General features: G+C 52.5%; 90 protein-coding genes (2 of these 90 running past the window's edge). 30 read left to right on the plus strand and 60 right to left on the minus strand.

The genetic code is table 11. The features are described 5' to 3' along the window. Window positions 1-202: the 5' portion of a SirB2 family protein gene (locus AC1RVX_RS01745; protein WP_493214846.1), read on the minus strand. The gene continues 188 nt to the left of window position 1, outside the view; only the first 202 of its 390 coding nucleotides appear in the window; it begins with the start codon at window positions 200-202; its stop codon lies off the left edge, out of view. A 130-nt stretch (window positions 203-332) separates the two neighbouring features. On the opposite strand from AC1RVX_RS01745, the gene AC1RVX_RS01750 reads away from it, so the two are divergent. The 3 genes from AC1RVX_RS01750 to AC1RVX_RS01760 all read left to right on the plus strand — a co-directional run bounded on the left by AC1RVX_RS01750 (window position 333) and on the right by AC1RVX_RS01760 (window position 6,932). Further along, window positions 333-1,148, plus strand: coding sequence for a D-hexose-6-phosphate mutarotase (locus AC1RVX_RS01750; RefSeq protein WP_493214847.1), 816 nt, complete (start codon window positions 333-335; stop codon window positions 1,146-1,148). 242 nt (window positions 1,149-1,390) lie between these two features. After that, window positions 1,391-4,150, plus strand: coding sequence for a M16 family metallopeptidase (locus AC1RVX_RS01755; RefSeq protein ID WP_493214848.1), 2,760 nt, complete (start codon window positions 1,391-1,393; stop codon window positions 4,148-4,150). 28 nt (window positions 4,151-4,178) lie between these two features. After that, a complete protein-coding gene (locus AC1RVX_RS01760) occupies window positions 4,179-6,932 on the plus strand; it encodes a M16 family metallopeptidase (RefSeq protein ID WP_493214849.1) in 2,754 nt (917 codons plus the stop codon). A 27-nt stretch (window positions 6,933-6,959) separates the two neighbouring features. Here AC1RVX_RS01760 and AC1RVX_RS01765 read toward each other — a convergent pair whose 3' ends face one another. Continuing rightward, window positions 6,960-7,598, minus strand: a complete 639-nt coding sequence (locus AC1RVX_RS01765; protein ID WP_493215150.1) for a YcbK family protein — start codon at window positions 7,596-7,598, stop codon at window positions 6,960-6,962. 200 nt (window positions 7,599-7,798) lie between these two features. Between AC1RVX_RS01765 and AC1RVX_RS01770 the strand changes: the two genes are divergently transcribed. Both AC1RVX_RS01770 and AC1RVX_RS01775 read left to right on the plus strand, forming a co-directional pair. Continuing rightward, window positions 7,799-9,001 carry a GIN domain-containing protein gene (locus AC1RVX_RS01770; protein ID WP_493214850.1) on the plus strand — a complete coding sequence of 401 codons (1,203 nt, stop codon included), beginning with the start codon at window positions 7,799-7,801 and terminating at the stop codon, window positions 8,999-9,001. Window positions 9,002-9,299: 298 nt separating this feature from the next. Then, window positions 9,300-10,019, plus strand: coding sequence for a substrate-binding periplasmic protein (locus tag AC1RVX_RS01775; RefSeq protein WP_493214851.1), 720 nt, complete (start codon window positions 9,300-9,302; stop codon window positions 10,017-10,019). Window positions 10,020-10,046: 27 nt separating this feature from the next. Here the strand turns inward: AC1RVX_RS01775 and AC1RVX_RS01780 are convergent, their stop codons facing one another. Next, the gene (locus AC1RVX_RS01780; protein ID WP_493214852.1) at window positions 10,047-10,514 is read right to left on the minus strand and encodes a hypothetical protein; all 468 of its coding nucleotides are present in this window, start codon (window positions 10,512-10,514) and stop codon (window positions 10,047-10,049) included. Between the two features lie 221 nt (window positions 10,515-10,735). Between AC1RVX_RS01780 and AC1RVX_RS01785 the strand changes: the two genes are divergently transcribed. Beyond that, the gene (locus AC1RVX_RS01785; RefSeq protein ID WP_493214853.1) at window positions 10,736-11,635 is read left to right on the plus strand and encodes a DUF4214 domain-containing protein; all 900 of its coding nucleotides are present in this window, start codon (window positions 10,736-10,738) and stop codon (window positions 11,633-11,635) included. Between the two features lie 103 nt (window positions 11,636-11,738). On the opposite strand, the gene AC1RVX_RS01790 is transcribed toward AC1RVX_RS01785, so the two are convergent. Then, window positions 11,739-12,338, minus strand: coding sequence for an SgcJ/EcaC family oxidoreductase (locus tag AC1RVX_RS01790; RefSeq protein WP_493214854.1), 600 nt, complete (start codon window positions 12,336-12,338; stop codon window positions 11,739-11,741). A gap of 31 nt (window positions 12,339-12,369) precedes the next feature. Here AC1RVX_RS01790 and AC1RVX_RS01795 point away from each other — a divergent pair, with 31 nt between their 5' ends. The 3 genes from AC1RVX_RS01795 to AC1RVX_RS01805 are packed head-to-tail and all read left to right on the plus strand — an operon-like array spanning window position 12,370 to window position 15,547. Next, a complete protein-coding gene (locus AC1RVX_RS01795) occupies window positions 12,370-13,152 on the plus strand; it encodes a helix-turn-helix transcriptional regulator (RefSeq protein WP_493214855.1) in 783 nt (260 codons plus the stop codon). Then, complete coding sequence (locus AC1RVX_RS01800) at window positions 13,149-15,083, plus strand: ATP-binding protein (protein ID WP_493214856.1); 1,935 nt, start codon at window positions 13,149-13,151, stop codon at window positions 15,081-15,083. Before AC1RVX_RS01795 ends, AC1RVX_RS01800 begins: the two co-directional genes overlap by 4 nt. Next, complete coding sequence (locus tag AC1RVX_RS01805) at window positions 15,080-15,547, plus strand: response regulator (protein WP_493214857.1); 468 nt, start codon at window positions 15,080-15,082, stop codon at window positions 15,545-15,547. Before AC1RVX_RS01800 ends, AC1RVX_RS01805 begins: the two co-directional genes overlap by 4 nt. Here the strand turns inward: AC1RVX_RS01805 and AC1RVX_RS01810 are convergent. From AC1RVX_RS01810 to AC1RVX_RS01910, 21 genes are all read right to left on the minus strand, one after another. Beyond that, entirely contained in the window at window positions 15,544-15,756 is a 213-nt protein-coding gene (locus AC1RVX_RS01810; protein ID WP_493214858.1) for a hypothetical protein, read from the minus strand. The two genes, AC1RVX_RS01805 and AC1RVX_RS01810, sit on opposite strands and share 4 nt — an antisense overlap. A gap of 170 nt (window positions 15,757-15,926) precedes the next feature. Next, entirely contained in the window at window positions 15,927-17,621 is a 1,695-nt protein-coding gene (locus AC1RVX_RS01815) for a methyl-accepting chemotaxis protein (protein ID WP_493214859.1), read from the minus strand. Window positions 17,622-17,726: 105 nt separating this feature from the next. Further along, the gene (locus tag AC1RVX_RS01820; RefSeq protein ID WP_493214860.1) at window positions 17,727-19,442 is read right to left on the minus strand and encodes a putative bifunctional diguanylate cyclase/phosphodiesterase; all 1,716 of its coding nucleotides are present in this window, start codon (window positions 19,440-19,442) and stop codon (window positions 17,727-17,729) included. Next, the gene (locus tag AC1RVX_RS01825; RefSeq protein ID WP_493214861.1) at window positions 19,442-20,518 is read right to left on the minus strand and encodes a protein-glutamate methylesterase/protein-glutamine glutaminase; all 1,077 of its coding nucleotides are present in this window, start codon (window positions 20,516-20,518) and stop codon (window positions 19,442-19,444) included. The genes AC1RVX_RS01820 and AC1RVX_RS01825 overlap by 1 nt, the downstream gene beginning before the upstream one ends. After that, window positions 20,506-21,027: a chemotaxis protein CheD gene (locus AC1RVX_RS01830; protein ID WP_493214862.1), complete on the minus strand. Its 522-nt coding sequence runs from the start codon at window positions 21,025-21,027 to the stop codon at window positions 20,506-20,508. Before AC1RVX_RS01830 ends, AC1RVX_RS01825 begins: the two co-directional genes overlap by 13 nt. Continuing rightward, complete coding sequence (locus AC1RVX_RS01835; RefSeq protein ID WP_493214863.1) at window positions 21,027-21,887, minus strand: CheR family methyltransferase; 861 nt, start codon at window positions 21,885-21,887, stop codon at window positions 21,027-21,029. Before AC1RVX_RS01835 ends, AC1RVX_RS01830 begins: the two co-directional genes overlap by 1 nt. A gap of 263 nt (window positions 21,888-22,150) precedes the next feature. Beyond that, complete coding sequence (locus AC1RVX_RS01840; RefSeq protein WP_493215151.1) at window positions 22,151-24,967, minus strand: methyl-accepting chemotaxis protein; 2,817 nt, start codon at window positions 24,965-24,967, stop codon at window positions 22,151-22,153. 59 nt (window positions 24,968-25,026) lie between these two features. Continuing rightward, window positions 25,027-26,940, minus strand: a complete 1,914-nt coding sequence (locus AC1RVX_RS01845) for a sensor domain-containing diguanylate cyclase (RefSeq protein ID WP_493214864.1) — start codon at window positions 26,938-26,940, stop codon at window positions 25,027-25,029. A gap of 95 nt (window positions 26,941-27,035) precedes the next feature. Next, window positions 27,036-27,170, minus strand: coding sequence for a hypothetical protein (locus tag AC1RVX_RS01850; protein WP_493214865.1), 135 nt, complete (start codon window positions 27,168-27,170; stop codon window positions 27,036-27,038). A gap of 41 nt (window positions 27,171-27,211) precedes the next feature. Continuing rightward, window positions 27,212-27,778 carry a chemotaxis protein CheW gene (locus AC1RVX_RS01855; protein WP_493214866.1) on the minus strand — a complete coding sequence of 189 codons (567 nt, stop codon included), beginning with the start codon at window positions 27,776-27,778 and terminating at the stop codon, window positions 27,212-27,214. 11 nt (window positions 27,779-27,789) lie between these two features. Beyond that, window positions 27,790-30,534 (minus strand): methyl-accepting chemotaxis protein, encoded by a 2,745-nt coding sequence (locus AC1RVX_RS01860; protein ID WP_493214867.1) that lies wholly within the window; start codon window positions 30,532-30,534, stop codon window positions 27,790-27,792. An 84-nt stretch (window positions 30,535-30,618) separates the two neighbouring features. After that, complete coding sequence (locus AC1RVX_RS01865; protein ID WP_493214868.1) at window positions 30,619-32,844, minus strand: chemotaxis protein CheA; 2,226 nt, start codon at window positions 32,842-32,844, stop codon at window positions 30,619-30,621. Between the two features lie 4 nt (window positions 32,845-32,848). After that, complete coding sequence (locus AC1RVX_RS01870; protein ID WP_493214869.1) at window positions 32,849-33,172, minus strand: STAS domain-containing protein; 324 nt, start codon at window positions 33,170-33,172, stop codon at window positions 32,849-32,851. Between the two features lie 34 nt (window positions 33,173-33,206). Next, a complete protein-coding gene (locus tag AC1RVX_RS01875; protein ID WP_493214870.1) occupies window positions 33,207-33,575 on the minus strand; it encodes a response regulator in 369 nt (122 codons plus the stop codon). A gap of 9 nt (window positions 33,576-33,584) precedes the next feature. After that, window positions 33,585-34,682 carry a methyl-accepting chemotaxis protein gene (locus AC1RVX_RS01880; RefSeq protein ID WP_493214871.1) on the minus strand — a complete coding sequence of 366 codons (1,098 nt, stop codon included), beginning with the start codon at window positions 34,680-34,682 and terminating at the stop codon, window positions 33,585-33,587. Window positions 34,683-34,993: 311 nt separating this feature from the next. Then, window positions 34,994-37,885 (minus strand): ligand-binding sensor domain-containing diguanylate cyclase, encoded by a 2,892-nt coding sequence (locus AC1RVX_RS01885; RefSeq protein ID WP_493214872.1) that lies wholly within the window; start codon window positions 37,883-37,885, stop codon window positions 34,994-34,996. 167 nt (window positions 37,886-38,052) lie between these two features. Continuing rightward, entirely contained in the window at window positions 38,053-41,130 is a 3,078-nt protein-coding gene (locus AC1RVX_RS01890; RefSeq protein ID WP_493214873.1) for a sensor histidine kinase, read from the minus strand. A 169-nt stretch (window positions 41,131-41,299) separates the two neighbouring features. Then, window positions 41,300-45,358: a PAS domain-containing protein gene (locus tag AC1RVX_RS01895; protein WP_493214874.1), complete on the minus strand. Its 4,059-nt coding sequence runs from the start codon at window positions 45,356-45,358 to the stop codon at window positions 41,300-41,302. Further along, window positions 45,345-47,504, minus strand: a complete 2,160-nt coding sequence (locus AC1RVX_RS01900) for a putative bifunctional diguanylate cyclase/phosphodiesterase (protein WP_493214875.1) — start codon at window positions 47,502-47,504, stop codon at window positions 45,345-45,347. The genes AC1RVX_RS01895 and AC1RVX_RS01900 overlap by 14 nt, the downstream gene beginning before the upstream one ends. 58 nt (window positions 47,505-47,562) lie before the next feature. Continuing rightward, a complete protein-coding gene (locus AC1RVX_RS01905) occupies window positions 47,563-47,745 on the minus strand; it encodes a hypothetical protein (RefSeq protein ID WP_493214876.1) in 183 nt (60 codons plus the stop codon). 160 nt (window positions 47,746-47,905) lie between these two features. Continuing rightward, entirely contained in the window at window positions 47,906-48,538 is a 633-nt protein-coding gene (locus AC1RVX_RS01910; RefSeq protein WP_493214877.1) for a response regulator, read from the minus strand. Window positions 48,539-49,125: 587 nt separating this feature from the next. Here AC1RVX_RS01910 and AC1RVX_RS01915 point away from each other — a divergent pair. Further along, the gene (locus tag AC1RVX_RS01915; RefSeq protein ID WP_493214878.1) at window positions 49,126-50,676 is read left to right on the plus strand and encodes a DUF4214 domain-containing protein; all 1,551 of its coding nucleotides are present in this window, start codon (window positions 49,126-49,128) and stop codon (window positions 50,674-50,676) included. 75 nt (window positions 50,677-50,751) lie between these two features. Here AC1RVX_RS01915 and AC1RVX_RS01920 read toward each other — a convergent pair whose 3' ends face one another. From AC1RVX_RS01920 to AC1RVX_RS01935, 4 genes are all read right to left on the minus strand, one after another. Continuing rightward, window positions 50,752-51,663, minus strand: a complete 912-nt coding sequence (locus AC1RVX_RS01920; RefSeq protein WP_493214879.1) for a TraB/GumN family protein — start codon at window positions 51,661-51,663, stop codon at window positions 50,752-50,754. Window positions 51,664-51,834: 171 nt separating this feature from the next. Continuing rightward, window positions 51,835-52,455: a pyridoxamine 5'-phosphate oxidase family protein gene (locus AC1RVX_RS01925; RefSeq protein WP_493214880.1), complete on the minus strand. Its 621-nt coding sequence runs from the start codon at window positions 52,453-52,455 to the stop codon at window positions 51,835-51,837. A gap of 48 nt (window positions 52,456-52,503) precedes the next feature. Further along, window positions 52,504-53,283, minus strand: a complete 780-nt coding sequence (locus AC1RVX_RS01930) for a substrate-binding periplasmic protein (RefSeq protein ID WP_493214881.1) — start codon at window positions 53,281-53,283, stop codon at window positions 52,504-52,506. 125 nt (window positions 53,284-53,408) lie between these two features. After that, window positions 53,409-55,439, minus strand: coding sequence for a UvrD-helicase domain-containing protein (locus AC1RVX_RS01935; protein ID WP_493214882.1), 2,031 nt, complete (start codon window positions 55,437-55,439; stop codon window positions 53,409-53,411). A 221-nt stretch (window positions 55,440-55,660) separates the two neighbouring features. On the opposite strand from AC1RVX_RS01935, the gene AC1RVX_RS01940 reads away from it, so the two are divergent. The 6 genes from AC1RVX_RS01940 (at window position 55,661) to AC1RVX_RS01965 (ending at window position 62,935) form a co-directional block, all read left to right on the plus strand. Continuing rightward, the gene (locus AC1RVX_RS01940) at window positions 55,661-56,722 is read left to right on the plus strand and encodes a response regulator (RefSeq protein ID WP_493214883.1); all 1,062 of its coding nucleotides are present in this window, start codon (window positions 55,661-55,663) and stop codon (window positions 56,720-56,722) included. Then, window positions 56,715-57,509, plus strand: coding sequence for a response regulator (locus tag AC1RVX_RS01945; RefSeq protein WP_493214884.1), 795 nt, complete (start codon window positions 56,715-56,717; stop codon window positions 57,507-57,509). The genes AC1RVX_RS01940 and AC1RVX_RS01945 overlap by 8 nt, the downstream gene beginning before the upstream one ends. Before the next feature lie 72 nt (window positions 57,510-57,581). Then, window positions 57,582-60,752, plus strand: a complete 3,171-nt coding sequence (locus tag AC1RVX_RS01950) for a response regulator (RefSeq protein ID WP_493214885.1) — start codon at window positions 57,582-57,584, stop codon at window positions 60,750-60,752. Window position 60,753: 1 nt separating this feature from the next. Then, window positions 60,754-61,119: a response regulator gene (locus AC1RVX_RS01955; protein ID WP_493214886.1), complete on the plus strand. Its 366-nt coding sequence runs from the start codon at window positions 60,754-60,756 to the stop codon at window positions 61,117-61,119. 102 nt (window positions 61,120-61,221) lie between these two features. Further along, window positions 61,222-61,704, plus strand: a complete 483-nt coding sequence (locus tag AC1RVX_RS01960; RefSeq protein WP_422973828.1) for an SRPBCC family protein — start codon at window positions 61,222-61,224, stop codon at window positions 61,702-61,704. Window positions 61,705-61,837: 133 nt separating this feature from the next. Then, a complete protein-coding gene (locus AC1RVX_RS01965; protein WP_493214887.1) occupies window positions 61,838-62,935 on the plus strand; it encodes a polymer-forming cytoskeletal protein in 1,098 nt (365 codons plus the stop codon). 49 nt (window positions 62,936-62,984) lie between these two features. On the opposite strand, the gene AC1RVX_RS01970 is transcribed toward AC1RVX_RS01965, so the two are convergent. From AC1RVX_RS01970 to AC1RVX_RS01980, 3 genes are all read right to left on the minus strand, one after another. Then, window positions 62,985-63,794 (minus strand): CPBP family intramembrane glutamic endopeptidase, encoded by an 810-nt coding sequence (locus tag AC1RVX_RS01970; protein WP_493214888.1) that lies wholly within the window; start codon window positions 63,792-63,794, stop codon window positions 62,985-62,987. 73 nt (window positions 63,795-63,867) lie between these two features. Then, entirely contained in the window at window positions 63,868-64,065 is a 198-nt protein-coding gene (locus tag AC1RVX_RS01975) for a DUF1737 domain-containing protein (RefSeq protein WP_493214889.1), read from the minus strand. An 11-nt stretch (window positions 64,066-64,076) separates the two neighbouring features. Continuing rightward, window positions 64,077-64,703, minus strand: a complete 627-nt coding sequence (locus AC1RVX_RS01980; protein ID WP_493214890.1) for a pyridoxamine 5'-phosphate oxidase family protein — start codon at window positions 64,701-64,703, stop codon at window positions 64,077-64,079. A 389-nt stretch (window positions 64,704-65,092) separates the two neighbouring features. On the opposite strand from AC1RVX_RS01980, the gene AC1RVX_RS01985 reads away from it, so the two are divergent. Beyond that, window positions 65,093-67,228: a S46 family peptidase gene (locus AC1RVX_RS01985; RefSeq protein WP_493214891.1), complete on the plus strand. Its 2,136-nt coding sequence runs from the start codon at window positions 65,093-65,095 to the stop codon at window positions 67,226-67,228. A 99-nt stretch (window positions 67,229-67,327) separates the two neighbouring features. Here AC1RVX_RS01985 and AC1RVX_RS01990 read toward each other — a convergent pair whose 3' ends face one another. Further along, window positions 67,328-70,165, minus strand: coding sequence for an EAL domain-containing protein (locus tag AC1RVX_RS01990; RefSeq protein WP_493214892.1), 2,838 nt, complete (start codon window positions 70,163-70,165; stop codon window positions 67,328-67,330). 680 nt (window positions 70,166-70,845) lie between these two features. Between AC1RVX_RS01990 and AC1RVX_RS01995 the strand changes: the two genes are divergently transcribed. Then, window positions 70,846-71,184: an energy transducer TonB gene (locus AC1RVX_RS01995; protein WP_493214893.1), complete on the plus strand. Its 339-nt coding sequence runs from the start codon at window positions 70,846-70,848 to the stop codon at window positions 71,182-71,184. Window positions 71,185-71,249: 65 nt separating this feature from the next. On the opposite strand, the gene AC1RVX_RS02000 is transcribed toward AC1RVX_RS01995, so the two are convergent. The 3 genes from AC1RVX_RS02000 to AC1RVX_RS02010 all read right to left on the minus strand — a co-directional run bounded on the left by AC1RVX_RS02000 (window position 71,250) and on the right by AC1RVX_RS02010 (window position 73,024). After that, window positions 71,250-72,098, minus strand: a complete 849-nt coding sequence (locus AC1RVX_RS02000; protein WP_493214894.1) for an AraC family transcriptional regulator — start codon at window positions 72,096-72,098, stop codon at window positions 71,250-71,252. A gap of 87 nt (window positions 72,099-72,185) precedes the next feature. Next, on the minus strand, window positions 72,186-72,485 hold the full coding sequence (locus AC1RVX_RS02005; protein WP_493214895.1) for a hypothetical protein: 300 nt from the start codon (window positions 72,483-72,485) through the stop codon (window positions 72,186-72,188). Between the two features lie 2 nt (window positions 72,486-72,487). Continuing rightward, on the minus strand, window positions 72,488-73,024 hold the full coding sequence (locus AC1RVX_RS02010; protein WP_493214896.1) for an SRPBCC family protein: 537 nt from the start codon (window positions 73,022-73,024) through the stop codon (window positions 72,488-72,490). Window positions 73,025-73,229: 205 nt separating this feature from the next. On the opposite strand from AC1RVX_RS02010, the gene AC1RVX_RS02015 reads away from it, so the two are divergent. Both AC1RVX_RS02015 and dbpA read left to right on the plus strand, forming a co-directional pair. Next, on the plus strand, window positions 73,230-74,888 hold the full coding sequence (locus tag AC1RVX_RS02015) for a DUF4214 domain-containing protein (RefSeq protein ID WP_493214897.1): 1,659 nt from the start codon (window positions 73,230-73,232) through the stop codon (window positions 74,886-74,888). A gap of 206 nt (window positions 74,889-75,094) precedes the next feature. After that, complete coding sequence (dbpA, locus tag AC1RVX_RS02020; RefSeq protein ID WP_493214898.1) at window positions 75,095-76,480, plus strand: ATP-dependent RNA helicase DbpA; 1,386 nt, start codon at window positions 75,095-75,097, stop codon at window positions 76,478-76,480. A gap of 17 nt (window positions 76,481-76,497) precedes the next feature. Here the strand turns inward: dbpA and AC1RVX_RS02025 are convergent, their stop codons facing one another. From AC1RVX_RS02025 to AC1RVX_RS02035, 3 genes are all read right to left on the minus strand, one after another. Continuing rightward, a complete protein-coding gene (locus tag AC1RVX_RS02025; protein ID WP_493214899.1) occupies window positions 76,498-77,307 on the minus strand; it encodes an arylamine N-acetyltransferase family protein in 810 nt (269 codons plus the stop codon). Continuing rightward, a complete protein-coding gene (locus AC1RVX_RS02030) occupies window positions 77,297-77,812 on the minus strand; it encodes a flavodoxin family protein (RefSeq protein WP_493214900.1) in 516 nt (171 codons plus the stop codon). The genes AC1RVX_RS02025 and AC1RVX_RS02030 overlap by 11 nt, the downstream gene beginning before the upstream one ends. A 93-nt stretch (window positions 77,813-77,905) precedes the next feature. After that, the gene (locus AC1RVX_RS02035) at window positions 77,906-78,850 is read right to left on the minus strand and encodes an NAD-dependent epimerase/dehydratase family protein (protein WP_493214901.1); all 945 of its coding nucleotides are present in this window, start codon (window positions 78,848-78,850) and stop codon (window positions 77,906-77,908) included. Between the two features lie 141 nt (window positions 78,851-78,991). Here AC1RVX_RS02035 and AC1RVX_RS02040 point away from each other — a divergent pair, with 141 nt between their 5' ends. Then, window positions 78,992-79,915, plus strand: a complete 924-nt coding sequence (locus AC1RVX_RS02040; protein WP_493214902.1) for a LysR family transcriptional regulator — start codon at window positions 78,992-78,994, stop codon at window positions 79,913-79,915. Here AC1RVX_RS02040 and AC1RVX_RS02045 read toward each other — a convergent pair whose 3' ends face one another. Together AC1RVX_RS02045 and AC1RVX_RS02050 are read right to left on the minus strand one after the other, a co-directional pair. After that, window positions 79,916-80,389, minus strand: coding sequence for a GNAT family N-acetyltransferase (locus tag AC1RVX_RS02045; protein WP_493214903.1), 474 nt, complete (start codon window positions 80,387-80,389; stop codon window positions 79,916-79,918). Continuing rightward, the gene (locus AC1RVX_RS02050) at window positions 80,382-80,984 is read right to left on the minus strand and encodes an SIS domain-containing protein (RefSeq protein WP_493214904.1); all 603 of its coding nucleotides are present in this window, start codon (window positions 80,982-80,984) and stop codon (window positions 80,382-80,384) included. The genes AC1RVX_RS02045 and AC1RVX_RS02050 overlap by 8 nt, the downstream gene beginning before the upstream one ends. A gap of 257 nt (window positions 80,985-81,241) precedes the next feature. Here AC1RVX_RS02050 and AC1RVX_RS02055 point away from each other — a divergent pair, with 257 nt between their 5' ends. Continuing rightward, window positions 81,242-82,510: a glycerate kinase type-2 family protein gene (locus AC1RVX_RS02055; RefSeq protein ID WP_493214905.1), complete on the plus strand. Its 1,269-nt coding sequence runs from the start codon at window positions 81,242-81,244 to the stop codon at window positions 82,508-82,510. Window positions 82,511-82,551: 41 nt separating this feature from the next. Here AC1RVX_RS02055 and AC1RVX_RS02060 read toward each other — a convergent pair whose 3' ends face one another. Beyond that, window positions 82,552-83,505 (minus strand): MrcB family domain-containing protein, encoded by a 954-nt coding sequence (locus tag AC1RVX_RS02060; RefSeq protein ID WP_493214906.1) that lies wholly within the window; start codon window positions 83,503-83,505, stop codon window positions 82,552-82,554. A gap of 351 nt (window positions 83,506-83,856) precedes the next feature. Then, window positions 83,857-86,100 (minus strand): M9 family metallopeptidase, encoded by a 2,244-nt coding sequence (locus AC1RVX_RS02065; RefSeq protein ID WP_493214907.1) that lies wholly within the window; start codon window positions 86,098-86,100, stop codon window positions 83,857-83,859. 665 nt (window positions 86,101-86,765) lie between these two features. On the opposite strand from AC1RVX_RS02065, the gene AC1RVX_RS02070 reads away from it, so the two are divergent. Further along, window positions 86,766-88,772: a hypothetical protein gene (locus AC1RVX_RS02070; protein WP_493214908.1), complete on the plus strand. Its 2,007-nt coding sequence runs from the start codon at window positions 86,766-86,768 to the stop codon at window positions 88,770-88,772. Between the two features lie 9 nt (window positions 88,773-88,781). Here AC1RVX_RS02070 and AC1RVX_RS02075 read toward each other — a convergent pair whose 3' ends face one another. Further along, window positions 88,782-89,168: a VOC family protein gene (locus tag AC1RVX_RS02075; RefSeq protein ID WP_493214909.1), complete on the minus strand. Its 387-nt coding sequence runs from the start codon at window positions 89,166-89,168 to the stop codon at window positions 88,782-88,784. Between the two features lie 79 nt (window positions 89,169-89,247). Then, window positions 89,248-89,619: a GtrA family protein gene (locus AC1RVX_RS02080; protein ID WP_493214910.1), complete on the minus strand. Its 372-nt coding sequence runs from the start codon at window positions 89,617-89,619 to the stop codon at window positions 89,248-89,250. A gap of 266 nt (window positions 89,620-89,885) precedes the next feature. Between AC1RVX_RS02080 and AC1RVX_RS02085 the strand changes: the two genes are divergently transcribed. The 3 genes from AC1RVX_RS02085 to AC1RVX_RS02095 are packed head-to-tail and all read left to right on the plus strand — an operon-like array spanning window position 89,886 to window position 91,911. Beyond that, a complete protein-coding gene (locus tag AC1RVX_RS02085) occupies window positions 89,886-90,137 on the plus strand; it encodes a hypothetical protein (RefSeq protein WP_493214911.1) in 252 nt (83 codons plus the stop codon). A 51-nt stretch (window positions 90,138-90,188) separates the two neighbouring features. Then, window positions 90,189-91,076 (plus strand): sensor histidine kinase, encoded by an 888-nt coding sequence (locus tag AC1RVX_RS02090; protein WP_493214912.1) that lies wholly within the window; start codon window positions 90,189-90,191, stop codon window positions 91,074-91,076. Window positions 91,077-91,104: 28 nt separating this feature from the next. Continuing rightward, the gene (locus tag AC1RVX_RS02095) at window positions 91,105-91,911 is read left to right on the plus strand and encodes a LytR/AlgR family response regulator transcription factor (protein WP_493214913.1); all 807 of its coding nucleotides are present in this window, start codon (window positions 91,105-91,107) and stop codon (window positions 91,909-91,911) included. A 28-nt stretch (window positions 91,912-91,939) separates the two neighbouring features. Here the strand turns inward: AC1RVX_RS02095 and AC1RVX_RS02100 are convergent, their stop codons facing one another. From AC1RVX_RS02100 to AC1RVX_RS02115, 4 genes are all read right to left on the minus strand, one after another. Next, complete coding sequence (locus tag AC1RVX_RS02100) at window positions 91,940-92,749, minus strand: basic secretory protein-like protein (protein ID WP_493214914.1); 810 nt, start codon at window positions 92,747-92,749, stop codon at window positions 91,940-91,942. 226 nt (window positions 92,750-92,975) lie between these two features. Beyond that, window positions 92,976-93,740: a LytR/AlgR family response regulator transcription factor gene (locus AC1RVX_RS02105; RefSeq protein WP_493214915.1), complete on the minus strand. Its 765-nt coding sequence runs from the start codon at window positions 93,738-93,740 to the stop codon at window positions 92,976-92,978. Continuing rightward, window positions 93,737-94,828, minus strand: coding sequence for a sensor histidine kinase (locus AC1RVX_RS02110; RefSeq protein ID WP_493214916.1), 1,092 nt, complete (start codon window positions 94,826-94,828; stop codon window positions 93,737-93,739). Before AC1RVX_RS02110 ends, AC1RVX_RS02105 begins: the two co-directional genes overlap by 4 nt. 41 nt (window positions 94,829-94,869) lie before the next feature. Beyond that, window positions 94,870-95,442, minus strand: a complete 573-nt coding sequence (locus tag AC1RVX_RS02115; RefSeq protein ID WP_493214917.1) for a transcriptional regulator — start codon at window positions 95,440-95,442, stop codon at window positions 94,870-94,872. Window positions 95,443-95,752: 310 nt separating this feature from the next. Here AC1RVX_RS02115 and AC1RVX_RS02120 point away from each other — a divergent pair, with 310 nt between their 5' ends. Then, on the plus strand, window positions 95,753-96,562 hold the full coding sequence (locus tag AC1RVX_RS02120) for a hypothetical protein (protein ID WP_493214918.1): 810 nt from the start codon (window positions 95,753-95,755) through the stop codon (window positions 96,560-96,562). 7 nt (window positions 96,563-96,569) lie between these two features. Here AC1RVX_RS02120 and AC1RVX_RS02125 read toward each other — a convergent pair whose 3' ends face one another. Beyond that, window positions 96,570-98,330 (minus strand): allantoate amidohydrolase, encoded by a 1,761-nt coding sequence (locus AC1RVX_RS02125; protein ID WP_493214919.1) that lies wholly within the window; start codon window positions 98,328-98,330, stop codon window positions 96,570-96,572. Between the two features lie 240 nt (window positions 98,331-98,570). Here AC1RVX_RS02125 and uraH point away from each other — a divergent pair, with 240 nt between their 5' ends. From uraH to AC1RVX_RS02140, 3 genes are all read left to right on the plus strand, one after another. Continuing rightward, the gene (gene uraH / locus AC1RVX_RS02130) at window positions 98,571-98,924 is read left to right on the plus strand and encodes a hydroxyisourate hydrolase (RefSeq protein ID WP_493214920.1); all 354 of its coding nucleotides are present in this window, start codon (window positions 98,571-98,573) and stop codon (window positions 98,922-98,924) included. Window positions 98,925-99,414: 490 nt separating this feature from the next. Then, the gene (locus AC1RVX_RS02135) at window positions 99,415-100,635 is read left to right on the plus strand and encodes a urate hydroxylase PuuD (RefSeq protein ID WP_493214921.1); all 1,221 of its coding nucleotides are present in this window, start codon (window positions 99,415-99,417) and stop codon (window positions 100,633-100,635) included. Between the two features lie 36 nt (window positions 100,636-100,671). Next, entirely contained in the window at window positions 100,672-101,895 is a 1,224-nt protein-coding gene (locus AC1RVX_RS02140) for a M20 family metallopeptidase (RefSeq protein ID WP_493214922.1), read from the plus strand. Between the two features lie 671 nt (window positions 101,896-102,566). Here AC1RVX_RS02140 and AC1RVX_RS02145 read toward each other — a convergent pair. From AC1RVX_RS02145 to AC1RVX_RS02190, 10 genes are all read right to left on the minus strand, one after another. Then, a complete protein-coding gene (locus AC1RVX_RS02145) occupies window positions 102,567-102,755 on the minus strand; it encodes a 4-oxalocrotonate tautomerase (protein WP_493214923.1) in 189 nt (62 codons plus the stop codon). A gap of 75 nt (window positions 102,756-102,830) precedes the next feature. Then, the gene (gene guaD, locus AC1RVX_RS02150; protein WP_493214924.1) at window positions 102,831-104,162 is read right to left on the minus strand and encodes a guanine deaminase; all 1,332 of its coding nucleotides are present in this window, start codon (window positions 104,160-104,162) and stop codon (window positions 102,831-102,833) included. A gap of 125 nt (window positions 104,163-104,287) precedes the next feature. Then, window positions 104,288-105,412 (minus strand): xanthine dehydrogenase accessory protein XdhC, encoded by a 1,125-nt coding sequence (gene xdhC / locus AC1RVX_RS02155; RefSeq protein ID WP_493214925.1) that lies wholly within the window; start codon window positions 105,410-105,412, stop codon window positions 104,288-104,290. Between the two features lie 19 nt (window positions 105,413-105,431). Then, window positions 105,432-107,816: a xanthine dehydrogenase molybdopterin binding subunit gene (xdhB, locus tag AC1RVX_RS02160; RefSeq protein ID WP_493214926.1), complete on the minus strand. Its 2,385-nt coding sequence runs from the start codon at window positions 107,814-107,816 to the stop codon at window positions 105,432-105,434. 21 nt (window positions 107,817-107,837) lie between these two features. After that, window positions 107,838-109,313, minus strand: a complete 1,476-nt coding sequence (xdhA, locus tag AC1RVX_RS02165; protein WP_493214927.1) for a xanthine dehydrogenase small subunit — start codon at window positions 109,311-109,313, stop codon at window positions 107,838-107,840. Window positions 109,314-109,624: 311 nt separating this feature from the next. Further along, window positions 109,625-110,023, minus strand: coding sequence for a hypothetical protein (locus AC1RVX_RS02170; protein WP_493214928.1), 399 nt, complete (start codon window positions 110,021-110,023; stop codon window positions 109,625-109,627). Window positions 110,024-110,039: 16 nt separating this feature from the next. Next, the gene (locus tag AC1RVX_RS02175; RefSeq protein ID WP_493214929.1) at window positions 110,040-112,454 is read right to left on the minus strand and encodes a protein kinase domain-containing protein; all 2,415 of its coding nucleotides are present in this window, start codon (window positions 112,452-112,454) and stop codon (window positions 110,040-110,042) included. Then, window positions 112,455-113,111 carry a 4Fe-4S single cluster domain-containing protein gene (locus tag AC1RVX_RS02180; RefSeq protein WP_493214930.1) on the minus strand — a complete coding sequence of 219 codons (657 nt, stop codon included), beginning with the start codon at window positions 113,109-113,111 and terminating at the stop codon, window positions 112,455-112,457. Continuing rightward, window positions 113,108-115,018, minus strand: coding sequence for an AAA family ATPase (locus AC1RVX_RS02185; RefSeq protein ID WP_493214931.1), 1,911 nt, complete (start codon window positions 115,016-115,018; stop codon window positions 113,108-113,110). The genes AC1RVX_RS02180 and AC1RVX_RS02185 overlap by 4 nt, the downstream gene beginning before the upstream one ends. Further along, window positions 115,015-115,343, minus strand: the end of a protein-coding gene (locus AC1RVX_RS02190; protein WP_493214932.1) for a hypothetical protein. The gene runs 742 nt beyond the window's last position; only the last 329 of its 1,071 coding nucleotides appear in the window; the start codon falls outside the window, past its right edge; its stop codon occupies window positions 115,015-115,017. The genes AC1RVX_RS02185 and AC1RVX_RS02190 overlap by 4 nt, the downstream gene beginning before the upstream one ends.

The following is a 115,343-nucleotide window of genomic DNA, read 5'->3' on the forward strand; positions in this document are numbered from 1 at the left end:
GCCCACTCCACATCGCCAAGGTCAATGCGCTTGCCAGCAAGGCGGTATCAATCACATGCGGCAATATCCTGACCCAGCGTCGTGTCAGCATGGCTGAAGAACGCAGCATCCAGATACCGCGCAACAAAAACAAACTGCCACTCAGGGCGGCACAAGTCATGTGTAAATGTTTGATGGCAAGATAGCTGGGCTGCATATCCATAGATAAACCTCATTGGCGTTTTTTGTGCCTGCAATACTACCCGAAAGCAGGCAAAGGCGGATGCTGACAAGCACGCGGCAAAATCCATTAAACTTCAGGCTATCACTGATCAACCAGAAAGCCTCACTTGATGAATTTCCTCGACCTGCAGTCAAAAGATGGTGCCAAAGCAAGAATTGCCAGCCAGGGCGCCCATTTGTGTTCATGGATACCTGCGGGCGGCTCCGAACAATTATTCATGAGCAGCCGTTCAGAATTCAAGGAAGGTATTGCCATACGCGGCGGTGTGCCTGTAGTGTTTCCCCAGTTTTCCAATCTGGGTACCTTGCCCAAGCACGGGTTTGCCCGCACGTCTGAATGGCGTTTGCTGGAATCCGGCGTACTCGACAACGGTGCCGCCCAGGCCGTGTATGAACTCAAGGAAAATATTGCCCGCCTGACGATATGGCCGCATGTATTCCGTGCGGTGCTACGTTTTACCCTGCAAGGCAATGCCCTGCAAATGACACTGGAAGTACAGAATACCGGCGACACCCATTTCAGCTTTTGCAGCGCCTTGCACACCTATCTGACCGTCAGGGATATCAGCCAGGCCAGTCTGCACGGCTTGCAAGGTCTGCATTACCGCGATACTGTCACTGGTAAAGACCATTGCCTCGATAGTGATGCTGCACTGCAAGTACAGGCAGAAACCGACCGTATCTATGGCGGTGCACCGGCCCGTCTGGAATTGCGCCAGCCGCATCAAACCACGGTCATCAGCAGTGCAGGCTTTGCCGATGCAGTGGTATGGAACCCGGGTGCTAGTGCGGCCAACATCAGCGATATGGACGCTGGTGGCGAAAAACGCATGTTGTGCGTAGAAGCAGCGACCATATTGCGCCCCGTCAACCTGGCCCCCGGTGGGAGCTGGAGCGGAAGCCAGACTCTGGAAATCCTTGTATAAGCCCCCCATAGCCCCCATATTGCCTGCATGAACCAATTGACAATGCGTTTTATTTAACACATAGTCACAATCGCCGGTTTTGCGGGGTATTTACCCATGTATTGGCCCATGGCAAGCCGTATTTGACAGTATAGAATTGACCACTTGTACAAAATCGTCACCAATCCAGGAATGATCCCGTCAATGTAAAAGCACTGGCCGGATCATTTATTTTTTGCTCTTATTTTCGACTGAAGGATTTTATGCACTCAGCACGCTCCGGTATCCAGCTTTCACTCAAACCTGTGTTGCGCGCACTGGTTTTGGGTGGCGTCTTCCTGTTCACTGCGCCGCTGGCGCTGGCGGACAGCTTGCCCGCAGGTGTCAGCCAGGTGAGCAGTGTCGAAGGCATTACCGAATATCGCTTGCCAAATGGCTTGCGGGTATTGCTGATGCCGGATGCAACAAAACCCACAGTCACTGTCAATATCACTTACCTGGTCGGTTCACGCCATGAAAATTACGGTGAAACCGGGATGGCGCATTTGCTTGAACACATGCTGTTCAAAGGTACACCCAACAACCCGAAGATCACGGAAGAGTTCAACAAGCGCGGCATGCGCATGAACGGCACCACCTCGCTTGACCGTACCAATTACTATGAACTGTTCCAGTCCAGTGATGACAACCTGAAATGGGCACTGGAACTGGAAGCGGACCGCATGGTGAATTCTTTCATCGCCAAAAAAGACCTGGATACCGAAATGTCGGTCGTGCGCAATGAATATGAGCGAGGTGAAAACTCACCTGGTGCCGTGTTGATGAAACGCCTGCAAAGTGTGGCCTATGACTGGCACAACTATGGCAATGCTACCATCGGCAATCGCAGTGATATCGAAAACGTCAAAATTGAAAATTTGCAGGCGTTTTATCACAACTACTACCAGCCCGACAATGCAGTGTTGATGGTGGCAGGCAAGTTCGAGCAGGAAAAAGTGCTGCAATGGATTAGCGCTTCTTTCGGCAAGATCGCCAAGCCAACACGCAGCCTGCCGCAATTCTGGACCGTGGAGCCGACACAGGATGGTGAACGCAGCGTGATCGTGCGTCGCAAGGGTGACGTACAACTGGTGATGATCGCCTATAAAGTACCAGCAGGCTTGCACCACGACCGCGACGCCCTGGGTTTTGCCAGCAGCATCCTGACCGCGGCACCCCATGGTCGCTTGCACAAACAACTGGTGGAGACTGGCAAGGTGGTCCAGGTCTTTTCCAGCAGTGTCGGTCATGTGGAACCTGGCATCAGCATGATTGGTGCGGTAGTAAAAAAAGGGGAATCGGTTGACGCAGCCAGGGATGCACTGCTGGCTGGCATAGAAGATTTTAAAAATAACCCGCCGACCAAGGAAGAAATGGATCGCCTGAGGCGAGATACGGCCAATTTTTACGAAAAACTGTTGAATAACCACGAATCAATCGGCATCAGCATGTCTGAATATATCGCCATGGGTGACTGGCGCTATCTGTTCAAGGACAGGGATGATGTTGACAATGTCAGTGCCGAACAGGTAACAGCCGCCGCCAAGCGCTATCTGGTGCGCGATAACCGCACGGTAGGCATGTTTATTCCGGAAGATAATCCGCAACGTGCAGAAGTACCAGCAGCACCCAGCATGGCTGAAGTCATGAAAGACTTCAAGCCCAAGGCAGCCACCTTGACGGGGGAAGCGTTTGACCCAGCCCCGGCAAATATTGATAAACGTACGCAATTGAGTACCATGGGCAATCTGCAACTGGCGCTGTTGCCCAAGAAAACCCGTGGCGAAACCGTCAACGTGTCGCTGTCTCTGCACTGGGGCGATGAACAGAGTCTGTTCAAGAAAGGCACCATCGCCGGTTTTGCCGGATCCTTGCTGACTACCGGCACCAGCAAATATTCACGCGCCCAGCTATCGGATGAAATGTCCAAGCTGAAAATGAGTGGTGGCCTGTATTCCTTCCAGACCACCAGGGCAAATTTACCTGCCGCCCTGGAACTGGTGGCCCATGTCTTGAAAGAAGCCAATTACCCGGACAATGAATTCAAACAGATACAGGAAAGGTCCCTGGTCGGCCTGGAAGCTTCACGCAATGAACCAGGTTCCGTTGTCAGCCGCGCTATGGCTCTGCATTTCAACAGCTACCCAAAAGGTGATATGCGTGCTGCCGTGACGCTGGATGAGGCACTGGCAGAATTGCGTGCAGTCAAGCTGGAAGACATCAAGGCTTTCCATCAAGATTTTTATGGCGTCTCCAAAGGTGAATTGAGTATCGTCGGTGATTTTGATGTGGACGCGACCAAACAGGTGATCAACAAGGCATTTGATGGCTGGACCAGCAAAGCCCCGTACACTCGCATGGTCAGCAAAAGCACCGATGTCGAAGTGGTGCGCAAAACCTTCAACACGCCGGATAAGGAAAGTGCTGTCTATCTGAGCCGCATGAATCTCAGCATGAAGGAGGACGATGCCGACTTCCCTGCACTGCGTGTTGCCAATTATATTTTTGGTGGTGGTGCGGGTATGAATTCCCGTCTGTTGGAACGCATACGTCAAAAAGACGGGCTGTCTTATGGCGGCGGGTCCAGCCTGAATGTCGGTGAAATTGATCGCGTCGGCAGCTTTGGCATCAGCGCCACGGCAGCGCCACAAAATCTGGCCAAGCTGGAAATCGCCATCAAGGAAGAATTGAACCGTGCCCTGAAGGAAGGCTTTACCGCTGAAGAACTGTCCAAAGCCAAATCCGGCTTGCTGCAACAACGACTGCAAGCGCGTACCAGTGACGGCAATCTTGCTGGCGGCTGGAACAGCAACCTGTATCTGAACCGCAACTGGGGCTGGTCGCAAGCCATGGATGACAAGATACAGGCATTGACTGTGGAGCAGATCAACGAGGCATTCCGTCGCTATATTGATCCAGCGAAGATGAGTATTTTCATCGCTGGTGATGAAGCCAAAGCGAAAGCGGTAGCAGCAGCCAAATAAGTCTGGCTGGTGATGAAACCGGAGATCAATGATTTCCGGTTTTTTTATTTTATTTATACTCAATATATCCGTCTTGAACACCTCACTCAAATCCCTTGTCCTGGCAATTGCCCTGCTGGTATCACATGCCCAAACGAATGCTGCCGTTGCCATGCCTGCGGATGTCACGCGCACCAGCAGTGTAGAAGGCATAACTGAATACCGTTTGCCAAATGGTTTCAAAGTCTTGCTGATGCCTGACAATTCGCAGGCAACCATTACGGTCAATATGACTTATATGGTGGGTTCCAGGCACGAAAACGTTGGGCAGACCGGGTATGCACATCTGCTTGAACATATGCTGTGCAGGGGTAGCAAAAATTATCCGCAGATTGCCAGTCAACTCAGCAGTCGCGGGGTGCGCTGGAACGCTTTTACCCATCTCGACTACACCAATTACATAGGATCATTTGATGCCAATCAGGCTGATCTGGACTGGTTATTGGGGATGGAGGCAGACCGCATGCAAAATGCGCAGGTCTTGCAAACTGAGCTGGATACGGAAATGACGGTGGTGCGCAATGAACTGGAATTGCGCGAGGTCAGTCCGACCGAAATCCTCAGCAAACGTGTATTGGCGGTTGCCTTTGACTGGCATGGTTATGGGCATAGTACTGGCGGGGAAAAAAGCGATATAGAAAAGGTCAACATCGAGCAATTGCGTCAGCTGTATCACAATTACTATCGCCCCGACAACGCCGTACTGGTAGTGGCAGGAAAGTTTGATGCAGCCCATGTGCTGGAGGTCATCGCACGCAAGTTCAGCCGTCTGGTGACACCCAAAACTGCACTGCCAGTCATACCCACCATAGAACCGGCACAACAGGGTGAACGTCAGGTCGTCATCAGAAGAAAAGCCAATTACAACGTTACCATGCTGGCCTATCACAAACCCTCTGCCCTGCATCCGGATTATGCTGCCCTGAAAGTGGCCGGGGCCATGTTGTCGTCCGGGCGCGAGCAACGCAATCAAGGCAATGACATTGTCCTGACCAATTTCTCGCCTGCTTTTTCCATGCAAGGCAATGCAGAAGCTGGCCTGGCCGTGTTTACCACTGACAGTTATGCCGGTACACCTTCTGATGAAAATGCCAAGGGCCTGATCAAAATCATAGAAGGTTTTGGCCAGCATGCCATGAGTCAGGATGAGCTCGACTTTGTCAAAAGCCAGTATGTGAATAATTTTTCCAGGCTCATGAATGATGCGGAAAAATTGGCGACCACACTACCGGAATACATAACGCTGGGTGACTGGCGTCTGCTATTTGTGGAAAAAGACCGTATCGCCAAACTGACGACAGCACAGGTTCAAAATGCGGCAAAGCGTTATTTTGTGCGCGACAACCGTACAGTTGCTGTCTTGCTGTCAGAAGAAAAAAGCCTGGATAGCAGTATCCCGCCGGCACCGCCTTTAAGCGAGGTCATGAAGAATTTTTCGCATGTCGATGAGTATGCGCTGGCCAGTGATTTCAATGCCAGTGTCGCCAATATCCAGAAGCAAACCCGGCGTCTGAAAATCGGTAACCTGGATGTGGCCCTGCTCTCCAAACCCAGCCGGGGCCAGGCTGTCAGCGTTGATCTGGCGCTGCACTGGGGGGATGAGCAATCCCTGTTCGCCAAGCGCTGGCTGGAACGCATGACCGAACAAAATATGCTCAACGGCAGCAACCAGTTTGGCAAGGAAGCATTGGAAGCAGAAAGAGAAAAATCACATATCCGTGGTGGCCTGACCCAGTTCACCACTGACAGGGCGCACCTGAAACAAGCTTTGCAATTGATGGTCATGAACTTGAAGGAACCCAGCTTCGCCCAGGCGCAAACGACCATCGATAAGGAAAAAAGGAAATGGCACGCAGAACGGGGTAACCCGGTGCAAATGGGCATGGATGAAATGGCCAGGCATTTCAATGTCTATCCCGACGGCGATATAAGGGCGCAAGAAACCGCCCAGCAAATCATTTCAGACCTGAATGCCATCAAACCTACCGACTTGTTTGATTTTCATAAACAGTTCTATGGTGCCTCCAACGGCCACCTGGCTATTGTCGGTGATTTTGACGCGGATGAAGCCATAGCCATCCTGCAGCAGCAATTAGCCGGCTGGGAAAGCAAGGCTCCTTATAAGCCCGCCCATACCAGTATCATGGAACGCCTGCCACTCGATACCTTCATCCCTACCCCAGGTAAAGACAATGGCTATTTCATGGGGCGTCTGGATTTGCCCATCAGCCAGAATGACCCCGACTATGTGGCCCTGGAAGTCGCTAATTACCTGATAGGCGGTTCAACGGCAGAATCACGACTGGGCTTGCGGGTACGCCAGAAAGAAGGCTGGAGCTATCATGTTCGCTCGCATCTCGACGCGCAGGCAAGTGACCCGTCTGCCAGTTGGCAAATTATCGCCACCGCCGCATCGGCCAACGTGGACAAGCTGAAAGTTGCGATCATTGAAGAACTACGCGCAGTCGAAAGTGGTGGATTCAGACAAGAGGAGCTGGCAAAAGCCAAACAGGCATTGGGCCGTCTGATCCAGCAACAACGCGCCGACGATACCCGGCTGGCAGGTTTATGGAATACCGCTTTGCATCAGGGCAAGGACTTTTCCCTGTATGCACAAAGAGAATCCGCCATCCAAAACCTGACGCTGGAACAATTGAACCAGGCCAGCCGGAAATATCTGCAACCCGGCTTGTGGAGCATAGTGACTACGGGGGATACTAAAAAGATGAATCAAAAACAGTAAATTTTCAGACTTTGCTGGAAAGGCTAATCAACCCTTCCAGCTTCTTTGCAAGCCGGTGTCGGTATGTATCCAGCCGCCTTGCGCCGTCTGGCGGTAATAAAAACCGACACCGCCCTGACGGAAGCTCTGTATCAATTCCCCCAGTATTTCTTCATGCAACTGTGGTATGCGGATATCTGCGGCCTTGCCTTCCATATGCAGGGATTTGCGGGCAGCCGGCACACCTTCTTCGATCAGGCGCTGGTTCGATGCCAGGGTGCGGTAACCGGATAAAATCTCCAGTGGGCGGCTGACACCAAAGCGTGCCACATACGCCTGGGTAGCCCATAGGGTTTCCAGCAGTTTGGGGTCGATGGGGGCAGTCTGCTTGCCATTCACATCACGCAGCAAATGGCAGAGTTGCTGATACGCAGATTCCAGCACGTCACCGTCTTTCCAGTACAGGATCTTGCTGCGTTCACCGGTCGCCGGTCGTATCAGGTCCAGGGTTCTGGGCTTGACCCAAAATTCGATATCCAGCGCCTGGGAATCAAACAAATCCGGCGGCGGCGCAGGTTGAGCAGATTTTTCTCCCGCAGGAGACGCCTGCGATAGCACCGGCTGACCGAGCAAGCCGGTAGCACTGAGCAATAAACCCTGTTTTAAAAGCTGGCGTCGGGTTGGCATCATTATGTCGTCATGGTTGCACTTGAAGAAACTGCTGCCAAGTGTACATCTGAATCGGGATTTTGGCTGATGTGACAACGCTTCATCGGGCAAATTTGCGTTTGATGACACTGAATTTGCAGTCTGTCTCTATGGGCAGTGAAAAAACATATAAATCCTACTACACTTGGATACTGTTAACTCTTTCATCACGTCAAATCATGATCAAATCACTTGGATGCCTCACGTTGCTGGCCCTCATGCTGGGTGGCTGCGAAATCAGTGTCGACGGCGATACCATCAAGGGTAGCGGTAAAATCGCTACCGAACAGCGCAGTGTGACTGAATTCAATGCCATAGAAAACTCCAGTTTCTTTGACGTCGTGGTCACCAACGGACCGCAAGCCAGCGTGGTCATCAGTGGCGACGACAATCTGGTACCGGAAATTGAAACCGTGGTGGAAAACAAGGTATTGATCATACGCAGCAAGCGCAAATCCTACAGCTTTACCTGGAGCAACCAACCCGGTACGATCAGGGTGACCACCACGAACGGGCTAAGCAAAGTCACCAATTCCGGTAGCGGTGACCTGGATGTGCACGACTTGCAGGCAGAAAAGCTGGCACTCTACATGCATGGCTCTGGCGATGTCAGGATTACTGGCAAGGTGGGTGCATTGAAATTCCTGTCCACCGGCAGCGGCGATCTTGACATGCAACAATTGCAAGTCGCACAGGCCGAACTGGAAATGCGCGGGTCCGGTGAAGCCCGTTTTGATACCGTCAGTCAATCTTTGGATGTCACCGCTAGCGGTAGCGGTGACCTGCGTGTTGATAACCTTCAAACAGCCAGCGTCAAATTGACAAAACATGGGTCTGGCGATGTCCGTTTGATGGGCAGCATTAAAGCCTTACAGCTGGAAACGGTAGGTTCTGGGGACACTGATATCCAGGGTATCAAGGCGGAACAGGTGAACGTACGTTCCAACGGTTCAGGCGATGTAAAACTGGCGGGCGAAGTCGGCCAGTTAACGGTCACGACCAGTGGCTCTGGTGATCTGGATGCGAATAATCTCCAGATCAAGGACTTGCAAATTGCAAACAGCGGCCCATCCAACCAGACCTTTCACCACATTCAAGGAAATTTGAAGGCAGACATGTCAGGATCTGGAGATCTGGATGCTGAACTGCAATCGGATGCATCACTGGAACTCACCATGCAAGGCCCAGGCCAGGCAAACCTGAAAGGCAAGGCCAAAAGCCTGACTGCCAAAGTCAGTGGCAGCGGCGACCTGCGTGCCAGCGAATTGTTGCTCGACAGCGCCAGTATCAAGGTCACTGGCCCTGGCGAAGCAGAAGTCAATGTCAAGAAAGCTGGCGGTTCACGCATAGTCAAAATAGATCGTAATGGCGTGGCGAGCTAAAAATCTCTCGTCCATCTGAGCTGTGCATCAACAGTCAGGTCGCCAGCCAGAAAAGTCCAACCTCAAAAGTCCAGCCTGCAGCAGCGGCTGGGCTTTTTTATTGTGCAGAACTTAGTTTCAAGACTTCCCAACGCGTATCAAGTCCAATCAGCGAAACGACCAATTCTGTCAAAGTAGAACAAAGGAGATAAATTGCGCTAAGATAAACCACGCTTCGTCCGCAACCGGAATCGCCATGCCCAGGTTCTTGCGCTTATTTGCCTGCCTCTTGACAACATACCTTTGCCTGACGGCTCAGGTGCACGCCAGAACTGGCCAGCATCCGGTATTGTTGATGAGTGAAGAATTGAATGACAAAGGCAAGCTTGTTCCGATATCTGCAGCAGTCACGGCCTTGTTGCACTACCTGGAACAGCATTCCGGACTTACATTCGACATACGGCGCTATCCCTGGAAACGTGCGCTGGAAAACGCGGAAAAAGGAGAGGGTCTGATCTTTGGCATATCAAAAACGCAGGAAAGATTAGGCAGTTTCAAGTTTTCCCAGCCGATTTTTACCGATCAGTCCTTGCTCGTCACCCTTTGTGATAACAAATTTATATTTCGGTCGCTGGACGACCTGAAAGGCAAAACAATAGGTATCGTTCGTGGTACCAGCAATGGGGACAAGTTTGACCAGCTCAGCAATGTGCTGTTCAAGGTGGAAGACGATACCAGCAATAATTTGATGCGTCTGAAGAAACTGTACCTGGGTCGCATGGATGCGTTTTTGTTATATAGCTCGACAAACAACATCAGCCAATTGGAAAAGCGTATCAACCAGCAATATGCAGCGAAATTCACTATGAGCCGGACAACGGAAAAAGTATTTTGTATTTTGCCAAAGCCGGTTTCTTCTGTGGACATTCATATCGCTGTCCGGCCTGATCTTGACAAGGGATTGATACAGAAAATCGACCGCGCCATCTTGCGCGCCCGCCAGGAAGGTGAACTGGCCAGGGTATACTCACTACGCTAAGCTGCTATCAGTTGGCAACAACCGGCATTACTGCATACTGTTGCGTGCCCCTTTAAACTGATGCTTCAGCACCAGCCTGCTGCTGGCGATCAGACTATTCAAGCCCAACATCAGTTGTATTAACAAATGCCCTTGCAGGCACCATACCTGACCACGCGGCGCGCTTGCCTGTGTCACCGCTGTGAGTACCGGAGCGACCCATTGCGCTTCAGATGTCAGGTCCAACAAAACGTCGCCATCAGAATTGGTATGCAGATACAACTGACCACCATGCAATAAGGTCAGGCAGATGCCCTGCCCTGTGGTTGGCTTGTTGTCCAGGGCCTGCTGTAATTCACGGTGTTGCAAATCCATCCATGCTTCAACGTCCAGCGCGGTTTCCAGCGAGACCCAGGGATGCTCTTGCAAATCCGGCACAGCATCAGATTGCGGTTTGTCATTAAACATCATCTTGCTTCTTTTACTTTCATGCGCGTCATTTCGTTCCAGTTTCACGTTTCATTTTCAACTTAACAGCTTATTGACGCTGACGACTGCATTTTGACACAAATATTACGTCCATATCATTATCAAAATATTACTTCGGTATGTCGCAAATTCTTCACATTCATATTTCCTCCACATCTCTGATTTAAATTTTCGCATTTGTCGGGTATGGTTGCGAATTCGCCAAATATAGACACTGCTTCAATGCCGCAATACGAATTTTGCAAGGCATGCGGCCCAGCACCGCTACCCTGGCCGTCAACGGTAAGCTCAAAGTGGACTTTAAACTCACCAATGGCGGTGCCTTTGATAGCGATGGCCTGGCCAATGGCAAGATCCTGATGACAGGGGCGCTGGGCTTTAAGACAGTGCCGACCACCCCAGCGACTGGTTTGCCGAATGACAAGGATGCTGATGGCATCCCGGATGCAGTGGAACTGACACTGGGTACCAATCCGCTGGTGAAGGACAATGATGTGTTCCACCGTTCTGATCTGTTTGCCATGCAGCTGTACCGCGACGTGCTGTTCCGGGAAGCCGATACGGCTGGTGTGCAGTACTGGCAGCAGCAGATTGACAGTGGCAAGATGACCAAGGCACAGGTCGCGGCGTCCTTCATGGCATCGTCGGAGTTCCAGAATGGGATTGGTAGTCTGACAAGGTTGTACTTTGGTGCCTTTGACCGTTTGCCGGACCACGATGGGCTGGCTTACTGGATGCAGCAAGAGAAGGCGGGCATGAATCTGAGTAAGATCAGTGCCTCGTTTGTGGCCAGTACGGAGTTCCAGACTACTTATGGCAGTCTGGACAATAGTGCCTTTGTGGACCGGGTATATCAGAATGTCTTGCACAGAACATCAGATGCGGCCGGTAAGGCTTACTGGCTGGGGCAGCTCAGTAATGGGGTGAGCCGGGGCGATTTGCTGGCGGGCTTTACGGAATCGACGGAGTTCAAGGCCAGTTCCCAATCCAAGGTGTCACTGACACTGGATTATATTGGCTTGCTGGGACATGCACCGGATCAGGCGACGTTTAATCAGTTATTGGCGCAGCAGGGGACGGATGTGGTGACGTTGATTGGGCAGTTCATCAATTCTCAGGAATATCATGACCGGTTCTTGCCAGCATAAGTAAATCGCTTTTTACTCTGACCCATCCATTTATCAAAAGACAAGCTGTCCGTGCCTGATAATACAACACACGGACAGATTTACTAGTCTGATTTATTGAAGATCATTTTTCTTCGACAAACTCGGGCATTGCTGACGAATGATGATTGATGATTTTCCAGTCGCCATTGATTTTCTCATATACATAGGTATACCGTGCTCGCACCTTTGCTGGTTTGCCATTTTTCACCACGTCAAAAGTATAGGCACCGCTATCGAGTGCTGTATTCTCACCGAACAGGCGAATCTGACGATAATTGATGGTGCCCTTTGGCTTGAGTAACAGAAAATGCTCAAAGTACTCTTCAATTTCTTCCGGTGTTGCACGAATTTTATTCGACACCGTAGGCTGCAAGATACCGTTAGTCGCATAAAGCTTTACGACTTCTTCGGGCTTTCCAGTGGCAAGCGCGGCATTCCAGCGATCAAAGAGTCCGGCAATTTCCTTTTCTGCAGCAGTAGCTGGTGCGGTTGCTACATGATCATATCGTTTGGGAGGGGCTTCTGCATAAACAGTACCACCAGCGAGCAAAGCAATCGCAAAGAACAGACTTTTCATTTCATATTTCCTATAGTTGACAATATATTCAAACCTTCTTCCTAAGAAGTTGAAATGATGATGCCGGACTGTCCAATACTTGCCATCAGCCACGTGGCCTAGCATGCGATATGCCGTATGGCATATACTATCTGTTATGGACACTACACCCTCGACCACAGCGCATTCCTTACGTGAACAGTATCGCGACAACCAGGCAAATCTTGCCCGTCTTCGCTTGTTGCATGATGTAGGCCAGATACTGGCTGATGGGGAAGAATCAGCCATATCTGCAGTGCTTGCCTATGCTTTGGAGTTTTCAGCTTTGGAAGCCGGTGCCGTGTTGGTGGAAGACGCAGGTGCCTTACGTGTGCATGCGTCAAGGGGACCTGTTTTACCCTGTGGAACGCGCTTCCCGGTGCAGGGCATCCTGTCAACAATGCTCAAGCCGGATGCAAGAGTAGTGATCAGACAAAAAACCATCAGCCGCTTATTGTTGCCTGCAGGGGGCGTAGCAGGACTGGAAATGCTTTTTCCATTGGTGAAGCAGACGCGTACCAGAGGCATATTGGTACTGGTCAATCGCAAGCAACTGGCGGAACCAGCGCCTGCCGATATTCTCACTCTTGGCACGCTTGCCAACATATTGGCGCTGACATTGCATGAACCATCAGAAGCAAGCACCACTAAGAAGAATGACCATATCAAGCAGATAGCCGCACTGCTCACTGCCCGCGAACGGGAAGTGCTGTCACTGCTGCCACATGGTTTGACCAATTCCGACATTGGTGACAGGCTTGGTATCACCAAGGGCACGGTCAAAGTACATGTGGAACGCATCATTCATAAACTCCAGCTACAGGACCGCACGCAAGTGGCCGCCCTCGCAGTCGAATTGGGTATGGGTAGCTCCGGGTCTTCCGGCATCAAGACATCATGACAGCACTATCAAGCTGGCCAATGCGGTGGTGGTCAAACCGCCCCATGCGGATCAAAGGCTTGATTGTGATCGCTTTGCCCATCATGGTCTTGCTTGGCACATTGATATCCAGTTACCTGATGGGAATCCAGGCGAACCGTGCCCAGGAAAATGTACAACGCACGATACAAATCCAAAGAGATATTCAAGAAGTACATACTTTGCTGGCTGAAGCAGCAACCGGTGTTCGCGGCTATTTGCTGACCGGGCATCAAAATTTTCTTATACCTTACTATGTCAGTGAGACCGAGTTACCAAAAACATTGCAGCGTCTTAAATCGCAAATCCGCGATGAACAACAAATCAGCTTACTTAAACGCCTGGTTTCTCTTGCTGACAAGAAAAGCGATGGCCTGGTTGAACTGATCAACATGGGGCCAGCATCCCCCCATGAGACATTGACGCAGGCCCTGATCCTGAATAAAAAAGTACTGGATGATTTGCGTGCCCATATCGATACGATGCTGATACGGGAAGAACAACTGCGACAAGAAAGCGTGCAACAGGCAAACCGGGTACACAATCTCACCATGGTTGTCACGGCTGGAACTGTAATTGCAGGTGTACTTGGCGCCCTGTTTGCAAGTTTGCTGTTTTCTGCCGGTATAGTGCGGCGGGTACATCAATTGACGGCAAATGCGGGCCGCCTGGAACACGGCCTGACACTGGTTCCGATTGATGCAGCCGATGATGAATTGGGTCAACTTTCCGACCGCATGGCACGCGCCAGCCATCTGCTTGCAACCCGTTCAGAGGAAGTACAAAAGGCACAGCAAGAGGCCGAGCGCGCCAATCAGTCCAAGACCGAATTTCTGTCCCGCACCAGCCATGAGTTACGCACACCGCTGAATGCCATCCTTGGTTTTGCGCAACTGCTACAACTGGACATGCAGGCTAAAGATGCACAGCAAAGCGTCAGTCACATCCTGAAAGGTGGTCACCACCTGCTTGCCCTGATCGATGAGGTATTGGATATCGCTCGTATCGAAACCGGCCATTTGAATCTTGTATTGCAGCCAGTCGAGACTGGAGGGCTCTTGCGCGAAGCACTGTCACTGATTGCACCGTTGGCACATGCCAAACATATTTTATTGCTTGGCCCGGAAAAAACCAATGAAATCTACTTGCTTGCAGACCGCAAACGCCTGCTGCAAGTAATGTTGAATCTTTTGTCCAATGCAGTCAAATACAATAAGGAAAATGGCACGGTCACACTTAGTGTACATGTGCAGTCAACCCAAGTGCAGCTAATGGTAGCCGACAGTGGTGTTGGCATCTCGCCCGAAATGCAAAAGCGACTGTTTACTCCCTTTGACCGTCTCGGTGCAGAACGAAAATTAGTGGAAGGAACCGGTCTTGGCCTGGTCGTATCAAAGCAATTGGTGAATGCAATGGGCGGGGAAATCGGCATATCCAGCATAGAGGGCGAAGGCAGCAAATTCTGGGTAAAGCTACCTATTGCGCAAGCAGCGATGCCGGAAAAAAAACAGCCGCCGACATTCACTCTGCTGGCACATTTGAATCGACCTTGCACGATACTGTACATCGAAGATAATTCATCGAACCTGGTATTGGTTGAAATACTGTTGACACGCAACAAAAATATAAAACTTCTCAGTGCAAAACAAGGAGCAGAAGGTCTGCACATTGCACATCAGCAACTACCAGATTTGATACTGCTTGATCTTCAACTATCAGACATGTCCGGAGAAGAAGTGTTGCAGCAGGTGCGTGCATCGTCAAGCCTGAAAGACATTCCGGTTGTCATACTGAGTGCAGACGCGCTAACTGCTACAATCGACCGGCTTCGTGCCAACGGCGCAAACGAATACCTGACCAAGCCACTGGACGTAACACTTTTCCTTTCAACTCTGAATCGTCTTTTGCCATGAATGTTTCTGACATACTTGCCATGCGTATCCTGATTGTCGATGATGAAATCGACAATGTGCAGTTACTCGAAAAAATATTGGCCCATGAAGGTTTTAATAACGTCGTCAGCACCACCGACTCAAGCCGTGCACTTGATCTGGTCATTGCTTTTGACCCGGACCTTGTCCTGTTGGATTTAATGATGCCCGAGTTCGATGGCTATGCAGTCCTTGAACAATTAACCAGATGCACACCGAAAAATGATTTCCGGCCCGTTATGGTACTTACCGCCGACGCCATGCCGGAAGCAAAGCACCGGGCACTGGCTTTAGGTGCTAAAGATTTTCTGACCAAGCCTTTTGATTTTATTGAAACCATATTGAGAATCACCAATTTGCTGGAAACACGTTTTCTTTACAAACGCCTTCATTCCTTGATTCCCAATGAGACGCCTTTGCTGCCATGGCACCTTAAACTGGATTAATTACGGAATTCGTTCAATTTGTTGGCATCAATATTTTGTATTTTTTTTAGTTGTGCCTCCATTATTTGTCTTGCTGATAGTTGCCCTTGCAAATCCACTATAGCCTGTAATTCCCCCAATATTTGCGAGGTGTTTACAAGCGAATCACGCATAGCAATCAATAGTTTGATCAGGTTGTCGATATCCGCTTGTTCAGTGTTGTTGTCCATAGAATGTTCAAAAATAATCAAAAGGCTGTATGCCATCCAGCCACGACATAAATAAAACGCATTCAAAATAACTTGTGAATGCTGGAAATTTGTTCGTTCTTCTTTCGGTTAGCAAAGATAAATATTTTCAGGAGAGCTTCTGTTTAAAAATTTATTCAACCCAGATGCAGTCAAAATTCTTCCCAATCTTCTTCACTCCCGGCGAGTTTCAACTTTTCTGTCGGGTAAATTGTATTGGTGCTCTGCGATGTCGCCGGTTTTATCTTTTGGCCTGCTGCCTTGACTTGTGTCGAATGACTTGTCTTGTTCGACTTCGCAATGACAGCAGTTTGCGTTTTCCCGATCTTGAATATGCCGACTACCTGTGCCAGGCTATCGACTTGGTTCTGCAGTGATTGAGAGGCCGCCGCAGCCTCCTCCACCAATGCAGCATTTTGTTGAGTGACGTCGTCCATTTGCACAATTGCCCGATTGATCTGCTCAATACCGGAGGTTTGCTCCTGGCTGGCGACCGTGATTTCACCCATGATATCGGTCACGCTTCTGATACTGCCGACGATAGCCTGCATTGTCGTACCCGCCTGATCGACCAGTTTGCTGCCAGCTTCGACTTTTTCCACCGAGTCATCAATCAAGGCTTTGATTTCTTTGGCGGCACTTGCCGCACGTTGTGCCAGGTTACGTACTTCGCTTGCAACCACCGCAAAACCTCGCCCTTGTTCGCCGGCGCGAGCCGCCTCCACCGCCGCATTCAGCGCCAGGATGTTGGTCTGGAATGCAATGCCATCGATCACACCGATGATGTCAACAATCTTTTTGGCAGAACCGTTGATAGACCCCATTGTGTCGACGACTTGCGCTACCACAGCTCCACCTTTGACAGCAACTTCAGAGGCCGAAATCGCCAACTGATTGGCTTGCCGCGCATTGTCTGCATTCTGCTTGACTGTAGAAGTCAATTCTTCCATTGAAGATGCAGTTTCTTCCAGTGAACTGGCTTGTTCTTCCGTGCGTGATGATAAGTCCAGGTTACCACTGGCAATCTGACGAGATGCAGTAGAAATGGTGTCTGTACCATTGCGCACTTGTCCGACAATATTGACCAGACTGCCATTCATGTCTTTTAGGGCTTGTAGCAATTGGCCTGTTTCGTCTTTGGAAGTAACTTCGATATTTGCAGTCAGATCACCCGCAGCAACTGCCTGCGCGATTGCTACTGCACCATTTAAAGATCTGATTATTTTCCGGACAATTATCAATCCCATACCTGCAACGCCGACAACCGTAATGAAGGCTATGCAGGCTGCCAGAAAATTAGCACTCTTCAGCGTAGCGGCGGCATCCTCAGCAGCCTTTTTTCCCAGGTCAGCATTATATTTTGCATGTTCAGTCATGGCATCATTGAGCCTGGCGATCACGGACTGCTTTGCCAACAAAATGTCCCTGGCTTCCGCGGTTCTATCGGCATCAGCAAGAACCAGTAACTTTGTACGTAGTGCGTCGTATTCTGCTAATGCTACCCGGTCAGCCACCAAAAGGGCACGGTCGGTATCATCGTCAATATCTTCCTTCTCGTATTTGTTCAATGAATCGATGACCTGGGAATGTGTCTCAGCAAGTTTTCTGGCGATATCGGCTCTTTGAACCGGATCGGTCACAGCCAGGTATTGCCAGGTATACGTACGCATCTGGTTCACGGCCCTGGCCGTAATATCCAGTTCAAGCAAGCTGGGCACGGTATTAATATTAGCGAAATTGGCGGCACTATAAACCTTAGCCATTTCGACAATGCCGAAACCGGCCAAGCCAGCCAGTCCTAAGATGGCAGAAATAATCAGTAAATACAAACGCTTTGCAACAGTCATTAAAGTTCTCTTTATATGTATAAATGTTTAAATTTGATGCGGTCGGTCATTCCGTTCTGCTTCAATATCGAACTTCGACTTGTCAATCTTAGCGAGAATGCAAGATCACAAACCGAGTTTCCGGTTTTCCTTCAACAATTTCGTCAACTGATCCGGCGGCAAAGGTTTGCTGAAGTAATAGCCCTGAATCTCATCACAATCCTGCTCCAGTAAAAAATCCAGTTGCTCGCGTGTTTCCACGCCCTCGGCAATGACGTTCAGTCCCAGGCTATGCGCCATGTCAATAATGGCTCGCACAATGGCTCCATCGTTGGGACCATGGGGAAGGTCCATTACAAATGACCGGTCAATTTTGAGATAGTCGAGCGGAAAGCTTTTGAGGTAGCTAAGGGATGAATAACCCGTGCCGAAATCATCGACAGACAGACTGACACCCAATTCCTTCAATGCTTCGAGCGTGCGTAATACCCGCTCGGTATCGTGTACCAACATACTCTCGGTCAGTTCGAGTTCCAGCAGGTGAGCTGGCAGGCCCGTTTCCTCCAATGCACGGGCAACCAGCTTCACGATGTCAATATCCCGTAACTGACGAGCCGACAGATTGACCGCCACATTGACCGCGGCTCCCATTTCAAGCTGCCATTGCCGCGCCTGGCGGCAAGCCTCAAATAGAACCCATTCGCCGATGGGCACGATCATGCCATTGCGTTCTGCCACAGGGATGAACTCCACTGGAGAAATCATACCCATACCCTCGGTCTGCCAGCGAAGAAGTGCCTCTACTCCAGTCATCTTCCCGCTGCCAAGTTCCACACGTGGCTGGTAATGCAGCATGAACTCCGACCTCGTTAAAGCGCCGCGCAAACAGTTGCTGATATGGACCTGCCGCTGCATTGTGGCCGCCATTCCGGGGGTGAATAGCTGGAACCTGTTCTTTCCGGCATCCTTCGCCCTGTACATCGCGGCCTCCGCGTTTCGTAACTGCGTATTGACGCCACCGTTGTTGAGGGGGTAAATCGTGCCGCCGATGCTGCAACTCACAACGATCTCGTGACCTTCGATGGAGCATGACTGTGCTACCACGCTCAAAAGCCCTTCCGCCTGCTGTTGAAAGGCATCCACACTGTTGACATCCTCGATCAGCACGGCGAACCCATCGCCGCCCATCCGGGCAATGGTATCGGCTTCACCCATTGAAGCCAGCAGTTGCCAGGCCACCACCTTAAGCACTTCATCGCCGACGGTGTGTCCCAGCGTATCGTTGATATCCTTGAAGTTATCGATGTCAATAAACAGGATGCCCAACATGCGCTCATGGTGTAGCGCCTGTGCCATCGCCCATTCCAGCCGGTCATGAAACAACCTGCGGTTTGGCAACGATGTCAGCGCATCATAGCTGGCTTGAAACAACATCTGTACTTCGTACTGCCGAAGATCCGTAGCGTCTCGTAATACGAAAAAGCTACCTTGCACTGTACCCAACGCGTCGCGGAAGAGGGTCGCATTGCAGACAACATCTGTTACACGCCCCTCTTCATGCACCACGGTCCAGGCACAATTACGAACTTCCTGCTCCTGCGCTACCCTTAGCAGAACCTCGCGAACCTGTTCAGGTTGATTGAAGCAGTCGACAAAATCGCCGCCCACTAACTGCTCGCGCGCAATCCCGGTGATTTTTTCCATGGCAGCGTTGACCTCAATCATTCCACCGTGCGCATCAACCACCACCAAGGGATCAGAACTGAATTCAAACACGTCCGTGAACAAGCGCCCCCTTGCTGCAAAATCCAAACCGGTAAATTGGAAAAGTGAATTTCCCATCAGCGCGCCCCCTGCCAAGCCCGGAGAATCTCCATATGAATTTCACCCAGTGGTAACACCCGATCTACGGCACCCAGCTTCACCGCTTCCTTGGGCATGCCGTACACCACGCAACTTTCCTCGTCCTGTGCCAGCGTACGTGCGCCCATGTCATGCAGTTCCTTGAGCCCGCGTGCGCCATCGTCCCCCATGCCGGTCATGATGATACCCAGCGCATTCCTGCCGGCACACTTGGCCACGGAGCGAAACAGCACATCCACCGATGGCCGGTGGCGACTCACTAGCGGGCCGTCCACCACATCTACGTGATACTGCGCCCCGCTGCGCTTGAGCAGCATGTGGCGGCCGCCTGGCGCAATCAGCGCCCGCCCTCGGATCACCCTGTCCCCCGTCTTCGCCTCGCGCACTTCCATACTGCATAAGCTGTTGAGCCGACTGGCAAAGGCCTCGGTAAACTTTTCTGGCATGTGCTGAACGATCACGACACCAGGACAGGTCCGTGGCAAGGCAGTGAGTACGGCTTCAAGCGCCTGCGTCCCGCCCGTAGACGTACCAATGGCCACCACACAATCTGTGGTCTCCGCCATGGCATGGGCAGAGGCCGACAAAATGGCATCCGCCGATAACTTGGGCTGGGGAAGCACTGCCATTCCTGCCGGTATCAGCCGGCGCACGTTGGCACGCGCCGCCGCCTTGACAGCGCTGATCAAATCGTCAGAGCTGTCGTGCAAAAATTGTTTTAACCCGAGTTTGGGTTTGGTCACGATACTGACAGCCCCGGCTGCCAGCGCCTGCACGGTAGTGGCAGCCCCTTTTTCAGTCAGTGTAGAACAAATCACCACCGGCGTTGGATGCTCGGCCATGAGCTTCTTCAAGAAAGTGATGCCATCCATGCGCGGCATCTCCACGTCCAGCACGACCACATCCGGCCACTGCAGCAGCATACGCGCCATGGCAAATACCGGGTCAGATGCGGCCCCGATCACCTCGATTCCAGGATCTTCCCCTAGCACACTAGTTAAAAACTGACGTACTACGGCGGAATCATCGACAATCAGCACTTTCACTGCACGCATAGCACGCCTTTTCTGGTATCGAAAGCTGCTGGCGCTTGGTGCCGCATCCAGACGTGACCATTCCACAGATCAAATATCACACTGCGATGCCCAATCCCACCCAAGTGTTCGGCATTAATCGAAAAACCATGCCGCTTCATCAATAGACGTGCCATCTCGACATTTTTGGCACCCACATGGTCTGTGCCGACTGCTTGGTGCATAGAGAACATATGCCCCCCACCAAACAATTTGACCTGATACTCATCCGGTGAGGTGTAAGCATTGCGTATTTCACACAACATCAGCTCCATGGCTTCGTCGGCATAACGCCCATCGGGTGTACCGCGCCTGCCCTTTGGAGCACCCGGTAGCATGTAGTGACACATACCGCCCGCGAGCATTCCGGGATGCCACATCGTGATCGCCACACAAGAACCAAGCAGGGTACGTATGCGCGTGTCACGGCCACCAAAATAGACTTCCCCTGGCTGCAGGAAGATATCAACGGTGTGCGCCGGGTTATCCATCAGTCAGGCTTGCGGTAGATGGCCGGGGCAACGGGTTTTACCAGGTCGGTCACACTGTTCAGACTTTCTGAATGCCCGATCAGGAGATACCCACCGGGGCGTAGCAACGGCAACAGGTGCGACACCACTTTCTGCTTGGTTTCCTGATCGAAGTAAATCATCACATTGCGCAGAAAAATCACATCGAATTCACCCAGTTTTGCAGGTGCCTGCAGCAGGTTGTGCAACATAAAACGCACCCGCTCACGTAGCGATTTTTCAATCAACAAGGTTCCCTCATATTCGCCAATGCCTTTAAGGCAATGGCGGGTCAAATATGGCTTGGGAATTTCCGACAGACGCGCCAAAGGGAACAGTCCACTGCGCGCCTTGTCCAGAATGCGTGTGCTGATGTCCGAGGCCACCACCTCCCATGGCTGATTACCCAACAACTCATCAAGCACCATCGCGATGCTGTAAGGTTCCTCACCGCTGGAACAAGCCGCGCTCCACACACGAAACGCCATGCCTTTGCGGTGTTCTGGAATGATCCGTTGACGCAGAAAATCGAAATGTTTCGGTTCACGAAAAAAATGCGTCTCGTTAGTGGTCAACATGTCAACCGCCATCTGCAATTCGTCTTTGCCCCGTGGTGAGGTGATCAAACGAAAATAATCGCCATAGCTGTCCAGGCAGTGATGCTTGAGCCGTTTGGCCAGGCGGCTGGACACCAGCGGCTTCTTACCCGGAGCCATGCTGATGCCCGCGATGCGGTAAATCAGGTCGCTGAACAGTGCAAATTCCTGGTCATGCAGAACCACAGCAGCTGGCAGCGTCATTGCGCTGCCACGAAGCGTGTTCTTTTGATGTTCCAACGTCATGACAATTCTCTTCCTCTTTTAGCGACAATTCGCCCACTTTGATACGATGAACATACGTGTAGATTGGCCTAAATAAGTGATTCAGGCTATCAGACAATCTTGCTTTGTCCGTAGGGATTCAGCAAACTGCCGTAGGGATTTCTTTACCCCAATCCATGCAGGCATTTTTGCCTGTTTGGGGAGCCATCTACCATATGATCCGGTCTAATCCTGCCGCACAATGCAGACTGGTGGTCAATATTCAGTGCGCGCCAGTTAGAAACTCAAACCCTGAAGAAGCTCATCACGTCTTGCAACTGCGCCGCCTGCCCGCTCATCTCTTCCGCCGTCGCCGCCAGTTCCTCACTGCTGCTCGCATTTTGTTGCGTGATCTGGTTAAGCTGGCTCATGGCTGTATTAATCTGGCCCACTCCGCTTGATTGCTCACTCGAGGCCGCTGCAATTTCTTGCACCAGATCCGATGTCTTGCCTATCGCCGGTACTATCTCATCTAACAGCTTGCCCGCACTCTCCGCTTTTTCTACACTGCCGCTGGCCAGTTCGCTGATTTCTTGCGCCGCTACCTGGCTCCGTTCCGCCAGCTTGCGCACCTCTGCCGCCACCACCGCAAAGCCTTTGCCGTGTTCTCCCGCCCTCGCCGCTTCAATCGCTGCATTTAACGCCAGCAGGTTGGTCTGGTACGCTATGTCGTCGATAATACCTATCTTGCCTGCGATGCTCTTCATCGCTGCTACCGTTTCCTTGACTGCCTTACCTCCTTCTACCGCTTGTTTCGCCGCTTGCGACGCCATGCTATCCGTCACCCTGGCGTTGTCTGTGTTCTGGTTGATACTCGCACTCATTTGCTCCACCGACGTGCTGGTCTCTTCCACGCTCGCCGCTTGTTCGCTGGTGGTATGCGCAATGGCCTGGCTCGTAGCACTCACCGTCTCGGAAGCAGAAGCCAGCATATCCGCTGCGCCGCGGACGTCGGTAATGGTACGAGTCAGCCTGCTGGTCGTGTTGTTGATAGATGACTTCAGCGCCGCAAAGGCACCCCGGTAATCCCGGTCGATACGATGCGTCAAATCGCCTTGTTCCAAATAGGTCAATACCCGAATCACATCGTTGAGCCCGCTTTCGTTGATGCTCACGACTTCATTCATGCCTTCGGCAACCTGCTTGTAGAACCCCTGCTTACCATCCACATTGACACGCTTGCTGAAATCGCCCTGCGTCGCGGCGGCAACCAGCGCTGCAATTTCCCGCTCGGCCTCCACCTCACTGGTGCGGTTAACCCATTCCAGCACCGTACCCAGGCGAACGCCCTGGTGGTCATGGATGGGACTGGCGCTGAGCTTCATGATCAGGTCACCAACGTTGATCTGGGTGTGATAGGTATCCTTCAGTTGAGCCAGCAGGTTGCGCTGGTGGCTGGGGCTCTTGTGGAAGATGTCGAAGTTCTGGCCGACGATCTTGTCAGCGCTGAAGTGCGGCAAAACCTTGCGCATATCCGACTCAGCACGGCGCATCAGCAACTCGGTGGCCTTGTTCATGTAACGGATAACGCCGTCGTTGTCGGCCATCATGACGGTGACAGCCGCATTGTCCAGCGTGGTCTTGACTTGCAGTGCGGCCTGGGTTACTGCTGCAGCTTCCTTCTCGGCAGCTACTTCCGCCGTGCGATCAGTCCACTCCAACACCGTGCCCAGGCGCTGGCCCTTCTGGTCGTATATCGGGCTGGCCGACAATTTGAAGATCAGGTCGCCTACCGCAATTTGAGTGACGTGCGTGCCGCGCAGACTACCCAGCAGGTTGCGCTGGTGACTGGGGCTTTTGTGGAAAATGTCAAAGTTCTGGCCGATGATCTTGTCAGTGCTGAATTGTGGTAACGCCTTGCGCATATTGGCTTCGGAACGCCGCATGAGCGCCTCGGTGGCCTTGTTCATGTAACGGATAACGCCATCGTTGTCCGCCATCATGACGTTGACAGCGGCATTATCCAGCGTGATCTTGATGCGCATTGACACTGCTGCTGCCGACGCCGCATCCTTGAGTTGAAGACGTGTTTGCTCGACGACATCGTTAATGAAGGCCTTCTTGCCAGGAAACTTATCCAGCGGCGCGTCCAGATTACCCTCACCAAAACCCTTGATGCAGGCCATGGCCTTTTTCTTGACCGCAATGTGACCGAAAACCATGTTGTTGACACCAGCGGCCATCGCTTTGATAGAACCCTGGAATTTTGCTTCGTCGATCCTGATGTCAATATCACCCTTATCGTGCTCCGAGGACATGTGATTCATCTCGGCGATCAGCTCTTGCAGTTTCTGCTGCAACGTCGCCATCGAAGCCATCACGCTATTCGTGTCGCCATCACGAAGCTTGATTGTCGAAGCCAGGTCGCCTGCGGCCAGGCTGTTTGCGACATCAAGCATTTTTCCCGGGTCACCGCCCAGCTGGCGCAGCAGACCACGCGTGATCAGCCAGGCGACGAGCATGGCGGCCAGTACAGTCACCGCGCTCAAAGCCAGCATCATCTGACTGGTGCTGGCGTATTGCGCCGTAAACGCTTTGGCATCGGAATCCATCAGCTCTCCTTCAAAGCGTGCCAGCTCTTGCAGTGCGGCTATGTAGGCCCGGTTGAATGGCACGAAATCCTTCAACAGATACTCGTGAGCCCGCGCCTTGTCGCTCTTGAGCAAGCCATACAGGAACTCGTACCTTGTGGACAATTCATCGCGCTTCTTTATGACCGCTCCAAACAATTCACGCCCCTTGGGCGCGACCAGCATTTTGTCGATCCTCTGCAGGATCTCGCTGTTTTCAGTTCCCAAGGTCTCGATTTTCTGTCGCACACCACCTGCTTCGCTGTCCGCAAGCAAAATCATATCGCGCAACTGCAAGCCCTGGTCCAAGGCATTACGCACTGCGGTATCAAGCATCTTCACTTTGACGTAGCGATCTTCCAAAATCAATGTTGTACTGGCGTGCATTGAAAACATCCCGCTGGAAGAAATCGTCACGATGCTCAACAGCAGTGCCACTACTATTCCGAAACCCAGCGCGACCTTGGTGCCCACACGCATCTGCTTTTCCATTTTTTTCAATTCCTTGTAAACACTACGATGACTTATCAAAGCATATGAATTCGCCGCGACTATCCCGCCAGGACCGCCTGGTTGCGTCCCTGTGCCTTGGCGCGATACAGGGCCTCGTCCGCCATTTTCAGCAGATCTGCCGCGTTCTTGTCTGACACCGGCGTAATCACTGCCACGCCAATACTGATACTGACATGCCCCAGCGGGGAGGCAGCGTGTGGCAAGGCCAAGGCCTGGAGTGCGCGACACAATCTTTGCGCAAAGTCCAGCACGCGATCCTGCTCAACGGACACGCTGATGACGGCAAACTCCTCTCCCCCATAGCGCGCCACCAGATCCCCTGCCCGCAAAGCATGTGCTTTAAGCGTGCTGGCGACACTGCGCAGGCAATCATCACCAGCCTGGTGACCATAGTGGTCGTTGTACTTTTTAAACCAGTCCACATCGATCATGGCCAGCGACAACAACCCACCAGAACGTTGAACACGTTGCCATTCGTTCTCCAGTGCCTCATCAAAGCTGCGGCGGTTGGCAATGCCGGTCAAACCATCAATGTTAGAGAGTTTCAACAGTTGCCGGTTTGCCTCTTCGAGCGCTACCGTGCGTTCGTGAACCTTGCTCTCCAATTGGTCACGCGCGTCATAAATGCGATTGGCCATTTGAGAAAATTCGCGTGCAAGTTCTCCAATTTCATCATCGGATTGAATCGGCAAGTCATCGTGATCCGGACGATCCTTGAACAGCCTGACCGTGCGTGTCGCCCGAATCAGACGCAACAGGGGTTGTGCCACCTGATTCTGCAGAATGGAGCGCAGCAAAAATATTTCAAGCAGCAGGGTAACCACACCCAACACTGCCAGAATCATCAGATTCTCAACAATTGAAGGGATCATCAAAGCTCTGGGGTAATGAACCGACAACACCCAGGGTGTACCGGGAATAATTCCCAGGGCAATAATGTCATCCCGCGTTTCCACCAGTTTCGTCTTACCAGGGGACAGTCCTTGGGTGGCGGTGAGTACCGCGTAATCGTCGGAAATCTTCAGTGATCTGATCGATGCCTTTCCTTCACTGCTTTTGATAGCGTCCAAATAATCCGGGTGGTAGATTAACGTCCCGTCGGCATCTGCCAGAAAAATGATGCTGTGGGCTCCCGGCGGACCCGGCTTGGCGGTGCGTGTCATCAACTCGTTCAGTAGCACATCCACGCAAGCCAATATGCGATGCTTGCCAGACGCATCGGCCACATCAGGTGTCGCAATGGTCGTCATCCAGGCCCGGTTGGACAAATCCCAATACATCAACGTGAAAATAGTGTCGTTGCTGGGCGAACCAAAACCGCGTTGGTAAAATTCGAAAGTCTCAAGCCGGAGCGCATCAGCGCCAGAGTACGTAAATGCCTTGGCGATGTCGGCTGCCTGATAGACGGGAAATCCTTTTTCCGGAATCACTCCATAGAAATTGAACAAGCGCCCTCTGGTGCTGCTGCCGTACTTGTGGGACAGGATGTAGGACAGGGCAAAACGCGCCTTAATATCATCATTGAGGGCAATGTCTGGCGCATACGTTGCAGACATAGCAGCAAAGCGCCGCCCGTCTGGTAGCGGCTGGCCTTCAAACAGGCCAGGGCGCTGTGTATAAGATCCATCCGGGTGGCGGTAAAAAATTTGATCAAAGTCGCTTGCCAGCGCCTTCTTTTCGTCTGGTCTGGCATAAATGTCCTTGAACTCAGCCAGGAAGTTGCGCTGCGCATCCATGATTTCCTGAAATGGCAGTGATTCGCGCTGCAGTGTTTGTTCCACGGAGAGCACAAGCCGCTTGCGCACATCGTCCTCAATCGTCAATTGATTGACAAAATAGGAAATCAGCCCCGCACACAGCGACACCAAGCCGATGCGGCACAGCGCCAGACGCAAAGCGCGTGCGGTCAGGGATGTGGATGGTTTTAATGAATTTTGATTCAACGCACTCACGCCCCCTCCCCCAAGACAAATGAAACTGACTGTACCGACGCGTGCAATCTGGAAAATGATGCGTCGCGACGCTGTAGAAATCTGCTTGCCATTCACTATACGTATGACACGCTTTGGGCAACCCGGAAACTCAGCGCGGCTACCAGCGACAAGTCAGTCAGTGCAGAAATACCCGACAGATACAAGCGCTTGGTAAGCACTATTCTTTTCAGGGAGATGGTGTATTTCATGCGACTTTCCATGATTCGGGCTATAGGGTCAAAAACAGCGCTCAGGCCAGCGATGCATCCGCGCCTGCCACCCCGGCCAGCGCTGCCATCTCATCGACCGACAACACATGGTTGATGTTCAGAATGATCACAAATTTTCCATTGACCTTTCCCATACCATTCATGAAATCAGCGCGGATGTTGGCACCGAAGGATGGTGGCGGCTCAATCTCGTTCTGCGGTATTTCCAGCACCGCATTGACTGCATCCACCATTACCCCCACCACCTGGGTGTCGGACTGCGTATCATCGCCGCCGACCACTTCCACGATGACGATACAGGTACGCCGTGTGACTGTAGTGATCGCTTTGCCAAAGCGGGCGCTCAAGTCAATCACCGGGACCACAGCACCACGCAGGTTGATCACTCCGCGGATGAAGGACGGCATACGCGGCACCTCGGTCAGGTTGCCATATTCGATGATTTCCTTGATGGCCAGAATACCCATGGCGTAGGTCTCGCCACCAAGCATAAAAGTCAGATACTGGTGCTGGTCGGGCTGACCTTGTCCTATGCTGGAATTCTGCACGGCGGGCAGCTTGTTTTGGGCTTGAATCATGGTACTCATGAGGCTTTTCCTTAGAAACGGATGAAACCGGCTTCGCTGACCACTGCACTTTTGGTCGCTGCCTTTTTGCTGGCAGGTCGAGCCGACACCGTTTTGGAAGCTACAGCAACTTTGGTGATATTTGTCACGGCCTGCGCATGACTGCTCCCCACCCTGAAGAAGCTCATCACGTCTTGCAACTGCGCCGCCTGCCCGCTCATCTCTTCCGCCGTCGCCGCCAGTTCCTCACTGCTGCTCGCATTTTGTTGCGTGATCTGGTTAAGCTGGCTCATGGCTGTATTAATCTGGCCCACTCCGCTTGATTGCTCACTCGAGGCCGCTGCAATTTCTTGCACCAGATCCGATGTCTTGCCTATCGCCGGTACTATCTCATCTAACAGCTTGCCCGCACTCTCCGCTTTTTCTACACTGCCGCTGGCCAGTTCGCTGATTTCTTGCGCCGCTACCTGGCTCCGTTCCGCCAGCTTGCGCACCTCTGCCGCCACCACCGCAAAGCCTTTGCCGTGTTCTCCCGCCCTCGCCGCTTCAATCGCTGCATTTAACGCCAGCAGGTTGGTCTGGTACGCTATGTCGTCGATAATACCTATCTTGCCTGCGATGCTCTTCATCGCTGCTACCGTTTCCTTGACTGCCTTACCTCCTTCTACCGCTTGTTTCGCCGCTTGCGACGCCATGCTATCCGTCACCCTGGCGTTGTCTGTGTTCTGGTTGATACTCGCACTCATTTGCTCCACCGACGTGCTGGTCTCTTCCACGCTCGCCGCTTGTTCGCTGGTGGCCTGACTCATGCTTTGGGCAGTGGAAGATACTTGTTCGCTGGCCGAGGCGATGCTGGCTGCCGCACCATTGACTTCACCGATGACTTGCGAGAGTTTGGCGATAGTATTGTTGACGGTGTTCTTGAAGTCGTTCAACTGGCCTTTATAGCTACCGTTAACTGTCTTTGTCAGGTCGCCCTTCTCCATTTCAGAGAGGACAGCAACTGCTTCGTTCACAGGCAGCACAATACCGTCGATGATCTGATTAACTCCCACAACCAGTTCGTTCCAGCCCCCCTGGAAGATGGCTGCATTGGCTCGCTTGTCGAGTGCGCCATCGGCGGCGCTCTGGATCAGGGTGCCAGTCTCTTCCAGCAAATCACCCATCATTATGATCAGACCATTGAGGTTGTCGCGAATGATCAGGTATTCACCCTTGTAATCGGTGGTGATTTGGGTGGGAATAACGCCCTTGGCGATCTGATCCACGTAGTTGGAGGTGACTTTCATCGGTTCGGCAATGTTGCGCACCGTGTCATTGATGCCCACCACCAGTTGCTTCCAGCCGCCCTGGAACATCTCGGCGCGGGCACGCTTGTCGAGCTCGCCCACGGCTGCCCCCTGAATCAGGATGTTGGTTTCCGACAGCAGGTCCCCCATCATTTTGATCAGGCCATTCAGGTTGTTGCGGATGACCAGGTATTCGCCCTGGTAGTCGGTAGTGATTTGAGCAGGGATGATGCCTTTGGCGATTTGGTCCACGTAGTTGGAGGTGACTTTCATCGGTTCAGCAATGTTGCTGATGGTGTCGTTGATACCTTGCACAATCTTGCGGAAGTCGCCCTGATGTTTGCTGGCGTCTGCACGTACATCCAGCTTGCCGTCACTAGCCGCCTGCACCAGCACCTCGGTGTCAGCGATCAGTGCCTTGCTCTTGGCACGCACTGTCTCAATGGTATCGTTGATGAAAGCCTTCTTGCCTGGGAAATTCTCCAGCGGCGCGTCGAAGTTACCTTCGCCGAATTCCTTGATGCAGGCCATGGCTTTCTTCTTGACCGCGATGTGACCAAAGACCATGGTGTTCACGCCTTCTGCCATGGTTTTGTACGAGCCGTTAAATTTGCTGCCGTCCATTGCCACATCAATGTCACCTTTGTCGTGCTCACTGGACATGTGGTTCATCTGGGCAATCAGCCCTTGCAAAGTGTCGTTCATGTGCTTCATCGCCGCTATCAGGCTGGTGTTGTCGCCTGGCTGCACATCGATCTTGCTGGACAGGTCGCCTTGCGCGATCCGTCCGGCTATGTCGGCTGCCACATCGGGTTCACCGCCGAGTTGACGCATGAAGGCACGAGTGATGATGAAGGCGATGGCACCCACAGCCACCAGCGTGAGTGCGGCAATAAGCAGCGAAAAGTTATGCGCACTGGTCTTGGCGGCAACGGCTGCTTCTGCACCCTTTTTACCCAACTCGGCGTTGTAGTCGATCTGGGCCGTCAAAGCCTCATTCAGCTTGGCGGCCGCAGGTGCCAACTGGGGCTGGATCAGTAGCACTGCCTCAGCGTCCTTATGGGAACGAGACAGGTCCAGCACCTTCGTGTAGACCACGTTGTAATCCACGAGCCGGGCACGCACAACCTCCAGCAGCCCTTTCTCTTTGTCGTCCGCGATGCAGGAGATGCCAAGACAGCCGTTGATATCGTAAGTTCTCAACTTCTCATCGAACTGGCGACGGGCAGCAACTAATTTCTGATCGAGGTCCTGCATGACTGCACTGTCATCGGTCACAACATGTGTCAGAACCAGCGCCCGGATGTTGTCAAAGTCGCCTCTCATACCATCCAGCAGCAAAATGCTGGGCACGGTGTTGACGTTGGCGTAATTGGCTGTCTCATACACCTTGTCCATCTGCTGTTGGCCCAGCCCGGTCAGCAGGACAACACCGAGCAATGCGGAACCAGCCAGCAGAGCCATTTTTTTTGCAATGGTAAGTTTCATTTAAATGCCTTTTTGGATTTTCATTGATGTTTTATAGCTGCAGCTCAATAAGAGCGAGAGCATCGCGCTACGAATTCAGAAAAACTAACGACTCCGTGCCAACACGCGCCCCCGGTCTTCGGCTGGTTCTTCGCCGGTCACCACCTGGCGCATCAGGCCCGGCACGTCCAGAATCAGAGCCACTTCGCCGCTGCCCAGAATGGTGAAGCCGCCAATGCCCTGTATCTGCTGCAGTACTTTACCCAGCGGCTTGATGACCGTCTGGTATTCGCCCATGAGCTTGTCCACCACCAACCCGGCTTTGTGCTCGCCATAGCGCACGATCACGATGTTTTCACGTCGTACCGGCTCACATTCCACCTCGAAATGTTCACGCAACCGCCGGTAAGGCAACACCTCGCCACGCAGGTTGAGGTAGCGCTTGTCACCGCTGTCGCGGTCAGCTGCGCTGAGTTCGATACATTCGACCACCATATCCAGCGGAATAACGTAGACGGCATTACCCACACCTACCAGAAAGCCATCGATGATGGCCAGTGTGAGTGGCAAGCGAATGCATACCGTACTGCCCTGGCCTTCGATGCTGTCGAGGTCTACCGTGCCGCGCAGGGCGGCGATGTTACGTCGCACGACGTCCATGCCGACACCACGACCGGACAGATTGCTGACCGCATCGGCGGTGGAAAAACCAGCTTCAAAAATGAGATTGTAGATTTCCTTATCGCTCAAATTCTGGCCTTCGGTGATCAAGCCACGCTCAATCGCTTTCTTGAGAATTCGTTGTTTGTTCAGGCCGCCACCATCATCTGAGACTTCAATGACGATGCTGCCTGCATCGTGATAAGCGTTAAGCTTGAGCATACCTTTAGCAGGCTTGCCGCAGGCCAGGCGCACGTCTGCAGATTCGATGCCGTGATCCATAGAGTTGCGCACCAGATGAGTGAGCGGGTCGCTAATGCGCTCGACCACGGTTTTGTCCAACTCGGTATCGGCACCGCTGATAATCAGCTCAATGTCCTTGCCCAGCTCTTTCCCCACATCGCGCACCACGCGCTGAAAGCGATTGAAAGTGCCACCAATCTGTACCATGCGTAAGTCCAGTGCCGAGTCGCGCACTTCTTCCACCAGCCTTGAGAACGTGGCCGTAGCTTCCAGCAGATCAGGTACGCCCGCACGCTGGGCCGCCAGAGTTGCACCAGCACCAGCGATAATGAGCTCGCCGACCAGATTGATAAGGGCGTCAAGCTTGTCGGCATCGACACGGATGAGGTTGGCTTCTGCAGCTTTGCTGTCTTTGCGCTGTTTTTGCTTTTCCAGTGCGGCATCCACCACCGGTGACTGCACCATATGTTCACCCACCAGCACTTCGCCGATGGGAAGCTGGGTTTGGCCGGGCATTTGGCCTTGGGCTTTCTGGATGCCCAACGCGATATCCAGTTCATTTTGTGTCAGCGTGCCGCAGCGCACCAGCATGTCACCGAGCAGAATATCCTGTTCCTGCGGCAGATCACTGAGCAGCCCGACGTATTCTGTAATTTTGCTGTGAGGCGGCAGAATCCGGATGCGGCAATCTTCACGCACAAACTCGAACACGCCCTCAATGGTGGCTTTGTCGGCCTCGCTCTTGAAACCGATTTCGAAGCCGAGGTAGCAACACTCCGGGTCCATGCTGGCTGCCGGGGGAATGGCGTCTGTCCAGGTAACGATGTGAACAATCTGGCCCAGCGTGCCCAAATAACGGATGAAGGACAAAGGGTCCATACCGTTTTTCAATACATCGGGTCCAAAACGTAACGACAGGTGCCAGTGATCCGTTTCCACTTCCCCTCCGCCACCTTGGGTAGTGTCGGGAAAAGTGTATTCCACCGGGGTTTTGACTGAAGCCACAACAGCGTTCGGCACGGCACTCATACCAGGCCCATCCTCCAGATAGGCGCTTAGTTGACTGACCAGGGTCTGACCTTGCCCGACCACTGACATGGCCATTTCCCCGCCGTCGGCAATGCGGTCCACAAGTTCACTCATGTGGTCGCCACTCTGCAGCAGTAATGCCGCTAATTCCTGAGTCACCTGCAACTCGTTGCTGCGCATCCTGTCCAATACACTTTCAACCACATGGGTGAAAGCCACGATGTCGTCCAGCCCAAATAATCCGGCAGAGCCCTTGATGGTGTGTGCGGCACGAAAAATGGCGTTGACGGTATCCGCATCCTCTGGCATTAGCTCGATACGCAGCAGCGCTTCTTCCATGTCTTGCAACAGGTCGCGACACTCGGCAATGAAAGTTTGTAGTGCGTCGTCAAGATTCATCTTGTTACTCCCCCGTGTGGATCAAAACGTTGTCACCAAAAAAACCTTCCAGATCACACAGGTCCAGTATTTCCAGTACCGCCGGACTATGGCCACTGATGCGCAGTGTTTTGCCGAGCGCTTGTGCTTCGGTCTTGACCATGACCAACAATTGCAAACCCGCCGAATCGATTTCACTGACCCCTGCCAGATTCATCTCCACGGTTTCGCACTGCGCAAGAGGTGACAGCAATTCAGCTTTCAATTCCAGTGCGGTGTAAATCGTCATCTCGCCTTTCACTGTGAGGTGATACACGCCGTCCTTGGCCTGTTCAACAGTCACTGCCATGCATTTCTCCCTGACGTGTTTTTGATGGAGTTGCTCAGGGCAAGATCAGTTTCGCGACAGCAGCCAGCATTTGTGCAGGCTGAAACGGTTTGACTACCCAAGCCTTGGCACCGGCAGACTGGCCGGCCTGTTTCTTGGCCTCGCCCGCTTCGGTGGTCAGCATGATGATGGGGGTGAATTTGTAAGCCGGTAATTTCTTGGCTTCCGTAACGAAGGTGATGCCGTCCATATTGGGCATATTGACATCGCAGATGATGAGATGGATTTTTTGACCAGTGAGTTTGCTCAATGCGTCACGCCCGTCGCAACCTTCGATGACGTCATAACCCGCTCCCTTAAGGGTAATGCTGACAACTTGCCGCAGGGATGTGGAGTCATCCACTATCAAAATAGTTTTCGCCATGTGTATCTCCTAAAAAAATGTGATTTCGGTTGAGCTGGATGACTGCTGCTCCTGGCTACCACTGTGCATTGCATACTGTTCCTGCGTGGTGTAGGTGCTGGCCAGCGCATCCAGCCAGGCACTAGCATTGATGGATTGCGGCATGACTCCGGAGGCGAGTTGTTGATCACTCTCGGCCAGTGTCTGGCTCAACTTGTCTTGATCGTTGCGGACATGAGTGAGCATCTGGCTGACCCTGTCCTGAAATTGCAACGCCACCAGAACTTCGGATATTTCTCCCTGAATGAGTTGACTCTCCTCGCGCAAAACAGTGGCCGAGTCGTTCAGGTCGGTCGCAGTGCTGCGGAACCGCCCCAGCACACTTTCGATCACCTGCTCTGACTGGGAAACCATCTGAGCATCCTGCAGGGCGTATTGGTGAGAGACCTGAAGCGTGTTGGCAATCGCCATGTTCACGGTTTCGACGGTGTCCGCGATTTTCTTGCCAGTTTCGCCCGACTGTTTGGACAGCATGCGCACCTCACTGGCGACGACCGCAAAACCCCGGCCCACCGCACCGGCTCGCGCCGCCTCAATGGCCGCATTGATGGCAAGCAGATTGGTCTGCTGGGCAATGGCACCAACGTCCTTCGCCATTTGCTGAAGGTCTTCGGTGAAATGGGAAAGCCCACGGATTTCATGCAGCAACTCTTCCTTCTCCTTGAGGCTGGAGCGCAGCGAGGCAATGATGCCGTTGAGTTCGGTTTGACTGTCATTCAGGAGGGCAACAACGCCTTGTGCTGAACCGTCACCACCAGAACTGCTTTGCGATGCCGCGACGGCAGATTGAAGTCGCTGGGACAGGTTGGCAAAGCGGGTCGCGAGGTCATTGATGCCCTGCTCGGTCTGGTTTCGGGCCATTTCTATCTGATTTGACCAGATAGGCAGCACACCCACGCAAAGTGGCTCAAGGCCATCAATATACTGGGCGCTGACGATTTGCTCCACGTGCCGCTGCTGGGCTTTGCACTGCCAAACGGCCCACCATGCCATAGCGGCTGTGACCGCCGCCACACACGCCGCCAGCATCAGCGGCGGGATGCCAGCAGGGACGAGAATGGCAGCCACGCTTGCGGCACCACATAAGAAAACGGGTAGCCCCCCCTTGTAACAGTCAATCCCGCTTCCAGCCATTCGCATGCTATTCCATCCCCTGGGTTTCCTTGAGTGGTCGTTTTGCAGCGTTATTGCAAGAACACCACGACCTGCGTGGATAATGAATGAACTTGAAAGAATGAACTATCAGGTGATCTTGATTTTGCTGTAAGGAGATGCACCAAGTCCGTAGGGATACTAGAGACGCGCCGTCAGCATATCCCTACGCACGTATCAGAAATATCGTATCTGGCTGAAGCGCACGGCGACCGTCGGCCAACGGATCAGACACCAACCTCGACGCGGTTGCGTCCGGCTGCCTTCGCCCGGTACAGCGCAGCGTCGGCACGGGCAATTACCGATTCCAGCGTTTCGTCAGCATCCGTCACACTGGTCACACCCATGCTACAGGTCGTCGTGAGCGGCGTCCCGGTACCAATGTCAAACGCTTGCCCGGCGACCGCGCACCGCAACGCTTCCACGCGTTCCATGCCACCACTTTCGTCCAGCGACAATTTTGGCAGCAAGATCAGAAATTCCTCGCCGCCATAGCGGCCGATGCAATCCCCATCTCGAATCCGGGAACGCAAGCGCGATACCAGCTCGCGCAGCAGCGCATCACCGGCAGGGTGACCATGGTTGTCGTTGACGCGCTTGAAGTAGTCCAGGTCCAGCATCACCAACGTCAACGCGCCGCCGTAACGGCGCCGTAGAGCCAGTTCGCGCGCCGCCAGGTCGAGAATGGCGCGCCGGTTCATAGCGCCGGTCAGGCTGTCGGTGAACGCGAGTTCACGCATGCGCTCGTGCGATTCGGCAAGCTCACGGGTGCGCTCCTGCACGAGTGTCTCCAGCTCAGTCTGGTGCTTAACCAATCGCCGGATACGCATCCGATAACCTGCGTAAATCAGGAGCAGCGCCAGCGCCAGCGCCGCAACCACCGCCGGTGGACTCCGCCACCATGGCGGTGCGATCTCGAAATCCAGTATCAGGGGTGGGCTGGTCTGTCCCAAATCGTCGTTAACCGCCTCCAGCTCCAGGCTATAGCTGCCCGATCCAAGACCAGCATAGCGCAGCTCCCCACCTGTGATATCGACCCAGCTGTCATCGTGCCCATGCAGGCGGTAGCGTGTGTGTTGTGCCTGCCGATTGGTGAAGAACGGCACCTCCCAGCGCACTTCCAGCGGCTGTGTTGACCAGGGTATTTGCGTCCGGCGCCCCAGCACCAGATTGACATGGCCCAATTTTGCCTCGGCAAGCCGCAACCTCAGGGGTGCAGCAGTCCTCATACTTTCGGGATCATCTATCCGGGTCACACCATGGCTGGTGCCCACCCAGATGGCCCCCAATGTATCTTCTGCTAGCGCGCCCTGGTCGCAGTCGTTCCAGGCCAGGCCGTTGCTCTCGTCAAAGCGACGCCAGTCCTTGCTGTTCCGGCGAACCAAACCGGCATCGGTACCGACCCACAACCAGCCACGATGGTCTTCCAGCAGCGAGAGGATGCTGCGCCCGTTGAGCAGAGGCGGCTCCATCGTCTCAGCCCTGAACACGCCGGCATGGGTGAGGTCGATGCGTAACAATTGATGACCGACCACCGTACTCAGCCACACGTGACCGACACCGCAGGCGAGCTGGAGCACGCCTCTGTCCGGCGCCAATCCTTGTACTTGCGCCCGCGCAAAACCGTGCTCCGGGTCGAACCTCAGCAGCCCGCTGCCAGTTCCCAACCAGACGATACGGCTACCCACTTCAGCACATGCGCCATTGATGCGCCGGTCGCTGCCGGTGACCATGCGGTCCAGTTCGTCGCGCCGACGTACCGATCCACCACCGTCCAGCGCCGTGGCGAACAGGCCGCGATCAGTGGCAACCCACAATTCGTCGTTGGTGGCCAGCAGTCTGATCACCAGTGGCAGGCGACTTGCCACCTGGCGCCATGGGGCTGCGCGGTCATGGTGGTACAACTCGCCGCCAAAGGTTGCCAGCCACATACCGCCACGGCCATCAGCAACGACGTTGCTAACCTGACCAGTAACCATTGCAGCCTCGCGCACCAACTCCGTGCCAGCATTGTCCATTGAAACCGCACCGCGAGCAGTACCAATCCAGATTCGACCCTCGCCATCGTCGGCGATGGACCACACTACATCAGAGGGCAGGTTTTGGCGGGTTGTCCATGAGGACCAGTGGGCATAGCCGCGCCAATGCACCAGTCCGTGCCCATTGGTAGCAAGCCACACGTCACCGTCGCGACTGGGTAAAATGGCACGCAAGCCCTCCTCCGGCAAACCATTGCGTTCGCCAAAGTGCTGCCAGTGCCCGGCCTGCCAGCGAAATGCCCCGTCATCGCCCGCTGTCAGTATGCGACCAGCCTTGTCTTCGCGCAGCGGCAACCAGCGATGGATCCCGCCGCGGTTCAACCCAGTCGGCGTCAGATTGGCAAAATGGTCCGTGCCAGCGGCACGTCGCACGACATGGCGGTCGCTACGCGCCCAGATCGAGCCATCTTTCGCCTCCAGCAGGCCCAGCCATTCGCCTTCCGGTACACCATCGGCCGCGCCCCAGCGTTCCAGCTGGCCTGCATGCCAGCGACACAGTGCGCCACCGCAGCCAAACCACCAGGCACCATCACGGGCAACCAGGATGGAGCGCACGTCCAGTGCATGGGGATCTGATGATGCCAGCGTGGGTGGCAATACGGGCACCCTGCGTGTGCGCTCACTGCTAGCCTCCACCCGCCACAAGGTTCCCTCGACACCGACGACCAACACACCACCATCAGGTAGTGCCGCCAGTGTTTGGCCTTTTCGCACCGACCATGCCGCATCTCCAGCAGGCACGGCGACAAACCTGCTGCCGCTACGACGGTACAGGCCAGTCTGACCGCCTACCCACAATGAGCCATCACGGTCGAAGACCATGCTATGGATTTCCTGCGCTGGCCCGCCGCCGGGGCGACGAATAGTCTCACCGTCATGGCGATATATACCGTTCTCCGTGCCTATCCACAATGCGCCGTCAGGGTCCTCTGCGAGTGCCGTGACTGCCAGGTTACCCAGCCCATCGGCTGTCGTGTAGTAGCGCAACGGCAACTGCTGTGCGCTTACCAGCGCCGGCAGCAGCCCCAGGAGCAGCACACAGCAGCGGCCAACAAACCGATTGAATATAGTCTCTCGCATGAACTTTCATTTCCCAGATAGCCAGGCAGGGCTGCTTTTTCAGGCTATTGCACAAATGCTGCCGAGGACAGGAAGGATGAATGACTTGAGAGAAATGGGCTATCAGGCGATCTTGATTCTGGTGTCAGGAGATGTGGTGGTCGCGTAGGGATTTCGGAATAGCGCTATCAGCAAATTCCTACTTCCTCCGTTGGCGCAATACGAACCGGAAAATGCACCCGGATCAAAGTCAACCCTGGCACGCTGGATATCTCGACCTCGCCCCCCAGCATCAGCGCCCGCTCCGTGATGCTGACCAGACCAAACGATTTTTCCTTGCGTATAGAGGGATCAAACCCTAGGCCATTGTCTTGTACTTCCAGCAGGTAATCGCCGTCTTTTTGTTCAAGAGAAATCTTCACCCGCGTTGCCTGCGCGTGCCGTACAACATTAGTGAGGGATTCCTGAACGATACGGAATACCGCCGTGGCACGCTTGTCATCCATATCCAGATCACCTTCAGGAACTTGCAGTTCGAACTGGATGCCTGTTCCCTCTGAATATTGTCCCACCAGCCACTCCAGCGCGGACTCTATCCCCAGATCAAGCGCCGATGGACGCAGCGCCGACACCACATTGCGTACGACCTTGATAGTGGTATCTACCACGGTGATCAAATGTTGGGTTTTTTCCCGCAAGGGCGAATGGCTCTCCCCAAGCTGCAGGTCCACAATGGAAATGCCCAGTCGTAGTCCCAGGAGGTACTGTCCCAGCTCATCGTGGATTTCACGCTTGAGGCTCCTGCGTTCATCCTCGCGCACCTCTTCGTTGCGGGCTGCCAACTGCCGCAACAGTTGTTGCTTCTGCTCAAGGCGTTGCGCCATGCGTTTGCGTTCCTGTATCTGCTCTTCCAGCCCGGCCTGATGCCGCACCAGCCGCTGGACGCGCGCACGATATCCGACGTAAGCCAGCAACAGCAGCATCGCCAGCGCCGCAGCAATCGCTGGTAAGCTCCGCCACCAGGGCGGTACAATCTCAAAATCCAGTATCAGAGGCGAACTGCTCTGTGCCAGATCGTCGTTGACGGCAACCAACTCCAGGCTGTAGCTGCCAGGCCCCAGGCCAGCATAGCGCAGCTCGGTGCTTGTGATGTCACTCCAGCCGTCCTCGCGCCCATGCAAACGATAACGCATGTGCTGGGCCTGGCGGTTGGTGAAGAGCGGCACCTCCCAGCGAACTTCCAGCGGCTGCGTGGACCAGGGTATTTCCACCCTGCGCCCCAATGCCAGATCAACATTGCCTAACCTTGCTTCGGTAAGACTGGGCTTCAGTGGTGGTGAACTTCCCAACCGGTCGGGATTGTCGATGCGGGTCACGCCGCGGCTGGTCCCTATCCAAATGGCACCCTGCGCATCTTCGGCGAGTGCGTTCTGGTCGCAGTCGTTCCAGACGAGACCGTTACTTTCATCAAAGCGACGCCAGTCCTTGCCGTTCCACAGGACGACACCGGCGTCGGTGCCCACCCAGAGCCAGCCACGGTGGTCTTCCAACAGCGACAGAATGCGGCGACCATTAAACACGGCGGGTTGCTCTGGCACTGCCTGTAGCGCACCAGGGCGAGTCAGGTCGATGCGCAGCAGTCGCTGACCGACCAAAGTGCGCAGCCACACACGTCCGGCACCGCAGGCGAGATATACCACACCATCGTTCGGTGCCAGCCCCTGTATCTGTGGCCGTACAAAGCCGCGTGCCGGGTCAAACTGCAGCAGTGCACCGCCGGTACCCACCCACGTGATGCCACTGGTCGCGTCGCGACATGCCGTAATGATGTACCGGTCACCGTCGGTGACGACGACGCGATCCAGTTCGTCGCGTCGACGCAGCGACCCACTGCCGTCCAGCGGTGCAGTAAATAGACTATTGGCAGCGGAAACCCACAGTTCACCATCGAAGGCCCAGATGCGGTGCAACCGCGACAAGCCATCCTTCACCAAGCGCCACGGGGCAGCACGGGTACGATGGAATAACTTGCTGCCACCAAGGTTGTACAACCACATGCCACCATGACCATCTGCCACCATGCCGCCGGTGTGCCCGGTCAATGGCGACACATCAGGCACCAGTTTGGTGGTGCCGTGCTGCATGAAGACCATGCCGCGATCGGTGCCGATCCAGATCCGGCCCGCGCCGTCGTCTGCGATAGACCACACTTCATCAGAGGGTAGACCCTGGCGACGGGTCCACGATGACCAGTTGGCGTAGCCGCGCCACTGCGCCAGCCCGTGCCCGCTGGTGCCTAACCACACATCGCCATCACGGTCTTGCAGTAACGCGTGTACGTGATCTTCTGCGAGTCCATTGCGTTCGCCAAAGTGCTGCCAATATCCAGCCTGCCAGCGAAAGACCCCACCATCCCCCGTCGTCAACACGCGGCCTTCATGATCTTCGCACAGCGGCAGCCACCGGCGCGTCACACCGTTGCTCAGTCTCTCGGGTGTCACATTGCTAAAGCGGGTCGCGCCAGCAGTTAGCCGCACAACATGGTGGTCGCTACGTGCCCAAATGGAACCATCTTTCGCTTCCAACAAGCCCAGCCATTCACCTTGGGGCACACCATCTGCCTCAGTCCAACGTTGGAGCCGGTTTTCGTACCAGCGGCAAAGTGCGCTGCCGCAGCCAAACCACCATGCACCGTCGCGGGCGACCAGGATGGAGCGCACATCCAGCACATGGGCATCCGGTGGCCCCAACGTGGCTGGCAATGCGGGTTCCCTGCGTGCACCTTCGCCCTTGGCCGTCACGCGCCACAGCTTGTCATCAAGTCCAATCACCAGCACCCCCCCATCGGGCAATGCCGCCAGCGACTGGCCCCAGCGCAGCTTCCAAATCCCATCGTCGGCTGGTAATGCGACAAAACCTTTGCCACTGCGGTAATAAAATCCGGCTTGACTAGCCACCCAAAGCGCTCCATCCGCGCCAAAGACCATGTTGTAGATGATCTGTTTCGGTCCACCCTCGACGCTACGGATAGTCGCGCCATCGTGCCGGTACAGGCCGTTCTCGGTGCCTATCCATAAAGCCCCCCCGGGCTCATGTCCCAACACGTTAACGCCCAGGTTACCCAAGCCATCGGCCGCCGTGAAGTAACGTAGTGACTGTTGCTGCGCGAGTACCAACACTGGCAGCAATCCGAGTAGCAGCACGCAGCAGTGGCCCACGAAACGCTCGATTCTTTTGACCAAACCCGCAGTCCACCGTATCTTCATACCTGTCGCCCCACCGAAACATGATGCTCCATTGTAATTCAAAGAACAGCGTCGAAGAACGCCACATCACCAGTCAGAGGCTATTCGTCCATATCGCCGGGACATGTCACTGGCGCTCTGACCCATGAGCATGATTTGGGAAGCTTTCCTGGCGTGGTTGTTTTGAAAACTAACTCCTGTTTTTTGGAAACGCAGGCATGGTGAATTCCAGCGCGGTACCCTGGTCAAACCTGGAATCAATGAAAAGGCAGCCGCCCAGATGGCGAGCTTGCTCAGTCAGGCCAATCAGGCCAAAACAGCCTTCGCGGTATGGTGTGGCGGGGTCGAAACCGCGGCCATTATCACGTACAACCAGGCGACAGGTGCCGGCAACGTTGTCGAACAATACATGAACATGCGTGGCCGCTGCGTGCAGGGCTATATTGAGCAGGGCTTCCTGAGCCGCGCGGTACAGAAAACTTGACACTTCATTACTGAGCAGAATGTCTTCCTGCAGGGCTAAATCGAACTTGAGCCCCACACCTTTGAAGTCATCAGTGAGCCATTGCAGCGCGGGAACCAACCCCAGGTCGAGCACCGTTGGACGCAGCATAGACACAATGTCACGAATGCGGACAATGCTGCGGTCTGCAATATCATGCATGGTCTTGAGCAGATGAGCATGCTTTGCGGGTTCACCGCTCATTTCTAACAGTGAGATATTGATGCGCAGGGCTGCGAGGTTCTGAGCCAGGTCTTCGTGAATCTGGTAGGCCAGATCCTGGCGCTCTTTTTCATGCTCGGTCTCCTGATGTGCGGCCAGCGCACGCAGGACGTCATGAGATTTGCGCAGGCGCTCTTGTGCCAGCTTCAAAGCGGTGACGTCGCGGCCAATGGACAGCGCGCTGACTACCTGCCCTGCCTGATCGAATTCCGGACCTACGCGGAACTGCAGGAAAACAGGCGTCGCCATCTTTTCCCAGTACAACTCCATGTCGCCAGGCTGTCCCGTTTCCATGACCTTTTGAACCAGCTCAGTAAGCGCGATGGAAAATTCCAATGGGTAGGCCGCTGATTCAATAATGGTCTTGTCCAGCATGTCGGCCAGGCAATGCCCCATTAACTTCAAAATGGCCGGGTTGCAATAGATATGGCGGCATTGCCGGTCAAAACGGACAACGGTGTCTGGAGAATTTTCGATCAAGGTGCGGAATTCACTTTCCCGTTGGACGATCTTGGCTTGCAGGCGTTTGTGCTCAGTCATATCGCGCCCGATACCCAGCACGCCGATGATTTTTCTGCCTGCGTCATACATGGGCACTTTGCGTGTTTCGAGCACAGCTTTGTGACCATCGTCAGCAAACACAACATCTTCATCATTGATGCAAATGTCACCCGCCTCCATGGCCTGGCGGTCTTTCTCACGAAAGAAGTCTGCCAGTTCAGCATCAACAAAGTCATAATCTGTCTTGCCCACAATCTGTACCTCAGCGGCACCAAAAAAGCGCTCGAACATCGGGTTGCAGGCAAGGTAGGTACCCTGCGGGTCTTTCAACCAGACGAGGTCGGGTATGGTGTGGAGTACGCTAAGCAAACGATTACGCGCCTCTGTCAGGGAATGCTCGGCTAGTTTTCGCCCGGTGATGTCATGGCAAATGCTGAAAACGCTCCTGACCTTGCCGTCCACGCCAAATTCAGGGGCCAGGCGGTTATGGAAATAGCGGCGACACCCTGCACTGTCCACTGCCTCTACTTCTATCTCCCCAGATTCGCCAGTTTCGCAAATGCGCCGGACCAATGCCACTGTGGCTTCACCGTCACGGAGAGAAGCGATTTTTCCGTCCGATGATGGCTCGCCCAATAGTGAACTGGCAGGTATACCACCGATGCGCTCAACGGCAGCGTTGACATAAATGCGGCGGCCATCCGGCGCGTAACGGAGAATCGGCTCGGGAGCTGTTTCCACCAAGGTGCGAAATTCCTGTTCACGCTCGACGAGTTCTGCTTCCAGCCGTTTCCGCTTTGAGATATTGACGGCAAATATGGTCAATCCGACGATTTCCCCTTGGTCGTTGCGGATCGGCGAGCCGTAGTTGTCATGGTATTCGTAAGTCGTGACCCCATCCTTGACTATTGACTCTTTCGATTCAAGGGTAAAACTGCGTCCAGCCAGCACCTGCTCAAACCCTTTGCGACAAAATTCCCGGTGTGCTACGGTATCGATTGCTTCAAGCATGCTCATGCCAACAATGATGTCTGCTCCCCAGGCGCGTTTGGCTGCTTCATGAAACTTGCTATTGAAGGCAAGGTAGCGGTAGTCACGATCAAGCGCATAGATGTATATGCCGGACGGGCTCTCGAAAATCGATTTCAGCAGATTACTATTGTCGCGGTAGCGCGCCTCGCTCTCTTTCAGCGATAACTCCATCTGCTTACGCTCAGTGATGTCGTACCAGATCGCCAGCACACCAAAGGTTTTTCCATCTGTGCTGTGTTCGGGCACAAACAGGACTTCGTAACGTTCTTGCTGATTGGCGGGCAGCGCGTCCAACAAAAAATCCAGTTCCTGTGCCGTATCCGTGGCCAGAACCTCTTCCATCTTGTCCCGGTAATGTTCGATCATCGCGGGGCTTGCAGGAACATTATCACCATCTGGCACATGACCCAACAACCCGGCTGCATTGCCATGCAACATTCTTTCTGCTGCCCGGTTAAGGTAACGACATCGGTATCCTGAATCATAACGAATCACAGCAACAGGCAAGTTCTCGGCCAAACTGCGGAACACTTGCTCTCTGGCGCGCAGCTGGCGCTCCATCTGCTTGCGTTCGGTGATGTCGGAGATGGTGCCGACAATGAAGCGCTGCTGATTTGCGTTGGTGTAGGGGGCGTTCTTGGTGACAACGATGTGTGTGATACCTTGGCCATCGATGAGTTTTTCTTCGTTGATACTCTCGATGCCAGCGGTCAGAACGCGTTCATCAATGTCGTGCAGGCGGCGCGCTTCGCGCTCAGGGAAAACGTCATGAGCAGACTTGCCGATGAAATGTTCTCGTGGCTGACCAAAGATGTTGCAAAACGACTGGTTCACCAGTACCCAGCGGTGTTCACGGTCCTTGACGAAGATGGGATCAGCAATGGCGTTGACGACCTGATCGAGAAAGTTACGCGAATCCGTGAGGCGCTGTTCACGCTCCGCAAGTACCAGACGCATGGCGCGCTGTTCCCGGCGACGGATACCGTAGCCAGTGAGTAGCAACAGCATGAGTGTGCCTATGCTGCCAAGCGCTCCGGCATAGATCAGGCGTTGCTGTGGCAGCACGACCAGTTGTGGCATGGGCCAGAGCACGTTTACCATCAGTTCGCCACCCTCAACAGAATGACTGCGAAAAATGACGGGCACGATGCGGCCTGGCACCTGTCGCAGTTCTGGAAAACGCTTGTCTCCCGCAGGCGCGAGATCCAATAATCCAATCTCGGCGCGCCCATAAACCGCTTGCAGCTTGGTCGCATCCAGTTGCCGCACTGGCGCGTCGGCTGTGGCACGCATTGCCAGAGCAGGGTCAGACGAAAGCATGACCACTCCTCTGCGGTCGGTGATAAAGGCGTTGGCCGACGCGAGCCAACTGACGTAAGGCAATAAATCGATACGGTTAAACACCACGCCAACGGGGTGACCACGGTCTATGACAGGGGCATAGAAGACTATGCCGACTGATCCATATCGTTTTCCGATAGTGAGGCGGTAGCCGCTGTGACCAGCAAGGACATCTGGAAAAAAATCGCGGTCAGCGTAGTTGATGCCGACAGCGCTCTTATCGGTAGCGGCGTTGCTGGCTGCGATGCAGTTGCCGAACAGGTCAAACACGCCGATGACTCCGTGCCCGAGATCATCCGCGTCGGCCTTCAAATGGAGATTCGCCGCTGCCAGGAGCGGGGCTTCTGTCCAGCGGCGCTTACGCTCCTCGTAGGGCGGTGGCGCGCTGGCGGTAGGTGGGTCCAAAAAGGTCAACGCTTGCCGCAATACCGGATCACGGGCCAGCAACCGGGGCAGGCCGACCCGGCTGGCAACGATACCGTCAAAACCTTTTACGGTGTTGGCGACGAAACGATCAGCAGCAAGACTTTCAGTACGGTAGACATCTTTTGCCTCGCCATCGAACCATGCTCCGGTGGCAAGCCAACAGGCCAGCCACCACGCAGACAGCAGGACAATGGCGACGGGCCAATGGGTTTTACTTATGCGCATCAGTGCGCAGGGCCGACACGGCCAGTGGAGTGGTGTCTGCGGCACGCACGAAGTCGAGGAATTCTCTCTCCGGCATTGGACGGGCGTACAGATAACCTTGCGCGAAATCGCAGTGTGCAGCGGCCAGGAGTACGGCCTGTCCTTCAGTTTCCACGCCTTCCGCGATCAGCTTGATACCTAACCGGCGGGCCATGGCGATGATAGATTCCACGATAGCCCGGTCAGCGGGGTCGTCAACGATATCGCGCACGAAGGAACGGTCGATTTTGATGTAGTCGATATCGAACTTCTTAAGATATGAAAGCGACGAGAAGCCCGTGCCGAAATCATCGAGTGCTACAGTCATGCCCATAGCCCGCAGTTGCGTCAATTGCGAAAGTACCTTGGGGCGATCGTTAAGCAGCAGGCCCTCGGTGATTTCCAGGGACAGCATATCGGCGGGTACGTTCTGGGACTTCAAATGGTCGATCCATTCATCGGCGCCATCGTGGCTGAAAAACTCGCGAGGCGAACGATTGACGCTGATGCTTCGTACCGTACCTCCAGTGCAAGTCCGGTTCCACTCTCTGGCAGTTTGCACTGCTTTCTGGAACACCCTGTTGCCGATGGCGTGAATTAAACCGACCTCTTCCGCAATGGGAATGAATTCCGTCGGCGAAATGTTGCCCCTTTTCGGATGCTTCCAACGCACCAGCGCTTCAGCTTTGTAAATATGGCCGGTAGTCAGGTCTACGATGGGCTGGTAATAAACATCAATCTGGTTCTGCTCCAGTGCCACACGCAGGTCGTGCACCATGTCTCCATCCAGTTTGGAAACATCCCGTTCATCATTACCGAAAAGAACAAACTGGTTGCGCCCGGTGCGTTTGGCCGTGTACATCGCCTCGTCGGCGTGGCGCAGCAGACTATCGGCACTGTCAGCATCTTCAGGATAAAGAGCGACGCCAATGGAGGCTGAAAGCATTACCCGGCATTCTCCGACATCGACGGGTTCAGAAATCGCTTTCAACAGTCGTCGGGTGGAAATCTCACACTCCTCAGCGCGAGAAAGGCCAGGTAGCAAGATGACAAATTCGTCGCCACCAATCCGGGCTACGGTATCGCTGGCACGCAGCATCCTGGTCATGCGCTTCCCTATCTCGATCAAGACGCTGTCCCCAACCTCGTGACTGTGCTTGTCATTGACAGGCTTAAAACCATCCAGATCGATAAACAGCACCGCGAATATTTCGCCCAGACGAAGCGACTGGGCGATGGCTTGCTGCATGCGATCGGTGAGCAGGATACGGTTGGGCAGGCCGGTCAGCGTGTCGTGATGAGCCATGAACTTCAGTTGATGTTCATGTTGCTTGCGCTCGCTGACGTCGTGCAAAAACCCATGCCACAACACGCTGCCGCCGGACTCGCGTGAAGGTGTGGCCCGCCATTCGATCCAGGTTTCGCCATGAATAGGATGCGCGAGACGAAATTCGCTGCGCCAGGGCAACAGGGTACGCGCTGATTCAGCGGCAGCCTGGTGCCACACATTGGCATCGTCACAGCGCATGAGCGTGGTCAGCGCACCGATGTCTTCCCGCGTGTCCTCGGGCCAGCAACCTACTATTTCGACGAGCTTGTCCGCCGCCCAAGGCATTGACAGCTGTCCATCCTGGCTGCGGCACATGGTGAACAACACGCCAGGCACCACCTCGGTAAGTCGGGAAGCCCGCTCTTCAAGCAGTAGCCTTTCTTGAATGATATTTTCTGCTTGTTTGCGTCCTGTGATGTCCCGGACCAGCGCAATACACAGGGTCTCGCCCTCATATTCGATAGAAGAAGTCCTGATTTCCACAGGGAACAAACTGCCATCGCACCGTCGGTGGCGGGTTTCAAACGTCACCGGGCCATCAGTGACCGTTTGTACCCAAATCTGGAGGGCCGTTGTTCGTGCTGTGTCCAAGTCGATATCGTCCGTCTTAAGACAAAGCAATTCGTCCTGACGGTAACCCAAAACACGACAGGCTTCATCATTAGCATAGATAAGGCAGAGATTGGCATCGATCAAGTAGATGGCTTCACGTACTTGATTGAGGACGAATTCTTCCGGCCTGAGTCGTTTTCCCAAAGTCAACGGCGGCAACGTGTGACTAGCATTGTCTGGACTCAACAATGTATTCCAAGACACAGCAATGCGTCTGACGAGGCGACCCAATCCCTCTCGCAAGCTATTCATAGAGCTGTCGCCACTTCCAGTCCTGTGAGCCGGATGATGACCGTACCAAAGCCCGCAGTATTGTGATCCACCTGTCACCGGAATTGCACAGACCGAAATCAGGTTGACGCTGTGCGCCACCCGCAATGCTCATTATTTCATCATTGGCTGCTGCAATCAGCTGCAATTCGCTCATGCCATCTCCCAATAGTTACTGGACACAGAACGAATCGTAGAGGCTTCGAACGAGCTTAACTATCAGGGAATCTTGGTTTCCGCGTAGGGACGCGGATGATGCGTGTAGGGATTTCCTTCTCTGCCACGATGAACAGTTGAACAGCCATCAGGCTACCGGGCTATTCCACCAAGCCATGCGAAACTGCATAACGCACCAATTCGGCATTGTTGCGAAAGTTCATTTTTAGCATCAAACGTGCTTTATGGGTGCTGACGGTCTTATTGCTGATGGCCAGTTCTTCGGCAACCTCATTGACACTCACACCCCGGACCAGCAAACGCAGTATGTGAAATTCACGATCAGAAAGAAGTTCATGGGGTGGTCGCTCCCCGGTGTTAGCTGTTTCAAACACCATTTGCTCGGCTAATACCGGATCGATATACCGCCCCCCTGCGGCCACCTTGCGAACGGCCGCCATCAGTATCTCAGGGCGACTGTCCTTGGTCAGATACCCGGACGCGCCGGCGGCAAGTGCCCGCCGGGCAATTTGTAACTCGTTATGCATGCTGAGAACAAGAATGGGCGGTGCGCCGTCCTGGGCACGGATGCGACTAATGAGATTCACTCCGCTGACACCGGGCATGGTCATGTCAAGCAACACCAGGTCAAAGCCCCCTTTGCGCAAAGTTTCAAGCGTCTGAGCGCCATCCACGGACTCTCCCGCAACCTGCACATCCTTGTCCATTGCAAACAACTGCTTCAAGCCCTCACGCACAATGGCGTGGTCATCCGCTATCAATACTCTTATCATGCCTTGCTTACTTAATTCGTTAGTTACTAGATTGTGAAAGGCAATATGCACCCGGATCTTCATTAACCGCCCCAGCACACTGAATATCCCGACCTCGCCGCCAGCGCGGACACCATCCCGCACATCAAGCACAGTCAGACGCAGTGAAACTTCAGGTTATGTACCCACACTGAAGTAGTGTCCACTACCGGTCAAACCTTGCGTCTTTTCGTGAAACCAGGATCGTCAATCAAGAGTATTCATCCTCTATCATGAATTAGCATCGATAAGTTGGTGCCTCAATTAACAATAAATCACAGTTAAAAATTGAACTTATATCGAAATACAACAAACATAATTTCATTGCAATACCCGCTAACAGCACAGTTGTATCTTACGATGCGCTTACGGTGCTCTTATAGAATATTTTTTTGGAAGCATCAGAGTCGTGTGATTTATTTTGCAAATAATATTCACCGTTCGTCATATGCCCTGCTCCAAAAAATTGGCTGAAACATATCTCCAGCTATGCAGGAAGGCGCGTCAGGCACTGCATAGTCCTCAGTCAATTCCACTATATTTCGTTATTACAATCTGGAATACAACTCATGGCAGAAACCATCTCTACACAAAAAGAAACCGTCATTGTTAACGCGTACAGTGGTGATTACAGGATAGATGTCTTATTGCCGTCTGCCACGGCACGCTGGAATAATGGCAGCCCGGCGGGTTCAGCCGTTGAAGTCAGTTTCAGCTTCATGAGCGCCGCACCGGCTTATGCACAAGATTCGGATAAAAAGGGTTTTACTGTATTTACGGAAGAGCAAAAAGCGGCAACACGCAAGATTTTTGAACAGATATCCCAACAATTTGGCATCACTTTCAAGGAAGTTGCAGATACCGACAGCAGCTATGGTTATATCCGCCTTGGTAACAATGCCCAGGGTACGACCAGTGCGGGCTATGCAAGCTATCCCGATACAACAGATACCAAAGCCAGTGGCGATGTCTACCTGAACAATGAAGTCAGCGACAATCTGAGCAATATCATGCCGGGAACAACTGCCTGGTCCACCCTGGTGCATGAAATTGGTCATGCAATAGGCTTGAAACATCCTGGCAACTACAATGCGGGTGAAGCAGCATCGACCATACCAGATAATTTTTTGGCTGCGGCCGAAGATAGCGAAGCCAATACCGTCATGTCATATATTAAAGCTCCGCAAGCTCAGGAGCGGGATTTCTTTGGTAAATACGATTATCTGGCGCTGAAATATCTGTACGGCAGTAAAGCCTATAACGCCGATACGACTTCCTATTCGTTCAAGGATAGCGATGGTCAGATGCTGAAAGTGATCAATGATACCGGTGGCGTTGATACCATCAATCTGTCAGCACTTTCAGTGGCTGCCACCATCAATCTGAACCCGGGTGCCAACAGCTCGATAGGCACGCTGGCCAGCGGTGCAGCATCGATTAATAATCTGTCCATCGCCTATGACACGATCATTGAAAACGTGATCGGCACGCGCTTTAGTGATGTAATGATCGGCAACAGCGCAAATAACACGTTTGAAAGCAACGGCGGCAGTGATACGGTCGATGGTGGTGCCGGTGTTGATATATTGATCGTCAGGGAAAACCGCGCTGCATTTTCCATACAGAAGACGGCGAATGACATCAGCTTCCGCAATACGCTGACGAATGAAACAATCTCTGTCAATAATGTAGAAAGAGTACAGTTGAACGACAAGGTTGTTGCCTTCGATTTTGAAGGGACTGCAGGGCAAGTTTACCGTCTGTACCAGGCGGCCTTTGACCGCAAACCCGATGCCACCGGCCTGGGTTACTGGATTGCAGATATGGACAAGGGGTCCAATTTGAGGACTGTTGCAGCAGGTTTTTTCCAGTCACCGGAATTCCAGAAACTGTATGGCAGCAATCCATCGACGACCACACTGATCACGAATTTCTACCAGAATGTTTTGCACCGCGCACCTGATCAGGCAGGCTTTGATTATTGGAACAAGGAACTCAGCAGCGGGGTCAGTACGCCGGAATCAGCGCTGGTGAGTTTTTGCGAAAGCGTAGAAAACAAGGCACAGGTCATAGGTTCAATTCAGAACGGAATTGAATATACGCAGTGGCCGTCAGCTTGATTGTGTCAATCTGATGTTTGATGGCTGTTGCTGCTCAGGACCACGTTATGCGGCCTCTGAGCAGTATGTGAAGAATTACTTGATCTGCCTGACTTCCAATCCTTGTTTTTCCAGCAATTCAGTAATGCTATTGGTGCCGCTCATATGTCCGGCACCAATAACTACAAACAATTTTTTACCACTTTCCAGCATGCTACTGATTTTTCCTGTCATGCCAGGATTGCGGTCATCCAGCAGCAATTTCATGACCTTGCGCGAGCCTGCATCCTTAGTGGCAGAGTCTTGCAGGATTTTGGTCAACGCTTCAGCATCACCCGTTTTCCAGGCGTTGATCATATTATTGGTTTCGCGCAGCAAATCGCCATTCTTCAAGCCGTCCAGCGTTTGTGCCAGCATGGCGTCACCATCTTCGTCACTTAAGCCAGCCAGCACGTTCGCCTGAAATTCCATGGTTTCCAGTGAGACAATCTCTTTCTTGTCCTGTTTTGCCTTCAGCAAATAGTGCAGGTCTACACCTTTGCTGGCATCAAACCCTTGCTGCTTGAATACACCGACACTGAGTGCCGTTGCAACGATACTTGGTTTCAATGTCTGCAACTGTGCACTGGCTGTACCTACTATACCCTGCAATTCTTCCCAGGTTTTTTTGGTGATATGGTTTTCCAGTTTGTCCGGTGCTGTATAGATAAAAAACGGCATGGCTTTTTCTGCTATCTTGGCGTCGGAGGTGTCAACCTCGACGACCAGCGTGTCGGCCTGCTTGTAGGCATTTTCCACTATCTCGGGCAAAGGATAAAAGCTGGCCTTGGCCAGATGGATAGAACCAAACAGATAAGCTGTATTGCTACCTGATTTCACTTCCCACAGCACACCTTTGGCTGTTTCTTCTTTCGCAGCCTGTGCATGGGCATTGGCAAATGCCAGACTCAAGCCGATGATGCCAAGGTAACGGGTAGCGAGGCGGGTAAAGGAAGTTTTAAAATTCATTATGGATGTTCCGTCAAAAATAGGTAAAGCGTTTGCCACGTATCAACGCGGCACAGAATAGCAGAAATGCGTTAGTCACCAGCGATTCCTGAAGCTTGTTACGACGTGAAGGCGAGTCGAAGCTACAGACAGTATTTAAAAAAATGCGCACCAAGCTAAGGCAACTAGCCCTCAATACAAAGTGGCACGCTGGCGGGCGGGTAACTCAGCATCATATTGTTGACCACCAATAGCGGCGTTGCTCAGAGCTGCCAGAATGGTGCCGGCGCTGGGTATGCCAACCGGGCGTTCTGCACCTGCACGTTGCCATAACTGCGAACGCAAAATCGCACGGGCGCACTGGAAAAATACGCATTCTACCTGTATGCGTATCACGCATTTCGGTGCCTTGCCGTCTACTGCCAATTTATCCAGCAGCAATGGGTCAATGGAAATACTGGCCCGTCCATTCACGCGCAGGGTTTCACCCAGACCCGGAATCAGGAACAGCAATGCCACCTGCGGGTCATGCAGGATATTGCGCAAGCTGTCGATGCGATTGTTGCCACGCCGTTCGGGCAACAACAAGGTGTGCTGGTCTTCTGCCACAATGAAGCCGGGAGCATCGCCACGGGGGGAGGCATCCAATCCATCGGCACCGTGGGTGGCCAGGATGGCAAATGGAGAGGCTTCTATCATCGCCAGGTAATGCGGATGCAAATAGCTCACTTCTTTTTTAAGTGATGCATCTCCGACAACATCGAAGAGCCCGGCAAGTTGTTCAGCAGTCGTAATAAGATGTGAATGGGTCATGATTGGTAATGGTAAGAGCTGTAATGAATACGAGGAGCTTTAGGCTGATCAGTTTTTCCCCAGATAAGGGGCGACACGCCAATCTTCTATGGCCTGCTGCAGGGCGCGTTCTATGTATCCTTCTTTCTGGAGTTTTAACAATTGCTTGTTAACTGCAGGCAGATAGGCTGCGCAAGGGCTGCTGGCGACAAAGCCCAGTAAATTCGCAGTCTCGATCAGGTAGGGTGTCAAGGGCATCAGCTTGTCGTCCAGTTTGCCCGAGGCCAGGTAGGCCATGCCGGAATGATAACCGGTGATGACATAATCAAAACGCTTTGCCTGCAACATTTTGAATGCCGTTTCCAGGTTATCTGCTTCACTGATGGTCAAACGGCTATCCATGAAATCATCGAATGGACGGCCAAACCGGTTGCCGCGGGCGATCCCACCACGATACGGAATCAAATCATCCCATTTGTTGTAAGCTAAAACATGGTCTTTCCTGATAAAGGCAGCCACTGGATTAACCAGCACAAGATCACTGAAGAGTAAAAAACCGGTGCGTTCTGGCGTGGTTTTCAGGGAGGTGATCATGTCTATGCTGCCATTTTGTGCCGCATTCAAGACCCGTTTCCAGGGCCCCAGATAACGCACTTCATATGGCACACCCAGATCTTTCAGGATGCGGGTGGCAATGTCTATACTGGCACCATGGAATTTTTTGCCATCATGCCAATGCAGGGGTGGGTAGGCAGGATCGGCCGAAATCACCACGCGCTCACATCGTCCTGCCGCATGAGTTGGCGGGACAAACAAAATGAAGAGCAGCAAAATCAGGCAACGATGCATAAATCACTTCCACAGAAATGGTAAGGCCACGACACTTGTAACAGTGCGTCAGCCCAGCCTGGTAAGTAATACTAACATTTTCACCTTTTTAGGGCAGAGGTTTCTTATGCGATTTTACGGTGCGTTTATTCTCTAGGTTTGTTCAACAGGGCCTTCAGGCCAGCCAGGCGTTCTTTCGGTGTCAACACTTCGGTCTCTGCTGGCAACGCGATGCCTTCGTCGAGTTTCATTTCCTTGATGAAGCGTGAGACATCACAGTGCACAGGCGCACCAGCACGTTTGCGTTTTTTGCACCAGGTGATATGCAAACTGCGCTGGGCACGGGTGATGCCCACGTACATAAGGCGACGTTCTTCCTCTATCCGCGCCGCCATGGTCTCTACTGGCGCATCAGGGTCACCCTTGTGCGGCAAAATACCCTCTTCCACGCCAACCAGGAACACGTGCGGATATTCCAGCCCCTTGGAGGCATGCAGGGTCGACATGCGCACGGCATCCGGCTCTTCATCCTTGCCTTCCATCATGGTCATCAGCGCTACCATCTGGGTCAGGTCCAGCAGGCTGCGGTGGTCGTCGGTGCCATCCTTGCCACCACTGCCCTTGGTTTTCAGCCACTGGGTAAAGTCGAGCACGTTTTGCCATTTGCTTTGCGCCGCCCTGTCTTCAAAACTGTCGTAGAGATAGCCTTCGTAATTGATTTCCTTCATCAGGTCATCCAGCAATTCAGTAGCATGGCCTTCTCTGTGAGCATGGGCTTCGACCTGGTTGATGAAACTGCAGAAATTCCGTAATGGCCGTAGCTGTTTGTCAGGCAGCTTGGCTTCTATACCACCTTTGAAGACTGCGGCAAACAGCGAGCATTGCCATTGACCGGCAAATTCGCCCAGCACTTCGAGCGTGGCCAGGCCGACACCGCGCTTGGGTGTGGTGATGGCGCGAATGAAGGCAGGGTCATCATCTTCATTCGCGATCAGGCGCAGGTAGGCAATGATGTCCTTGATTTCGGCCCGGTCAAAGAAGCTCTGGCCGCCGGATATGGTGTAAGGAATGCGCTCGCGCCGCAGTGCTTGTTCGATGACACGGGCCTGGTGATTGCCGCGATACAGGATGGCATAATCTGAATACTTAGCCTGGCGCTCAAAACGGTGGGCAGAGATCATGATGGCAACTTGCTCAGCTTCTTGCTCATCGTCCTGCATGCCCAGTACCTTGACTGGGTCACCAAGGCCGTGTTCTGACCACAGCGACTTTTCAAACAGCTTGGGATTATTGCCGATGACAGAATTGGCAGCCTGCAAAATGCGGGTACTGGAACGGTAATTTTGTTCCAGCTTGATGATTTCCAGGTTAGGAAAATCGACTTGCAGGGTTTTCAGGTTTTCTATGGTAGCACCACGCCAGGCATAAATTGCCTGGTCATCATCACCCACGGCGGTAAACATGGGTTTCTTGCCTATGCCGGTCACCAGCAGCTTGACCAGTTCATACTGGCAGGTATTGGTGTCCTGGTATTCATCCACCAGCAGGTAGCGCAGGCGACGCTGCCACTTGTCACGCACCTGTTCATTGCTGCGAAACAGTTCTACCGGCAAGCGTATCAGGTCATCAAAATCCACCGCCTGATAGGCAGACAGGGTAGCGACGTAGCTGCGGTAGACCCGGGCAGCGATGGCTTCGTCCTCATCCTGCGCCTGTTTCAGGGCGACTTCAGGATCAACCAGACCATTTTTCCATAGCGACATGGCAGTCTGTATGCGACGTATCAATTGCTTGTCGGTGGTAATCGCCAGATCCTGTACCAGGGAAAAACAGTCATCGCTGTCCATGATGGAAAAGCGGTCTTTCAAGCCCAGGGCCTGCGCCTCCTGGCGCAAGATCTTCACCCCCAGCGAGTGAAAGGTGGATACCGTCAGTTGCTTGGCCTGACGCGGTTCTGCCAGCAATTTGCCGATGCGCTCTTGCATTTCCAACGCGGCCTTGTTGGTAAAAGTCAGGGCAGCGATATGCCTTGGGTCATAACCATGCAATTCGATCAGGTTGACGATTTTCTGGGTGATCACGCGCGTCTTGCCCGAACCGGCACCAGCCAGTACCAGGCAAGGGCCATCCATATAATTGACTGCATTGCGTTGGGGGGTATTCAGACCATGAGACATAGCTGGCAGGCGGAGCACATCCGGAAAAACTTTCAGGCGCTATTGTAACTTGTGTGCAGACAATTCCCGCCCTGACCAGGACATCAATCCAGGTACTAGCCAAGATAGCCACATTAATGACAAAATCGTCATCAAAAAGCCAGGTTCCCGGACTAAAATGGCATTAAAGACTAGACAATTATGCAAGTTCGGACTATTCTCAGTACAGGAGGGATACTTTTATGAAAGATTTAAAACCCGCTCGTATCCTTATTGTTGACGATGAAGAAAGAAACATCAAGCTATTACAGTTGCTCTTGCAGTCAGAGGGCTATCTAACTATAGCCGCCAGCAACGGGCGCGATGCATTAAGTATGGCAGTCACCTCCCCACCTGACCTGGTCCTGATGGATATCATGATGCCCGGCATGGACGGTTTTGAAACCGTCACCGCGCTCAAAGCCGATCCAGCAACCCAGCACATACCAGTCATCATGCTGACAGCGCTGGACGACCGCAATTCAAAATTGCGCGCCTTGCAGGCAGGTGCCGAAGAATTCTTGTCAAAGCCCGTAGACCGTGCCGATCTCAGCGTGCGGGTGCGTAACCTGCTCAGACTGAAGGAATATGGGGATTTCCTGAATGAACATAATCACCTGCTGGAAGAACAGGTCAAACAACGCACTAGCCAGTTGGAAGACGCGTATCGCGAAACCGTATTTACCCTGGTGCGTGCCGCCGAACACAAGGATGAAGAAACCGGCCACCATGTGCGCCGCATCAGTCACTACTGTAAAACCTTGGCAAGAGCGATGGATTTACCGCTGGAATTTCATGATGCCATTTTCCAGTCCAGCCCCATGCACGACATAGGCAAGATAGGTATCCCCGACCACATACTGCTTAAGGCAGGCGGCTTCACAGGGGATGAATGGAACATCATGCGAACCCATTGTGCGCTGGGAGCCAGCATATTGGCCAGCGGGACCTCACCGTACACCGAGATGGGGGCGGAAATCGCGCTCAACCATCATGAACGCTGGGATGGCAGTGGCTATCCAAATGGTTTGAAAGGTGAAGCCATTCCCATTGCAGCCCGCGTCATGCAAATCTGCGACGTCTATGATGCGCTGCGCAGCCGCCGGCCTTATAAACCACCGTTTGATCATCAACGCAGCATGAACATTATCACTCAAGGCGATGGGCGCACGGAACCTCAACATTTTGATCCTGCCGTGCTGTCCTGCTTCGTAGCACAGGCCAGTCGTTTTGCCGCCATCTATGAGCAACATGGCGATGCCTGACCTTGATTCTGGTATTTTGCTCATTGACGCCGATGTCGGTCTGCAAATCAGGTTACCGGCATTACTACAGCCTTTGCAATTGCCCCTCTTCATTGCCTCCGACTGCAAGCAAGCTGCCAGCTTGATCAGCAGTCAGCATATCACCCTGCTCATCGGCGAACCGACAGATGTCGGCGTGAGTGATTTCATGCAAGACATGCATGCAAACCACGACGACATGGCCAGCCTGATCCTGACCAGTCATCCTGAGCATCCGCAAGTATTGCAGGTACTGAACCAAGTCCAGCCTTGCCGCCTGCTGGTCAAATCCTGTAGTGATGAAGAATTGATCAATACTGTCCAACAGGCACTGGAACATGTGACCCAAAGACGGGAACAACAACGTCTTTTGCGTGAATACCGGGGTATATTGGCAAATGCCGAAAGTGCTCATGCTTTCCGTGTACTAGATGCGCTCATGCATTCTATCCACAAGGACATGGCTGCCGCTGCAATTCATCATTTGCCAGTGGGTGCATTATTGCTGGTGAATGGTAATATCAATCAGTCAAATGCACCGGCGCGACGTTTTTTGCAGGAGATGGAAGAAGCCGTGGCGGAGAGTGGCGCAACCATGGCACACTTACCCACCGCCTTGCTGAATGCACTACACGGCCCACGCTGCCAACGTCTGCAACACCGCTCAGCCATCAACCGCAGACTGGATTATTTTGTGCTGGAACTGACTGCCGGTACACTGATTGCTTTTGCCCCCGAACCCAGTCTTGGACGTCCGCCGGATGCATGAATACAGGTGATCATCCTCCCCACACTCAACATACAATGGAAATGACACGACCTAGCGCCCCGGGAAAAGCACATGAAAAAAACCAGTACTGAATTCAGATTGCTCACCGGCCTGGGCCTTGGTCTGGTGCTTCTATTCACGGCAGGATGGCAACTGTACCGCGCCTTACAGGATTACCGCGATAATTCCTATTGGGTAGAACACACTTATCTGGTCATGGGCGCGCTGGATGATATGAAGTCCGGCGTGCTGGAACTGGAAAGCGTGCAAAGACTGTATTTCATCACCGACGATGCCTCCTTCATTGGTCAGCGCGAAGCACAGTCAGCCCAGGTGCTGGCAGCGATGAAAAAAATAACTGAACTTACTGCCGACAACCCTCGCCAGCTATTGCAAAGCAAGGTACTGGCACGAAAACTGGACGAAAGACTAAGCACCCTCAATCAGACCTTGCTCGTCTACAAGAATGGCGGCTTTGATGCGGTCCGGAAAAGACTGATTAGCGGAACACCACGCATAGTCATGGAAACCCTGCTGGAACAAATCCGGCTGATGGAACAGGAAGAGCAGGTACTACTTAGTCAACGCACCAGGCAGGTCGAACAGAGTTCGCTGCAAGCACGCAATGTCGGCGCCCTGATGGTGGTGATTACTTTGCTAGGTTGGTTTTTGTTATGGCAACAGGTCAAAATTGATGTCAAACATCGCGCAACGGCCGAGAAAGCCGTTCACGACAGTGAATCCCTGCTCAAGCAGATACTGAATATCCTGCCGGTAGGCGTCTTTATTTCAGATCGTGAAGGCTTGCTGACACAGATCAACCCCTGTGGTGAAAAAATCTGGGCCGGGGCACGCCATGTTGGCATGGAACAGTATGGCGAATATGTAGGCTGGTGGCCAGATAGTGGCAAACGCATTGCTGCGGACGAATGGGCGTTGGTGCGTACCTTAAGAAACGGCGAAATCATTCTTGATGAACTGGCGGACATACGCTGCTTTGATGGCAGCCGCAAAACCATATCAAATAGCACCGCCCCTTTGCGTGACGAAAACGGGGCCATCATAGGTGGCCTGTCAGTGAACGTGGATGTCACCGAATTCATGCGCACGGAACGCCAGTTGCGAGCGGCAGCCCTCTATGATGATACTCAGGTACAAGCACAAACCCTGTTTGCCAACAGTTTCGATCGTCAGGAAATTTTTTCAGGTTTGTTGGCCCTGCTGGCCGAACGCCACAATTTTGCCGTATCTGCCTTGTATTTTTTTGATGAATGGAATGCACAGTTCCGCTGTGAAGCAGCACATGGCCTGGGTCGTGAAGTGCCACGTCAATTTGGACTGGGTGAGGGTCTGCTGGGGCAGGCAGCTCTCAGCGGCAAAATCAATTTCCTGGATATCGGCTATCTGAATCTGCAGGCCGGGCTGGCAGATTTTGCTCCGGCGCAGGTATTGATGCTACCTGTTGCCTATCAGGAACGCCGCCTGGCCGTGCTGGTGTTGGCCGCAACAGCCAAGGTGACCGATAGCGACCAGGCATTTCTGGAGAAACTGGTCATACAACTGGGTGTCGCCTTGCACAATCTGCGTCAATACAGCGACCTGAAATTACTGGCTGACCGCCTGCGCGCCAGCAGCGAAGAAATTGCCGCGAAAAATCAGCAACTGGAACAGGCCAGCCTGATGAAATCCGAATTCCTGGCAAATATGTCGCATGAATTACGTACTCCCTTGAATGCCATTATCGGTTTTTCCGAAATCCTCAGAGATGGCTTGATGGGAGAATTGAATGCCCGGCAAAGCGAAGGCGTCAGCGATATTTTTAATAGCGGTAAACATTTGTTAAGCCTGATCAATGACATCCTTGACCTGTCCAAGATCGAGGCTGGAAAAATGAATGTCAATTTCGACGTTGTCACCATTGCTCCGCTCATCCAGGCCAGCCTGCAAATCGTGCGTGAGCAGGCGCTGATACAGGGATTGCATCTGAGTGCAGAAGTACAGGAAGACTTGGGCGAAGCCTGGCTGGATGAAGTCAAGTTCAAACAAATCATCTATAACCTGTTGTCGAATGCGGTCAAGTTCACACCGGAAGGTGGCAAAGTCAGTATTGCGGCGCGGCGCGTGGACAGCCAGGTCCCCGCTGATCCGCATACCCAATATCTTGAAATCAAGGTCAGTGACACGGGCATCGGTATTTCAGCGGAGGGGCAGGCACGCCTGTTCCAGCCCTTTACGCAAATCGACAGCGGCCTGGCACGCCGTCATCAGGGTACAGGACTGGGCCTGGCACTGGTAAGGCGTATGGCAGAATTACATGGCGGTAGCGTGACCCTGCATAGCGAACCCGGTAAAGGGTCCACTTTCACGGTGCTATTGCCCTGGCGTTCTGCCGGGCAGATAACTGCCATTGCCAACAGCACGTCGCTATTGGAAACACCGGGAACATCAGGATCCAGCGGTCACATGCCAGTAGTCGAGCTTACCCCCAGCGGCACCCTGATGGCACTGGTGGTTGAAGACGACGACCATGCCGCCGAAGTACTGCGTCTGCAACTGGAAAGCGAAGGTTTTCGCGTCGTACGCGCCAGCTCGGCAGAAAGCGCGCTGGCACTGGCAGAACACGAGTGTCCGGACCTGATCACCCTGGACATTTTATTACCCGGCATGGATGGCTGGGAATTCCTGCATCGCTTCAAGCAAGAGACCCGGTTTGAATCGGTACCTGTGGTCATTATTTCCATCGTGGCTGACCGTGGCCGCGGCATGTCGCTGGGTGCAGCACAAGTCATGCAAAAACCCGTCTCAAGGGAAACATTGAATGCTGCCCTGACACATCTGGGTTTTGCCTGCAACAATGGTGGGCATCAGTTAAGCGCACTGATCATCGATGATGACCCCAAGGCAATCCAGTTGATTTCGACTTATCTGGACAGTTTCGGCTACCGCACCTTGTCTGCCCTGGGTGGACAAGAAGGTATACATACCGCCCGTCACATGCGACCCGACCTGATCGTACTGGATTTAATGATGCCCGAAGTAAATGGCTTCGACGTGGTTGAAGCTTTGAAGGCGGATACCAGCACGGCCAGTATTCCCGTTATGATACTGACAGCTAAACAAATTACCACTGAAGACAAGATGCGCCTGAATGGCGATGTCAAAAAAGTAATGGAAAAATCTGAATTCAATCACGGCCGTTTCATCGGCGAAGTAAGACGCGCAATGGCTGGCAGGGGGAAATGACATGGCATGCGTACTGATCGTGGAAGACAATCCTGTCAATATGAAACTGGCCTCATTTCTGCTCAACAATGCCGGTCACGAAGTATTGCAGGCCAGCGATGCAGAAATAGGTCTGCGCTATGCCAAAGAACGGCGACCGGATTTGATCTTGATGGATATGCAATTGCCTGGTATTGACGGCATGACAGCTGTCCGCCTGCTGAGGGCGGACGAGAGCACTGCACGCATCCGTATCATGGCATTAACCGCATTTTCCATGCATGGCGACGAAGAGCGCTTTATGGCAGCGGGTTGTGATGCCTATATGGCAAAACCCATCCGTTATCAGCAATTCATGGATCTGGTCAACAAGGTCTTGAGCCGTTAAATTGCTATCATATTGCTATGAAGGCAAGGCCTGCTAACTGAGAATTTGCTCACAATGCCGGGCCGGCGAGGTAAACTATGGCTTACTGAAAAAAGGTGGCCTATGAAATTTGAGCATTTGGTTGAAATCAATGATCTGAGTAATCCCATGATAGAAGTCATCACCCGCGAGCAATTGTGGCGTGGTCTGGTATTAAGGGCAGAAATGCCAAGAATGTTTGTGTCTTATCTGGATGATGCCCTGATCATGGAGCGCACTGAAGCCGGTATGACGCGTACACTGAAATATGGTGAGCTAGAAGTCACCGACCGTGTCAGTTTTGTGCATCTGGAGCATGTGCATTACGACGTGGCAGCACAAAAGGAAATTCCGCATTCCACCCTGCGCATGAGTATAGAAGAACCGCAGCCACAGGCCCTGTTTGTGCGTTTTAGCTATGACAATGGCCAAAGCGCCCAGCACGATGCTGAAAATGATATGTATAACGAATACCGCAAATCAGCCTATCACGAGGCGGATGTGGAAACTGTACGCATCATCCGCGAGCTGGCAGAAGCTGGCAGGCTGGATGCCTTGCCATCCTGAGCTGGCTGGCAACGCCGCCAATACCGTCAGCCCAAATGGAGACTGACGGCAAAACTCTGGGATAATGCCGCCGTATTCCGCTGTATTCTCGTTTTAGCTTTCTCCGATTACCATTCTTCTTGCAAGGCTTACCATGTCCAAGCGCACTGCCACTGTGGCCAGTAAAATTACCGTGCCCGCCATTCTTCCTGCGCCCTTACCGGTTCAAACCACACGCCTGAAACGCAAGCAATTTGCCAGCACGGGTGACGTACATGTACAGGGTGATGCGCTGATCACTACCCAGCTTATCGTTGGTGGCGACTGCCTGATTGATGGCGACCTGGAGGCAGAAGAAGTATTTTGCCTGGGTAAATTGACCGTGACCGGCGATATCCGTGTGCAATCGCTGTATGTTGGCCATACGCTGGATGTGGGTGGCAATATCGAAGTGGAATACCTGCTGAAGACCGGTTGCAGCGCCGACTGGATGGCGCGCATGCTGGAACTGGATCAGCGCAAGCCTGTGGCGGGTGAGAGCAATTTCATTCACCAACTGGTGCATCCGGCCATCCTGGCACGTCATGATCATCATGATGCCTTTGGTGGTTATGGCGATATCCAGGCACTGGGTTATCTGACTTGTGCCGACTTGGACTGCCACGGTAATGTGCAACTTGACGACGTACTGGAAGCCGGTGAAATCCAGTTCATCGGCGGACATCTGTCTGCTGCCGGTATTCATGTCGCCGGTGACTGCAATTGTCAGGGTGAATTATTCAGCGAAACCGATGTCCAGGTGGAAGGCAGCCTGTTTGCTGCCATCGTGATTTGCCAGGGCAATCTGGAAGTGGACAGCCTGTGCAGTCAGGGCGATATCAGTACCTGGGGCAGCTTGCGTGCAACGGGCGAGATCAGCAGCCTGCGTGGTGAAATCCATTGCGGACGCTGGATTGCTACCAAGGCAACGATTTATGCGGCCAAGTACATCAAGTCGGGTGAATCCGTAATTGGTGAAAAAGGCATCAGTTGCGGCAGCGATTACGGCATCCTGGCTGGCACCACTCTGCCACGTTCACGCTGGGCGACACATGGCATGGTGTCGGCAGTAAGCAAACCACGTCTGCTGTTGTCCGGTCAATTTGTCGAAGGCAAGAAACTGCGCCATATCGATGCACTGGAAAAGAAACGTGAAACCGAACTGGACTGGGAAGTACAGCGTCGCCTGAAACGCGAAATGCAGCCGGACTAAAAACCAAGGGGGAAGGATTTGTGTCTGCCCCCTCAGTTGTCAACACGTCCTAATTAATTTGTTCTGTTACTGGCAAAGTCCGTTTTTTTAGCAATTTGTGCAACAAGCCAGCACCAATGACAAACAAGATGATGGCGATGAACCAATGCCGTGGTGCCGGTTGCCAGTCTTCGCCGGATACCGCCAGCCGTTCCAGCAGCATGGCCAGGCTATTGTAGCTGGCATGTAAAATCATGCCAGGCCACAAGGAACGACTGCGCTCATACAGCCAGCCGCACAGACAACCCAGCAGGAAAGCAGCAAAGAACTGGTAAATATTCAGGTGTGCAAAGCCGAACAGCAGAGCTGACCCGATTATTGCCTGCCAGCGCGAATACTGATTTAAAAAACTACGCAGGATAATCCCGCGAAACAGCATTTCCTCCACCGCCGGTGCGATCAGGCAGGCGGTGACAATAGACGACAAACCGCTCAACATCATCTGGTCAAAAATCTTTTGCTGCCCGGACGACACCGGTAGCCACCATACCAGGATTTCTTCCATCACCATGATGAGTAATGATAATGCCGGCACCAGCATCAATACCGGCACACCCAATAAACTAACAGTGGCCCTGACCGAAGTACGGGATGCATGAAACAGAGATGAATAAGTCATCTTTTTGTAGTGCAGCAGCACTGTAAACAGCACCGCATTGGCCAACAGAAAGACGATGCCTATCATGTGAGCAGGGTCCATCCCCAGCACAGAACGCATATCGTAAAATGTGGCGTTGATGAGAAATTCCGCACCCATCAAAAAGGCGACCAGAAAAACCGCTTCCAGTGCTGAAGGAAATTGATCGAGTTGCTGTTTCATGAATAGGAAGTAAAGACCAGACCAAATGACAAGTACGGCTGCAAACCCACATTATCCAGTGGTGCTGCCAGCATTACATCGAAGGCAAGTCCAGACCGGTTGAAAATTCACCGTCCACTTCCTTGATGATAGCCTGACCGGCTATCGTTTCCTTGCCATTAAAACTCAGGGTTGGTCCCCCATATAAAGTCCAGCCTTTATTGAGTGCTTCAGATACACGCATGCAAAATGCCTTGTCGTCAGGGCCGGTCAGATAACGATAGAGTTTCATGGTCACTGTCTTTACTTGGGATTGCCCATTATAGCCGCACCCGGCTGCAAGCGTTCTTTCAACAGGCGGTTTTCTTCCAGCAATGCTGCCATCATCCCCTGCACTTCCTTATCCGTAAACCGGGGCGTAATATGGCGCGGACAATTCCATTCAGCAGCCTCTACCGAAATGACGACTGCACGTTCAACGTCAGCACCGTATTCTGGCATCGCCAACCTGGCAATCAGGTCGGGCTGTTCATTTTCATGGACGATACGAGCCCGCCCCCAAATTTTCAGGCGTCGCCGTCTTGCGTAATCCATGACGATCAGAGAAATCCTGTCATTCGCAAACAGATTACCCACACTCAGATATTGCGCATTACCTGAAAAGTCGGCATAAGCGATGGTCTTTGCATCAAACACTTTCAAGAAGCCAGCCGGACCGCCCCGGTGTTGTACATAAGGCCATCCATTTGCCGAAATCGTCGCCTGATAAAAACTGTCCCGTGCTTGCAGGAAGTCTGTATCGCGCTCCACCAAATGATCACGCTTTTCGTCTGTCAGTTCAAAACCAAGATTGGCTTCGCGGCTACCATACAGGCTTTGTGCTGCTTTGACACTGGGTGTAAAAGTAATATCGGCAAATGCGCGGGACATGATGGTTTCCATTCAGGTAGATGATGGGTAAGCAGCATCTACTGTGTATCATTAGCGGAAGGAAGAGAATCCTCATAATTTATAATTCATTATTCCATTAAGTGAAATAATTAAGATCATATTCAATTGTTGTCGTGCAAAGCTGGAACTAAATCTGTAGACATATGTCTGTAAAAGACTGCTATTTTCTGGTGTCCCTCTTTGTTGCAAACAGAGAATACGGCTGAAAATCTGTGTATTTCGCCTTATGTCAGTAGGGTTTACGCAAAATCGTCCCAGCAAGGAGCTGTAACACAGCTGAGGCGGTTTTGCGTAAGTCCTAATCAGCTAATTTCTGTAAATGGTGCGACTATACCGCCACCCTATGTTTTATCCCGTTGGAGACCAATTTGTTCAAAGTTATCACCCTCGTGCTAGCCGTTGCTGGCACTTTTTCATATGCCCATGCTGACGAAGGTCAATGGCAGCCGCATCAGTTGCCACAATTAAAATCCGAGCTCAAACGTATAGGCATCAACATACCAGCTGAAAAATTGGCGGATTTGAGCAAGCACCCGCTGAATACAATCGTGTCGCTGGGCGGCTGTTCTGCTTCTTTCGTCTCAAACAGCGGTCTGGCCGTGACCAATCATCACTGTGCTTACAAGGCCATACAAAGAAATTCCAGCGCTGAAAAGAATTACATCAGCGAGGGTTTCCTGGCCCGTACCAAGGCAGAGGAATTGCCTGCCGGCCCGGATGCACACATGTACATCACCGACAAGGTAGAAAACGTCACTGAGCAGGTATTGAAGGGGCTGACCGCCGACATGTCTGGCCGCGCCCGCCATGAACAGGTGGAAAACCGCATCAAGGCCCTGATTGCTGAATGCGAACAGGACAAAGCCTATCGTTGTTCCGTACCCAGCTTCCATCGTGGACTGGAGTATTACCGCATACGCCAGATGATGATACGTGATGTCAGGCTGGTGTATGCGCCATCCGACAAGATTGGCAACTTTGGCGGCGAAATCGATAATTTTGAATGGCCGCGCCATACAGGTGACTATGCCTTTTTACGCGCCTATGTAGGCAAGGATGGTCGCCCTGCTGACCCGTCAGCCGACAATATCCCTTATCAGTCAAAAGACTTCCTGGTGGTGTCAGCACAAGGTTTGAAGAATGGTGACCCCATCTTGCTGGCGGGTTACCCCGGACGCACCAGCCGTTATAAATTGCCAGCAGAAATCCGCTTTGCGCGCGACCATAGCTATCCGGCCAAGGTGGCTGAATCCAAGGCCGATATTACCGTCATCCAGGCCGCCACCGAAGGCAACAAGTCTGCCGAAGTGCGGTACGCCAGTGTGGTCAAAGGTATCAATAACGGTTTGAAAAAGACCGAAGGCTTGCTGGCAGGCTTTGCCCGCAAGGACCTGGCAACCATTAAGGATGGCCAGGACGCCGATTTCCGCGCCTGGTACAAACAACATGGCGACAACAAGAATTTACTGCCGGAACTGGATGCAGTCATCGCCAGTGACATGGCACTGTCCGAACAAGAGACCGCGTGGACCATCGTCCATACCGCTGAGATGCTGAAAAGTGCACAGACGCTGTACCGCGTCGCCATCGAAAGCGAAAAACCGGATGTTGAGCGGGATAGCGATTATCAGCAACGCGAATTGCCTTTCATCGCCGCGCGTCTGAACCGTCTCGAACAATCCTACCTACCAAATGTCGATCAGGCGCGCTTTACGGCAGCCCTGCAACGCTATAACAAATTACCGGCGCAAGCCCATCCGGCGGGGCTGGATACCTTGCTGCCTGCACCGGAAAGCGTGGTCAGCCTGTACCAGCAAAGCCAGTTGAGTAACACCGCAACACGACTGGACTGGATGAGTAAAGACCGCACTGCATTTGAAGCATCGGACGATGCTTTCATTCGCCTGGCGATCAAGCTGCACGAGACTGGCATGATGCTGGAAAACCAGCGCAAAGAGGTCGATGGCAATCTTGAACGCATCATTCCGCTATACATGCAGGCTGTCATTGCCTGGAAGAAGTCACTCGGCAAACCCGTGTATCCCGACGCTAACTCCACTTTGCGCGTCACCTACGGCACAATAGCGCCATACACACCACGCGACGGCATCAGCAAGGGACCGTTCACGACGGTGGAAGGCATACTGGAAAAGGATACCGGTAAATCGCCTTTTGATGCGCCTGTCAATCTGCTGGCCAGTATCAAGGACAAACACTATGGCATATTCAAGGATAAGGTACTGAATACGGTGCCAGTAAATTTCCTGTCCACGGCGGATACAACAGGTGGTAATTCCGGTTCTGCCGTGCTGAACAAGAATGGTGAGTTGGTGGGCTTGAATTTTGATTCAACTTACGAATCCATCACCAAGGACTGGTATTTTGACAGTGCTATCACCAGAGCCATCCATGTCGATATCCGCTATATGCTGTGGGTCATGAGCGAAGTCGATCATGCTGACAATGTATTGAAGGAAATGACGATCAAGTACCCGACGAAGTAATCATACTGCCCCAAAAAAAACGAATCATCTCAATGATTCGTTTTTTTTACGTCTGTCTGCTGCCCACGTCTCATATTACGCTGCCTGCCTTCAGCATAGTCAGGCACCTTCCCATTGCAGATCTTTACCCGCACCCCATATTGCAGGCACTATATAATTTTTTGCCCAGTCACTGACTTGCAGCGCCGGCATTGGCCGCGCCACACCATAGCCCTGGGCCAGCATGCAGCCAAGTCGCATCAGGGCGACCCCATGTTCCGGACTTTCTACCCCTTCAGCAATCACTTCGCGATTAAAAGCACGCGCCAGGCCGATGACTGCACTGATGACCGCCAGATCATCTTTGTCGTCCAACATATCGCGCACGAAACTCTGGTCAATTTTTAAGGTGTTGGCCGGCAGGCGTTTGAGGTAAGACAGGGAAGAATATCCCGTGCCGAAATCATCCAGTGCAAAGCTCACGCCCAGTTTCTGACTCGCCAGCATGACTTCGCGTACATGTTGAATGTCCTGTATGGCAGCAGATTCCAGAATTTCTATTTCCAGACGCTCAGGCGCAACATCCGGATAGTCAGCCAGAATTTTTCGCAGACGTGGCAAGAAATTCTGACTCTGGAAATGCCGGGCAGCGATGTTCACGCTGACAATCCAGGTCCGGTGTTCACGATTCCATAAGCGCAACTGTTGCATGGCCTGCTGCAAGACCCAGTCGCCGATATCAATAATCAGATCCGTATGTTCAATCAGCGGCAAAAATTCCAGCGGGCCGACGATGCCGTGTTCGGGGTGCTGCCAGCGCAGCAGCGCTTCCATACCAGTCACGTGCCCCAGTCGCATATTCACCTTGGGCTGAAAATACAGACATAACTCGCTCTGATGTAAAGCCTGCCTGACGCGCGCGCGCTGATTGTGATGCGTGCGCAATTGCTGGTCCTGCTCAGCGTCAAACAGGTGAAACTGGTTGCGTCCATTCAGTTTTGCCTGATACATGGCCTGATCAGCGCAGCGCAACAGCGTATCAGCATTGATATCATCGCGCGGATATATTGCCACACCTATGCTGGCAGACATGCTGACCGCGCGCTGCTCAATTTCGTAGGGTTGCGCCAATTCTGCCAGCAACAGCGCCAGGTTCAGTTCCACCCCGGCGACATTGGTCTGGTTGTGCAATAGCACGACAAATTCATCACCACCCAATCTGGCGACACTATTGCTCGTCCCCACGCTGATCTCCAGGCGACGCGCTACCTGTTGCAATAATTTGTCGGCAAATTCATGCCCATATTTTTCATTGATGACCTGAAAATAATCCAGATCAAGCAAACAGACGGCCAGCCAGCACTGTTGTTCACGCGCGGTATTGATCGCCAGACTAAAACGGTCTGCCAGTGCGGCCCGGTTTTCCAGGCCCGTCAATACATCGTGGCCCGCCTGCCAGGACAATTGCTGTATCAGTTGCCGACGTTCACTGACATCGCGAAACACCAGGACACAACCGGTAACGCCACCGTCTTTTTGGCGTATCGGTGCAGCGGTGTAATCGACCTCTATTTGTTTGCCGCCACGTGCGGCCAGTATCTGATTGCTGGCCTGCATAATGTCTTCACTGTTGCAGATATTGTTGACAAATTCACCCAATCCAATGCGGCTGGCAGAATCGGCCAGGAAAAATACGTCCTGCAAATGATGCCCACATGCCTCAGCCCTGCTCCAGCCACTCAATTGCTGCGCGAGCTTATTGAGCATCAGGATGTGACCATCAACATCCGTACTGATAACGGCATCACCTATAGAAGCCAATGTGGTTTCCACTTTTTCGTTTTCCGCCGCCAATGCAGCCTGTGCCTGATTACGTTCACTGATGTCAATCAGGGCACCGACACTGCCAGCGGCTTCGCCATCGACATTGGTCAGACTGGCCTGGTAAAAGATGACGTCCAGATCCTTATCGGCAACACGCAATCTGGCTTCAGTCACCTTTTTGATGGAATCGGTTGCATCCACCGCCGATGCCGTATCCGGTACAACGTCACCACTAAAAAGTACCGGCATGGGTTGACCAACAACGTCTTCTGCCATGCGCTCAAACATCTGTTCCCATGCATGGTTCACGCGCCTGCAAACACCATGTTGGTCCTGAAAGAAAATCGGAATGGGCAAGGCATTCAACAATTGCCAGGTGAAATGCAATTGCTCACTGTTTTCGCGCTGGCTATGCTGCAAGGTCTGCAGTAGCGTTTGCACTTCATTGGCCATGCTATTAAAAGTCGTGGCGAGTGCACGGGCCTCAGCCGTACCGGATACGGACATCCGCACCGCATGCTGGCCTTTCTTGAATTGCTCCGTCGCATTGGTCAGTCGGCTCACGGTTCTCGCATTTGAGCGCAGGATCAGGCCCAGCAAAAAATAAATGGTGAAAATGATACCCAGCGAAATTTTTGCCTGAGCAATGAATTTTCCCCAAATGTGTTCTTTTTCATGCTCGACCGTAGTATCTAGCCGCAATACCGCGACATCACCATTGTTCAGGCGAACTTCATGTGCAAAAGTTTCCGCAGACAACGCCAGCAAGGCACTAAACCACGCTGGTATGGCCGCCGGTTCAAGATGTTGATCTTGCCCAACGACTTCGCGCTTGCCATCGTTCCAGACAATGCGGGCGATCAAGGGGCTGGAACGCACCTCTTGTTCGAGGATGGTGTGTATGCCCTTACTATCGCCCTGAACTGACAGGGTGCTCAATACCGGGATCAGGTAATGGAAAGAATGACGCAGCTCTGCCTCTGACCTTTGGCGAGCATCCAGAATTTCAGCGTCAATCAGCATGTGGTAGCGCAAACCACTGACGGCAAATATCAAGACAAAAATGGGTACAAATAGCCGGGTATAGATTCCTTGCTGCTGCCAACGCTGTAAAAAATCTTGTAGTGTTTGCACAAATTCAACAAATTTCAGTGAAATAAAGCATTTGGGTTAACGAAGCAGGGTGAATTGGTCATGGGTATTCACTATTACACTGATGGCAATTCTAACCTGAAGATGATTAACGCTACCGTGAAAACATTGATTTCAGGCAAATATCTTTACGGCAACTGCTCGTCATACAACGCCGTGACAAAACGAAAGCTTTTTTAGCTTACGTTCAAGTTATGAATGGAGGCAGATTTCGAAATAGAGCGAATGAAAAATTATCTTTTTAGTAATTTTATCATCCCGTGTCAGGTGAAAAGAAATATGAAAAATACAGACACTCCAGGCACCTATGAAAAAAATTTGCTCAGTTGAATCATCTTGTTACAAAAAAACGAAAAATATTTTCGTGGCGATACCTGCCGTTTTTTGCACCATCATGAAAAGAAAACGCAACAATGGCGCGCTTTACAGCCCATTTTGCACAAGCAAGGAGAGTTTCAAGGAGGATAGCAACAAGACAATTGCTCTGAATTGGTGCGGCGCAGCAATTATACTTTTTGGAAATAATGCCTATACGAATTATTGATTTTTTGGCTGCATCAGCGCGACGTATAGTGCACACATCTGCTCGATTTAGTGGCAGTCAATGCCCAAAGGGCAACAGCAAATTCATCGATTGTTTTCTTTATTTTCAGGAGTTTATTATGTCCCCACACTTCCGCCTCTATGCATTGGTATCCACCCTGGCTTTTGCTTTGGTTACCGTTCCGGCATTTGCCGTGGAAACCCGCAACCCATTTTCCGAGTCCGGTTGCGAAGTGCCATCTTATGATCTGCGTGCCCTGATTGACGAACAAGAAGGTCTGGTAAAACTCAGTTACATGGTGGACAAACAAGGTGCTGTTGTCGACGCAAAAATTGTAGCCTCCAGTGGTTTTCGCAAACTCGACAAAGCATCGCTGCAGGCCTTGAGAGCATGTCGCTTCCAGACTGGTGCCACACCAGGCTGGAATGACCTGGCGTTTGCATGGACATTGAAGTAATCGTAATGTCCAGACAGCTTCCGCAAGTCCATCAACGATTTGCGGAAGTCTGGGTGTAACCCGCCCTAATTCAAGGGCAGGAATATATCAACTTCCATCTGATATTCCGGCACATCCGGATAAAAACTCAGCCGCTGCAAAAACAGCGGAAAGTCGCGCAGGCTGGCATCACTTTGTGGCAACCATTGACCGTATAAAAATCGTACACTGGCTCCCAGCAAGGCATCGGAACCGGTATGCCGTAATACGGCGCAACGACCACCCGGTATGATTTTATTGACGATGCCTGCGGCATTTTCTTCTACTGGCGCTTTCACTGCCGCTCCCAAATCAAAACGGTATTGACTGGGAATACAATTCTCCAGGTCATCATAAATCAGGTTGAATGTCGCGCTGACAGTCGGCGGCAATTTGTTTTGCTTGCGCCAGGCAATAAATTTCTGAATGCTGTTACTCAGTAGTGCAGGATCGCCGCGATGTTCAAGGACAGCGATTCTGGTTTCTGGAAAGGTGATGATTTTCACATCATCAAGCTGGTGTTGGGCTGACATATGCTGTTCTCTCATGTGATGTAGGGATAAGTAGCTGTTCTGCCAGGTGTTCCACTGTGGCTGTTTTCTGAAATGAGCAGGACTTTGTCCCAGGCTTTTCTTGAAAGCGCGTGAAAATGCTTCGCTGCTTTCATAACCACTCTCCAGAGCAATATCGATGACCTGACGATGCTCGCGAAAAGCCAGCATATGTGCTGCCTTCTTCAATCGCAGCAATTGCACATATTTAATCGCGGCTATGCCGAAGTACTCAGAAAACTGCCGGTGAAAATGAAATTTCGAAAATGCAGCAACTTCGCTCAACGACTCTACCGACAAGTCTTCGTCCAAATGCCGGTCGATGTAATCCAGTACCCTTAGCATTCTGGTTTGGTAAGCTAAATCCCTGGCATTCAATATGATTTCCCCTGACAAACGACAGCTTACGCAAGCACTGCCTGCCGGGCATGATCAGTCTTGCTCCTTTTTACGATGGCGCAATCGCTCTATCAAGGCATTTTCACAAAGTTTGAAAATCAGGTAGGCGATCATGGCTGCGCAAGAGGTCGCCAACAATTCCAGCAATTGCTGCAAGCCACCGTCAACCAATCCCATCCAGCCATTGTCCAGCAAATATTCAGCATTGGCACTGAACAAATGCACCAGGTCAAATGACAGTTTGCCGAACACTAAGAAACTGACGGTCAGCAAGGCAAAGCAGCTGACACTGTGTTCACACAACCAGATATAAAGTTTACGCTGCCTTGCCATCTTTATTTTCCCAAAGGCGAATGCTCTGCAATGGCTTTCAAACTCTGCAAGCCTTCGTCGAATTTTCCGCCGACCATTTTGTCCATGTTGAAGAACAGGCCCATCAGTTTGGACATGAAATTGCTGGGACCAAACATGGCGTGACTGATACGCGTGGTGTCGCCTTTGCTTTCGAGTTTGAACTCTATGGTGTTCTGGGCCGCGAAAGGTTTGTAAAAATTGATTTGCAGGCGCAGATAATCGTATGGCTGTGTATCCAGAATTTCCATGCGCCCCTCACCCAACTGTTTGTTACCCTGCCAGGCATATACCGCGCCCTTGCCGCTGTCACTGCCGCTATAAGTACGTTTGACGAGCGGGTCAATTTTTTCCCAAGGGGACCACGGTTCCCATTCATGAAAATCATTAATCAAGGGGAAAATCACCTCCTTGCCAGCCCTTATCTCCAGCGATCGTTCGACCCGAAAATTATCTGGCAAAGACGCGACATACAACAGGAAAACGATGAGCAAAAGCCCGACTATGGCAAGTATCATCATGAGCAGACTCCGGTTATGTAATATGAACTTGGAACGGCAACGACATTATTATCAGCTTCAGTTGTACGAAATTGGCAGAAACTTTTTTTAGAACAAAAAACTTAAATAAATTACTACAACGACCATAATAATCCATTGTTTCGCCGTTACAATAAACAACAATTTAAACTGTCTTCAGTCCGACCAATTTTTAATTTTTATTCTTATGCCTACGCCCAGTAGCAGTACCACCACCATCACGGTTCCTTTGACTGGAATTACCGATCTTGATGCTTTACTCACAGGTGTTAAATGGGGTACCACGTTACATAGCGGTATCACACTTACCTACAGTTTCCCCTGGTCTGCAGGAAACGCAACTTTTTCCGGGCGCGGTACTTCTTCCACATACTCCACTTTGGATGAACCGAACGCGGCTTCCCATTACGCGCTGACCAGTGATCAGCAGCAGGCAGCCAGACTCGCCATGCAAGCCTGGTCGAACGTGGCAAATGTGCAGTTTCAGGAAGTGGCCGACACCAGCACCAATGTAGGTGATATACGGATTGGCTGGACCTCGGCACAGGACAAGTCCAGCGATGGCGGCACGGCATGGGGATGGGCATATGATCCGTCCCCGAACTATCCGCGCGGTGGTGATATCTGGATCTCCACTGGCAGCTCCGGTGCAAAAAATCTCGACTGGTCTGTTGGCTCTTACAACTATCAGTCACTTATACATGAACTGGGTCATTCACTGGGCTTAAAACACCCTTTCGAAGACGGCGTTGTCTTGCCAGCAGCACTGGACACGCGGCAATATTCCATCATGGCCTATAACGACATCAGCAATGATCTCTTCCGCACCATCACGTATGGCAGCAATGGCAAACCCATCTTTACTTTCTTTAATATCGTGCCAGAAACCCCCATGGTTCTGGACATCGCCGCCATGCAGTTGCTGTATGGGGCGAATATGAATTACCAAACAGGTAACGATGTCTATACCTTCGACCCCAACAAAGCTTTTCTGAAAACGATATGGGATGCGGGTGGCAATGATACGATCTCAGTTTCCAATTTTACATTGGGCTGCAAAATCGATCTGACGCCGGGCAATTATTCTGACATACGCATGGTTTCTGCCCCTAATCCTGCCGGTTACACTGGGGGAACGGTACCCACTTATACCGGTGTAGGGAATCTGGGCATTGCCTTTGGTACTTATATTGAAAATGCCATCGGTGGTGCCGGCGATGACACGCTGATAGGCAATACTCTCAACAATACCTTTACCGGCAACGGTGGCAATGACACCATAGATGGCGGTGTTGGGCTTGATATTGCCATTTACAACGGTGCACATGGAAATTATTCAGTCACGGAAAGTGGCAATACTGCTTTCATCAAAGCCAAAAGCGGCACAGATGGTGCTGATAACCTGATTAACGTTGAACGCCTGCAATTCACCGATGAAAACATTGCACTGGATATCAGCGGTACTGCTGGCCAAGCTTACCGGCTGTATCAAGCCGCCTTTGACCGTAAGCCTGACCTGCTGGGCCTGGGTTACTGGATCGCTGACATGGACAAGGGTTCCAGCCTGACCACAGTGGCTGCCGGCTTCATGCAATCTGCTGAATTTCAGAAGCTGTATGGCAGCAAGCCTACCAATACCACGCTGGTCACGAACTTTTACCAGAACGTATTGCATCGCGCCCCTGATCAGTCGGGCTTCAATTACTGGCTGGATCAGCTCAATACCAACAAGATCACGGCTGCCGGTGCCCTTGCCAGTTTTTGCGAGAGTACCGAAAACCAGGCACTGGTCATCGGTGCCATACAGAATGGCATAGAATATCTGCTCTGGCACGCTACCTCTTGATAACCTTACAACGCTGTCAGTAACAACAAGGCCCGCAGTGCGGGCCTTGTTGTTATTGCCATAGATGCTTGCGTCACAAAGCTTTTCCCCCACGCTGCCTGCTTCACCTACAATGGCGACATATCCTGTGGAACTGCCATTGGCCCGTTTTTAGCCCGTAATTGGCACGCCACCACAACCACTACCCCTATTTTGAAATTATTCCCATGTCTGCTTCTACCGCTTTTAGTTCATTGTCCCTGTCCGCCCCCCTGCTCAGTAATCTGGAAAGCCTGGGATACAAGGAAATGACCCCCATACAGGCAGCCAGCCTGCCAGTCATACTGCAGCAGCAGGACTTGATTGCCCAGGCCAAAACCGGCAGCGGCAAGACAGCGGCTTTTGGTCTGGGCATATTGGCAAAGCTCAATCCCACTTATTTTGCGGTACAAGGTCTGGTGATCTGCCCGACACGCGAGCTGGCAGACCAGGTAGCAAACGAATTGCGCCGCCTGGCCAGAGCCATAGAAAACGTCAAGATCATCACTCTGTGTGGTGGTACCGCCATGCGCCCGCAAATCGCTTCGCTGGAACACGGTGCACATATCGTCGTCGGTACCCCAGGACGGCTGATAGACCATATCAGCCGTGGCACCATCAACCTGAAAACGGTCCAGACCCTGGTGCTGGATGAAGCCGACCGCATGGTGGACATGGGCTTTTATGATGATATCTATAACATTGTCGAAGCCACTTCACCGCGCCGGCAAACCCTGCTGTTTTCCGCCACCTACCCGGATAACATCCGCAAGGCCAGCGAACAGTTATTGCGTGAACCGGTAGAAATCAAGGTTGAATCGCAACATGCGGCTAATCATATCGAACAACTGTTTTATCTTGTGACGCCAGAAGAACGCAATGCCGCCGTCGCACAACTGCTCCATCACTATCAACCGGCATCCACCATCGCTTTTTGCAACACCAAAATCCATTGCCGTGAGCTGACGGAAGAATTACATGCCCAGGGTATCAGCGCGCTGGCCCTGCATGGCGACCTGGAACAGCGCGACCGGGATGAAGTGCTGATCCGCTTTGCCAACCAGAGTTGTTCGGTACTGGTAGCCACCGACGTTGCCGCCCGTGGCCTGGATATACAAACCCTGGGGGCTGTCATCAACGTCGATGTTTCCAAAGATACCGAAGTGCATATCCACCGCATAGGCCGCACTGGCCGCGCTGGTGAAAAAGGTCTGGCACTGAGTCTGGCGACGCCGGGTGAAAAGAAATGGGTGAAGCTGATCGAAGAATACCAGGGTGAAGCCGTCACCTGGGCCGACATTCATGAACTGCAGAATCAGGATGCACAGCACCTGCAAGCACCGATGATGACGGTCTGCATCATGGGGGGTAAAAAAGACAAACTGCGTCCCGGTGATTTGCTGGGTGCCCTGACAGCGGACCTGGGCTTGAAGAAAGAACAGGTAGGCAAAATCAACGTATCTGAATTTATCACCTATGTCGCACTGGACCGCCATGTCGCCGTCAAGACCGTAGACCGTCTGAGCCGCACGAATATCAAGGGCAGGCAATTCAAGATGCGCATCATCGACTGATTGCTTTAGAACTCATTTCAGACAGGGTGGCGCGCCATCAATTTTTTTATATCAGCATCAGCTGCCAAACGGATGCCGAAATGTTGCTGTAACAGAGCGCAGTATTCATCCTCATCACGAATGCTGTGCACATGCCTGACGCCACGCTCGGTGCTGATGCATTTGTTGTTGGAAATGCTGACGCGTCCTTCCGGGGTGGCAATTGAACAGATGGTTTTTTGCGTGAAGTGCGATAGCGGTGAAGTCTGTTGATACAGGCACATGGCCTCAAAATCACCGATCTCGAAAGCCTGTAAAGAAAAGCAAAATTGTGGCTGCATGCTCTTGTCATCCTTGCCCTGCATCAGTCTGAAGCAAGTTGTGCCAGGATCAGGCTGTACCTGATAATGCATGCCCAGTTCAATGATGGGCTGTCCATTCATATTCAGCGGTGCACGGAAACTGTCACCAAAACCGACATCAGCGATCCAGCTTTGTCCATCCACATGTACCTGTATCAACATGTGATCAAAATCCGGCCCATAGTCTTTGCCATTGAATACGCGTGCAGAAATCAGGCTGGTCTGGAAACCGAAAGATTGTAGCAACAAGCTAAATGCCTGGTTCAGTTCATAGCAAAAACCACCGCGCAGCTGTTGCAACAATTTATCCAGCAATGCTGGTGTGGATAAATCCAGCTTGCGACCCAGGCTGATATCCAGGTTTTCAAATGGAATGTGTTGCAAGTGAGCGACATGCAAAGCAGTCAGCACATCCAGGGTTGCTGCACGCGGCCCGGCATAGGCGATTCTGGTCAGGTAAGCCTGTATCTGTGCTTCATCCAGCATGCATCCTCCGGCAAAATTGATCGATAGCTTTTGTATGCTGCTCGGGAATAAAATCCTCATCACAAGCGGCGTACAGCATGCCTTCATACTGCAAGCCCAGATAGGCAAAACTGAGTTTGAACATCTGTTCGAAACAGTCTGCCGGGATGGCATCCGAACCAGTGGCGAGGACCGCAGCCCGCTTGCTGCGCAACTGACGGCCCAGCGGCTTGTCAATTTTCAGCAGGTCAGACAATCTGTCCATAAAAATTTTCATGCTGCCACTGGGGGCATACCAATACACAGGGCTGGCCAGGATGATGCGTTCATAGCTCAGGACTTCACGGATCAGGCCAGGGAAATCATCATCCTGATTATGAAAAGCGTAATCAAAAGGCTTGATCTGATAGCGATTGAGATCCAGCAAGCTGGCCTGCATTTTATCGGCCAGCACTTGCGCCAGATGGAAAGTGTTGCCCGGGTTGCGCGAGCTGCCAAGCAGGATGACGGTACGTGGTTCTGACATCGGAATATTCTGAAGCCAAGGAAGCCCTGAATATACCCCGATGTCCAGTTTCTTGCAGGAAGCGGTATTGATTGCTATCCGCCTCAGGCTTATCTACCGATTTTTCACATACGGGCGTAAGGCATCCTGCAAGCTGCTGCCGGTCAGCTTGCCCAGTAATTTTTCCAGCTTGTCGCCACTCAACTGATGTGGCCGCTGCCACAGATAACGCATTTTAATGACTGCCTTCAACAGAGGTGAAAACAGGGCAATGCAGCTCATCAGCCACCAGGGCATTGCTTTGGCCTTGAGCTTGCGTCCACTGAGTTGTTCCAGCGCTGCATGCACATCCTTGCCGGTGGCGGTAATGCCGGGGTAATGCATGATGTCGAATGCGGGCAGTACATCCCGCTGCTCAGCCAGTCGCACAAACACGCTGGCCAGATCCGGCAGATACGCCCAGGCATGCGGCAGGTCATCCGGCCCCATATGGGTGACCACACCTTTATCCAGCGACTTGGTGATTGCCATATCCAGCCAAGTGCCACTGCCACCGATAAAATCACCGGCACGCACGATCACACAGCGCAAACCCTTGCGGCTGGCATCGGCCATGCTCTGTTCCATGGCAATTCTTTGTGCCGCCTTGGGGGTATTGGCGATAAAAGGTGTATCTTCATTGAGCACGGCTGGCAATTCTTCACCAAAGTTATACACATTACCTGGCACCATCAGCAATGCCCCAGCCGCTGTGGCAATGTGTATCACGGCATCCGTCGCTGGTGGCAGCAAGGTATCCCAGCGCGCATAGTCGGGATTGACGGCGTTGATCACCACATCCACTTCAGGCACCGCAGCCAGGATACGTGCGGTATCCAGAGCATCACATTGCAGGTATTCAACACCCTTTGCCGCCGGGTCTGCCATTGGCGAACGTGCCTGCGCAATCACCCTCCAGCCAGCGGCTGCAAAAGCCTGTACCGCTGCCTGGCCAAAACGGCCACGGGCACCCATGACCAATACGGATGGGCGTTGCGACAAAGTGGATGGCGTATTCATGTTCATGTCCCTGGGAAATATTGATTGGCTGGTGTGGAATACATTTTCAAACAACAAAGAAGTATTTACAATCGACATGAATGCATAGGTTTTATGCATATTTGAATACATCCCGCAAATTACCTGATGTCTGGAATGTGTATGTCTGATCTGCAATTTGACCCTGGCCAAACCGACTGGAACCTGATCCGTGGCTTTATTGCGGTAGTGGAGCAAGGCTCGCTGACGCGTGCGGCAGAAGTGTTGGGGCTCAGCCAGCCGACCTTGTCACGCCAGATCGCTGAGCTGGAAAAAGCGCTGGGGGCACCACTATTCGAACGGGTGGCACGCGGCCTGAAGCTGACCGCTGTTGGCGACAGACTGGTAGAACCGGCACGCCACATGATGACAGCAGCCCGTGCCTTGAGCATGGCCGCCGCAGCGCAGGACAATAGCCTGCAAGGCACTGTCCGGATCACGGCCAGTGAAATGGTATCAGCTTTTGTACTACCATCCCTGTTGTGCGAGCTTGCCCGGCAACACCCGGAAATCCAAATTGAAGTGGTCGCCAGCAACCAGGTCAGCAACCTGTTGGAGCGCGAAGCCGATATTGCCATCCGTATGGTCAGGCCCGTACAAAGCGCCCTGATCGCCCGTCACCTGACCGACTGGCCGATAGGCATGTATGGACATCGCGATTATTTGGCCAGTTTGCCCAGCCTGCCAGACAAAAATCAGGCTGCTGCCCTGCCCCTGATGAAGCAATTTCGCTGGCTGGGTCTGGATCAGTCAGACCAGTACATTGCTGGTTTTCGCGATGCTGGCATACAGATAGACCGTCATTTCTTCGACTTCAGGTGTGACAATCACCTGGTCAACTGGCAAGCCATTTTGCAGGGTTTGGGCATAGGTATCGGCATGTGCTGGCTGGCAGAACGCCACAAAGAACTGGAACAGGTGCTGGTTGAGCAAACCCTGCCAGCCTTGCCGGTATGGCTGACCACCCACCGTGAACTGAAATCCAGCAAACGCATCCGTACCGTGTTTGATTTCCTGGCGGATGGCTTGCTGAAGCAGCGCTTCTAATCAACCCAGTTGCAGCACATAAGAGCGGTTTGCCCCGGATTCTGGCGGCGGATTTTCTGCAGCGCGCCAGCCCAGGGATTCATACAAACGAATGGCACTGGTCATGCTATCCCAGGTATCCAGATGCAAGACCTGAAAACCAGCCTGCCTGGCCGCAACCAGCGCTTGCGTCAGCAGGGCCCGACCAACACCCAGACCGCGACATTGCTGACTCACATGAAAACCAAACAGTTTGGCTTGCCCGTCAGGCAAGGCTTCCAGCGCCAGACAGCCGACCACTTCACCATCGAGTTCAGCCACCAGTTCAATGGCGTTGCTACTGTCTGGCAAACCCGCCGCCCCTATCGCTGCATCCAGTCCGGAAAATTCGACGCTGATGCCAAAGTCGGCTAGCGATGCACTAACGATCTTGCGTATCTGTCCATTATCATTCTGAACGGCACGACGTATGTTGATTATTGACTGTTCAGACATAGTTTCCCGGAAAAAAATGACGTTCCACCATCTCGATCAAGATATGCAAGACCTTGATATGCAATTCCTGAACGCGGTCGGCGAACTGCCCACCAGGTGTACAAATGTAAACACTGCTTAATTTTTCCAGCGTTTCGCTGAGTCGGCCACTAAGTATGATGACGTGCATGCCACGCGCCTGTGCCACTTCTGCCGCCCGGATCACATTCTTGCTGGTACCGCTGGTGCTGAGGGCCAGCAGGCAATCTCCACCCCGGCCATGGGCTTCTATGAAACGGGAAAACACTTGTTCATAACCCATGTCATTGCTGACACAGCTCAGATGACCGGCGTCGCTGATGGCCATGGCGGCCAGCGCTGGCCTGTCCTTGCGATAACGGCCAGTCAACTCTTCGGCAAAATGCATGGCATCACACATGGAACCACCATTGCCACAGCTATACACACGGCCCTGTTTTTCAAATACACCTATCAGTAGCCGCGCAGCCTCCTCAATCGAGGCAAGTGCCTCTTCATTGGTCAGCAAATTGTCCAGTGCTGCTTTTGCTTCCAGCAGGCTGGCGAATATGTGCTGTTTGTTATCTTTTACTGTCATAACGCACCGCTCAGTTTTATCAAATGAAAGATTTAACCACAAAACCGCTGAAGTACCACCAGATGGAGAAAAACCAGCATCGGTCCGTCCTCGTCATGGGCATGGTAACCGTGGCATACACGAAAAAATTTCATTCGATGAATGGCGATTTGACGGCATTCTGTCAGGCATACTCAATTTTGTTTGAATAGCAAGGCGTTAAGAACTGCACTACGCCGTTCGATATGAAACATCGGCCCTTTTATGGAAACCACAACATGACCACCCTTTCCCCTCGCCAGTTCCTGCTTGACCTGTACAGTAGCGCCGTTGCCGCCGTCAGTGCAGAAAAATGTCTGCCCGCATTTTTGCCCTCTCCACCTGCAAAAGGTCGCACTCTGGTCATTGGCGCTGGCAAAGGTGCAGCAGCGATGGCCAAGGTGGTGGAAGATCACTGGCGAGGCGAATTATCTGGCCTGGTGGTAACCCGCTATGGCCATGGTGCGGATTGCAGCAAGATAGAAGTGGTTGAAGCCGCCCACCCGGTACCCGACGAAGCAGGCAAACAGGCAGCTGCACGCATACTGAACATGGTGCAAGGATTGAACAAGGATGACCTGGTACTGTGCCTGATCTCTGGTGGCGGCTCTGCCCTGCTGGCTTTGCCGGCAGACGGTATCAGCCTGGAACAAAAGCAAGCCATCAACAAGGCCTTGCTGAAAAGCGGTGCCGCGATTTCTGAAATGAATTGCGTGCGCAAGCATTTGTCAGCCATCAAGGGTGGTCGCCTGGCGCTGGCCTGCGCCCCGGCACGCGTGGTGACTTTGCTGATATCCGATGTACCCGGTGACGAACCTGGCATCATCGCCAGCGGCCCCACCTTGCCCGATGCGACAACATGTGCAGAAACCTTGGCGATCTTGCGCAAATACGACATCGCCATCCCTGCAGAAATTTTGCAACATTTGGAAAGTGGCAAGGGCGAAACACCCAAGCCCGACGACCCACGCTTTAGCGACCATAGTCATCACATTATCGCCACCGCACAGGAAGCACTGGAAGCCGCGGCCGCCACTGCACGTGCAGCAGGTATCACGCCCTACATTTTGTCAGATGGCATAGAAGGCGAAGCACGCGACGTGGCGCTGGTGCATGCTGCAATCGCAAAGCAGGTTGCTAAACATGATCAACCATTTCAAAGACCGTGCGTGCTGATTTCAGGCGGTGAAACCACCGTCACCGTGCGTGGCAAAGGCCGTGGTGGCCGCAATGCAGAATTCTTGCTGAGCCTGGCAGTCGCACTTGATGGCCATACAGATATCCACGCAATAGCCTGCGACACCGATGGCATAGATGGTTCCGAAGACAATGCCGGTGCCGTGTATGCTCCTGATTCGATTGACCGTGCAGCGGCAAAACAATTACGCGCCCGCAATCTGTTGGATAACAACGACGGCTACGGCTTTTTCAGTGCACTCGATGACCTGGTCGTCAGCGGCCCTACACGTACCAATGTCAATGATTTCAGGGCGATACTGATACTATAAACATCACTCCACAATAACAACCCGCATCAGCGAAGACAATGTTAGAAAGCATCGGTAACAACATATTCAGCCCGAAATTCTTCAACACTGTGGACGTAAGCTGTCTTATGTATCATTCGATGGCAATTAGAACATAAAACAGTAAAGTCTCTTTTGGGATCTAGCATTAGTTTTTTACCTTTTAACTCTGAAATGGGAGTTAAGTGATGAGCTTCAATAAACTCACGACCTATAACACCATATTTTTTTTCGAAGTCAAAACCACAAGCTTTGCATACATAACCTTGTGCTTGTTTTGCGCGCTGCGCAAGCTTCCGATTTCGTTCAACGCGTTTATGCTCCCGTAAAGTGCGCAAATCCTCTGCTTCCAACATAATTTCATCGTCTTCTGCATCAGCTCGTTCAAACAATTGCGCTTCATTGGAAACAAGAAGAGAGTACAAATTAATAAATTTTTTGAGATCCGAGTTCAGTAACTCATCATTGGGTAAGGCTTCTTTAGAATAATAAATGGCACATATAGAACCCACTTCATAGTACGAACTGAGATTTGAAGCGGTACTTGATACCAGGTCAATTGTGCCAGTAAGCAACTCCTCTGCCAAAGGGCCGAGACGAGCAAAAAAATCCGCTGCGCGTACTTTAAGAGCCAATTTAGCTTCTGCACCGTATTGTTTCCGTACAGATGTGACACCTTGATTTAAACTGAGATAGATACCAGAAAAATCCTCTTTAACTAAGTAGACTACGTAATATCCGTCCCTGGCACTCTCAGTAATGAATCTATCAAAGATAGCGGCCCATGGGGCACGAGCCCAATTGCCCTGACCTACACTGCCATGAAAAATATAGCGGGGATCAGTTCCAACTATCTCAGCAAGGATTGCAGGTACCTCTCTACGCACAAATTCAGCAACACCATCGCCTCCAAAATTACGTTTAGTCGCTTTTGGATATTCTTCAAGAAATAGACTTAAAGCAGCATTGAGACTCATAGAAGTTTAATCAATTTATACATCCTTAAAATAGCTAAGAATTACTGAATGTAAATCCCAAATCTTTTTTTCTTTGGATAAGGTCATACAACTTGTTATTAGTACGATATCAGACGACCTTATATCAATTGTTTTTATTAAAAAAAATAATTCTTACCATTTTTGTCAACAAGTTATAGATTCTTTAATCTCATATAGAGTTGATAGTATAACTATTAAAAACCAACGCCTCATTTGTTTAAAAAATAGACCTGTATGGACAAAAAAAATGTAAATACATAATGCCCTCCTTCGACGCACTCCCTTTTGGTGAGTGCTTGCCGTTAAGCACTCACCAACTCCTTACTTCACTCAATCATACGTCGCTGACAAGGTCACCCCGGCAAAACTCTGTCTCGCATTCAGCATGATGTAATACCAGCGGTTAGCTGTTGGATTGCTGATTGTCACGCTTTCGTCATTACCGCTCTTGACTGAAGCAGCGTCGTAGATACCCGTGCTGGGATATTTGTCTATGGAGACATACAAGTCCACGTCGCCAGTACCGCCGCTGGTAGCCAGCCTGAGGTTTTTTGCACCTGCCGGCAGCATGATGTACACATATGCCTGGCTGCTGGATGACAGATTACGCTTTGCGCAGTTTTTGCCCAGATAACTGCCTGCAGGGCAATCTGGCAAGCTGTTATCGACTGGCAAAGGTGGTTCACCGGCAGTAGTAGCCGCAGCAACCCAGGATGAAAATTCATTGTCGTAGCGGTTGCCCAGATAGTTCATATAGCTTTGATAGCCATCGTAATCACCAACGCGAAACTTGGCGACGACTGCATCGACATCGCTGCGGTGCTTTTCCACCATGAAGCGGGTGGCCATATAGCCCCAGCTATAGGCGCGGTTCACATAATCAGCCATGCCATAAGTGTTGCCAAAGACCTGGCTGAGTTTGTAGGTGCCGGTTTTGGCTGCGTCTATGGCTTTCTGGTTATTGTTTTTTTGCGAAAGGTATTCTGCAATACCTTCTATCCACCAGACCGTGGGCTTGACCGTAGCAGCATTGAAATCCCCTTTCATGTCGAAGCGGCCATCAAGGTAATGTACAAATTCATGTTGCAGATTCCAGACCTGGAAAACCGGGCGCAACCAGGATGCTTCATGGGCGATAAAGCGCGCCTGATTACTGGTGGAACTGGGGTCACCTTCCAGATACATGCCGCCGTTGTCGGTGCTGATGCCATACAGTAGGGACGCGTATTTGCTGTAGTTGGTGTAGTCATCAAATACCACCACTTCGAGTGAAGTATTATTGTCCCCTGCTACTGGCTGGCGTTTGCTTTGCAACATGGTGTGGAAATAATTTTCTTCCGTCGCCAGCATGGCGCATGAATCCTGCAACTGCGCGGTGGTCATATCCTGTGCCCGGATCTTGATGCTGGGGCTGCAGGTATAGTTATTCTTCAATATCGCATTGGCCAGTGTGGTTTCGAAATTGCAAGTACCATATTCGGCGCAATTGGCATTGTCATAGTATTTGACGGCAGATGCGGCATTCAGCCACAACATGCTGTCGGCACCGGTCATGCTGGAACTGCTGAGCTGGTATTTGACCATGGGTTTGACCGTAGCTTGCAGACTGGCATACTGCATGAACCGGAAGGCTTCGTTTTCCGTATCACTGAGCTGATATTCCAGACTGCTGCCCAGCAAGGCGGCCTTGTTGTTGACCACAAAATTGTTCAGGGCCGTCACGTAAGAGAGGTCATTAAGCAAAATTGGCTGGGCGTCTGGGCGTGAATGCCCATAGAACAACACTGTCAGCGCGGCAGTATAACCGTCAGCTACCGTCGAAGATTTAAGTGCGTCGGTGGCAGTTGGATTGGAAGCGGTGTTTGTATAGCGTATCACCAAGTTTTTGACACTGGGCAGGTAATATGCTTCATCATGTAAATTGGTGACCAGCTTCAGAGTTTCAGCAGCGGTGCTGGGTGCCTGGGCGTTTGCCCTGAACAGCTGGCTACCATCCAATAATTGCTTGATGGGCATACGCAAATTTGTCAGCAGGCTCGATGCCGGTGCTGGAATGGTATTGCCACTGGCCAGGTAATAGCCGGCGCGCAAATAAATCAACAAGTTAACCACGGCCATATTGCTGGCGTTGTAATTGGCTGCCTCTTGCGCAAAGCGATTCACGATAGCGCTGAAATTGGCTGGCGAATAAATCTTTGCCGCATCCGTTGCGTTCAAGGAAAACAGGCCGTAATGACAATCATAACTGGGCAGGTTGACGATGTACGTCGCCAAAGCATCACCACTATAGCTGCCCAGCGTATTCATGTTTTGGCAATCCGCCGTCGGTGGCGGTGCAGCCAGGGTTTTCTGTTTGGTGACAATACCCAGATCCAGGCGCGGGGCATTTGTTGGAGGCAGGTTGAATTTCTTTTGCTCCACAGTCGGGGGCAGCGTCAATCTTTGATGCGGCATCGGTGCCTGCCTGAGTCTGGCATGTTCTTCGGCGTCTGCTCCATTGGCTGCATACGCCGTGTTTGCCAGACACAAGGCCAGCAAACCACTTGTGGTGATTATGTTCTTTGAATATTTCATGTGATACGTCTCCCTTGTTGTTTTGAAGGAGGCGAGAAGATATACATCATGCATGCAAACAAGACCTGCAAACGTTGATGCATTCCCTTGCCCCGTTTATGTCAACACATCCATCTGTCTGCACATGCCACCCATCTTTGCCATATGGTGTAGCCGCAGCTGAGAAATAAAGACTTGAATGCCGACGAGATCAAATGCTTATGCATTTGATTGAAATATATTAGTAATATATTTAATTAATATCTAGGAGATTCAATATAAACAAGGGAAATTAGGCTTTTGGCATGTAATGCAGAATTTCTATTCAGTAATTTTGCTGCATTAAAAATAATGTTTTGCAAATTTGCAAATACTAGAAAATCGGTAAGCGAGCCGTCGGGCGTTACAAATAAATCACTTCCAGGCAAACTCCGTCTTGTTCTCCTGACATACAATCTTGGAAACTTCTTTTTGCCATATCCGTGTCACTGCGACCACTAGTGGACTGTAACAGTTGAAACAGAAGTGAAAGACGCTTGCCCGGCGATCAGGGCAAGGCGCAAAGCGGAGCGATAGTGAACTATCGCGAGCATTTGCAACGCAGCCATGATCGTCGCGCAAGCGGAAGGCACTCTGTTTTCGACTGTTACAGTCCACTAATTTGATCCCTCCTTCTAAGGATGCCCATGAATGCTGCAGTCGCTGTCCCAATGTCCAGCCTTTTCCGTTCCAACTCCTTACGCACTTACGCACCCAGACCGGCTTTGGGATTTCGCACCGGTATCAACCAGGCCCTGATTTACCAAGAGTTCATGGAAAATCAGGGCCTGGCAGTGGCGGCTGACGGCAGTATCTGGACGCTGACCATGAATTCAGTCTCGCAATTCAGCCATAGCCTGGGCAAGCTGAACAAAGTCTGTGATAACACGCTCCACAAGCCCAGCATGTTTGGCTTTCCCCGCCATTTGGCACCAGTGAATTTTCAGCGGGCTTTTTTTATCCAGTCCAAAAACAATGTCGCCGTGGTGACAGAATATCAGCAGGATTTCCCTGAAGCAGATGGCTTTGTCAAATTTCTTGCCGCCTTGCCGGACAATGATGTACCCAGCGCCATCAGCGCAGGTTCCGATGGCAGCATGTGCGTGCTGGGACGCAGTGGCCACGGCTGGCTCTACAAGGGCGCACAAGGCTGGCAAAAGCTGTCCGCGCCTGAGGGCACCAAATTGCTGCATATCTCGGTCGGCGCTGCGGATTTTATCCTGGCACTGAACCGCCAACATGGCCTGGACCAGTTACTGCGTCTGCAAAATGGGGCATGGGTAAAACACGATGATTTGCTGCATCAGGGTGTGACCTGGATAGGTGCGTGCGAAGGCAAGGAATACTGGTGGACCTCAGCCGACATGCAAAAAAATGGTGAACTGCATCTGATACGTGATGGTGCCAAGGTACAAAGCTTCAACATACCGAAAGGTGGGGTGGGATTCACGGCCGCCACTGTCCGTTCATGCTATTTCTTCTCTCTCGAATCCATCTGTTTCATGCGGGCAGCAATGGGGATCATGGATCAGCCAGATCAAGCCTGGCCCGCCATGACCCCGGCACAAACACAGATCTATAACACCATGTCAAAAGAACTCGGTGTGGTGGATGCACTGGGGGTACGCTCCCAATACACCAATGTGAATGCCCCCTTTTCGATTTGGTATGACAAGCTCAAAAACATCACCCGCCCTGATAAATTTACAGTCGCTGATTGGGAATTGATCAGGAACCAGCTCAGGGATGAACTGGAATATGTGAAGGCAGTCAGCGCCCTGTCAGTCAATGTCGGTTTGCTCAACGGTACTGTGGGCCAGATCTATACCAATACCTACAACCAGGTCATCAAACTGATGGACCTGCCGGAAGAAACCACCCAACAGCCATCCACAGTTATCAGCATGGTGCTGGATCAGTTGGTAGGCAAGTTGCAGGGAGCGGTGATTGACAAGGCGAAAACCTATATCGGATCAGAAGCGGTTGGCATCGCCATGGCCTGCTACAAGTTTGCCAATGACCAGATAGCCAAAAAGAACAATCTTCCTGATGGCACGGTACCCCTGATCATTGCCTGCTCCAAGCTGGCAGCCACCTTGACTGACATCATCCTGGAAAGCGAAAAAGCGCGCGGCACCTATCAAAAAGCCATATTGACTGATTGGGGCAAGCTTAGTGGCTGCGGTGAAGCGATACGCAGCGGTGTCTGGTACTGGGGGCCGGAAACCAATTACACAGAAATTAAAACGCTGGGGCCGTCGATTGCACTGAATTTTTATCAGTCCCTGATGCCTGTCAAATGGAAAATTGTACTGTGCCAGGGCGTGCAGGCTTACCAGCCGCCGCTAGATCCGTTTATGCACAAGGTGCCACGCTATTCACTGATGTTCAAGACCGTCAGTGATGCCAAGCAAAATAAAATCTATTGGTGGTGGGCCTGCATGGAAGTCGGTGCCGGGCTGGAACAGCAGACCAATGGACCATTTCCGCATCAAAAATTGATGGAAGCCATTTTTTCCCTGAACACCACGCCACTGGATTTCTTTACCGGCCAGAACGGCTGGAAGTTATCAGTGGCGGCGGTTCCTGGCTATCGCCCACCGCCAGATGGTGTGGCATGGCAAGCCTATGAAAATGTAGGTTCACCTTTTTAACAGCACAGCTCATTTCCAGACATTCACATCCCCGGCTTCATGAAAATCTGAACGCTGGGGATTCACCACACAAAACCGGTGTCCGGTGGGGGCTTCCATCACCGTCCAGCGCTCCATCACCTGGACGACTTTGGCACCCAGCTTTTCCAGGCGTTGTACCTCGTCCTGGATATTGTCGGTTTCTATATCCAGATGCACGCGGCTGGGGTGGCTAACCTTTTGCACCAGCAACCTTGCCTCTTCCTCTGGCACATCCAGGTGGACATACTTTGTCGCCCACTCTTCATCAGAGGCGATAGTGGGATAGCCCAAAGCGCTGGCCCAGAAAGTGGCGGCTGAATTGATGTCATCCACTTGGCAATCGATGACCAGACCTGCCAATCGACTTTTATGCATGTGTACCTCCGGTCAAAGTGTTTCTTACCAACGAAGCAATTCACATTTTAAAGATGAACGGGTTAACGCATATCAGGGTTCATTTAAAAACCCATATTTTGCTACCTATAAAATTCCAGAGAAAAACAATCCCGGTAATAAATATCTGAGATATCCAGTAATTGACGTGCAGATTTGTAGTCAGGAACCACATCGCCACGACATTAAACAAAAATCCCACACCCAGCACGGCAAAATATTTGGGAGCCAATGAAAGATGTTCGCCATCGCTTTCAAAGGTAAAAAAATAATTCAATGCATAGTTTAAGAGTGAGCCCAGCAAATACCCTGTTGCCGAACAAACGGTAGGAGAAAGATGCAAGTACTCAACCCCCAACCATAGCGTGAGGTACTGGGTTGCCGTACCACATAAGCCAACCATGGCAAATTTAATCAATTCCTTGATGACCATCTTATTATTCTTTTAAGCAGAAACCGTCATTCTATCTAAAAAACCCGGCATCCTGACATCTGCCGTCCATAACGGGGGATGCGACCACCCCCATTTATCTTCCCCCAATACCATTAAACCTCGCCATTACGCACTTGGTCGCAAGCAGCTGTCACCTGCAAAAGAGTATCGCTATAGTCACTACATGGCAGCAAACGAAGGAGAACACCATGAACCCAGGCAATGATTTGATGACCATCCAACACACAAACACAGAGGAAAATGACATGAACAACACAAACAACAACTCTACACTCAACTTTGTCAAGAATCTGGGTGAAACACTGCGCTACGTAGGGCAACATGCTTTTGACTGGATCATCCAGGCATCCTGGAAAAAGCTCTTGCTGGTATCCTTGCTGACCATCATCACCGGCGGCCTGATCCATCTGTCATCCCTGGCGAATACCGCAGTCCTGGGTTCTATTCTGGTAAAACTGTTTGCCAATAAAGACAAGCAGACTGCTTCCCGGGTTTAATACCCGACCAGACAAACAAGCTGGCAGTGAACAAGATATCGAGAAATGATCATGAAAGACCAAGACAATAATAAAGTGCTGGATTTCGTCACGGATGTCACCGAAACGGTGACCGTGCTGTGGTGGAAGTTCTTTGACTGGCTGGCAGTCGTATCATGGACGTATCTGCTGATCACCGCACTGGTGGCGATGATTGTGGGTGGCGGCATGCTGGGTCTGGGTGGCTTTGTGTTCTTGCTGATCGTTGTCTCCATCATGATCAAGAGCCTTGCCGGCGGCAAGCGACGTGCAGAAATTGCCGCCACGGCAGCCGCCACACGTGCCGATGTTGAAGCACTGGAAAGACGAGTGCTGGAAGCCGAAATGGCAGCCCTGCAAGCCCAGATAGAGCCGCATTTTCTGTTCAACACACTGGCCCTGATAGGGCAGTTGATAGAAACCAATCCTGCTGAAGCCAGCAAGGTCCATCAGCACCTGATCAAATACCTGCGCTCTGCCTTGCCGCAAATGCGCGACAAGGGCAATGGCAAGCTGGGGCAGCAGATGGAAATGTGTCGTGCTTACCTGAACATCATGCAGGCACGTATGCAAGAACGCCTGACTTATCAGATAGAATTGCCTTCTGAGCTGGAGTTCTTGCCCTTCCCTTCCATGATGATACAAACTCTGGTGGAAAACTCCATCAAGCATGGCCTGGAACCCAAGACCACGGGTGGACATATCACCATCAGCGCCAAAAAAGTGGATGGACAGTTGCTGGTCGAAGTCACAGACAATGGCATGGGTTTCAATATGCATGCCGATGATGGCCTGGGCCTGAGCAATATCCGTGAACGCCTGAAAGTGCTGTATGCAGGCAAGGCCCAGCTCATCATTGAGGCACCGCAAAATGGAGGTGCCACGGTCGGCATACAGGTGCCTCTGGATATAAAAAATTAAACACCCGTTTTCAGCATAAGGCAAGAACATGTCAGCAATAGCAAGCGCAGTAGCAACCGCAATGATCGTTGATGATGAAACCCCGATGCGTGAGCAATTGCGCTCGCGCCTGCAACAGGCATGGCCACAGCTATCCATCATTGCCGAAGCAGCGAATGGTATTGCCGCCATCGAACAGGCAGAAATCGACCGGCCCGACATCATCTTCCTGGACATACGCATGCCAGGAAAAAATGGCATAGAAGCTGCCAGCATCCTGGCCAAACAGGCACTGATCGTGTTCGTCACCGCCTATGATGAATATGCAATACAGGCGTTTGAACGCGGTGCCATGGATTATTTATTGAAACCGGTAGAAGCCGAACGCCTGGTCGCTACCTGCGAGCGCCTGCAACAACAGTTGGAACAGCGCCGACAAGAAAAACAATTACCCGCCAATGCACACAACCAGGCAGCACAGGTAGAACAATTGCTGACACAGTTGATGCAGCATCAGGGCCAAAACCGAGAATACCTGCGCTGGATACAGGCCAGCGTAGGCAGCAGCCTGCGTATGATCAGTACTAAAGAAGTTCTGTTTTTCCGTTCCGATGAAAAATACACCCTGGTACAGACCGAGCAGGCAGAATTCCTGATACGCAAATCACTGAAGGAACTGGAAGACGAACTCGACCCCAAAGAATTCTGGCGCATACATCGATCCACGCTGGTACGTGTGTCGGCCATTGCTGAAGTAACGCGGGATTTTCGTGGCCGCCAGCTCGTCGGCCTGAAAGGTCATACAGAGAAACTGGAGGTTAGCCGTAACCACTCCCATCTGTTCCAGCAAATGTAAGGCTCTGCCTTTTTTACTATCGGGGGTATCAGGATTTGACGGGTGCCGCTGTCGTCATTATTGCCGCTTTGGACGCCTCGACAAATTCCTGCCATAAAGTATCCAGCGTGGCACCACCATACACGGCAAACAGCTCCGGTGTATATTCACCCTTGCTGAGTGCACGGTTCAGATTTTTGACGATGTCCTTGTTCTTGTTGATTTCCAGCCAGTACAAGAAACTGGAAGCGACGGTGTAAGCCTTCAGATAACCCTGTTCCTTCATATTGACACCATGCTTTTCCAGCATATAAAAATACGGCGCATCGGGCTGATAGCCTGTGAGCTGGTCTTGCCCATTCATCTGCAGAGTGGCGCTGATATCTTTTTCAAAATACTTGTGACGCACATAGTCAGCGATACCCTCCACCAACCAGCCGACTTGTTCCTCCGATGGCGGGTATTGCTGGTTGATATGCGTGATTTCGTGCACCAACATGGCCTGGAAGTTGTCGGGCATGGCCGCCACCTGTTCAGCAGAAATGTAAATGCTATTATCGCTGGCATAGGCAACAACATTTGCCAGTTCCGGCCCAAAACCGGGCATCAGTACAATTTCAACGTTCGCAAAAGGCAAGGCATGGCCTTCATCAAACAGCAGGCTATTGATCAATGGATACCAGGTTTCTACCAGTCGCTGGCTTTGCTCCACACGGGCTAACACTTCAGGGCTGGGCTTGAATTCGACCTGGGCTGGTTTATCCACATTATCGGCAGCATAACTCAGCACCGGCATGAAATAACTCGCCAACAGCAGCAAGGCCGGGCAGATGACACTGCGGCTTAATGGGTTTTTCATTTTGATGAAGGTTCCAAGTTGTCAGGCATGGTTTATCGCCTTGAGTCTGACACGGTCGCGCTGGATGGATCTGTAGAATTTTCTGATTCTAGAATGAAAGAACTATTTCTTCAAGGTTGCGATTTCATCTGGACATAAAGAAGTTAAGCAGATATGGCCAAGATTAAGGCTGAGCATACTTTATCTTCGAATGCGATTTGACCCAAGGGCAATTCAACAAGCCCCTTCACATACCCTTGAACCGATATTGATAACGCTGGCTTACCGGCAAGCGCGCACTGTGTTCGCGCAAGCTTAGCCATAGCGCGGCATCCGCATCGCGGTTGACGCTGGCAATCCGCTTTACAGCCACCAGGTAGCCGCGATGAATCTGCCAGAATCCGGCCTCTTCCAGCGTGTCTGCCAATTCTTTCAAAGGGGTACGTATATGTGCATCGATGGTATCGGTCACCACGCGTGTGTATTTCAACTCGGCGCAAAAATAGATAACATCGCTGAGATCGATAAAGTGGATGGTATTGCCGACCGCCGCCTGCAACCAGGCCGGAGACTTCGCCTTGCTCTGTGGTCTGTCCTGTATTTGCTGCATGACACGGCTGATATCCAGTGGTGGCGTGCCCAAACGTTCGCGTACTCTGGTGATGGTGCGTGCCAGCCTGGCTGGGCTACTGGGTTTGACGACATAATCCAGTGCACCTTCTTCAAAGGCGGCGATGGCATGTTCCTGGAATGCGGTAACAAACACCACATGGGTGCGGGCCGCAAAGGCTTTCGCCACTTCCAGTCCGTTCAGACCCGGCATACGTATATCGAGGAAGGCGACATCTGGCGTCATTTCTCTTGCCAGCCTGAGCGCTTCAAAGCCATCAGTCGCTTCGGCGACTATCTCAGCTTCGGGCCATAACAGCGCCAGCGACTCGCGCAGTTCTGCCCTGAGCAAGGGTTCATCATCGGCTATCAGCACACGCGGTTTTCTGTCGGGGTTATTCATGATTCTTTTTTGATTGCGGTCAATGGCACGATCAGCTCTGCTACTGTGCGTTGGTCTGGTGCCACACGCAATTCAAATCTAGCCTTGTCACCATACAGGGCATGCAGACGCTGACGCAAATTGCGTAAGCCTACGCCGCTGCCGAGTACCTTTTGCTCCAGCCCGGCACCATCATCGCTGACGGTGATATGCAGATATCCGGCCAACTCATGTGCCTGCAGTATGATTTCCACCTGCCCTGGCTGGCGTTCAACGCCGTGCTGTACGGCGTTTTCCACCAGTGACATCAGCATCATGGGTGGCAAGGCTACGTCATTCAACGCCGGCAAAAATTGCAATTGAAAACGCAAACGGTCACCAAAGCGTATGGCCATCAATGCCAGATAATGTTCTGCGAGTTCGAATTCTCTTTCCACTGTGGACATGAGGCTGCGCAAATCGGGCAAGGCACTTTGCAGATAGGCGATCAGGTGGTCCAGCATCTGCACGGCCTTATCCGGGTCGTGGCGCGCCAGATAGCGGCTATTGGCCAATGTATTATAAAGAAAATGCGGCTCGACCTGCGCCTGCAAAGCCTTCAGTTCAGCCGCCAGCGCCAGCTGTTTCAAATTGGCGATCTGCAAGTCACGCGACTGTGTCTGCGCCCGCCACAAGGGCAAACCCAATAACAAGCTGGTGAACGTCAAGGCGCTGACAAAACCCTGCAGGGTATTCAGGCCACGCAAGTCATTGACATCCACCCACCAGTGATAAGCGTTCACCGCTGTCCAGGATGTCAATACAGCTAGCAACAACAAGCAACACCATACCCACAGCCAGTTATGCGACCTGCTCGACAAGCGCAGGCTGGCGAGCAGTATCCACCCCGTTACACACAGGGGCGTAAGCAACAAACCAAACAAGCCCAACCACGCATGGGCCTGCCACAGGAATGCCAGTAAAATAACCCCCACCAGCAAACCTGCACTCAGCAATGCCTGCCGTCTGGAAAAACCCAGCGCGCCGGACACAAGCCCTGCCACATCACCATCAGGCTCACCGCCGAAAACAGGAAACCATTTTTTGCCAGTGGGACTGGTCCACAGCATCTGCTTACCCGCTGTGGCCAGGGAATTCAATAACGCTAATGTCATAAGCTGGGAGTGGCGGGCAATTGCTTGCCCTGCTTCATTTTATCTACCGGCACATCATTACCGACTATTTCCAACTTCAGATCGTCCAGCCAGACTTGACCCTTACCCCCATCAATCACACCAAAAGCAATGGAGTTGGCGTTGGCCGGCACATCCAGCACCACGCTGCGCAATTGCCAGTCAGTGGTACCGGTGATGGGTTTATCTTCGCTGTTGTAAAACGGTGTTTCATCACGAGAAGGTGTATCAACGCGCATCCACAGACCTGCCCAACTATCCACCTCTTTGGTTTTCACCCGAGCCTGAAAGCGCACGCGCTTATTACGATACTGGTCCGCAGAAATCTGCTGCATCAGCGTACCCCAGCTATTGCCTTCGCCGCTCACGTACCGTATGAACTTGCCACCTTTACCAGTGACGGTCTGGCTGCGGTCAATACCAATTTGATAGGATTTCGGTGTTTCGCCAGCCAGCAGCCAAGGTTCGGCCAGTTTCTCTACCGATTCAGCAGCCAGTGCGTACAGAGATGAGGCGGCAAGTACAGACAAAATAATGTATCCAGGTTTCATGTTTTCTCCTTTTCATGACGACATGTCATGTGGCTACTTTGCCAGAGACAAATGCGGCCATGGCAGGCTTGCGACAAGCGCATGATTTTAACGATAAACGCAGTCACGATAAGATAAGTGAGGCGGCTTGCTGTCGCATCAGACGGTCAACTTGCTTATTTGGCACATATTTTAGAATGTATTTGTCATATACAAGCAATTTGTAAAAATTTGCAATAGTGCTTTTTTGAAAACAAGGTTCTCGCGATACTTTAAGCTTACCGTCGGCACAGGCGGAAATTATTTCAAAACACTTCAGGGAACCCAGAACATGTCCATGACAGCTACTGATCACTTCGCCAGCATTGCTACGGCCTTTCCTACACGTCGCATGACTGTACTGGCTACCGGAAAACAAGGCTTGATGGCCAGCATAGGCCTGGGTTTACTGTTCGCCGCCCTGACGGCCGTGATCGTGTACTTCACCGTGCCGGATTTCATTTATGACTATAAGGTGTCCAAAGACCCCGTGGTCGATACGCAGTCCGAAATAAATGGTTCATGCAAAACGCGGAAAGTCATTTTTGTTGATTGTGATGTCACGATCAAATACCAGGCAACACCAGAAGACAGTGCAGTCAAAGAAATCAAACACAGTTTCTGGTTTGTCAGTTTCAACCCCTCGCTGAAAACCGATGCGGTCAGGTACAGAAAAGACATGACGATGATTACGACAACAATGGCGACTGAGCATATCACCAACCGTTTTTTCATGATACTGGGCTTTACCCTGATATTAGGCGGGCTTTCCATAGGCAGTTTTTTCGTTGCCTGGCAAGCCTTTAAATTGCATAGCGTCACAAAGCACAAGCTGATGCTGAAACCAATACTGGTCAGTGTCACCAATATACAAAACGAGCGAAACATCACTTTTGAAACTCAAGTTGGCGGCATCAAGAAAAAACGCAGCAACATCTTGCGTAAAAAAGATCGCCCATTATTCCTGTCTGAGCAGGCCAATATGGCGCTGGCAGTTGAGGTGCCCGAAGCCAACCACGTCATCCTACTGGATGAACAGCTGACTGTACTGGATTTTACCGAACAGGAAAAAACCGAGATAAGGAAGGCAATCGCCGCCTAGGCAGAATTTAGTCTTTGGCTGTAAAGTTCCTTAGAAAATCCAGCAAGATCTGCGCCGATACTTCAGCATCATCGGCAGTCATGGTTTCCAGCGGATTGTGACTGATCCCACCGTTGCCACAGCGGGTAAACAGCATGGCCACATCAGTCATCCTGGCGATGGCCATGGCGTCATGGCCTGCCCCTGATGGCAGTTCAAATGCTGGCAAACCCGCTCTTTGCGTGGCAGAGGCCAGTTGCTGCATCAACCAGGGGGCGCATGGGGCAGCCGGGGCGGCTACGGCCCTGACGGCATTGACTTCTATATTGCGGCGCTGACAGACGGCTGCGATATGCGCCAGAATGTCATTGACAGCCGCATCGCGCAGGGCATCATCGGCAGCGCGTATATCCAGTGACAGGTTGCAGGCCCCAGGTATCACATTCACCGAACCATGCGGTACCTGTAATTGCCCCACTGTGCCCACCAGCGATGTCCCATTGGCACAACGCTGTTCCACGTACAGGATGATTTCTGCCGCAGCGGCAGCGGCATCCTTACGCATATGCATGGGGGTGGTACCGGCATGGCTGGCCACGCCCTGTAGTTGCACCTGATAGCGGCAACTACCGGCGATTGAAGTGACTATGCCCACCGGCAGGTCACGTCCCAGCAAGACCGGTCCCTGCTCTATATGTACTTCGACAAAACCCAGTATTTGTGCAGGGTCACGGGCTATCGCGGGTATCTGGCCGACATCATGTCCGGCAGCTATCAGGGCATCACGCATGCTGATGCCGACGGCATCGGTTTTGTCGAGCAGGGCCAGGTCAAACTGGCCGATGATGGCATTGCTGCCGAGGAAGGTGCTTTTATAGCGCACGCCTTCTTCTTCAGAAAAACCTATAACCTCCAAATGGAAAGGCAGTTTCTCGCCCCTTTCATGCAAATGCCTGATGATAGCAATGGGCAGCAATATGCCTTCACGCCCGTCATATTTGCCGCCATTGCACACGGTGTCGTAGTGGGAACCGGTCATCAGGGTTTTGGCGTCTGGGGCATCAGACAGATAGCGGCCAACGACATTACCGACGGCATCAATATGCACCTGCATACCAGCTTCGCGCATCCAGGTCGCCAGTTGCCCTGCGGTTTTCTGATGCGCTGGCGTCATATAGGCACAGGTCAGACCATCGGCATCATCGCTCCAGCTTGCCAGGGTTTCTGACCATTCCATGATGGTGGGGCCAAATTGCAATGTGTGGCCCAGCAAGTCATTCAGGCGCAGTTCGGCAATACGGCCTATCTGACGCAGGCATTCTGCCGTTTCATCTTCGCGCTGGTTTTTAAAACGGCGCTGGAAAGTGGCAATAATGGCTTGCCGGGTAAAACCCTTGCCATCCGGCCCTTTGACGGCCAGGATGAAGGGGAAGCCAAACTTGCTGTTGTAACCGGCATTCAGTTGATGCAGGGTGGCGAATTCTTCCGGGCTACAGTTGTTCAGGCCAGCCTTGGCCTGTTCACCGGTTGATTCCTTGGTCAGCTCCCCTGCTATGGCTGCTTTGCCCGCCAGTTCCGGATGGGCGCGGATCAGGCCCAGTTGTTCGTCTTGCGTGGCTGCGGTGACCACGGTCTGCAAAGCCAGCTTCAGCGCGGCGATGCTGGTGAAAGGTCTGTGTGCTGCTGCTCGTTCCGGTATCCAGGGGGAATGTTCATAGATACCATGCAGGATTTGCACAAATTCCGCCGCCGTGCAGTGGTTCAGGTGGTCCAGAGTGGTAGTTGTCATCGCTAAGGCCTTGGCTAAATTTTGAAAATTGTATGCCGGTTTGACCCTGGCATGATCATGTCGCTCAATCACAACTCTGCACAACTCCGCAAAATTCCGGCATTGCAACGCTTATCTGACTTCATGCCGAGTTCATGCCATCTCCATGATCTGTATATCTTCGATAGTATATTGATAGACTGCAGAGAGTATAAGATTTGGCTGATAGGGTATTTCAAGACATCAATATAGGAGTTCACAATGGGAAAGCTCAGTACGCATGTGCTGGATATCAGCATAGGCAAACCCGGTGCGGGTGTGCAAGTGGCCTTGTATGCAGTTGAAGCAGGCCAGAAGACCTTGCTGAAAACCGAGGTCACCAACCATGATGGCCGCTGCAATGCGCCTCTGCTAGAGGGCGACAGCCTGAAACCCGGCCAGTACGAACTGGTGTTTGCCGCCGGCGATTACTTCGACAAGCAGGGTGTGGATCTGCCCAATCCCAAATTCATAGACCGTGTGACCCTGGCATTTGGCGTGGCAGATGCCAGCCAGAATTACCATGTGCCACTGGTGGTGTCACCCTGGGCGTATTCGACCTACAGAGGTAGTTAAAAAGTGTTGACCTGATTGTGCAATAAGGTCGTGCCATTAAGGACTTACGCAAAATTGTCCCAGCAAGGCACCAGCGACGAAGACAGTACTTTTAGTACGGCAAGGAGCTGCAACGCTGCTGGGGCGATTTTTGCGTATGTCCTACCTATATGGAAATCCGTATTTTTACTATACTGTGTTTTCTATGCAGTTCGCGATGAAAAAGTTTATCGTTGACAGGGGAGTGTTGACCTAAACACTCCCAGTTTTTTTGCTATCGCCCTTGCCGACCACAAGTCGGCAGGTGGCAGTAGTGAAATCCGCTGTAAATAATAATAAGAAGTGCTGTGGTTTTTTTTAGTGCTAAATTCGTCAATAAGAATGACGTTTCTGAAAGTCATTGTCCTGGTCGCAGCGGAGCTGTCATGGTTCGCGACCACTTTGGGATTTTTTTATCCCTCTCGTCTGAAGAGCCCGCGGAGGCAGACGAGCTTCAAACATGAGAGAACACATGGAAGCTTTTTTACTTGCGTATGGCACAGAATGGCTAAACCTGATCGTCCGCTGGCTGCATCTGATCACGGGCATCGCCTGGATAGGCGCATCCTTCTATTTCGTCTGGCTGGATAACACTATCCGCCCACCCAAGCCCGGTTCTGACTTGGCCAGCAAGGGTGTATCCGGCGAATTGTGGGCCGTACATGGTGGCGGCTTTTACAATCCGCAAAAATACCTGGTTGCCCCCAAGGAATTGCCGGAAGAACTGCACTGGTTCAAATGGGAAGCCTATTCCACCTGGCTATCAGGTTTTGCGATGTTGTTTATCGTATATTACTTCAATGCGTCGGCAATGATGATAGACAAGTCCGTCGCCGACCTGAGCAACTGGCAAGCCATAGGCATAGGCCTGGGTACCCTGCTGGTGGGCTGGACCGTGTATGACCTGCTGTGCCGTTCACCTTTGGGCAAACGCGATGGTCTGCTAGGCATCGTCATGTTTGCATTTATTGTTGGGGTGGCCTTTGTACTGTCGAAATTGCTTAGCGGCCGTGCTGCCTACATACACGTCGGTGCGATGATGGGTACGATGATGGTTGGCAATGTGCTGATGCTGATCATCCCCGGTCAGCGCAAGCTGGTCGAAGCCATGCAGCAAGGCAAATCGCCTGACCCCATACACGGCCAAAAGGGCAAACAACGCAGCGTCCACAATAATTACTTTACCCTGCCGGTGCTGTTCATCATGATCAGCAACCACTACGCGATGACGTACAACCATGCCTATAACTGGCTGGTGCTGGCGGTCATCATGGCGGCGGGCGTGTCCATACGCCATTTCTTCAACCTGCGTCACAAGGGGATTACCAACTGGGCTTACCCTGCGGTTGGCGTGGTCTTGTTGCTGGCAGTGGCAATTGCTATCGCCCCCAAACCTCCAGCAGCGCAAGCCGCAGCGACTGGCCCGGATGCCGCCGCTGCCCAGTTTGCCAAAGTGCAGTCCATCATCAGTCAACGCTGTGTCGCCTGCCATGCGGCGGCACCAACCCAGCCAGGCTTTGCCACCGCACCGGCAGGTATCAGGCTGGATACTGCTGAATTGATACATCAGAACGCCGTCAAGGTGAATATGCAGGCAGTGCAGCTAAAAGCCATGCCTATAGGAAATTTGACGCAAATGACAGAAGACGAGCGCGCCGTCATCGGTGCCTGGTTTCAGGCCGGTGCCAAATAAGCCCGGCGATACGTCAGCACAATAGAAAGCAAGCCCATGAATCACTACGAACAACTCGACACCTGGATCGACACCCACTTTGACGAGCAGGTGAAATTCCTGCAAGAACTGGTACGCGTACCCACCGATACCCCACCCGGCAACAATGCCCCGCATGCTGACCGCACTGCCGATCTGCTGCAGGACATGGGTATCAACGCAGAAAAACATGCGGTGCCCGACAGTGAAGTCAAAGCCGCTGGCCTGCAAAGCATCACTAACCTGCTGGTGCGCCGTGTGTATGGCCCCGGCAAGACCATCTTGCTGAATGCCCATGGTGATGTAGTGCCACCCGGCGAAGGCTGGACCAAAGCCCCGTATGGCGGTGAAATAGAAAACGGCAATATCTATGGCCGCGCCACTGCTGTCAGCAAATCTGATTTTTCTACCTACACCTTTGCCCTGCGTGCACTGGAAGCCGTTGCCAAGCCCAAGGCTGGCACGCTGGAACTGTTATTTACCTATGATGAAGAATTTGGTGGCGAAGTCGGCCCCGGCTGGATGTTGAAGCACAATCTGGTCAAGCCGGACCTGATGATTGCCGCTGGTTTTTCATACCAGGTCATCACCGCCCACAATGGTTGCCTGCAAATGGAAGTGACCGTGCACGGCAAGATGGCGCATGCAGCGATCCCGGATTCTGGTGTCGATGCCCTGCAGGCTGCTGTCAAGATGTTGAATGCCCTGTATGCACAAAACACCCTGTACAAACAAGTCACATCAAAAGTGGAAGGCATCACCCACCCTTACCTGAATGTAGGCACCATAGAAGGCGGTACCAATACCAATGTCATCCCCGGTCGTGTCACTTTCAAGCTTGACCGTCGCATGATCCCCGAAGAAAACCCGGCAGAAGTCGAAGCCACCCTGCGTCAACTGATCACCAACACTGCCAACGACCTACCCGGCATCAGTGTCGATATCAAACGCCTGCTGCTGGCCAATTCCATGCGCCCTCTGCCCGGCAATACACCGCTGGTGGATGCGATACAAAAGCACGGTGGTGAAGTATTTGGGGAAGCGATTCCGGCGATGGGCACGCCTTTGTATACCGATGTGCGCTTATTCTCGGAAGTGGGTATTCCTGGTGTGATCTATGGTGCGGGGCCACGTACGGTGCTGGAGTCACATGCCAAGCGGGCTGATGAACGATTGAACCTGGAGGATTTGAGAAAAGCGACCAAGGTGGTGGCGCGGAGTTTGGTGGATTTGTTGGGGTAAGGGGGATGGGGTTCAGCTGTGCAGCAGCGATCACGTGATCGTTGTTACGCTTAAAGTACCATCATATCAACAGTCGCTCTAACGAAAACTAAAACCTAGTGGTGCTTGTTGCATATCGCTTGTTTGACTCAACGCAGCATTATCCTCACGTTTTAAAATACGTTCACTCGTCGAGTTACGATTGCAGGTCGGGGGTAGCCCGACAGCTACTCACTTTTCTTTTCTTGCAAAGAAAAGTAAGCCAAAGAAGGCGCCCGCGGCGTCGCTGCCCCTTCGGGGTCCCCGTTTATGCGGGACAAAAAATGGGAAAGCTTCGAAACTCGCTACCCTTGCAGGGCGCACAATCGCTTGCAAGCGATTGTGCGCCCTGCAAGGGTAGCGAGTTTCGGATCTTCCCATTTTTTGTGACGCACAAATTATACTGAAGCGCAGCGTAAGCACCCGTAGGGCGAGTCTGCGGTCGCCTTTCTTTGATTCCTTTCTTTGGCGAAGCAAAGAAAGGAATTCGGCCGCCGGGCCGAGACCCGGCTTGGTTCTACGAAGAGCAATCTTTTAATCAAAGTACGGCATACAACAAACGCCGCTGGGCTCCTGCCTTCGCAGGAGCGACGTCAATATGGATACTGTTACTCAAAAAAAAGCGCGTTAGTTCAGGGGAAAGAAAACATCTTTTACTTCTTATCAGACCACAAAGTCCCGCCTGACGCCCAATCCTCCCGCCTGACTTCCTGGATAATAATATCCACCGCCTCCGCTGAACAACCCAGCGTCTGGCAACTGGCTTCCGTCACGGCTTTGACAAAGGCACGCTTTTGTTCCAGCGTGCGGCCTTCAAACATTTGTACATTGATGGTAGGCATGATGTGTCCTTATGAAAATACGGGCGGTTCAAATTGATGAAGCAGCCAGCATCATAAGTCAGTTGCGACAGAATTTCACGCCAGCCGTTGATGTACGCATTTGCCTGCGGCATAGGTTGCCAATACAGTGCGGTCGTCGCCCAGCAGAGCCAGCGCAAACAATAATTCGTCCAGGCTTTCTGTGTGACTGGTACGACGTGCCAGCAAGGGGGTGGCTTGCGGGTCGAGGACGATGAAATCGGCTTCGGCTCCATTGACGAAATTGCCTATCGTGCCTTCCAGTTGCATGCTGCGGGCACCGCCCAGTGTCGCCAGATAAAACATGCGCAAAGCAGGCAGATAGGTACCGCCAAGACGTGCCACTTTGTAGGCTTCATTCATGGTGCACAGTATGGAAAATGAGGTACCACCGCCAACATCCGTTGCCAGTGACAGGCTGACCTGCTGGGCATCGGCGCGTTCGAAATTAAACAAGCCACTGCCCAGAAAGAGATTGGAAGTCGGGCACAGGGCCACTGCTGATTGCGTTTCTGCCATGCGGGCACGATCTGCATCATCAAGCCAGATACAGTGCCCATACATGGCGCGTGGGCGCAGCATGCCGAACTGGTCATACACATCCAGGTAACTGCGTGCCTTGGGGTAAAGCGCTTTGGCCCAGGCCACTTCATCGGTATTTTCTGCCACATGGGTTTGCAAGAATGTGTCGGGGTAGGCTTGCGCCAGTTCACCGGCCAGTTGCATTTGTGCATCGCTGGATGTTGGGGCAAAACGCGGCGTGATCGCATACAACTGGCGACCACGCTTATGCCATTTCTTGATCAGTGTTTCGCTGTCACGTATGCCACCTTCTGCAGTATCGCGCAAAAATTCGGGGCAGTTTCTGTCCATCAAGACCTTGCCCGCCACCATGCGCAGATTGCGGGCTTCGCTTTCGGCAAAGAAGGCTTCGACAGATTCTGGATGCACGGTGCAATACACCATGGCTGTAGTGGTGCCACAGCGCAGCAGCTCATCAATAAAGAAGCGTGCCACATCGGCGCTGTGATTGATATCAGCAAACTGACGCTCAGTCGGAAAGGTATACGTCTCCAGCCAGGGCAGCAAACCCGGTGCCGGTGACGCAATCATATCGGTTTGCGGATAGTGGATATGGGTATCGATAAAACCTGGGACGATGAGCTTGCCACGGTAATCAATAACTTCGGTCCCTTCTGGCAGGCTGGTATGCAATTGTGCATAGTCACCAGCGGCCTGAATTTTTCCCTCATTCACGATTAACAGGCCATCCTCATGCCAGGCATACGCCTGGTCATGAAAAGCCGGATCGTGTTTGAAATGCAGCACACTGGCGCGGTAAGCCTGCAGGCCAGTTTTGTTCATATTGCCTGATGAAATGGCAGTCATACTAGGGTCTTTCGTGAAAGTCTGTCTTGCGGGCGCAAGCAAACCGGACCGAGCTATTGCTTTACTCAGTCCAGCAATACATTCGCATTTGTTGAAGCTGGGTGCTAAGCGCTAACCGCGAAACGTTAACGCTTAGCCAGCGAGTGGCATGCATCTAAAACCTGTTTTTCTGCATTTGCTACAGACTGCTGAATTGTCTGCGTCGCTATCCTGGCAAGCACACGTGCAAGTTCTTTCTGCTGGTGAAGTTCATGCTCTTCCCATACCTGCAAGAGTTGGGCAACCACAGAAGCCGCAATCACGGCCGGTTGTTTGCCATTGATACCGGGCAAGCCTATGGGGCACACCATGTCATTCAGGCGCATGGCTGGTATACCGCGTTCCAGCAGACGGCGCTCAAACTGCACGCGCTTGGTTTGTGAACCAATGAGGCCAAACCAGCACACATCATGACGCCGCAAAATATGTTCGGACAATTTCTGGTCAAGTGTATGACTATGTGTCATCACCAGAAAAGATGTGGCTGGTGCTGCAGTATCAATCAGTGCTTCTGGACTATCTGTAGCTTCCACTGCGACATTTTCCGCCAACACGGTTGGAAACATGTCTTCACGTTCATCCACCCAGGTAATGCGGCAAGGTAAATCAGCCAGGGCGCGCACGATGGCAGCACCAACATGACCGGCACCAAACAACATCAGGTGAGCGGGGTAAGCCAGACAAGCCTCAAGCAACCAGCGCCGCCCGGCTGTATCTGTCAGCACCTGACAAGGATTTTGCATGTCGATCTGAATGGGCAGTGCAGCAGGCCAGGCAGGACCATGAAGATGTGTACCATCAGCACCGCACAAAGTCGGGGCCCGTGCACTATCCAGCGCCAGCAGGCGCCAGCTGTCCTGGCCCATGCGCCAACGCTGGTTCAAGTGATAGAAGGTCACAGCATCTGACTGCACGCGTTCAAACACCAGATGCACGACGCCACCACAGCACTGACCCAGGCTGGGGCCAAGCGGGAAGCGTTCACGCCTGCGTTGTGCGGCAAGTTCTGATTCTGGCATGGACAGCATGTTACGGGCGATTTCTATCGCCTTCATTTCGAGATGACCACCACCAATAGTGTCGAATAATTTGCTCGCCGTGACCAGCATCTTGGCACCCGGTTCACGCGGGCCAGAGCCCAATACCGTAGCAACCGTCACCAATATCTTTGGTGCCGGTTGGCTGACGATAGCGTTTAACCAAAGCTTCATGACAGGTCCACATATTTGATCAAGGGGCAGTACGGGCAGTAGAGGTAGCAGCCAGGTTTTCTACTGCATTGATGGCCGACAAAATCGCTTCGCTGGTCGCTGGGGCATTCAGTGGGGGATTGTAACGATAATCCCCCACGCTGGCAATCGCATCCCGAATTGCAAAAAACACTGAAAATGGCAGCAATAAGGGTGGCTCGCCCACCGCCTTGGACCTGTGTATGCTGTCCTGCACATTGCTATTTTTGTACAAACTGACGCGAAAATCCTCAGGGCAGTCCGATATTGCCGGTATCTTGTAAGTCGAAGGTGCGTGTGTCATCAGCTTGCCACCCTTGTTCCACCATAATTCTTCGGTCGTCAGCCAACCCATGCCCTGGATGAAGGCACCTTCAACCTGGCCAATATCAATCGCCGGATTGAGCGAATTGCCAGCATCGTACAGGGCATCGGCACGCAAGAGTTTCCATTCGCCGGTCAGGGTATCGACAATGACTTCAGACACCGAGGCACCATAGGCGAAATAAGAAAAAGGGTTGCCGCTCATGGTTTTGGGGTCCCAATGCAGGCCAGGTGTCGCATAAAAACCATCGGACCACAATTGCACCCTGGCCAGGTAAGCTTTTTGCACCAGTGCTTCAAACGGGATATCCAAACCATTGACGCTGACCAGACCCGCTGCAAAGCGCACCTCGGCTAATTCACCGCCATAGGTCTTTACCGCAAATTCAGCCAGGCGCTGGCGCAGTGTGTGTGCGGCATTTTGTGCCGCCTTGCCGTTCAGGTCGGCACCGGTGGAGGCTGCGGTAGCCGAAGTATTGGCGACCTTACTGGTATCGGTGGCGGTAGCACGTACCTTGTCAAGGTTCAGGCCCAGTTCATGCGCCACCACCTGGCACACCTTGGTATTTACGCCCTGCCCCATTTCACAACCACCGTGATTCACCAGTACCGAGCCATCGGTATAAATATGCACCAGCGCACCTGCCTGGTTCAGATGGGTGACGTTGAAGGCAATGCCAAACTTCACCGGTGTAAACGCCAGACCTTTCTTCAATACCGGGCTATCGGCATTGAAGGCTTTGATGGCGGCGCGGCGTTGCTGATAATCGCTGCTGGTTTCCAGATCAGCCACGAGGTCGTGGATGATGTTATCAACGACTTTCTGGCCATACTGGGTGATATTGCGGCCTTCGGCATCGTTGCAGCCATAGAAATTGATTTTGCGGATATCGAGTGCATCCTTATTCAGGTTGCGGGCGATTTCATCAATGATGTATTCAATTGCAATCGCACCTTGCGGGCCGCCAAAACCACGGAAAGCGGTATTCGACTGGGTATTGGTCTTGCCGCATAGGGCGCGGATATCAACATCCCCAAGGTAGTAGGTATTGTCGAAATGGCAGACAGCACGTGTTGCCACCGGGGCCGACAGATCAGCAGAGAAACCGGCACGCGACACCATCTCGACTTTGGCGGCAATGATGCGGCCCTCATCATCATGACCGACTTCATATTCATAGTGGAAGCAATGGCGCTTGCCGGTGACCATCATGTCGTCATCACGGTCGGCACGCAGTTTGACCGGACGTTTCAGGTGGGCGGCAGAAATGGCCGCCGCCGCTGCCCACAATGCAGACTGTGATTCCTTACCACCAAAACCACCACCCATGCGACGGCATTCAACCACGATGTTATGGCTGTGCACACCTAAAGCATGGGCAACCACGTGTTGCATTTCGCTGGGGTGCTGGGTAGAACACAAGACCAGCATGCCTCTGTCTTCTTTGGGGATGGCGTAAGAAATCTGGCCTTCGAGATAAAACTGTTCTTGCCCACCCACATACAATTCACCTTTAACACGGTGTGCCGATCGCTCAAACGCTGCCTGCGCATCACCTCGCAGTAAATGCATGGGCGGCACGACGAAAGACTGGGCTTGTTTGGCTTCTTGCGGTGTCAGTATTGCTGGCAATTCTTCGTAGACAATCTCGGCCTTGCGTACAGCCCGGCGGGCGTTGTCATGGGTATCAGCGACGACGACGAAGATGGGCTGGCCTACATATTCCACCAGACCCGCAGACAAAATCGGGTCATCATGAATGATGGGGCCGCAATCATTGGTGCCGGGAATATCTTTGGCGGTGTATACCGCCACCACGCCACGTGCACTTTTAACTGCATCAAAATTCATGGACAGGATGTTTGCATGCGCCTTGCTGGATAAACCCAAAGCCGCATGCAAGGTGCCCTGCAATTCAGGGATGTCATCGGTGTAACGCGCTTCGCCCAGCACATGTAAAACTGCCGATTCATGCGGGTGTGATTTGCCGACTTCGGCCCAGCTTGCGTCCGCCTGTACCTGGTTTTTATCTGTCAAAAAAGCTTCAGTTTGGGTATTCATGTTTTCTCCTGAGCTTATCGTTTATTCAGTGACAGATGCAAACACGTTCACGGCCTGCAATGTCAACGGGGCCGTGGTCCTGGTTTCCAGCCAGAAGCGGCGCAAGAGATTTTGTGCCGTCTGCATGCGATAGGTATTGCTGGCGCGCATATCGGTCAGCGGTGTGTAATCCTGTGCCAGCAAGGCCATGGCCTGCTTCAGGGTGGCTTCATTCCAGACTTGCCCATTCAGTGCCGCTTCCGCCAGCGGCGCACGGCGTGATGTCGCAGCCATGCCACCAAACGCGATATGCGCATTGCGCACGATGTCGCCATCCAGGGTGATGGCAAAGGCAGCGCAGACGGCAGAGATATCCTGGTCATAACGTTTCGCCAGTTTATAAGTGCGGAATTGCTGCCCGCCTTTTGGCAGGGGAATACGCACGGCTTCGACAAACTCGCCTGACTGCATATCCTTTTTCATATAATCGAGGTAAAAATTTTCCAGCAAAAGTACACGCTTGCCATGCACACTGCGCAAGACAATTTCTGATCCCAGGGCGATCATCCACGGTGCTGAATCACCAATCGGCGAACCATTGGCGACACTGCCACCCAGAGTGCCTGTATTGCGTATGGGTTGCGAGGCAAAACGCTGCCACATCTCGGTCAGTTCATGCGGGTAATGCTGGCAGACTGCGCCATAGGCATCATTCAGCGACACGGCAGCACCTATTTCCAGCTTGCCATCCACTTCCCTGATGTGCTGTAGCTCGTCCACTTCACGCACGTAAATGATATTACCGAGGTCGCGCATTTGCTTGGTGACCCACAGGCCAACATCCGTGGAACCGGCGAGTATGGTTGCCTGTGGCTGGTCTGCCCGCACCTGCGCCAGTTGTTGCAGCGTGCGCGGTGCATAGAAAGTCTGGCCATCTGCGCTGTAGGTGAACATCTCGCCGCGCTGCAAGCCTTGCAGGCCGCTGATGACGGCGGCACGATCAAATTCAGCTGCGGGCAATTCACCCATGCGTTTGGCTGCATCAATGATGGGCCGGTAACCGGTGCAACGACAGAGATTGCCAGACAGGGTTTCATCGATTTCCTTGCGGCATGGTGGTGTCGCATCACCTTCTTTTTTCAGGTACAGGCTCCACAGTGACATGGCAAACCCGGGCGTGCAAAAGCCGCATTGTGAGCCATGGCATTCGACCAGGGCTTGCTGTACGGGATGCAGATCCCCATTTTTTTGTTGCAGGTCTTCAACTGTAAACACAGCCTTGCCATCCAGCGTGGGCAAGAACTGTATGCAGGAATTGACGGACTGCAATTCCAGCTTGCCCTGTTTCAATTCACCGACGATAACAGTACAGGCACCGCAATCCCCTTCGGCGCAACCTTCCTTGGTGCCGGTGCAATGGCGGTCTTCGCGCAAATGCTGCAACAGCGTGCGCGTCGGTGCCGCATCCTCGACCTGCTGGATGTGGCCCTGGAAATAAAAACGGATGGGGTCAGACATGAATGCTCCAGAATGAATTTCTTATACGGCGAGGTTAGCATCCGTGGCGCTGACATCTATATGTACAACATGATGTTGACTATCCTCACTCAAAAATATGAGCGCCTAATCGGGCACGCCAATTCGGGGGTACCAGGCTGGGGGGCGGCTACAAGTGATAGCTCTCTGCCCATGACAAGCTTCCAGCTGCTTTCACGCAGCGCTCAGTTGCTACTCAGTTGCTAGTATAGGCAGTTTGCCGATCTTCGTCCCAAAGCGGTGCTTTTATTATTTTAATAACTTACAAGGCCAGGGTACGTCGCAAGAACGACTCAGGCCTTGATATACTCCACGCGGCGAAAGCGCAGCGCTGACCAGTCTTCATCAATGGCCACCATGCGTACAGAATCAAAACCGGCGGCACGCAAGACATCCCAGCCGGTATCGCGGTTGAATTCGCATTGATAGCGTTTGGAGGTCTTCTTGGGATAGGCAAACCATAACAGAGCATCACCTTTGGCAAGTTTGCTGAGCTTGTGCGACAGCTCGTCCAGCTCTTTTTGCTTGCTGACAAAGGCCAGAGCAAATTCACACTGCTTGACGGATAACAGGTTCCTGAGCACCTTGACATCAGTCAGGGCGGCAATCTCCGGCTCGAAGGATGCTGGTGCCTGCAATACCAGGATTTCGCTTTGTGTCTTCAGATTGAGTTTTTGAAAGATGGCGGACATATGCTTACCTTCGCATTTAAAGTTGTTCACCCAGGGTGCGGATCTTTTGCATAAGCAGATAATTCGGCAAAAACCGCCAGGCGGCAAGTGCGACGAATACCGCCAGCATCCAATACACATTCCTAAAACGGAAAAATATGGGGATGCCTATCGCTGCAATAGCAATCAATACTTGCATTTCAGTACCAGTCCAGCCCTCGTTTTCAACCCGCCTTACCGTCAAAGTATCTACCAGTAAGCTCAGTTTCGCAATGTTGCGTTCCGCCCGGGTAGCAGCTTTTTTTGCTTCGAGCCACGGTGCTTCTGTACTGGAAGAAGCACGCAACCTTTCCAGCAATTCATAATAGTGATCAATCGCCACCCGCAAGTCAGCGGCTGCCGAATCTGCCCACAGGTTGCCAGTGGCAGCAGACCGCAGTGCCCTGATGCTGGCCTGCACTTCCTGGCGTATGGCCTGCGCTTCTTCCTGATCAGCGGTACGCTGCCAGGCTTCGGCCTTTTGTTGCCGCTCCACCGCTTTCTGCGCATCCGGCAACATGATTTCCAGCACCAGCAGCGATGCTACCGGCATCTGTTCGATATCCCCCAACACCGTTAGCCACGGGCAATATGCCTGCATGCCGGCATAGGCGACGATCAGGCGCTTGCGCAGGCGTTCAGGCCAGCGTTCATCATAAGCCAGGGCCAGCACACGCGCATGCAGCTTGGATAGCGGGGCATTGTCATTGGTTTCCAGACCGAACAAGAGTTTGTCTATGTTGGAATATTCGCCTGGCAAGTGCTTGCTGGCATGTTCTTTCATCAGCTTGTGGGCTTCCTGCCAGGCATGCTGAATTTGCCTGCAACAAGCCTGCCATTTCTGCACGATGCTGGCGACTTCCTTGTTGCCTGCATCGGCATAGGCTTCCAGCACACCATATGAATAAATCTGGTGTAGCCATTTGCCCGCTTCTTCATCACCCTTCAGCGACTTGTTGGCATAGGTCAGAATACCGGGCAATTCTATGGTTTCGCCACGCCACACCGGTGGTATGCCGGGGGCCAGATGCAAAATCAGGCGCAGCAACTGCACGTCAACCGAGAGTTTTTTTTCTTCGCGCAAGGCCAGCAAGACCCGTACTGCATTCTGGTCTTTTTGCACATCGCGAAACCAGGCCAGCAATTGTGCATTCGAGATATCCCTGACGCCATCGTCCCAGTTACGGGCCAGTGCTACAGCCAGTTGCTCTTTGGAATGACAGATATCGCGGCCTATGTGATAAGGCTCGCGAAAGCCGCCCATGGCAATGGTTTCCACCGCATCAGGCAGGCTGCGGTCACGCGCCAGCCAGCGCAGGATTTGTGATTCATCCCACCTGGCCTTGGGATCACGCAACAGCAGGCCACGCAAGAGCTTGCGCAGATAAGGGTCCATCACCATCTGCAATTCGATTTCGCGCGTGGTCAGGTGATGCAGGATGACTGCTTCAGACAAGCCGGCAAATGGATGCTGGCCCAGCGCCAGTTCCAGCAAGATCATGCCCAGCGCCCAGTAATCAGCCTTGACATCGATCATGCCGGACAGGCTTTCTGGCGAGGCATAGGGCAAGGTACGCGCCATGCCAGTCAGCCTTTGGGTTGCATCCAGCACGGATGAAATACCAAAGTCAGTGAGTATCAGGTCCAGCGGTTCTTGCGTGCGTATCAGGATATTTTCTGGCTTCAGATCACGATGGATCAAGCCCACCGCATGCACGCTGGCAACCGCCGTCGCCAGCTCACGTACTATGCTTTCCAGCACGGCGGGTGTGGGCTTGCCCTTTTGTGCGAGTTGCCGCAATGAGCCCAGCTCGCAATATTCCATGAGTTCATACGTATGGCCTTCGGACACGCCGGCTTCCAGTACAACCACACAGTGCTCGGGTGGGATAGCTTTCAGTCTTTCCCTGACCTCTGATTTGGCGTAGACACCGTGACGATAAATTTTTGCCACATGCAGCAAATCGCTGACCCGTTCTTGTACCAGCAAGAGTTCTGCCTCTGCGCCCTGGGTAGGCAAAGGGCGCACTATCTGGTAACGGTCACGCAGGGCAACAGGCAAGGTGACGAGGCTTTGGATTTGCCCGCCATCGGCTGGCTTTGCCAGGTTTTGTGCGCTTTGAGTGTTTGGTTTGTCTGGTGTCGCTATCAGTGGCCGGTTGCAATACAGGCATTGCATGCTGCCGGGTGGATTGCTTTGTGCGCAATCTTCATAGCCGCAGATCAGATCAACAGATGCTTGTGCCGGTTTTGTTGTTTCTGAAGTGGTCTGTGCAACAATGACCTCCACAGGTGCAGATTTTTTCTCCATCAAATCTATGCCGGACAGCAAGGTGCCACATGCGCAGCGCATGACTTCTGGCGCATTCTCGGTTTCACATGCAGGACAGCGACGTACATAGACTGGATTCACTCAGGGCCTCCAACTGACACTATCCAGTTTCAGGCCACGTTCGGCACAGCGCTGTTCCAGTGCCTGCATGTCGCCACGCGCGGGTATGCCTACATACCAGACGCGCTGGCCATCTATCATGGTTTGTATCCGCTTGTCGTGTTCATCAACAGGTGCGTCAACATAGGCCTGCATGCGCGCCCTGCCCCGGTCTGACAACAACACCAGTGGCTGGTTGGATGAACCGCGCCATGCCTGGGTCAGGGGCTTGTTGTCGATAAAGGGTTCGGGGATCAGGGCATCAAGTTTTTGCAATATGGCAGCCGGCTTTTTTTGTAGCGTTGCCAGTGGATAACCGCTGTAGCACAGAATGTCAAAATCCTGGCCCGTGCTGCTACGCCATTGCTGCAAGCCATCCAGCAAGGCATGCAACGCCTGCGGCTGGTCAAACGGTTCGCCACCGGAAATGGTGATGCCATCAATCTGTCCGGCGCTAACTTCACGACACCATGTGAGCAAGCTGGCGACGGTCATTTCCTTGCCAGAATCTGTGGCCCAGGTATCTTGTGACACACAACCCTTGCAGCCTATGCTACAGCCTTGCAGCCAGATTCCTATGCGTCGTCCCGGCCCCAGTACGGTGACCGGAAAGTGCGCTTTATTGATGGCAATCTTCATGCTAATTGCAGGCTCAGGCTGATGACTTTATCGGCTTCGCTGATACCCGTGATGACGACACGCTGCTTGCCTTCCAGCTCTTGCTCAAACAGGGCGCGTGACAGCGGGTTGATGAAGTTTGATTCCAGCTGGTTACCGACTCCACGTCCGCCATTGCTCAAATCCCGCGTACAACGCAGCAGCAGATCGTCCCGCACGCTGGCGGGCATAGCCAGTTGCAGGTTTAATTCTTCTTGCAGGCGTCGCGCCACATTGCGCAACATGCCATCAAAAATCTTGGCTGCGACTTCGGCAGAGATAAAATTGAAGACAACAATATTATCACCGATGCGATTCAATAATTCTGGCCGTGACAACTTGAATTTGAAGTAATTGCCTATGGCTTCACGCACCTTTAATTCCACCGTCTCGTAACTGTCACCGGGCTTCACATTCTGGTTGCGCTGGCCCTGTGCGTCTTCCACATAAATACCAAGGTTCGAGGTAAATATCAGTATGGTTTCAGAAAAATAGGCGGTGTCACCACGCCCGTCAGTCAGGCGACCATCTTCAAGTATCTGCAAGAATTTATCGAGTATGCGCGGATGGGCTTTTTCAATTTCATCAAACAAGACCACGGAAAATGGTTTTTGCCGCACGGCGTTGGTCAGCTCGCCACCGGCATCAAAGCCAACATAGCCCGGCGGTGCGCCCAGCAATCGGGCGCTGGTATGTTCTTCGGCGAATTCGCTCATGTCAAAACGCAGATAGGCACGTTCGTCACCAAACACCAGTTGCGTCAGGGTTTTCGCCAGCTCGGTTTTACCTACACCTGTGGGGCCAGCAAAAAACAGCACGCCACGTGGACGGCTACCACCCGAACGCGCCTGTGCACCGGTCAGGCTCATGACAGAACGCTTCAGAATATCCAGGGTCTTGACGACTGCCGGATGCTGCCCCTTGACACGTTCGTCAATAAATACATGGGCATCACGGATTTTTTTGCGCAAATAATCCTTGCGCCATGGGTTATCCAGCGCTCCAACCTTATAACAGCGCACAGCATCTTCTATGTCGGCGATACCGAGTTTTTGCCGGTCTGCCAAAACAGTGATATCCGACAGGGCAGACAGGGACATGCCTTCTGTGCCTTCGGTAAAACTTTTGACAAACTGGGTGCGGACAGCGGCGTCTGCCTTGTCATAACCGAGAAACAACGGTGCCAGTTGCAGAGCTGCCGCCTGGCGCATTTCAAAGTCTGGCTTGCTGATGACCAGACTGGCGACGCGGTCACTGTCCAGCGTAAACCAGGAAGGTAAATCCTGCGCCCGGTTCACCAGCCACAGCACTGGATTGTATTGCGGTGCGCCACCCGTCTCGCGCGGCACTATTGCACTGGCAGTCAGGGAAATTTTTTCGGCAGCGACAAAGAAACGATGTTCTGGATCGCTCAACTGTTCTGCCTTACGCGGAATGCGCGAGGCAAAATCGAGCACCAGCGCGCAGCGGGCTTCCCGTTCCGCACTCAGCTTTTTCATCAGCTTGCTCAGACTTTCAAGACTGATTTGCTGGCAGCCATCGGCCAGTTTCAAATCAAACAGACGCGTGGCCAGATCACGTTGTGCAGGTTCGTCAGGATAAACACGCAAGCCATCAACCGGGTCATATAACAGCAAGAATCGATAGTCATTGCGCTTCATGGATTCCCACAAGGCGCGGTTCAATGGAACCAGGGTTGCGCTGGTGGTGGCGGTAGTGGTCACAGCGGTTGCTGCACTGCTGTTGCCAGCGCCGTCAATTGTGCTGACGACAATGGCATCCAGTGCGACCAGAAAACTGTCACGTATGCTACCGGAAATCACAAAATGGGAACGTATGGGCAACAGCCTTTGCAGGTCCAGCAGCCAGCGGGTTTCGGGTACATTCATGGCAATTTTCTTGACAGTAATCGGCTTTGATTTTCTACTTGTTCTTCTTCGGCAAATTGCGGCAACTTGTCTTCCAGCACCAGTTGCACGGGCAGTTCACCGGCTTCCAGCCTGCGTGTGACCTGCATGTGGATGCCGCGTATCTCCAGTGCAGCCAGCAAGGTTGGGAATTCGCTACACCAGCGATCTTCGGCCAGATGATCAAGTACGCTGCGTTCGTTTTCGCCTTCTTTCACGGCACGCACCACGTTGAAATTGGCTTGGCCGGTCTTGGCATCCATACGCATACGCACCATGTATTTGTCCCAACCGGCACGACGGAAAT

It is taken from the genome of Undibacterium sp. GW821-FHT11B02, from assembly GCF_058808955.1.

What these genes read in the sequence shown, in the direction of transcription:
- AC1RVX_RS01750 (WP_493214847.1), top strand. Translation starts at nt 333, where the DNA reads ATGAATTTCCTCGACCTGCAGTCAAAAGATGGTGCCAAAGCAAGAATT.
- AC1RVX_RS01755 (WP_493214848.1), top strand. Translation starts at nt 1,391, where the DNA reads ATGCACTCAGCACGCTCCGGTATCCAGCTTTCACTCAAACCTGTGTTG.
- AC1RVX_RS01760 (WP_493214849.1), top strand. Translation starts at nt 4,179, where the DNA reads ATGATTTCCGGTTTTTTTATTTTATTTATACTCAATATATCCGTCTTG.
- AC1RVX_RS01765 (WP_493215150.1), bottom strand. Translation starts at nt 7,598, where the DNA reads ATGCCAACCCGACGCCAGCTTTTAAAACAGGGTTTATTGCTCAGTGCT.
- AC1RVX_RS01770 (WP_493214850.1), top strand. Translation starts at nt 7,799, where the DNA reads ATGATCAAATCACTTGGATGCCTCACGTTGCTGGCCCTCATGCTGGGT.
- AC1RVX_RS01785 (WP_493214853.1), top strand. Translation starts at nt 10,736, where the DNA reads ATGCGGCCCAGCACCGCTACCCTGGCCGTCAACGGTAAGCTCAAAGTG.
- AC1RVX_RS01790 (WP_493214854.1), bottom strand. Translation starts at nt 12,338, where the DNA reads ATGCTAGGCCACGTGGCTGATGGCAAGTATTGGACAGTCCGGCATCAT.
- AC1RVX_RS01795 (WP_493214855.1), top strand. Translation starts at nt 12,370, where the DNA reads ATGGACACTACACCCTCGACCACAGCGCATTCCTTACGTGAACAGTAT.
- AC1RVX_RS01800 (WP_493214856.1), top strand. Translation starts at nt 13,149, where the DNA reads ATGACAGCACTATCAAGCTGGCCAATGCGGTGGTGGTCAAACCGCCCC.
- AC1RVX_RS01805 (WP_493214857.1), top strand. Translation starts at nt 15,080, where the DNA reads ATGAATGTTTCTGACATACTTGCCATGCGTATCCTGATTGTCGATGAT.
- AC1RVX_RS01810 (WP_493214858.1), bottom strand. Translation starts at nt 15,756, where the DNA reads ATGGACAACAACACTGAACAAGCGGATATCGACAACCTGATCAAACTA.
- AC1RVX_RS01815 (WP_493214859.1), bottom strand. Translation starts at nt 17,621, where the DNA reads ATGACTGTTGCAAAGCGTTTGTATTTACTGATTATTTCTGCCATCTTA.
- AC1RVX_RS01820 (WP_493214860.1), bottom strand. Translation starts at nt 19,442, where the DNA reads ATGGGAAATTCACTTTTCCAATTTACCGGTTTGGATTTTGCAGCAAGG.
- AC1RVX_RS01825 (WP_493214861.1), bottom strand. Translation starts at nt 20,518, where the DNA reads ATGCGTGCAGTGAAAGTGCTGATTGTCGATGATTCCGCCGTAGTACGT.
- AC1RVX_RS01830 (WP_493214862.1), bottom strand. Translation starts at nt 21,027, where the DNA reads ATGGATAACCCGGCGCACACCGTTGATATCTTCCTGCAGCCAGGGGAA.
- AC1RVX_RS01835 (WP_493214863.1), bottom strand. Translation starts at nt 21,887, where the DNA reads ATGACGTTGGAACATCAAAAGAACACGCTTCGTGGCAGCGCAATGACG.
- AC1RVX_RS01840 (WP_493215151.1), bottom strand. Translation starts at nt 24,967, where the DNA reads ATGGAAAAGCAGATGCGTGTGGGCACCAAGGTCGCGCTGGGTTTCGGA.
- AC1RVX_RS01850 (WP_493214865.1), bottom strand. Translation starts at nt 27,170, where the DNA reads ATGAAATACACCATCTCCCTGAAAAGAATAGTGCTTACCAAGCGCTTG.
- AC1RVX_RS01855 (WP_493214866.1), bottom strand. Translation starts at nt 27,778, where the DNA reads ATGAGTACCATGATTCAAGCCCAAAACAAGCTGCCCGCCGTGCAGAAT.
- AC1RVX_RS01860 (WP_493214867.1), bottom strand. Translation starts at nt 30,534, where the DNA reads ATGAAACTTACCATTGCAAAAAAAATGGCTCTGCTGGCTGGTTCCGCA.
- AC1RVX_RS01865 (WP_493214868.1), bottom strand. Translation starts at nt 32,844, where the DNA reads ATGAATCTTGACGACGCACTACAAACTTTCATTGCCGAGTGTCGCGAC.
- AC1RVX_RS01870 (WP_493214869.1), bottom strand. Translation starts at nt 33,172, where the DNA reads ATGGCAGTGACTGTTGAACAGGCCAAGGACGGCGTGTATCACCTCACA.
- AC1RVX_RS01875 (WP_493214870.1), bottom strand. Translation starts at nt 33,575, where the DNA reads ATGGCGAAAACTATTTTGATAGTGGATGACTCCACATCCCTGCGGCAA.
- AC1RVX_RS01885 (WP_493214872.1), bottom strand. Translation starts at nt 37,885, where the DNA reads ATGCGAGAGACTATATTCAATCGGTTTGTTGGCCGCTGCTGTGTGCTG.
- AC1RVX_RS01890 (WP_493214873.1), bottom strand. Translation starts at nt 41,130, where the DNA reads ATGAAGATACGGTGGACTGCGGGTTTGGTCAAAAGAATCGAGCGTTTC.
- AC1RVX_RS01895 (WP_493214874.1), bottom strand. Translation starts at nt 45,358, where the DNA reads ATGCGCATAAGTAAAACCCATTGGCCCGTCGCCATTGTCCTGCTGTCT.
- AC1RVX_RS01905 (WP_493214876.1), bottom strand. Translation starts at nt 47,745, where the DNA reads ATGAGCGAATTGCAGCTGATTGCAGCAGCCAATGATGAAATAATGAGC.
- AC1RVX_RS01910 (WP_493214877.1), bottom strand. Translation starts at nt 48,538, where the DNA reads ATGATAAGAGTATTGATAGCGGATGACCACGCCATTGTGCGTGAGGGC.
- AC1RVX_RS01915 (WP_493214878.1), top strand. Translation starts at nt 49,126, where the DNA reads ATGGCAGAAACCATCTCTACACAAAAAGAAACCGTCATTGTTAACGCG.
- AC1RVX_RS01920 (WP_493214879.1), bottom strand. Translation starts at nt 51,663, where the DNA reads ATGAATTTTAAAACTTCCTTTACCCGCCTCGCTACCCGTTACCTTGGC.
- AC1RVX_RS01925 (WP_493214880.1), bottom strand. Translation starts at nt 52,455, where the DNA reads ATGACCCATTCACATCTTATTACGACTGCTGAACAACTTGCCGGGCTC.
- AC1RVX_RS01930 (WP_493214881.1), bottom strand. Translation starts at nt 53,283, where the DNA reads ATGCATCGTTGCCTGATTTTGCTGCTCTTCATTTTGTTTGTCCCGCCA.
- AC1RVX_RS01935 (WP_493214882.1), bottom strand. Translation starts at nt 55,439, where the DNA reads ATGTCTCATGGTCTGAATACCCCCCAACGCAATGCAGTCAATTATATG.
- AC1RVX_RS01940 (WP_493214883.1), top strand. Translation starts at nt 55,661, where the DNA reads ATGAAAGATTTAAAACCCGCTCGTATCCTTATTGTTGACGATGAAGAA.
- AC1RVX_RS01945 (WP_493214884.1), top strand. Translation starts at nt 56,715, where the DNA reads ATGCCTGACCTTGATTCTGGTATTTTGCTCATTGACGCCGATGTCGGT.
- AC1RVX_RS01950 (WP_493214885.1), top strand. Translation starts at nt 57,582, where the DNA reads ATGAAAAAAACCAGTACTGAATTCAGATTGCTCACCGGCCTGGGCCTT.
- AC1RVX_RS01955 (WP_493214886.1), top strand. Translation starts at nt 60,754, where the DNA reads ATGGCATGCGTACTGATCGTGGAAGACAATCCTGTCAATATGAAACTG.
- AC1RVX_RS01960 (WP_422973828.1), top strand. Translation starts at nt 61,222, where the DNA reads ATGAAATTTGAGCATTTGGTTGAAATCAATGATCTGAGTAATCCCATG.
- AC1RVX_RS01965 (WP_493214887.1), top strand. Translation starts at nt 61,838, where the DNA reads ATGTCCAAGCGCACTGCCACTGTGGCCAGTAAAATTACCGTGCCCGCC.
- AC1RVX_RS01970 (WP_493214888.1), bottom strand. Translation starts at nt 63,794, where the DNA reads ATGAAACAGCAACTCGATCAATTTCCTTCAGCACTGGAAGCGGTTTTT.
- AC1RVX_RS01975 (WP_493214889.1), bottom strand. Translation starts at nt 64,065, where the DNA reads ATGAAACTCTATCGTTATCTGACCGGCCCTGACGACAAGGCATTTTGC.
- AC1RVX_RS01980 (WP_493214890.1), bottom strand. Translation starts at nt 64,703, where the DNA reads ATGTCCCGCGCATTTGCCGATATTACTTTTACACCCAGTGTCAAAGCA.
- AC1RVX_RS01995 (WP_493214893.1), top strand. Translation starts at nt 70,846, where the DNA reads ATGTCCCCACACTTCCGCCTCTATGCATTGGTATCCACCCTGGCTTTT.
- AC1RVX_RS02000 (WP_493214894.1), bottom strand. Translation starts at nt 72,098, where the DNA reads ATGCTAAGGGTACTGGATTACATCGACCGGCATTTGGACGAAGACTTG.
- AC1RVX_RS02005 (WP_493214895.1), bottom strand. Translation starts at nt 72,485, where the DNA reads ATGGCAAGGCAGCGTAAACTTTATATCTGGTTGTGTGAACACAGTGTC.
- AC1RVX_RS02010 (WP_493214896.1), bottom strand. Translation starts at nt 73,024, where the DNA reads ATGATGATACTTGCCATAGTCGGGCTTTTGCTCATCGTTTTCCTGTTG.
- AC1RVX_RS02015 (WP_493214897.1), top strand. Translation starts at nt 73,230, where the DNA reads ATGCCTACGCCCAGTAGCAGTACCACCACCATCACGGTTCCTTTGACT.
- dbpA (WP_493214898.1), top strand. Translation starts at nt 75,095, where the DNA reads ATGTCTGCTTCTACCGCTTTTAGTTCATTGTCCCTGTCCGCCCCCCTG.
- AC1RVX_RS02025 (WP_493214899.1), bottom strand. Translation starts at nt 77,307, where the DNA reads ATGCTGGATGAAGCACAGATACAGGCTTACCTGACCAGAATCGCCTAT.
- AC1RVX_RS02030 (WP_493214900.1), bottom strand. Translation starts at nt 77,812, where the DNA reads ATGTCAGAACCACGTACCGTCATCCTGCTTGGCAGCTCGCGCAACCCG.
- AC1RVX_RS02035 (WP_493214901.1), bottom strand. Translation starts at nt 78,850, where the DNA reads ATGAATACGCCATCCACTTTGTCGCAACGCCCATCCGTATTGGTCATG.
- AC1RVX_RS02040 (WP_493214902.1), top strand. Translation starts at nt 78,992, where the DNA reads ATGTCTGATCTGCAATTTGACCCTGGCCAAACCGACTGGAACCTGATC.
- AC1RVX_RS02045 (WP_493214903.1), bottom strand. Translation starts at nt 80,389, where the DNA reads ATGTCTGAACAGTCAATAATCAACATACGTCGTGCCGTTCAGAATGAT.
- AC1RVX_RS02050 (WP_493214904.1), bottom strand. Translation starts at nt 80,984, where the DNA reads ATGACAGTAAAAGATAACAAACAGCACATATTCGCCAGCCTGCTGGAA.
- AC1RVX_RS02055 (WP_493214905.1), top strand. Translation starts at nt 81,242, where the DNA reads ATGACCACCCTTTCCCCTCGCCAGTTCCTGCTTGACCTGTACAGTAGC.
- AC1RVX_RS02060 (WP_493214906.1), bottom strand. Translation starts at nt 83,505, where the DNA reads ATGAGTCTCAATGCTGCTTTAAGTCTATTTCTTGAAGAATATCCAAAA.
- AC1RVX_RS02065 (WP_493214907.1), bottom strand. Translation starts at nt 86,100, where the DNA reads ATGAAATATTCAAAGAACATAATCACCACAAGTGGTTTGCTGGCCTTG.
- AC1RVX_RS02070 (WP_493214908.1), top strand. Translation starts at nt 86,766, where the DNA reads ATGAATGCTGCAGTCGCTGTCCCAATGTCCAGCCTTTTCCGTTCCAAC.
- AC1RVX_RS02075 (WP_493214909.1), bottom strand. Translation starts at nt 89,168, where the DNA reads ATGCATAAAAGTCGATTGGCAGGTCTGGTCATCGATTGCCAAGTGGAT.
- AC1RVX_RS02080 (WP_493214910.1), bottom strand. Translation starts at nt 89,619, where the DNA reads ATGGTCATCAAGGAATTGATTAAATTTGCCATGGTTGGCTTATGTGGT.
- AC1RVX_RS02085 (WP_493214911.1), top strand. Translation starts at nt 89,886, where the DNA reads ATGAACAACACAAACAACAACTCTACACTCAACTTTGTCAAGAATCTG.
- AC1RVX_RS02090 (WP_493214912.1), top strand. Translation starts at nt 90,189, where the DNA reads ATGAAAGACCAAGACAATAATAAAGTGCTGGATTTCGTCACGGATGTC.
- AC1RVX_RS02095 (WP_493214913.1), top strand. Translation starts at nt 91,105, where the DNA reads ATGTCAGCAATAGCAAGCGCAGTAGCAACCGCAATGATCGTTGATGAT.
- AC1RVX_RS02100 (WP_493214914.1), bottom strand. Translation starts at nt 92,749, where the DNA reads ATGAAAAACCCATTAAGCCGCAGTGTCATCTGCCCGGCCTTGCTGCTG.
- AC1RVX_RS02105 (WP_493214915.1), bottom strand. Translation starts at nt 93,740, where the DNA reads ATGAATAACCCCGACAGAAAACCGCGTGTGCTGATAGCCGATGATGAA.
- AC1RVX_RS02110 (WP_493214916.1), bottom strand. Translation starts at nt 94,828, where the DNA reads ATGCTGTGGACCAGTCCCACTGGCAAAAAATGGTTTCCTGTTTTCGGC.
- AC1RVX_RS02115 (WP_493214917.1), bottom strand. Translation starts at nt 95,442, where the DNA reads ATGAAACCTGGATACATTATTTTGTCTGTACTTGCCGCCTCATCTCTG.
- AC1RVX_RS02120 (WP_493214918.1), top strand. Translation starts at nt 95,753, where the DNA reads ATGTCCATGACAGCTACTGATCACTTCGCCAGCATTGCTACGGCCTTT.
- AC1RVX_RS02125 (WP_493214919.1), bottom strand. Translation starts at nt 98,330, where the DNA reads ATGACAACTACCACTCTGGACCACCTGAACCACTGCACGGCGGCGGAA.
- uraH (WP_493214920.1), top strand. Translation starts at nt 98,571, where the DNA reads ATGGGAAAGCTCAGTACGCATGTGCTGGATATCAGCATAGGCAAACCC.
- AC1RVX_RS02135 (WP_493214921.1), top strand. Translation starts at nt 99,415, where the DNA reads ATGGAAGCTTTTTTACTTGCGTATGGCACAGAATGGCTAAACCTGATC.
- AC1RVX_RS02140 (WP_493214922.1), top strand. Translation starts at nt 100,672, where the DNA reads ATGAATCACTACGAACAACTCGACACCTGGATCGACACCCACTTTGAC.
- AC1RVX_RS02145 (WP_493214923.1), bottom strand. Translation starts at nt 102,755, where the DNA reads ATGCCTACCATCAATGTACAAATGTTTGAAGGCCGCACGCTGGAACAA.
- guaD (WP_493214924.1), bottom strand. Translation starts at nt 104,162, where the DNA reads ATGACTGCCATTTCATCAGGCAATATGAACAAAACTGGCCTGCAGGCT.
- xdhC (WP_493214925.1), bottom strand. Translation starts at nt 105,412, where the DNA reads ATGAAGCTTTGGTTAAACGCTATCGTCAGCCAACCGGCACCAAAGATA.
- xdhB (WP_493214926.1), bottom strand. Translation starts at nt 107,816, where the DNA reads ATGAATACCCAAACTGAAGCTTTTTTGACAGATAAAAACCAGGTACAG.
- xdhA (WP_493214927.1), bottom strand. Translation starts at nt 109,313, where the DNA reads ATGTCTGACCCCATCCGTTTTTATTTCCAGGGCCACATCCAGCAGGTC.
- AC1RVX_RS02170 (WP_493214928.1), bottom strand. Translation starts at nt 110,023, where the DNA reads ATGTCCGCCATCTTTCAAAAACTCAATCTGAAGACACAAAGCGAAATC.
- AC1RVX_RS02180 (WP_493214930.1), bottom strand. Translation starts at nt 113,111, where the DNA reads ATGAAGATTGCCATCAATAAAGCGCACTTTCCGGTCACCGTACTGGGG.
- AC1RVX_RS02185 (WP_493214931.1), bottom strand. Translation starts at nt 115,018, where the DNA reads ATGAATGTACCCGAAACCCGCTGGCTGCTGGACCTGCAAAGGCTGTTG.